The sequence below is a fragment of the Nonomuraea sp. NPDC002799 genome, from assembly GCF_053592075.1.
The window spans coordinates 56,237-171,579 of sequence record NZ_JBSFVA010000010.1 but is presented as its reverse complement, the minus strand read 5'-3'; the positions used below and the strand labels follow the sequence as shown (position 1 = coordinate 171,579).

Below are 115,343 nucleotides of genomic sequence, written 5' to 3'. Positions count from 1 at the left end.
TACTCCACCATGCGCAGCGCGTCGTCGGCCAGCAGCCCGAAGTCGCGCTCGCGGAAGTCGTAGCCGATCGTGCGCTTGTCGAAGGCGATCGTCACCACGCCCGCCTTGGCCAGGAACTCCGCCTGCGGCGTGAACTCCGTCCGCGACCCGTTGCCCGACCCCGACACGAACACCATCGCCGGATGCGGCCCCGGCGTCAGCGGCCGCCGCAACGTGCCGTAAAGCCGCTGCCCCTCCGCCGCGACGGAGATCTCCTCCCTGCGGACGGGGTCGACGGCCACCACCGGCCGCAACTCCTGCGGCGGCTGCGCGGGGATCGCCTGGAAGACCGGATCGGCTTTCAGCGGCGGCGGGTCGAAGGCGGGGGGTAACACGTAGCCGACCGACGCGAGCGCCACCAGCACCAGGCCGGCGGCGACGCTCAGAGCGCCACGGCCAGAGCGCATTGCCCTCCCCATGTGCGTTGGTTTGCCCGCCGATCTTCCAGCCTACTCCCGGCCTGTGGGACTGGTGGGAACGCATTTGTCGGTGGGAGCTGTTAGTTTCCTGCGACATGCGGATCCTGCACACCTCCGACTGGCACCTCGGGCGCTCCTTCCATCGCGAGAGCCTGCTGTCGGGGCAGGCGGCGTTCGTCGATCACCTGGTGGAGACGGTGCGGGCCGAGCGGGTCGACGTGGTGGCGGTCGCCGGCGACGTCTACGACCGGGCGCTGCCGCCGGTCGACGCCGTGGCCCTGCTCGACGACGCGCTCGCGCGGCTGCGCGCGGCCGGGGCCAGGGTGGTGCTGATCAGCGGCAACCACGACTCGGCCCTGCGGCTGCGGTTCGGCTCGGCGCTGTTCGAAGCCTCGGGGGTGCACGTGCGTGCCCGTCCCGACCGGTCGTGGGAGCCGGTGCTGGTCGACGGCGTCGCCTTCTACGGCATCCCCTACCTGGAGCCGGAGCTGGTGCGGGCCGACTGGGAGCTGCCCGACCGCAGCCACACGGCCGCGCTCTCGTACGCGATGACGCGCGTCCGCGCCGATGCCGCGCGGCACCGCGCGTCGGTGGTGTTGTCGCACTGTTTCGTGACCGGGGGGCAGGTCAGCGACAGCGAGCGCGACATCAGCGTGGGCGGGGTGGCCCACGTGCCGCTGCCGGTCTTCGACGGGGTGGACTACGTGGCGCTCGGGCATCTGCACGGGCGGCAGCGCATGTCGGAGCGGGTGCGTTATTCGGGGTCGCCGCTGGCGTACTCGTTCTCGGAGGCCGGCCACGTCAAGGGATCGTGGCTGGTCACCCTGGAGCCGGGCGGCGCCGGTGCGGTGCCTTGCGTGGAGTTCGTGCCGGCGCCCGTTCCCCGGCCGGTCGCCCGGTTGCGCGGGGTCTTGGACGACCTCCTCACGTTCCCGAAATATGACGACTTCGAGGACCACTGGCTGCAGATCACCCTCACCGATCAGATCCGCCCCAAATCCGCCATGGATCGGCTGCGCGCCCGCTTTCCGCACACCCTCGCGCTCGCCTTCGACCCGGTCGGCGCCACCCCCGCCGAGCAGCCCGTACGCCTCAGCGGCCGCCCGGAGACGGAGGTGGCCCTGGATTTCGTCCGCGAGGTGCGCGGCGAGCCTGCCGCACCTGAGGAGGAAGACCTGCTAAGACAGGCGATCGAGGCGTCCAGGGTGAAGGAGACGATGGCGTAGATGCGGCCGCACCGGCTCTCGCTCACGGCGTTCGGGTCGTTCCCGGGCACCGAGACGGTCGACTTCGACGCTCTGGCCGAGGCGGGCCTCTTCCTCGTGCACGGGCCGACGGGGGCGGGCAAGACCACGATCCTCGACGCGCTCTGCTTCGCCCTCTACGGCCAGGTTCCCGGGCAGCGCAACAGCGCCCGCAGCCTGCGCTGCGACCACGCCCCGCCCGCCGCCGGGCCGTCGGTCACGCTGGAGGTCTCGATCCGCGGGCGTTCACTGCGCATCCAGCGCTCGCCTTCGTGGTCGCGGCCCAAGCTGCGCGGCACGGGGTTCACCGAGGAGAAGACCAAGGTCGTCGTCTCGGAGCGGCACGGGTCGTCGTGGCAGGGGTTGACGACGCGCGCCGACGAGGCGGGCGATCTGGTGGGCGGTCTGCTCGGCATGAACGCCGACCAGTTCTGCCAGGTCGCCATGTTGCCGCAGGGTGACTTCGCCAAGTTCCTGCGGGCCGAGGGGGATGATCGGGCCAGGCTGCTGGAGCGCTTGTTCTCTGTCAAGGTGTTCACCCAGGCCGAGTCGTGGCTGGCCGAGCATCGCAAGCTGGCCGGGCGCGCGGCGCAGGAGCTGCGGCAGGAGGTGGACTTCGCGGTCAAGCGGGTGGAGGAGGCGGCGGGGGACGACCTGCACGCGGCCCTCGCGACCGTCGATGCGGCGATCCCTGTCGCGGATGGGGAGCCGCTCACGGCCGATGCCGATCCGCTGGAGTGGGCGGGGGTCCTGCTGGACGCCGCGCGGGCCGTCGTGACGCGGGCGGCCGATGAGCACGCCGTGGCCGGTCAGGCGCTCCGCGCGGCGCGGCTCCGGTTCGACCGGGCCGCCTCCCTGGCGCAGCGGCAGCGTCGCCACGCGGAGGCGCTCACCCTGCGCCGCACCCTCGACGAGCGCGCCGACGAGCGTGCCGACCTGCAGGCCGTTCTGGACGACGCCGCCAGAGCCGACCGCGTGGTCCCGCTGATCACGGCGGCCGGGCAGCGCTCGGAGACGGCCGCCAAGGCCCGGGTCCTGGCCGCCGACGCCCTGGCCCGCGCCCGTCCTCTCCTGGCCGCCGACGCACTCGCCCGCCCTCTGCCGACCGCCGACGCACACGTTCGCATCCGCCCTCTCCCGGCCGACCGGCCGGTTGCGCAGGGCAGCGGCGGTGGGCCTTCGGTGGCTGAGCTGGCGGGGTTGGAGCGGCAGCGGCAGGCCGAGATCGCGCGGCTGTCCGAGCTGCTCACCGAGGAGGCCAGACTGTCGGTGGTCCGGCGCGACCTGCTCCGGGTGGAGAGGGAGCTGGCCGAGCTGATCACCGCCGACGAGAGCCTGGCGGCGCGGCTGGCCCTGCTGCCCGGCCTCATCGAGCAGGCCGAGAGCAGCCTCGCCGAGGCGCGGACGGACGCGGCCAGGATCCCGGCCGCCCAGGCCGTACGCGATGCCGCCGCGCATCTGATCGGGATCGACGGCGAGCTGGCCAGGCTGGCGGCCGAGCTCGACGTGCTGGCCCAGCGCGAGGCCGAGGTGTCCGCCGCCGAAGCGGAGTTGCCGGGACGGATCGCGGAGGCGAGTGCGGCGCTGGCGGACGTACGCGCGGAGGCCGCGGCCGTCCCGGCCGCCGCCGCGAGTCTCGACGCCGCCAGGGCCGCGCTGGCCGCCGCCCATCGCCGCGACGCTCTGGCCGTTGAGCTGGACGCGGCCGTCGCGGCCCATCAGGTGCTCGTCGACCACGCCCAGACACTGCGCGAACGCTGGCTCGACGTGCGCCAGGCCCGCATCGACGGCATGGCGGCGGAGCTGGCCCGCGACCTGGCCGACGGAGAGCCGTGCGCGGTGTGCGGCTCCGATCGCCATCCCCATCCGGCCTCCCCGGCCGCCAGCGCGCCGTCGCCCGACGACGAGCACGAGGCGGAGGGCGCTCACGAGGCCGCACTGGCCGAGCGTGAGGCCGCCGAACGCGCCCTCGCCTCGCTGGAGTCCCGGCATGCCGGCGCGGTCGAGGCCGCGGCGGAGCTGGACGCCGACACCGCCGAGGGGCGGGTGCTCGTGGCCGAGCGAGAGCTGGCCCGGCTCCAGAGCGTGGCCGAGCGGGAGCCCGGCCTCGCCTCGGCCCTGGAACGGGTCGAGGGCGAACGCGAACAGGTCAGGGATCGGGCCAGGGAGATCGCCGAAGCCCTCGCCGCCGAGCGTGCCCATCACACCCACCTGGACGGCGAACGCACCCGCCTGCGCGCCACCCTCACCCCGGCGAACCCGGACGACGGTGCCGACCCGCTCGCCACCCTCACCCCGACGGACGCGGATGACAGCGCGGAGCTGCTGGCCGCCGCTGAGCGCGAGCTCGGGAGGTTGCGGGGGTCGGCGGAGGGTGAGCCCGCGCTGGCCAGAGCGGCGGCCAGGCTCAGCAGGGAACGCGGGGACCTGGAGGAGCAGGGACGCCGGGTGACCGCGCGGCTGGCCGCGTCACGGACCCGGCATGAGGAGCTGAGCGGCGACGCGGGCCGGCTCGGCGCCAGGCTGGACGCCGCGCGCGGTGACGATGCGACGCTGACCGCCCGGCTGTCCAGGCTCGGCGATGAGGCCGAGCTGCTCCGCGAGGCGCTGGAGGCCACGCAGGCGTCGGTCGCGGCCGATGACGAGCTGGCCCTGGCCCGGCAGGCGGCCGGGGAGGCGGCGGTGGCGGCCGGGTTCGGGGACGTGGCGGACGCGCGGGCCGCGTACCGGAGCCCGGCGGAGCGGGAGAGGAAGAGCGAGTCGCTGCGCCGGCTGGACGACGAGCACGCCGCCGTCACCAGTACGCTGGCCGACCCCGAGCTGGTCGCCGCCGCCGCCGAGCCCGCACCCGACCTGGGCGCGATCGAGGCCGAGCGGGACGCGCTGGAGCAGGCGTACACGAGGTTGTCGAGCGGGCGCGACCGGGCGGTGGCGCGGGCGGGGCGGCTGGCGGAGCTGTACGGCGAGTTGTCGGCCCGCATCGAGCGCTGGCGTCCCGCCGCCGAGCGGCACCGCCTGGCCGAGCGGATGGCGGCGCTGGCGGGCGGCACCTCCAGCGACAACCAGTGGAACATGCGGTTGTCCTCCTACGTGCTGGGCGAGCGGCTGCGGCAGGTGGTGGACGCCGCGAACGAACGCCTGGACCACATGTCCTCCGGGCGTTACCTGCTCCGGCACGACCTGCGCAAGACGGCGGGGTCCCGGGGGCGTTCGGGGGGCGGGCTCGGGCTGCGGGTGGCCGACGGCTGGACGGGGGTCGATCGCGATCCGGCGACGTTGTCGGGCGGGGAGAGCTTCATCACCTCTCTCGCCCTGGCGCTGGGACTGGCCGACGTCGTCACGGCCGAGGCGGGGGGCGCGGAGATCGGCACGCTCTTCGTGGACGAGGGCTTCGGCACTCTCGACGAGGACACCCTCGACGGTGTGCTCGACATCCTGGACGGGCTGCGTGACGGTGGCCGGGCCGTGGGCATCGTGAGCCACGTGGCGGAGTTGCGGTCCCGGATCACCGTCCAGCTCAAGGTCGCCAAGTCCCGTACGGGCTCCACGCTGGCCATGGTGGGCGTGCCTGGCTGAAGCGCCCAGGGTTGGATCGCCCTGCACGAACCGCCGTCCGTGCCGAAGCACCCAGGGTTGGATCGCCCCTGCCGTCTGTTGTGAAGCCCTCAGCGATAGATTGCCCCTCATCGAACCTTCGTCCGTAAGGAGCAGCTCATGCGCGTCGTCGTGACCGGAGCCCACGGCAAGGTCGGCCGGGCGGCCGTGCGGGCCCTGACGGAGGCCGGTCACGAGGTGACCGCCGTCGACGTCACCCGCCCGGTCTTCGAGCGCACCGAGCCCGGCGCCCCCCGCTATCAGCAGGCCGAGCTGACCGACGCCGGGCAGGCGTTCGCCGTGGTGCACGGGGCGCAGGCCGTCGTGCACGCGGCGGCCATCCCGGATCCCACGTCGAACCCGGCGCACGTGGTGTTCCAGAACAACCTGATGGCCACGTTCAACCTGATCGAGGCGGCGGTGCGCCTGGGCGTCCCCCGCTTCGTCAACATCTCCAGCGAGACCGTCCCCGGGTTCTTCTTTCCCGAGCGGCCGTTCCTGCCCGACTACGCGCCGGTGGACGAGGAGCACCCGATCCGGCCGCAGGATCCGTACGCGCTGGCCAAGCATTTCGGCGAGCAGCTCATGGACGCCGCCGTGCGCCGCTCGGACATCAGGTGCGTCTCGCTGCGGCCGAGCTGGGTGCAGTGGGAGGGCAACTACGAGCGCAACCTCGGCCCGCAGGTGCGCGACGACACCGAGCTCGGCGCGGGGCTGCTCAGCTACATCGACGTCTACGACCTGGCGGACGCGATCGTCCTGGCGGCCGAGTCCGAGCTGCCGGGGCACGAGGTGTTCTACATCGCCTCGCCGGACAACGCGGGCGGGCACGACTTCGCCGCGGCCGTGCGGCGCGCCCACGGCGACCAGGTGGAGCTGCGCCCCCTCGCCCGCCCGGACGCGTCCGGCATCTCGTGCGCCAAAGCCCACCGGCTGCTGGGCTGGAACCCGAAGCGGTCATGGCGCGACTACCTGGACGAGAACGGGCACGCCCGCCAGAGGTGACACCGCGCATCGCCCCGGGCCGACGCGATCAGGCGAGGGTGCCGATCAGCTCGGGCAGCTCGGCGGGGTGGTCGAAGAGGGTGGCGCCCAGGCCGGTGAGGCGGGAGACGGGGGTGACGCCGCCGGCGAAGGCCAGGCAGCGCATGCCCGCGCTCATCGCCGCGAGCACGCCGAACGGGCTGTCCTCCACGACCACGCACCGCTCGGGATCGGCCCCCATCGTGGCCGCCGCGTGCAGGAACAGGTCGGGCGCCGGCTTGCCCTCGGCCACGTCCTCGGCGCTGAACACCCGGCCGGTGAACCGCTCGGCCAGCCCGGTGAGCTCAAGGCTGCGGCGGATGGTGGCGTGCCGGCCGTTCGAGGCCACGCAGCTCGGCACGTCGAGCCGGTCGAGCGCCGCCTCGATGCCCTCGATGGCACGGAGCTCGGCCTTGATCGCGGTCGTGTGGTCGATCAAGAGCTGCTCCCACCAGCCGGGCGGCGTCTCGCCGATCTGCTCGGCCCAGTACTCGTTGGAGCAGCCGACGAAGCGCTCGGCGTACTCGGCCTCGTCGATCGTCCAGCCCAGGCGCCGCAGCGCCGCCGTGCCCACCCGCGTGAAGATGCGCTCGCTGTCCACGAGCACCCCGTCGCAGTCGAAGATGACCAGATCGGTTGCCAAGCTTGTCCTCCGGGAAATGTGACATTGCGCAGGTGATAACGTCAACGTATCGCCTGACAAGATGTTAGTCCGCATAGTGAGACACGAATGACGACCACCTCCCCTCAGCTCGCGGCGCCGAGCCGGTCCAGGATCGCAGTGGCCAGCCTCATCGGCACCGCGGTCGAGTTCTACGACTTCTATATCTACGGCACCGCCGCCGCCCTGGTGCTCAACACCGCCTTCTTCCCTGGCATGGATCCGGTCGCGGGCAGCCTGGCGGCGTTCTCGACGTTCGCCGTGGCGTTCATCTCGCGGCCACTCGGCTCGGCCGTGTTCGGGCACTGGGGCGACCGGATCGGGCGCAAGTCCATGCTGGTCGTGTCCCTGCTGGTGATGGGGCTCTCGACGGTGCTCATCGGGCTGCTGCCCGGCTACGCGTCGATCGGCGTGCTCGCGCCTGTGCTGCTGGTGCTGCTGCGGTTCACGCAGGGCATCGGGCTCGGCGGCGAGTGGGGCGGCGCTGCGCTGCTGGCCACCGAGCACGCGCCGCCCGGCAAGCGCGGGCTCTACGCGATGTTCCCGCAGCTCGGCCCGTCGGTGGGCTTCATCGTGGCCAACGGGCTGTTCCTCATCCTCGGTGAGACGCTCAGCGACGGGGAGTTCGAGGGCTGGGGATGGCGGTTGCCGTTCGTGGCGAGCCTGCTGCTCGTCATCGTCGGCCTGTACGTCCGGCTCAAGATCTCCGAGACGCCCGTCTTCCAGAAGGCCATGGACCAGCGGAAGATCGCCAAGGTCCCGTTCGCCGGCCTCATGCGTCACCAGTGGCGGCGGGTGCTGCTCGGCGCCGGGGCGATGACGATCGCGTACACGCTCTTCTACACCGCCACCACCTACTGCCTGGCCTACGGCACCACCTCGCTGCACGTCTCGAAGACCACCATGCTCGGGCTGACCATGATCGGCGTCATCTTCATGGCGGCGGGCACCGTGGGCTCCGCGATGGTCTCCGACCGCCTGGGCCGCCGGCGCACGCTGATGGCGGGCACCGGGGTGGCCGTCGTGTGGGGGCTGGTGATGTTCCCGCTGATGGAGACCGGGTCGATCGTGCTGATCGGGGTGGCGCTGTCCGGCGCGCTCGGGCTGATGGGGCTGATCTTCGGGCCGATGGGGGCGTACCTGCCGGAGTTGTTCAGGACCGAATACCGCTACAGCGGCGCCTCGGTCGCCTACAGCCTCGGCGGGGTGCTCGGCGGCGCGGTGCCGCCGCTGGTCGCGACCAGCATGCAGGCGAGCGGGCTGGGCGTGATGGCCGTCGGCGGGTACGTCTCGGCGATGGCCGTGCTGAGCCTGCTCTGCCTGTTCGCCCTGCCGGAGACCGGCGACGACACCCTCTGAGCCGAGCTCTCAGTATCCCGGGAACATCAGCGACAACTCGCGCGGATAGGCCGCGATCAGCCGCAACTCGTCGTCGGTGAGCGGCCTGCCCGTCATCGCGTTGCAGAGCTGGACCAGCCGGACCGCCGCGTCCTCATCGGTCACCTCGACCCCGAGCCCGTCCATGACGTGCCTGAACCCGGCCTTGCCGCCGTACTCGCCGGTCAGCACCACCCGCCCGCCGCGCGCGTGCCAGTCCTCGGGGAACGGCCCCAGCGTGGCCTCGTCGTACAGCTCGTAGTTGCCGTGGTCCTTCAGCGCGCCGTCGGCGTGGATGCCCGACTCGTGCGCGAACGCGTTGCGCCCCACCCCTACCTGGTTGTACGGCAGCGGCTGGCCCAGCGCGTAGCTCGCCCACAACCCGAACCTGCGGGCCCACGACAGGTCGAGCGCGTCGCCGATCTCGGCGTTGAGCCCGAAACCGTGCCGGAAGGCCAGGATGGTGGAGAGCAGGTCGGCATTGCCGGAGCGCTCGCCGATGCCGTTCACGCAGGTGTTGATCCACGCGTCCTGGCCCGCATCGAGGTCGCCGAGCGCGCCCGAGACGGAGTTGGCCACGGCCATGCCCAGATCGTTGTGGCAGTGGGTCTCGATCGGCAGCGCGGTCGCCGAGGCCAGCTTGGCGAAGCGCTCGCGGATCCTGTCGGGCGTGTCGCCGCCGATCGTGTCGCAATAGCGTACGCGGTCGGCCCCCGCCTGCTTGGCCGCCAGGGCGAACTCCAGCAGGAACCCGTCATCCGTCCGCGACCCGTCCTCGGCGTTCACCCCCACGGTCAGCGCGCCCGCGTCCTTGGCCACCCGCACCGCCGCCGTCATCTCCCTGATGATCGAATCACGATCCAGGCGGCCGCGGAACTTGTTCTGGATCATGTAGTCGGACGTCGAGATGGACAGGTTGTAGTGCTTGAGGCCGAGCGGCGCCGCCTTCTCCACGTCCTGCGGCACGCCCCGGCACCACCCGGACAGCCGCAGCCCGCCGAACGCCCCCGCCTCGGCCAGCGCCACCTGCGCCCTGACGTACGGGACCTCGTGGAACAGGAACGGGAAACCGATCTCGGACTGCGCCACCCCGAGCTTGGCCAGATAGAAGTTGACCATGGTCTTGCCGAACTTCGACAGGCCGGTGCGCGCGGTCTGCACGCCGTCCCGGTTGGTCACGTCGAGGAAGTGAATGTTGGGCATGTCCACACGTTGACATGCTCACTCAACATGGATCAATATTGATTTTCATCAATGTGGGAGGCTGCCGGGGTGGAGTGGATCGACGCGGCGACGGCGTCCGAACGGCTCGGCGTCAAGCCCGCGACGCTGTACGCGTACGTGAGCAGGGGCGTGCTGCAGCGGCGGCACAGCGCGGACGGGCGGCGCAGTCTCTTCTCCGCCGAGGAGATCGAACGGCTCGCGCGCCGGGGCCGGCCGCGCAGCCAGCCACCGGAGCTCGTCATCGAGTCGGCCATCACGGCACTCGGGGTCGATCGGCCGTACTACCGGGGGGTCGACGCGCTGGAGCTGGCGCGGGCGAACACCTTCGAATCGGTCGCCGACTGGCTCTGGACCGCCGACCCCGCCACCCTCCGCCCACCCCGGCCCGCCCCCGCTCTCGGTGGTCCCGGCGACCGTGCTTCCGGGAGCTCCGCCGGCCAAACCCACGCACCCCCATCCTCCACGGGAGACCCGGTCGCGGTGTGGCGGTGCGACCCTGACGCGTTGCGGGCCGCCGTCTCCGCCCAGCGCGGGCTGCCCGCAGACCTGCTCCCCCTGGACCGCCTCCAGGTGATCATCACCGTCCTCGGCGCCTCGGACACCCTGCGCTACCAGCTCGGCCCCGCCTCGGTGACCGCCACCGGCCGCCGCCTGATCGCGGGCCTGGTCGACGCCATGCCCCGGCTCGACGACCCGCAAGGCGACTCCATCGCCGAGCGCCTGTGGTCCCGCCTGTGCCCCCGCCCTGCCACCCCTGAGCTGCTCGGAGCCGTCCAGGCCGCCCTGGTCCTGATCGCCGACCACGAACTGGCCGCCTCGACCCTGGCCGCCCGGGTAGCCGCCTCCGCCAAGGCCGACCCCTACGCCGTGGTCCTGACGGGCCTCGGCGTGCTCGGCGGCCCGCTGCACGGCGGCGCGTCGTACGGCGCCGAGCGCCTGCTCACCGAGGTCACCGAGCCGCACCAGGCCGCGCGGGCGATAGCCGAGCGGGTCCGGCGCGGCGAACGCATCCCCGGCTTCGGCCACACCGTCTACAAGAACGGCGACGGCCGCGGCGCCCTGCTGCTCGATCTCATCAAGGAGGCCGCCCCAGGGCACGAGCGCATCGCCGCCGGGGTCGCCGTGCTGGAGGAGATGCGCAGGCGCCGCCTCCCCGAGCACAACTTCGACTTCGCCCTCGCCATCCTCACCGCCGTGAGCGGAATGGCGCACGGCGCGGGCGAGGCGATCTTCGCGGTGGGGCGGGTGGTGGGCTGGCTGGCCCACGCCATGGAGGAGTACGAGCGCGGGGCCATCCTCCGCCTCCGCGCCACCTACACCGGCCCACCGATCAACTGACCACCCCGTGCCCGTCCAAGCTGGGGCCGGCGCATCGTCCCGATAACGATTGTCTTCAAGGGCGGTTGTGATTCCAGGTTGTGATTCTCCTGCGGCACGATCTCTGATCATGAAAAAGATGATCATCCTGCTGGCGGCCTGCGGCACGCTGATGCTGGCCGCCGTGCCCGCCCAGGCTGCGCCGAAGGACCCCGTCAGCGCGCTGAAGGCCAAGCTGGTGCCCGGGCACGGCGTGCGGTTCACCGACATCGTCACCTGGTCGGACGGCACCGATGAGCTGGGAGCCCGCGACAACAAGGGCGCCTTCCAGTTCGGCAAGAAGGGCATCGCCGCCTTCGACATCGCGATGGACTACGGCGGCGACGACAAGGAGCGGGTCATCTCCATCGGCAAGACCGGCTATCGCTCGAGCGACCGTCTGGCCAGCCTGCTCCCCAAAGGCAAGATCTGGTACAAGACGGTCAGCGGCGGCGCGATCCCCGACTCCTGGGCCCAGTTCCTCAACCCGGCCGAGCCCAAGACCCTGACCGCACTGCTCGAGAACGGGAAGACGAAGGGCAACTCCGTCACCGGCTCGATCACGATCAAGCAGCTCAAGGCGGTCTCGGCCTGGGTCGGGGCGGCGAGATTCCGCAAGGAGGACGACAGCATCAAGATCTCTTACACCCTGACCCTGTCCTCGGCGGGCCTGGTGAGCAGGGTGCGGACGTCGTACACGCTGTCGAGGGACGGGGAGCTCAACCAGGTCACCGTCGACAGCCGTTACACCGGGTGGGGCAGCAAGGTGTCGATCAAGGCACCGGCTCCCGGCACCGTGACCACCAGGTTCCGCTGACCCTCGCCTTCCACCAACGCCTGGGGCGGCCGAGCCGCCTCAGGCCCAGGTGCGCCGGCCCCAGCCCGGGTACTGACGCTGTCAGAGTCACGCGGGGTGGTGGCCGGTGAAGGTCAGGCTGGACGGCGTCTGCTTCCTTCCGGCGTGAAGGTGAAGGTGTCCTTGAACGCTTCCCTGCCGAAGCGGACGGCCAAGAGAACGGGTTCGTCGTAGATGGGATGCCAGGTCGTTTCGATCTCCCCGGAGGTCCCGTTCCAGAGATGAAAGAAGATGATCGGTTCCGTCGCCTGTTCTGTCAGGTAGGCGAGTGTCTTGCCGTAGAAGGGGTTGGTGCCGCCGAGAAGAACGGAAGGTGGGCCGAACTCCTCTCGCACTTCGGTGAGGGTACGGTCGTGGGCAGTCCATGTGTTGAGTGTCCGGCGCAGGGATGCATGATCTTCGGTCGTCAGGGTTCTGTCAGCCTGTAGCCACCCGTGATCGTGGGCGAGCTCGGCGTAGATCGAGGCGACGCCGTCGTCGCGGGAATCAGGTAAGACGCTGCTGAGCGCTCCCGTCACGCCGAGGGAGTTGAAGGCACCCCGCGATTCCAGGGTTCGCAATGCTTGTGCCCACTCCTTCTCCTGGTGTTCCGCGTAGGCCAGGTGATCGAACAGGAGGCGCAGGGCCGTCTCGCCGCCGAACATGCCAGGCCGGCGAAGCGCCTGGTTGAGCCGGTCTTTGAGGTAGGCGCGGATCCCGGTCGACGAACGTGGCCCGAGGGAGGTCGTTCGTTCGCGAGATTCCTTGCCAGTTGCTGATGGCGCCACCTGTCCACTATGGCCTCGAACACCAACTCTTCCAGGTGCAGTGGCACCGGCATCTTCGTTGCGCACCGGGTGAGCCAGGAGGCGACCGCTGACTGGTTGCGGTCCACGCCGCACTCAACGCACTTCAGGTAGATCACCATTGGGGCTGGCGCGTGAGAATGATCTCGATATAGTGTTCGAATTAATGGTCAGGGCATGCTCAGATTTCTCCGTTTCATGTCTGATTAGGAAGGTGTGCTCGTTTCCTGTGCTGGCCTCGACATCTCTCTCTGACAGTGCCTGGCCATGTGTTCTTGGCCGGGTCGTCATCGATCAAGCCAGCGAACACTTTGCTGCACCGCATCCGTCCGTTACGAAGATCACGAGAAAGGAATCTCTGTGGGTTTTTCGATTTCGGCAGGACGTCGCCTCGGAAGGCTGGTGGCCGTCGTGGCCCTGGCCCTCGGCGTCATCGCCACGGGGGCGCAGGCCGCTCCGGCTGCCGCGACGAACGTGGTGAGCAAGCTGGACATCGTCTTCGAGCGCACCACAGCGTCGAAGTGCCCGGTCACCTTCGACGTCCACGGCTACTTCGAGGGGCTGCCCGCAGGCGAGCAGACGATCGAGTACCGTCTCGTCGGCGCCGAGGAGTGGAAGACGCTCACCGTGCCCGCCGAACACGGCCTGGTCTACCAAGCCGTGCTGGAGACCGTCACGTGGGAATGGGCGCCGGACTCACGTGACTACGCGGTCCAGATCGAGGTCAACCAGCCCGATGGCCTGCGGTCCAACGCCCTCTACTACTTCAAGTGCGGCAGCCCGCCATCCGGTGAGACGTTCGGCGTCGCCGCCGAGGACATCACCCGCACGGCGAGCGGCGGCCCGCTGGCCGAACTGGCGGCCGACGCGCAGCTCGCGGCGGTACAGGCCCGGTCCGGCGCGCAGGTCGCGCTCGTCCACAGGTTCCTCGTCAAGGCGGACCTGCCTGCCGGACCGGTCGACTACGAGGAGTTGTGGAACGCGCAGCCCGCCGGGCTGGCCATCGAGGTGCAGACGATGACCGGCGCCCAGCTCAGGAAGCTGCTGGCCGCACCCAACCCGGTGGGCTGGGTGCTGACTCCGTCGGCCGGGCTGCGCTACACCCTCGGCAGCGGGAAGGTCCTGTCGATGACGCTCGACGGCGTGCCGGTCACCGCCACGCAGGAGATCAAGGTCGCGGGCGGCTGGAGCCTCATCGCCGGAGCCGACGGCTGGCCGCGCTGGGAGGGGACGACCACGTATACGAAGGGTCCCGACGACACCGGGGCGCTCGCGACGTACCTGGTCGCGCACTCGCCGGTGTCGGCGCCGGCGGGCGACCGCGTCACCGTCCGCTAGCCCTGTTCTCCGCATGCCAGTGATCTTCAGCGCAGGTCTCCTGGGCCGCTGTTGCGGAGATCCAGGAGATGAAGCTGGAGGTCGGTGGGTTGCGGGAGGGTCGGGGGTGAGTGGCCGGTGTCCGGGATGAGACGGACACCGGCCAGGGCGTCGAGGACGAGCCGGACGGCCGGGACGGCGGTCATCCCGCCGCCCTGGCCGAAGGCCGTCGGCGCCCGGCGGTCATCGCGCTCTCCTGAGGGCCGTCGGTGGTCACCCTGCCGTCCGGTCGACGAAGGCCGCCAGCGCCCGCACCCGCTCGGCGTGCTGATCGTGCCCGACGATCACCGGCGGCTCGTTGTACGGCATCGCGTCCGACGACCGCCGCAGCTTGACGTACTGCCCGCAGGCATCGATCGCGTACGGCTCCATGTCGTCCTGCAGCGCCCCGATCACCGTGATCCCGTACGTCTCCCCGATCCTCCGGAACAGCGCCACCGCCTCCCGCCGATGCTCCTTGCCCAGGTTGCGGCCGAGCTCGTCGAGCACCAGGCACAGATGCCCGCCCCCGGACGAGGCGATGGCCGCCGCGCACACCAGCTTGACCGCCTTCTCGTCCATGAGCGCGGTGTTGGCCCGCCGGTTGTAGGGCACGAACCCCTGACCCTCGCCGCGCCGCCACTTCGGCGTCACCCGCCACTGCCAGCGCTGCTCGGGATCGGCCGGCGCGGGCGGCACCGGGAACTCCAGCGTCGCCCCGTACCCGCCGTAGGAGGTGTCGAGTTTCTCGAACTCCTCCGCCACCCGCGTGAGCCGCGCCTTGATCGCCGCCGTCAGGGCCGCCCGGTGCACGGTCGTGGACTGCGCCGCCTCCTCCGCGCCCCGCGCCGCCGCCGCCAGGTCCCGCTGCCTGGTGACGACCTGCGCCTCGATCTGCCGCCGCTGGTGTTTCTCGTACTCCTCCTGCCCCCGCAGGTAGGACGCCAGCGCCCCGCACACCGCCGCGAACGTCGCCTGCTCCCGCGCCGTGCTCCCGCCCCGCTCGCTCAGCAGGAACGCCAGCTCCTCGGGGACCTCCGCGTCCTCCTCCGGGAAGGTGTCGCGCATCGCCTGGTCGAAGTGGCGCTCGGCGATCCGCCACCACTCCCCGTCGGCACGGGGCCGCTCCTCCTCCGGCAGCGCCTGCAGCCAGGCGCGGGCCGTCTCTACCGTGCCGCCCCAGTCGGCGGCCAGCGCGTCGAGCTTGAGTGACTCGCGTTCGGCGGTGACCTTGCTCTCCTGCTCGCGCGCCTGAGCGCGTTCGGCGTCGTGCCGGTGCCGCCGGCCCTCCAGCCGCTCGATCTCCATGTCGCGGGTGCGCGCACGGAAGTCCAGCGCCCCGGTCTGCCGCTCGGCCTCGGCGACCTTCGGCGCCAGCTCCTCGATCGCGGTGTTCAGCTCGCCCAGCCTGGCCCGCCGCTCGGCCAGCTTCGCCTCCAGCTCGGCCAGCCGCACCCCGGCCCGGGCCCCTTCGAGCCGCCGCTGCGCCTCGGCGACCGACTCCTCCCCATCTCGTACGGCCGCAGCAGCCGTCTCCTGAACGTCCCGCGCGCGGTGCAGCCGCTGCTCGGCGGCCTTGATCCGCGCCTCCCGCCCGGTCGCCACCCCGTCGAACGCCCCGACCACGCTCACCCCGGCCGCACTGACGAGCACGGACCCCGGCAGCTCCGCCAGCGCGGCGACGGCGGCGTCGAGCTGGGCCGCGTCCACGATGACCGCGTGCTCGTTGGGCCAGTTGCGCAGCGCGTCCAGCGGCAGCCGGCCCGGCTGCCCCTTCCCATAACGCGCCTTGAGCGCGGCGCCGAGCTCATCGCCTGCACCCTCTCCGGCCTGGGGGCTCGCGTGAGCGGAGCCGGCGTCACGCCCTGCGGCCTGGGGGCTCGTGTGGGCGGAGTCGCGGGCCTGCTCGGCCACGTCGAGCGCGTCGAGGACGCCCGTCGCGCCGATGCCCGCCGCCGCGAGCGCGTTGAGCTGGGCCGCCGCCGGCCCGCCCTCCGCGTCGTCCAGCGCCGCCTGGGCGGAGGACACCTCCCGGTCGGCCACCCCCAGCGCCTTCAGCGCCTCGTTGAGGCGCAGCCCGACCTCCCGCAACTCCCGCTCGGCCGCCGGCACGTCACGCCCGTCCGCGAACCTGCGCGTCTCCTCCAGCGCCGGGATCAGGCCGCGCAGCTCGTCGGCGGAGTTCTCGGCCACCGCGCGGTCGGCGTCGAGCTTGGCCGCCCTGGCCTGGGTCGCCGCCAGCTCCTTGCGCGCCTGGGACACCTGCCGATCCAGCGTGTCCTCCCGCAGCGTGGCGACCTCCGCCTTGACCATGGCGATCGACTCGGCCGCCGCCTCCCCGGCCGCGCGGTGCCGCCGCAGGTCGGCGGCCAGCGCCTCGTCCTTGCTCGCAGCGTCGGCCAGCTTGCGGGCCTGTCTCCCGCGCCAGCACCGCAACGCGTCCGCCAGGCGCGCCCTGGCCTGATCCCGCCGGTCGAACGTGGTCAGCAACGCCTTCGACTCCACCTCGAACTCGGCCAGCCGATCGCCCGCCTGCGCCGCGCGCACGCGCTTGGCGTGCTCGTCGCGGCGGGCCTCACGCTCCTGCTCCAACTCGGCGTCGAGGCCGGTGAGGGCGGCGATGGCCTCGAAGACGCGTTCGGGGGAGATCTCGTTGAGCGGCTGGGAGAGCAGGTTGGTGGCGACCTTGCTCCGTACGGACGTGGACAGGAAGGACACGCACCTGACCCGGTCGCCGTAGAGGACCTTGGTGAGGTCGCGGGCCACGACGTCGCGGCGCCCGGCCGATCTTGGCAGCGACGCCCAGATCTCGTCGGCCCGCGCCACCCGCTCCGCCTCGGACGGGGACGCGGCCAGGTGCACGCCCTCCCGCCAGCGGACCTCCAGGTGTGGCGCCTCCTGGTTGACCTTGAGCCACACGGTGATGGCTCCACCGGAGGTGTCCGGCACCTCGAACAGCTCCCCGTCGGGCGCGGCGCCTTCATCGCCGAGAACGAGCTCTCCCGAACCGGACAGGACCGCCGCCGCGCCTGAAGCGGAGGGGCCGTCCACGGAGCCGTTCACGGGGCTGCCGTCTTCGGGCGGCGGGGGCGGGAAGCCGTCCATGCCCGGCGGCGCGAAGACGCCCACGATGTAGCCGTGGTCGGCGCTCGCCCACTGGCGGGCCCCGGCGCCGCTGGCCAGCTCGGCGTTGAACAGCAACTCGGACACCGCCTTGGCCCCCGAGGCGAAGCGCCACTGCTCGTCCCCGAGCAGCGCCGTGATCGAGGCGATGAACGACGACTTACCCGCACCGTTGGAGTCCTTCGGCCCGGCGCCCGCCACGACGATGAGCGTGCCGGGCACAGTGGGCACCGGATGGGTCGACAGCCGAGAGATGTTGACCGCCTGCACGGCGATCAGCACCCGGTCCCCGACGACGTTCTCCAGTTGCGACACCTGTAACCCCCGTAGTCCTTCCATCCGTCATGACGCTGATCTGTCCGTCCCGCGAGCGCGGGCGCGCGTTCACTTCGCCGATCTTCGAGCTCGTACGGCGCCCGCCAGCGGAGTGTTCGGCCCGGCCGCCAGGATCAGCTCCTCCTGCAGCCGCCGCCGCGCCACCGGAGTGAGCCGGTGGAACTGCGGCCCCGGCACATAACCGCCCGCCTCCTCACCGGCTTTCACCTGGCCCAGCAGCCCCGCATGCCGCAACACCCGCAACGCCGCCTCCAGCTCGCCGATCGGCAACTGGGTATGGCGGCGCAGCTCGTCGACCGGGGTGGGATGCGGCGACAACCAGGAGTCCTCGGGCAGCAGTCCTTCGGCCCGAGGAATGGCGACCGAGTGCACCAGCACCAGCGTCAGCACCGCCCGCTCGCTCACACCCAGCCGCTGGCGGTCCGGCGCCCGACCGCCCGCCGGCGTCGGGCCGAGCGCGGTGAGTGACGCGGCGCGGGTGTCGTCGTAGCCGGAAGTCCAGCGTTCGCGCTGCTGGATCAGCATGCGGCCGCGCCGCCCCAGCATCTCGCCCAGCGTGTGGCGCAGCGCCGGGTCGCGGAGGGCGGCGAAACGCGCCTCCTGCACCGGCTCGGCGGCGTGTTCCACCACCATGAACGCCGCCACCAGCTCAGCCCGCCGCCGCTCGTCATAGCCACTCAGCAGATCGTCGAACTCCGCCACGCCGCCTTCGATCCGGCCCCCGAGCCCTCCCAGCCCCTCGATCCGGCCCCCGAGCCCCGGCCCGGGATCGGGGGTGGTCTCGGCGGGATGGGCGGCGGCCACGATGTCGGCGTCGCCCACCACGGTCAGCTCGGCCCGCTCGGGCTCGGGCAGCCGGCGGACCAGCTCCTGCAGTTGCGCGTACGACTCCACCGGCCACAGGGCGCAGCGCGGGCCCAGGAAGACGACGCCGTCGTCCATGACGATCCACGCGGAGTCGTGCAGGCGGCGCAGCGCGCCGATCGCCCAGTTGCGCATCAGGTCGTCGGCCCGGCCGATCAGCGCCCGGTAGGTGTCGAGCACCAGCTCCACGGGTGCGGGCGTGCCGGGCCACGGGTCCGCGGACAGGTCGCTCCAGCAACATTTGAGCGCGGCCGCCAGGACCCGGCGGGTCTCGCCGGAGCGCTCCACCGGGATGGGGGCCACCTGGTATTCGTCGAGGATCGACGGTGTCACGCCGTCGGGCCACACGGGGAGCGCCTGCCCGGTGGAGTCGGGGCGGGTCAGGCGGGCCATCCCGGGCGGCGCGGCGTCTTCGGCGCCCAGCCACAGCGGCCCGCCCGACCTGGCCCGCACATGAGCGACAGCCCCGTCGCCGGCGCTCGGCCGGCGTGTGGCGGCCGAAGGGGTCGGCAGAGCAACGGCCCCGTCATCGGTGCTCGGGCGGTGTGTGGCGGCCGAAGGGGCCGGCGGAGTGACAGCTCCGTCATCGCTGCTCGGCCGGTGCTCGGCGGCCACAGGGGCCGGGGAGTCTGGTGCGGCGGTCATCAGGTGCGCTCCAGGTAGCCGTGCGAGAGCCAGGCCGGCTCCCGTGCCGGGTCGATCGTCAGCTCGTCCGACCAGGTCAGCCGGTAGGGCAGCTCGGGCCGCAGATCCACGGTCGTCAGGTCGGCGAGCACGCGCCTGGCCGAGGGCCAGTCGGTGCCGAGCACGTCGCCCAGGGCCACCCGGGAGGCGTCGCCGAGCAGCGACTCGGCCACCTCCCGCAACCGCTCCATGGCGGCGCTGGGCGAGGAGTCGAGGGAGTCGCCAGGGCCGGGGTCGGGCAGGTTGGAGCGCGGGGGAGTGGGCTGGGCGGGAGCGGGCCGGGGCGCCTCGTCGACGGCGCGGGCGATGGCGGCCGGATCGTGCCAGGGCGCGGGCGCGTCGAAGACGAAGCCGTCGAGCACCGCCGCCAGCCGCTCCCTGGACGCCGTCTGCGAGAACGTCCGCCACGTCTCCGTCGGCAGCAGCGTCAGGTTGCGGGTGGTGCCCGCCGAGTCGGCCAGCCGGCCGGCCGCGCGGCGCGAGGCGTCGCTGTAGGAGTAGATGGCCGCCCGCAGGTCGGTGCAGACGCGGTCGAGCTCGGGCCAGCGGGTCAGGATCGTGCCGTGCAGCCCCTGCGCGCGCCGCGCGATCTCCTCGGTGCCCCACAGCTTGGGCGCCTGCTCGCGCAGCTCCTCGATGGTGGCGGTGGTCAGCGTGATCAGCTCCAGCGCCCACAGCCGGAACGCCCGCGCCATGTTGACGGCGCTCTGCCTGGCCTCCTCCATCGTGGTGCGCGGATCGGCGACGTTGAGGTCTTCCAGGGCCAGCAGCCGGTGCATCTCCGACTGCCCGCCGTCGTCCATCATCCGCCGGATGAACATCAGCCCCACGACACTCGTGAACGAGGCGCGGTAGCGGAGCTGGTTGGGCTTGGGAAAGACCTCGCGGATCGCGCCGAGTCCCTTGAGCACCCGCAGCCGGTTGTCGAACCGGTCGCTCGGATGGGCCCGGCAGGCGAAGCGCATCTGCTCGTGCGTCAGCCACTCCTCGCCCGCCTCCGCGAACGCCGCGAACAGCGTCTCGGCGATGTCGACCAGGGCAGGATCGTCGATCACCGCGCCGCTGTCGCGGGCCAGCGCGGCGAACATGCGGCGATAGGTCGACAGGACCGCCTCATCGGTGAGGACGGCGTCGAGGGTCAGGGGCTGCTCGGACACGGGCTCTAAGGTACGGCTTCACACCGACAATCAAGGAACCCGGCGCGTACGGACACGCGTGGGACCCTCGCACTCAGTACGCGCTGGGCCCGCCGAACATCTCCGCCACCCGCGAGGCCAGCCCCACGTCCCCGCCCACCTCCAGCCGTCCCGACACCAGCAGCGCCGCCGGGTTGGCGGTGCCGGCCAGGATCCGGACCAGATCGGCGGCCGGCATGCTCAGCGTGAGCGCCGGATCCCGGGCCGCCGCCCGCCGGACGAGCGCCCGGCCGCCGCGTACCACGACGGTCCACGTCGCCGCCGGAGCCAGCCGGAACTCGATCGCCCCCTCGAACCCGAAGCCCTTGGCCGGATCGTAGGCCCGGGCCATCAGCGCGAAGAAGATCCGCTGCCGCCCGGGCCCGAACCAGCGCGCCAGCACCTCGTCGGACCGCTCCGCCACGGCCCGCTCCAGCAGCCGCCCCAGCGCCCGCCCGGCCCGCCTGCGCGCCCCGCCCACCAGCTCGGCGGGCCTCGGCGCCGGTCGCCGGGTGATCCTGGCCAGCTCCGCGCCCTCGTCGATGGTGTACGGCCGGGCCGCCGTACGGGCCGGAGCCCGCCGCGCGAGAGCGGCCGCGATCGCCGGCGCCAGCCGTTCGGCCTTGGCCCGCTCGCGCTCCTCCCTGCCTTCGGCGAACGCGGGCAGCACCTTCTTGCCGAACAGCTCCAGGCTCTCGCAGATGTGCTCGTGCCGGTTGGCCCCGGCCTGCAGGACGAAGATCATCTGGTCGACGCCGACGGCCTCGTAGCGGCCGATCAGCTCGATGAGCTGCTGCGGCGTGCCCAGGGCCCCGGCCAGCGGATCGTGGCCACGGGCACCGAGGGCCGGCCGGGAATCGAGGTATTCCCGCCAGATGTCGGCGTTGCCCGGCTGATGCTTGGACGCCCCGTAATAGTGCGCCAGCGCGTACGCGAAGAACCCGGCCCCCAGCGCCCCCCGCTCCCGCGCCTGCCCGGCGTCCTCGTGACACATCATCGGCAGCACCACCGCCAGATTGGCGTTCACCGCGAACCCGGCCGGCACGCACTCCTCCGACCCCAGCAGGGCGTAGTAGTCTCGGGCCCACGTCCCCGCGTCCTCGGGATGCACGAACGCGAACGACAACGCCCCGATCCCGTTCCGCGCCGCCAGCAGGATCGTCTCCCGCCGCGAGCACGCCACCCACAGCGGCGGATGCGGCTTCTGCACCGTCTTCGGCACCACGTTGCGCGGCGGCATCCGCAGGTACGGCGACTGCCATCCGGCGAACGGCTCCTCCACGAACATCCGGGTGATCACGTCCAGCGAGTCCTGCCACATGGCCCGCTTACGCTCCCGATCCACCCCGAACCCGCCCAGCTCGGCCGCCGAACTCGCCTCCCCGGTGCCGAACTCCACCCGCCCGCCCGACACCAGATCCAGTGTGGCCACCCGCTCGGCCACCCGGGCCGGATGGTTCACCGGGGGCGGCATCTGCACGATGCCGTGGCCGAGCCGGATGTTCGCCGTCCGTTGCGAGGCGGCGGCGAGGAAGACCTCGGGGGCCGCCGAGTGCGAGTACTCCTCCAGGAAGTGGTGCTCGACCTCCCACACGTAGTCGAACCCCACCCTGTCGGCGATCTCGACCTGCTCCAGCGCGTCCGCGTACAGCCGCCGCTCACTGTCCGGCTCCCACGGCCGGGGCAACTGATGCTCGTAGAAGATTCCGAACCGCATTCTTCGGACGCTAGGCGCGCACGGCCCATAGAGCAACGACGTAACGTCGGCGTGTATGACCGTGTACGCAGCGTCACGACGGCGATGGGTCGTCCTCCTGCTCTGCTGGGCCTCCTTCACCATGACCTCGGCCGACCGCTCGGCGTGGGGCCCCGCGTCGGCGCAGGCCGGCGCGGCCCTCGGGGTGTCGCTGGCCGGGCTGGGCGTGTTCGCGACGGCGTACTACCTCGGATACGTGCTCTCCAGCGCGGCCGGCGGCGTGCTCAGCGACCGGCTCGGCCCGCGCGCCGTGTTGTCGGGGTCGGCGTTCGTCGCGGGCGGGTGCATGATCCTCTTCGGATCGAGCCCGTCGGCCGGGGCGGGCCTCGCGTTCCAGGCGCTCGTCGGGCTGTTCGCGGGCGCGGACTACGCGGCCGGGGTCAAGCTGATCACGATGTGGTTCGGGGAACGGGGCCGGGGCACGGCGGTGGGCGTGTTCCTGACGGCCACGTCGCTCGGCACCGTGATCGCCAACGCCGTCGTGCCCCGGCTGATCCTGCAGGCGGACTGGCGGCTCTCCTACCACCTGTTCGGCGCCGTCTCGATGGCTCTCGCCGTACTCTGCCTGCTGCTCCTCCGCGACGCACCCGCACCGGCACCCGCACCGGCACCCGCACCGGCCGTGCCGCTTGAGGAGCCGGTACGTCCCGCCCGGCGCGACCTGCTGCTGCTCGGGCTGGCCGGGTTCGGCGGCCTCTGGGGCACCTACGGCTTCATCACCTGGTCCAACACCCTCATGACCCGGGGCCACGGCATCGACCCGGTGACGGCGGGCAACGTGGTCGTGCTCTTCGCGATCGTGGCCCTGGCCGGCAAGCCGCTCGTGGGCCTGGTCACCGACGTCGCCGGCACGGGACGCAAGGCGCCCGCGATCGGGGTGCTGCTCTTCTTCGCGGCGGCGCTGCTGGTGTTCGGCTCGCTGCGGTCGGCGACGGCGTTCCTGGTGGTGGCGCCGTTCCTGGGCCTGGGGGCCTACCTCTACAGCCCGCTCATGGTGGCGATGCTCCCCGGCCTGTCCGGCCCGCGGCTGACCGGCTCGGCGGCGGGCGCCACGAACGCCCTGTGGCAGCTCGGCAGCGTCACCGTGCCGGTGGTGGTCGGGGCGCTCTACCAGGCCACCGGCTCCTTCCAGGCGGCCTTCGCGGCTCTGGCGGCGGGGCCGCTGGCGGGCGCCGTCCTCATGGCGTTCGTCCGCGAGCCCGCCACCCGTCGGACAACCGGTGCACACCACCGCATTGTCATATAACCCCCTTGGGGTTACCTTGGGGTTATGCCAAAGATCAACGTCTATCTGCCGGATGAGCTGGCGGAGGCCGTCAAGCAGGCCGGGGTGCCGGTGTCGGCGGTCTGCCAGCGGGCATTGGAGCAGGCCGTACGCCGGGTGACCGCCATCCGCGAAACGGTCCTGACCCCGCGCGACCTCGACGAGCCGACCGGCGCACTCACCCATCTGACGGCCAGGACCCGGCTGGTCGTGATCAAGCTGGCTCAAGAGGAGGCCAGGGCGGACGGGGCCGCGAGCGTCGGCGCCGAGCACCTGCTCGCCGGCGTGCTGCGCGAGGGCACCAACCTGGCGCTGCATGTGCTGCGCGCGATGGACGTCGACCCGGAGCAGGTACGCCGCGACCTCGCCCGCCACCGCCCCACCCCGGACCCCACCCCGGCGCCTGACACTGAGCCCGCCCCTGCTCCTGACGCTGAAGCCGCCCCGCTGCCCTTGAGCACTCCGGCTGCCAACGCCCTGGAGTTCGCCGTCAACGAGGCGGCCGCCCTCGGCCACAACTACATCGGCTGCGAGCACCTCCTGCTGGGGTTGGTCTCCGAGCCCGACGGCCCCGCCGGCCAGGTGCTGCGCGCCCTCGGCGCCGAGCCCCGGCTCACCCGCCGCGCCGTCGTGGCGGCCCTGGCCGGCTACGTCCATCTCCGCGCCCAGACCCAGCAGGGAGGCACCGCCACCCAGGGTCAGGGGGCCGCCCAAGCCCAGGGGCCGCAGAGCGCGACACCCGCCCAGGCCGCGCTGCTGGCCGCCGCCGTCCGTCACGAACTGCAGCCGTTCGTCCAACGCCTCGAACGCCTCGAAGAGCGTCTCGGCTCGGAGACCTGAGGAGCCCAGTTGACAGCCGACGGCCGAAGGCACGCGCTCACCGCCTTGCGCCTCACCCTCACCGTCCTCATCGTGATCGGCGTGGTCATCGCGGCAACATGGTGAGCCACGTCAAAGGACCGGGTCGTGGATCTCGGCCCACACCTTGTGCCCCACCGCGTCATCGCCTTCGTACCCGGCCTGGTCGGCCAGCGCGGCGACGACGGCCAGTCCCCGGCCGTGTTCCGCACTCGCCCGGCTGGACGGGCGGAAGCGAGGAACGCCGCCCCACCCGCAGTCGTAGACCGCGACGGTGATGATGGCGGTCGTGCGGGTGATCTCGACGATGAAGGTTCCTCGCTGGCGGCCGCTGGCGGTGTGCTGGACGGCGTTGGCGGCGAGTTCGGCGACGATCTGTTCGGCGTCGTCCTGGCGATCGGAGTCGGCCAGGAGGCAGCGGGCGAAGCGGCGGGCGTGGGGGACCTCGCGGACGGTGCCGGGAAACACGCGACGCCAGGCCAGTCCGCCAGGGTGCAGGTCGATCATCGCGTCGATGTGCTGCCGTATGAGCGGACCGGATCGCTCGGCGCCGGGGTCCTGCTCGCGTTGCCGGGGGATGAGCAGGCCGGCCCGTTCGGTGGGGTTGTGCATGGTGATCTCTCCGAGGGTACGTCGGGGTGGTCACCGACAGGTTGCCTCGGGCGGTTCCGCGCGAGGACCCCCGCCCCATCCTCACGCATCCCCTGTCCGGCCTCCGTGCCGACCTGCTGAATGTTGCCGTCGCCAGGATCGGTGTCCCGCTACGGCCGGATGGACTCCCCTTCGACCTGTGCACACTGTGATCATTCCTTTACACTCAGTAGACATCTCTGAGCGGAAGGGGGGCTAGGGATGTCTGGCGAGGGTTATCGGGTGCTGCTCCAGGCGCGTTCGTGGAGCAAGGCACTCCGGGACAAGCGCTTCACGTGGGAGCAGATCGCCGACGTGCTCGCGCTCACCCACCCCGTGAGCCCGCTACGGCTGTATCGGCTGGCCCATGGCCGCACCGCCGCCGACGTGGTGGCCGTGATCAACGACGCCGACCCGGCGGGCACGGCCGCGATGCGGGAGTCGCGGCTGTACGACTTCGAGTCCTGGCCAGAGGCGGGACGCCGGCCACAGGCACGCCTGCTCGCGGCGCTGGCCGAGATCTACCAGACCTCCGCACGCAACTTGCTCTCCAGCGCGGGCCTGGCGGCGTACGGGGCCGAGGACCGTGCGTTGATCGACCGCGCGGACTTCCGCGACACCGATGCCAACCGGCCGCCCTCCCCGGACCGGATGAGCCGTGTCACGATGGAAACGAGCGCAGGTGCGACGCCCGCTGACAGGTCGCTCGTGGACGTCCCGGCGTGCGTTCGGTTGCTGCGTTCCATCGGCGTCGAGGAGACCGACGTGAGGCGACGTGAGCTGCTCTTCGAACTCGCCTTGGTGCTGGGCGGAAGCAAGGCGCTGGAGTTGTTGCGCGTGCTCACTCCGGAAGAGGGCGAACGCCTGGCGGGGGTGCTGCGCAACACGTGGCGGGTGGACGAGGCTGCGGTGCGCACGTTCGAGAAGCTGACGATGCACGCGCGTCTGGCCGATGACCTGACCGGACCCGCCACCCTTCTGCCGGTGGTCAACGAGCATCGGTCGGCGATCGGACGCGTCCTCGCGCGTGAGTCGATGCCGTCCGACCTGCGCGAACGACTTCTCCATACGTATGTGCAGATGTCACAACTGGCGGGTTTCCTCGCCTACGACATGCGGGACAACGCGGCGGCCGAGCGACCGCTGCGCGACGGATTGCAGGCGGCGCTCGACCTCGGGGATCCGACCCTGATCGGCTACTTGCACTACTGGCTGGGCAGGGTGGCCGTTGACCAGGATCGGATGACCACGGCCTTGGACCACGCCTTCGCCGTGCAGAGCTGGGCGGCCCGATCTCCGAGCAGGCTGCTGGCGCCGCTGCACGGCTCATTGTCCGCCATCGTTCACGCCGCCGAGGGCGACGCTGCGGCGAGCATTCGTGCGCACGACCGCGCACTCGCGGCGGCCGGAGCCGAGCCGGACGGCGAACCGGCGTTCCTGTCTTGCATCTCGCCGGCGACGCTGGAGATCGGAAGGGACGCCCTGCAGATCCGGTTGAAGCGACCCGCACCTGTCATGGCGGCGGCCGAGCGGCTGCTGGCGGGGCTCGATCCCCAGTACAAGAGGCGTCATGGGCTGGTGCTCACGCGATACGCCAGTGCGTTGGCGATGGCCAGGGAGATTCCGGAGGCGGTGGCCAAGCTGACGGAAGCCGCCGGCATCTCCAGACAGCACAGCTCGGCTCGGCTCACCGATGAGATCGCCCAGGCGCGAACCCGGATGAACCCGTGGGCGGACACCACCTACGTTCGACGGCTGGACGAAACTTTGCGGTCCTGCGGCTTGAGGTGAACGCCCGCACCGGCGATCACGTGGGCTTGTCCAAAAGGACGGGTTTGAGTTGGCGGAAGAACTCGGTCGCGTCCGCCAACGAGTCCCGGCCGGGCGCGCCCTCCAGGAGGCTGACGATGAGAAGTCGCTTGTAGTCCGGCGTCCATCCGTAGACGAAGGCGATGGCCTCGTCCTGGGCGTTCTTCCGCCGCCCGGCGAACCCGGGCCCCAACTCGTCAGGAAGATCATTGCCTTTCGTGGACAGTTTAGTGTTTTCCAGGTCTTCCGGGTCGTTCGTGGACGGATCGAAGAGTTCGATCAGGAGACCCCGTCCATCTCCTGAAGTCTGACTCTCGCGAACTGTGCATGATGCGAAACGTTGGCCCATGTCCATCTTCGTGCCGTGAGCCGTGTAGTCGTTCAGGCCCGTGGCGAGCTTGATGGCGTTTGCTGAGATCAGGTCACACTCTCGCGGGGCGCCGGTCACGTTGCCCAGTGCTCGCGTGTCGAGTGGCGCAGCAGGAGGAGCCGAGCACGACGTCCCCAGCACGAGGACGACAAGAAGGGGAACCGCCAACGGCCGGATTCTCATGAGCCATTCCCGGAGTAGTGCTTTTTGGCAGCATCAAAACCGTCTGAGATCGCACCACCCGGCTGGCCGAAGACAGGGCCGATACCGTTCAAGGTCAGCCACTCCTCATAGTCCTCTCGCTGGTCGGCGTTCATCTCTGCCCAGGGTACGAGTTTCCCATCGGCCAGGAAATGGCCGGCCGATCCTGGGGCGAAGTCCCCGTAGAAATATGGGTGGCTCTCTGCCGGCACAGTTGGGTCCCCGAAAAGACCGTGGCGCATCATCGCGGCCACTGCGAGATCTGTGAACATGTGCTTGGCGGCTCCGAGTGCGCTGTCCGCGTCCGCGCGCGCCTGCGCTTCATGATTCGACTTGATCTCGCCGAAGATCTTGTTCTTGGCCGAGTCGACCAGGAGCCCGATGAACTTCCCCTGCGGCCCGGGGGCCAGGCCCACCACCTTCTCGGTTATCTCCTTGAACGTGGCGAGGCGGGCATCATTCTCCTTCGCCTCCTTGATGTCGGCGATGTTGGCGGCATCGGCGATCACCCAGGTTGTCATGCTCAGGTTTCGCATCGCCTGCGAGAATTCGGCGCCTACGCTGCGGCTCATACGTTCTTCGAGTATGTCCTGCCGCATGGCGTCGGCTTGCGCCTTGGTTGCTTCCGGGTGAGCATTCCGCCAAGCCGCGAACTCAGCCTTCACCTCCGACGCGACCTTGCCGGCCAGTTCGTCCAGCATCTTGGTCGAATACTGCCCGTGCGCGGTGGCCACCGTTTTGAACGCCTCGTCGTCCTCGAAGGCCCACGTCATGACCTGCCTGAGGTCCATCGAGTTGAACTTGGCGCCGTAGGGTTCCGCGCCGAGCACATTCTTGTCAGCGTCTTCGTCTGTAACGACACCTGGCATTTTTGTCATGAAGGTCTGCGTGTCGCGGTGGACGTCTCCCGTGTACTGAGCCAGCACCGTACCGAGGTTGGCCCGGGTGTGGGGAAGGTTGGCCTGGACCTTGGGGTCGGTCCAGAAGTGGACCGCCCAGGACGCGATAAGGGCCGACTTGTAACCGCGAGAACCCCCCGGCGGCAGGTCGTGATCGCGGAACTCCGTGCTGGCCGCCTGGATGGCCCAGCCGAGCTCCGCGTCGGCCTCGCCGTCCCAGTGATGGCGCCGCATCAGGTAGTCCAGGGGCTTGCGCTGCGGGTCGGTGAAGAAGTCCTGGGCGACAGCGGGGTGGTGGGCCAGGGCGACCAGCGCCGTGCCCATCGGGCTGAGGTCGCCCGGCGGCATGTCCTTCGGCCCGGGCGCCGTCCAAGGGTCTCGCGCGCGGCTCCGGTCAGGGGGATGGGCCAGGTCCGCGTCGTAGAGCTTCCTGGTCAGTGTGAGCAGGAAGGTGTGGTCGAACTCGCCGTCCTGCAGCAGCTTCTTCAGCGCGAACGCGTTCTGCGGGTCGTCGACGTCCTCGGCCAGCCGGTCGGCGTAGTCGGCGGGCAGTCTCATCCCGCCCGCTCCCCGGGAGGCCGTGCCCAGAAGGGTGCTGAGCATGGTGGCGAGCCGCTCCTGCAGCGCGACGTCGTTCTGGCGCGGGCGTTCCGACGGCGGGAGGCCGGCCCCGTACGCGCGGGCGAGCAGGGCTTTGAGCTCGCGCGGCGAGATCTCCTTGGCGAAGGCCAGGGCGAAGTACGGGTCCTTCTTGTGCCGCTCGATCTCGGCCACCGTTCTGGCGTCGAGCGCGTGGCTCGCGATCTTGTCCCGCACCTTCGTGGCCAGTCTCTTGGCGGTCGCGGCGCCTTCGGCGGGAGACTTCGACAGCCAGTCGGACTCGCTGGCCCAGAGGATGCCGCCCTTGCCGGTCTTGCGGTCCGGTTCGGCGAGGATCAGGTCGAGGCGGCCCCGGAGCGCGGGGATCTGCTCGCTCATCTGGCGGCCGATGGCGTTCAGCGGAGTCGGGCCCCACAAGGGGATGTCGAGGGCGGTCAGGGCGCGTTCCACCTGGAGGCCGACGTCCGGGATCGTGGCGCTGACCCGCGTCATGCCGTTGATGAGCTGCGTCATCAGCGTGGGGTTGATGCCGACCTGAGGGCTCATCAGCGGGCGGCCCGATCGGACGGCTGGAGGGAGTCCAGCAGCGACAGAGCCCGGGTGAACAGGTCCTTGAAGGCCTTGTCCCACGCGCGGAGGTCGGTGGTGAGCCTGTCGCCGGACCGGCCTTTGAGCGCGCCGTCATCGACCAGGCGGACAAGCGTGATCACGTCGTTAGCATGCCGATCGCGCAGTTGCTCGATGTGCCGCCTGGCTGCGTCGATCTGTTCCTGCGTCGCCATCATCGTCTGATCTCGCTGAGCTCGGGAAACGCTGGGCCGACGGCATGGTAACCGCGTGCTGGAACGCGTTGCGGGGGAATGCTGTGAACTCAGCGAAATGGCTATGGAACTGCCGGTATAAGACGTATGGGGAGATGCTTAGAACGTATCCGGTGGTCAGAGCCAGTCTCTGCGTTTGAAGACCGTGTAGAGGACCAGGCAGACCATGGCCATCAGCACGATGGCGAACGGGTAGCCGAACGCCCAGTGCGTCTCGGGCATGAAGTCGAAGTTCATCCCGTAGATGGTCCCCACCAACGTGGGCGCGAAGAGGATGGCGGCCCAGGCCGAGATCTTCTTGACCTCCTCGCCCTGCTGGATGCTGGCCTCCGTCATCCGCGCCATCTCCGCGTTCTGCGCCTGCGTCACCAGTGTGGAGTTGACGATCAGGATGTTCTGCAACGTCTGGCGGAAGGAGGAGATGCGCTCCGTCACGGTGATCGCGTGGTCGGCGACGTCGCGCAGGTAGGACTGCAGCTCGTCGTTCACGCCGTACTTGGCCGACCCCGCGATGAACCCGTGGATCATCCCCACCAGCGGCGCGGTGGCCCGCTGGAACTCGATCACCTCGCCGGAAAGGTCGTAGACGCGCCGCGACACCGACGGATCGCCGCTGAAGACCTCGACCTCGATCTCCTCGATGTCCTTCTGCAGCCCGGCCACCACCGGCGCGTAGCCGTCGACCACGGCGTCGAGGATGGCGTACAGCACGGCCTGCGGGCCCTGCCGCAGCAGGTCGGAGTCGGACTCCATGCGCTTGCGCACGGCCTGCAGGTCGGGCGCCTCGGCGTGGCGCACGGTGATGACGAAGTCGGGCCCGACGAAGACGTGCACCTCGCCGAAGGCGACCTCCTCGACGTCGTCGAGGTAGCGCGCGGCCCGCAGCACCACGAAGAGGGTGTCGCCGTAGCGGTCGGCCTTCGGCCGCTGCGAGCCGACGATGGCGTCCTCCAGCGCCAGCTCGTGCAGGTGGAACTCCTCGCCGAGCTTGACCAGCTCCCACTCCTTCGGCCGGTAGAGGCCGATCCAGGCCATGCTGTCCGGCATCTGCTTGAGGCGTTCGAAGGCGTCGGCCAGCGAGCCGGGGTTGTCGACCCGCTCGCCGTTCAGGTAGACGGCGTTGTCGATGACCGTCGGCTGGTAGGGAGACGGCTCGGCGGCACGGGGGTCCATCGAGTGCTCCGGCGCTTCCTCACGCACGTGACCGCCGCGCCGGAACCCCTTCGCCTTCGCCATGCCGCCTCCACCCCTCTATGCCCGCCCGAACTCGTCCAGTTGCCGCGCCGCCCGATCCCTGATCGTCTTGCGCCACATCGGCGTCCACCCGAACAGCAGCCCGTGCGGCCGGCCGAGCGCCATCTTCGACCAGCGCTTGAAGTCGAAGTCGTCGTGGTGGCGCACGATCAGCTCGTCCTCGAACCTGAACAGCGCGTCGATCTCGTTGACGACCTCACGCCCGGTGCTCGAAAACGTGTAGCGCGAGGTCCAGTGCGCGCTCCCGGTGTGATCGTCGGCTCGCACGGCGCGGTATTCGGACTTCAGTCCGTCGCGCACGCCGAGCTGCATCCGCCACATGCTCATCACTCTGTCGCGCCCCTCGACCTCCTGGAAGAGGGGGTCGCCGAAGCTGACTTCCGGGTGGTAGCAGCGCTCCATGGCCGCGTAGTCCGCGCGCCCGAGAGCGTCGTAGAAAGCGCTGATGAGCGCCATGTGCCGATCGTTCACCCCTCTATCAGATCATGGCCGCGCCGTTGCCCCGGCACACGGCCCGCAACCAGGCATTCGCCCAGGCCGGGACCGGAGAGAGCGCGCGCAAGGGTGCGGAAGGACGGGGACCTCGCTGCCGCGCACCACCTGCCCCGCACGGCCGGGATCAAGCAGCCGAATATTCTTCGGGGACCACGGGAAAGGCGGTACGCGGATAGGGTTTGTCCTCGATGGACAAGTTCTGGGCCCACCTGATCAGCGTGCAGCCTGACCCCGACCCCTGGGTCGTGGCGGGCTCGGCACTGGCCGCGCTCGTGATCGTCGCCTTCCGCATGCCCTGGCAGGTCTCCCGCGGCCTGATCACGATCGCCCACGAGGGCGGGCACGCGGTGATGGCGCTGGTCACCCGGCGCAAGCTCGAAGGCATCCGCCTGCACTCCGACACCTCCGGCGTGACCCTGACCAGGGGCAGGCCCACCGGGCCCGGCATGGTGCTGACCGCCATGGCGGGCTATCTCGCGCCGCCGCTGCTCGGGCTGGCCGCCGCGTGGCTGACCGAGACAGGGCGCATCACGCTGCTGGTCTGGACCGTGCTGCTGTTCCTGGTGTGCATGCTGCTGCTGATCCGCAATCTGTACGGCGCGCTGATCCTGCTCGCCACCGGCGGCGCGGTGTTCGCCCTGATCATGTACGCGCCCAGCGAGGTCCAGCAGGTCGTGGCCCTGGTGGCGACCTGGTTCCTGCTCTTCGGCGGGATCAGGCCGATCATCGAGCTGCAGCGCAAGCGTGGCCGGCGGCAGGCGCGCGACTCCGACGCCGACCAGCTCGCCCGGCTGACGTTCCTGCCGGGCGGCTTCTACGTGTTCTTCTTCTTCCTGGTGTCGGTGGTGTCCGTGGCCTTCGGCGCCTACCTGATGAACCCGCTCTAGCCCAGGAGCTTGCGCGCCGCCTGCTCGATCTCCTCCTCGGACAGCAGCACCTGGTCGGCCGCCCGGCCCAGCGGGATGAAGCTGTCGGCCGACGTCACCCGGGCGATCTGCCCGGTGAACCCGGCGTCGACCAGCTCGGCCACGATGCCCTCGGAGACGCCGCCGGTGTGCCGGGTCTCGTCGGCGATCAGCACCTTGCCGGTCAGCTCGGCGGCCCGCAGCAGGTCCTCCATCGGCAGCGGCGCCAGCCAGCGCAGGTCGAGGACGCGGCAGCCGTAGCCCTCCTGGGTCAGGCGCACGGCGGCCCGCAGGCTCATCCGCAGCCCGTTGCCGAACGTCACGATCGTCAGATCGCGGCCGTCGCCGTAGGAGCGCGCCCGCCCGATCGGCACGTGCGTCTCCGGCCAGCGCGCGGGCGGCGCGTAGGGCGCGAGCCAGCCGTCGTCGCCGTCGTCGAACAGGTCGCGCATGTGGTAGAGGGCGATCGGCTCCAGGAACACGCAGACCGAGCCGGCCGTGCTGGCGGCGGCCAGGCAGGTGCGCAACATGGCGGCGGCGTCGTCGGGGCGCGACGGCGAGGCGATGACCAGCCCCGGGATGTCGCGCAGCGCGCCGACCGCGTTGTCGTTGTGGAAGTGGCCGCCGAACCCCTTCTGGTAGGCGTAGCCGGCCACCCGCACGACCATCGGGTTGCGGTAGGCGTTGCGGGAGAAGAACGACAACGTGGCGGCCTCGCCGCGGATCTGGTCGAGCGCGTTGTGCAGGTAGGCCAGATATTGGATCTCGGGCACGGGGAGCTGCCCCGACACGCCGGCGCCCAGCGCCAGCCCGAGCACGGTCTGCTCGTCGAGCAGCGTGTCGAACACCCGCCCGGCCCCGAACCGCTTCTGCAGCCCCCGGGTGACGCCGTAGACGCCGCCCTTCTTGGCGACGTCCTCGCCGAACACCGTCATCTCCGGATAGACGCTGAGCGCGTCGGCGAGCGTGCGGTTGATGGCCTGCGCGAGCGTCATCGGCTTGTCGTTCTCGGGCAGCGCGCCGGCGAACGCCTTCTCCCTGACCGCGCTCGACGCCGCCATCGGGCTGATCTTGGCGATCAGCTCGGGCTTGCGCGGCGCGATCGGCTCCATGATCTCCCTGGCCGTGCCGAGCCGCGGGCCGCGCGTCGTCTCCAGGGCGATCCGCAGCACGTGCTCGCGCGCGGACTCGTAGGTCCGCAGCAGCTCGTCCGGGCTGTTCAGCCCGGCCTCCACGAGCAGCGCCGCCGTGCGCACCAGCGGGTCGCGCTCCAGATCGGCCCTGATCTCGCGCTGCGTGCGGTACGCCGACTCGACGTCGGACCCGGCGTGCCCCATGAGCCGCACGGTGGACAGGTGCAGGAACGCGGGGGAGCGGTGGACGCGTACGTGCTGGACGGCGCGGATGGCGGCGTCGTAGGCGTCGGCCAGGTCGCAGCCGTCGGCGGCGAAGTATTCGATGCCGGGACGACGCGCGGCCGCCGCCACCCAGCCCTTGGGCGTGCGGACGCTGATGCCGATGCCGTTGTCCTCGCACACGAACAGGATCGGCAGCGGTTGCCCCTGGAACGTGGCGTAGGAGGCGGTGTTGAGACCGGACAGCGCGCTCGCGTGGTTGATGGAGGCGTCGCCGAAGGAGCACACCGCGACGGCGTCCTCGGGCCACACCGACCGTGCGCCGGCCGCCCGCGCCCGCTCGATGGCGAACGCCACGCCCACGGCCCTGGGCAGGTGGCTGGCGATCGTCGAGGTCTGCGGGATGACGGCCAGGTCCGGATGGCCGAACACCTTGTGCCGGCCGCCCGCGATCGGCTCGTCGGCCGCCGCGGCCAGGCCCAGGAGCACGTCGCGGATGCCCTGGTCGGGCAGCCGGCCCGCCTGCTCGGAACGGGTCAGGTAGAAGGCGCCGGAGCGGTAGTGGAGCAACGCGGGATCGCCGGCGCGCAGGGCGGCGGCGACGGCCGCGTTGCCCTCGTGGCCGGCGGAGCCGATCGTGTAGTGGCCCTCGCCCTGCTCGCGCAGCCAGCGGGCGGCGATGTCGAGCAGCCGGCTGTCGAGCTGACGCTGGAACAGCCGGCGGCACTGCTCGCCGGTCAGGGAGGCGCCCTCGCGGACCGGCCGCTCCGGATCTCGGGCGGCGCCCGCCTGCAATGCCGCAACCGCCTGGGTGAAGTGAGTCTCAACAGAGTCGCGCGCCACAGACTCGATTATGTCCTCCCGCGGGCCCTCCGTCTGCCGGACGCCGGTGACATGTTGTGGACCGGTCCGTTTGACCCCGACAGATAACTGTTTGTCAGAGTTCCCAACTTTTGCGGTTACCTGCACGTCTACTTGGAGGACACACGTGGCACCCTCAATGCCGCGTTGGACACCACTGGGTCTCCAGAAAGGAACCCGAATGTTACAACGCATCCGTGTCGCCGCCCTCGCCATAGTGCTGGGCGCCGGGGCTCTCGCCTCGGCACCCACCGCTGCGACGGCGGCCGCGGCCCCCATCATCACCCGCGTGGCGATCAGCCCCGCCGCACCCATCGACGTCACCAGCGGCGCCGTCACGGCGACGTTCAGCTTCTCCACCAAGGGCGCGGAGAAGGCGGAGCTCCAGCTCAAGGCTCCGGGCGTGAGCGCCGGGACACCCGTGGCGCTGACACCGGCCAAGCAGGGCGACTGGACGAGGTGGACCGGCACCAGGTCCTTCGACTCCACGGTCGCCGGCAAGTGGAGCTGGCTCGCCATCGCGCACGGTGACAACAGCCCGTCCCGTGGCGGCACCTTCGACGTCGTCGTCAAGAAGGTCCTCGACACCAAGATCGGCGACTTCGACGCGAGTCCCGACCAGGTGAACAAGGGTGACCTGATCAAGGTCTCCGGCCGGCTCCTCGCCGATGGCAAGGGGTACGGCGGGCAGTCCGTCTCCATCACCTTCCGCGAGCGCGGCTCGGACAATTACCGCGAGGCCGCCAAGGTGACGACCGCCGGCAACGGCTGGTTCAGCGCCAACGTCCGCGCCAATGCCACCGGCTACTGGCGGGCCGAGTTCGCGGCCACGTCCGCGGCCAAGGCCTCGGTCAGCGACGCCGACCGTGTCGACGTCGCGCGTCGCAACCTGGACAGCAGGATCGTCCGCTTCGACGCGACGCCGGCGCGGGCCGACAAGGGCGACAAGCTCTCCTTCAGCGGCACCCTGCGGGTCGAGGGCCGCGATGGCCTGTCCGGACAGCGCGTGGGCATCTTCTTCAAGGCCGACGGCTCGCACAGGTGGCAGTACGTCACCGGTGACGTGACCGGACGCCACGGCCGCTTCCGGGCCTCGGCGACCGCCGAGACCTCAGGCTGGTGGCGCGCCGAGTACGCCGGCACGCGCGGCGTCAACGGCTCGGTCAGCGGCGCCGAGCGGGTCAGGGTCGACCAGCCCGCCCCGCCGCCCGTCGAGAAGGCGGACACGCGGCTGATCAAGTTCAACGCCTACCCTGAGCCGATCAAGCGCGGCAGGTACCTGAAGGTCAAGGGCCTGCTGCAGATCGACGACGAGGGCTCGTGGGACGGCTACTCGGGCAAGGTGGCGCTGTACTTCAAGCCGCTGGGCTCGCGTAAGTGGCAGTACGTGAAGACGACCTGGGCCAGTGACAGCGGCCGGGTCTCCACCAAGGTCAAGGCGTGGAACTCGGGCCACTGGCGGTTCGTGTTCGGCGGCGACGACGACACCTACGGCGACACCAGCGGCAAGGACTACGTCCGCGTCAAGCGCTGAACGCCGTGAGCTGAGCCGGGGCCCGGGGGACACCCCCGGGCCCCGGCTCGGATACGGCCTATTCGGCGCGGCGGAACTGCGCCACGCCCACGCCCAGCAGCACGGCCCCGAGCGCCGCGACGATGCCGAGCTCCAGCGGCACCGGCACCACGAAGTCGAACCACCGCACGCCGGGATTGAGCACCGCGTCGACCTGGGCGGGCACGTCCAGATGGGCGAACACGGCCTCGCGCATCGGATCCACCGCGTACGTCATCGGATTGACCACCGTCAGGACGTGCAGCCACGAAGGCAGGTTGGCCAGCGGGAACATCGCCCCCGACAGGAACATCATCGGCATGATCGCCATCTGCATGAGCCCGAAGAACGTCTGCATGTTCTTCATCCGGGCGGCCAGCATCACCCCGAAGGCGGTGATCGTGAACGCGGCCAGGAACATCTCCGCCAGCAGCGTGACCAGCAGGGCGGGCGAGTAGGGGACCCCCACGAGGCCCGCCATGGCGAGGATGACGACCCCCTGGGCGGTGGCCATGACGGCGCCGCCCAGGCACTTGCCGACCACGATCGCCCCGCGTGAGACGGGCGCGACCAGCATCTCGCGCATGAAGCCGAACTCGCGGTCCCACACGATGGACCCGGCGGAGAACATGCCGGTCATGATCACGGTCATGGAGATCATGCCGGGATACATGAACGTCCGGTAGTCGATCCCCGGAATGGAGCCCCGCACCAGCGACCCCAGCCCCGTGCCCATGACGAACAGCCACAACACGGGCTGCATGAGCATGGAGAGCATGCGGGTGCGGTCGCTGACGAAGCGCAACATCTCCCGGTGCAGCACGACCTTGATCGCCCGGAGGTCGTGCCCGGCGCTGCGGACGGGCACCCGGACGCTGATGGCCTGTGTCGCCATGACTACCGCCTCGCCATCGCTCTCATCCACGCCAGGTTGTCGGCGCCGGACTCGGCGTCGCGGATCGTGGAGCCGGTGTGGGACATGAACACGTCGTCGAGTGAGGGCCGGGAGACGCTCACCGACTTGATCGGCATGCCGAGGTCGGCGAAGAGCCGGGGCACGAACTCCTCGCCCGACGCCACCGCGAACGTCACCGCGCCCTCGTGCACGGCCGCGTCCAGGCCGAACCGCTCCCGCAGCGCGGCGATGGCCGCCAGGTCGTCGGCGGTCTGGATCTGCACCCGGTCCTTGCCGACGCCGGCCTTCAGCGCCTCGGGCGAGTCGATGACGACGACCTCGCCGTGGTCGATGATGGCGATCCTGTCGCAGTACTCGGCCTCGTCCATGTAGTGGGTCGTCATGAAGATGGTGATGTCCTCAAGCAGCCGTAACTGGTTGATGTAGCCCCAGATGGCCGAGCGGGTCTGCGGGTCGAGCCCGACGGTCGGCTCGTCGAGGAAGAGCACGCGGGGCGAGTGCAGCAGGCCGCGGGCGATCTCCAGCCGCCGCTTCATGCCGCCGGAGAACGTCATCACCTTGGCGTCCTTGCGGTCCCACAGCGCGACCATCTCCATCACCTGCCGGATCCGGCCGGCGACCACGCTCTTCGGCACGCCGTACAGCTCGGCGTGGAAGCGCAGGTTCTGCTCGGCGCTGAGGTAGCCGTCGAGGGTGGGGTCCTGGAAGACGAGGCCGATGTTCCTGCGCACCTCGTCGCGCTCCTTCACCACGTCGTGCCCGGCCACCGTGGCGCTGCCGCCGGTCGGGTTGACCAGCGTGCAGAGCATGCTGATCGTGGTGGTCTTGCCGGCGCCGTTGGGGCCGAGGAAACCGAACACCTCGCCCGGGCGCACCTCGAAGTCGACGCCCTTGACGGCCTCGACCTTGCCGTAGGTCTTCGCCAGCTTCCGCACGGCGATCGCCGGGTCCGCGCTCATTCAGTCCTCCGCCAGGATCTGGAAAATGGACTTACGCGTCTGCTTGATGAGTTTGATGGCCTCCGTCACCTGCCGGTCGCCGGCCGTGCGCACCAGGTGGGAGACGGCCTCGTTGAGCTGGGCCCAGAGCAGGCGCAGCTCGTGGTGGTCGGCCGGCACGCTGCGCGCGACCTCATCCCACGGGGCCTCGTCGCCGTGGGCGGCGGCCTGCGCGCGGCCCTCCTCGGTCAGCCGGTACGTACGGCTCCCGCCGGATTCGCTCCCCGTCACCAGCCCCTCGTCCTCCAGTTGCTGGAGCGCCGGATAGACCGAGCCGGGGCTGGGCCGCCACACGCCGCGGCTGCGTTCCTCGATGCCCTGGATCATCTGGTAGCCGTTCTGCGGCTCCTCCAGGAGCAGCGCCAGCAGCGCGGCCCGGACGTCGCCGCGGCGCACCCGCGGCGGGGGTGTCGTCCAGTGGACGACCGGGCCGAACGCGTGCTCGGGCGGCGGCGGGAACGGCGGCGGGAAGGGGGGTGGAGGGGGGAAGGGCGTCCCGGGAGGAGGTGGCGGGGCGTCCCAGAAGTCCGGATCTCGCATGACGATCTCCTCAACTATCGAGATACATTGACGATATATCTAGATAGTTGGGACGGACAAGGGTCGGCTCGGGGAGTTAGTGGTCGTTAACCGCAGCGTCGATCGCCGCCCTGGCCATCGCGTGCAGGAGCGGCCGCATGCCGTGCCCGGGCAGCTCGCTCGCGCTGTGCGGCGTGGAGTTGAGCAGCCCGAAGACGGCGTGGGTGGCGGCGCGCAGGTGCGCGGCCGGGCAGGAGGGATGCAGCTCGGCCAGCACCGTCACCCACTCCTCGACGTACAGGCGCTGCAGCCGCCTGATCTGGCGTCGTTGCGGCTCGGGCACGTTGCCGAGCTCCCTGTCGTGCACCGTGATCAGCGCCGGCTGCTCGATCGCGAACGTGATCTGCACGTTGAGCAGGGCGTCGAGCGTCTCGGGCGGGCCGGCCGACGAGGTGGCCACCATGACGGCCGACTCGCGCAGCCGCGAGCTGATGTCCAGCAGCATCTCGGCGAGCAGCGCGTCCTTGCCGCTGAAGTGGCGGTAGAGCGCCGGGCCCGAGATGCCGACCGCGCCGCCGATGTCCTCCATCGAGACGCCGTGGAAGCCGCGCGCGGCGAACAGCCCGGCCGCCGCCGCCATGATCTCCGTGCGCCGGTTGCCCCGATTGCGGGTAGGTGTGGAGGTGCTGCTCACGTCTCACATACTAGACGGCTACGTTAATGGTGACTAACATTCGGGCCATGGGAGGGCACAGATGAGCGACTGGCCGGTGCTGCGCTCAGCCGTCGAGCCGGGCGGCACGGCGTACAAACGCAACGCCGAGCGCAATGAGGGGCTGGCCGCCGAGTTGCTCGACCGCCTCGCGACCGCCGCCCTGGGCGGGCCGGAGCGGTCGCGGCTGCGCCACGTCGAGCGGGGCAAACTGCTGCCGCGCGAGCGCGTCGACGGCCTGCTCGACCCCGGCTCCCGTTTCCTGGAGTTGTCGCCGCTGGCCGCGGGCGGCCTCTACGACGACCAGGCGCCGGCCGCCGGGATCATCACCGGCGTCGGCCGGGTCGCCGGCCGCGAGTGCGTGATCGTCGCCAACGACGCCACCGTGAAAGGCGGCACGTACTACCCGATCACCGTCAAGAAGCACCTGCGCGCGCAGGAGGTGGCCCTGCACAACCACCTCCCGTGCGTCTATCTCGTCGACTCCGGCGGAGCGTTCCTGCCCAAGCAGGACGAGGTGTTCCCCGACCGCGAGCACTTCGGGCGCATCTTCTACAACCAGGCCACGATGTCGGCGCGCGGCATCCCGCAGATCGCCGCGGTGCTCGGCTCGTGCACGGCCGGCGGCGCGTACGTGCCCGCGATGAGCGACGAGGCCGTCATCGTGCGCGGCCAGGGGACGATCTTCCTGGGCGGCCCGCCCCTGGTGAAGGCGGCCACCGGCGAGGAGGTGACGGCCGAGGAGCTGGGCGGCGGCGACCTGCACGCGCGCGTCAGCGGCGTCACCGACCACCTGGCCGAGGACGACGCCCACGCGCTGGCCATCGTCCGCGACATCGTCGCGACGCTCGCGCCGCGCGCCGCGCGGCCGTGGGAGACCGTCCGGCCCGAGCCGCCCCGGCACGACCCGCGCGATCTGTACGGCGTCGTCCCCGCCGACACCCGCCAGCCGTACGACGTGCGCGAGGTGATCGCCAGGATCGCCGACGGGTCGCGCTTCCTGGAGTTCAAGGCCGAGTACGGCGCGACGCTCGTCACCGGGTTCGCCCACCTTCACGGCCATCCGGTGGGGATCGTGGCCAACAACGGCATCCTGTTCAGCGAGTCGGCGATGAAGGGGGCGCACTTCATCGAGCTGTGCGACCAGCGGCGCATCCCCCTGGTGTTCCTGCAGAACATCAGCGGCTTCATGGTCGGCGCGGCCTACGAGGCGGGCGGCATCGCCAAGCACGGGGCCAAGATGGTGACGGCGGTCTCGTGCGCGCGGGTGCCCAAGTTCACGGTGGTGATCGGGGGCTCGTTCGGCGCGGGCAACTACGCGATGGCCGGGCGGGCGTACTCGCCCAGGTTCCTGTGGATGTGGCCGAACGCCCGCATCTCGGTCATGGGCGGCGAGCAGGCCGCGAACGTGCTCACGACCGTCGGCAACGCCGACGCCGCCGCGATCCGGGCACAGTACGAGGATCAGGGCAACCCTTACTACTCCACGGCCAGGCTCTGGGACGACGGGGTGATCGATCCGCTCGACACCAGGACCGTCCTGGGCCTGGCGCTGTCCGCGGCGGCCAACGCCCCGCTCGAACCCGCCGGTTACGGCGTCTTCCGGATGTGACGCATGTTGTTCGAACGTGTTCTGATCGCCAACCGGGGCGAGATCGCCGTCCGGATCGCCCGCACGCTGCGCCGGCTCGGCATCGAGTCGGTGGCCGTGTACACGCCGTCCGACGCGGGGTCCAGGCACGCACTCGAAGCCGACACCGCCCTCCAGGTGCCGACATATCTGGATATTGAGGCGATGGTGCGGGCGGCCCGGGAGTCCGGGGCGCGGGCCGTCCATCCGGGTTACGGCTTCCTCGCGGAGAACGCCGCGTTCGCGCGGCGCTGCGCGGCGGCCGGGCTGGTCTTCATCGGGCCGCCGGCCGAGGCCATCGAGGCGATGGGCGACAAGATCCGCGCCAAGGCCACGGTGTCGGCCGCAGGGGTCCCGGTGGTGCCGGGCGGTGCCGAGCCCGCGGACGCGCTGGAGACCTGGAACGACTTCCCCGCCCTGATCAAGCCGTCCGCGGGCGGCGGGGGCAAGGGCATGGTGCTGGTGCGCTCGGCCGCCGAGCTGCCCGACGCGCTGGAGTCGGCCCGGCGCACGGCGCGGGCGGCGTTCGGGGACGCGACCCTGCTGATCGAGCGCTACGTCGCCAACCCCCGCCACATCGAGATCCAGATCCTGGCCGACGCCCACGGCAACGTCGTGCACCTGGGCGAGCGCGAGTGCAGCCTGCAGCGCAGGCACCAGAAGATCATCGAAGAGGCGCCGTCGCCCTTCGTGAGCCCGCAGACGCGGGCCCGGATGGGCGCCGCGGCCGTGGAGGCCGCCCGCGCGGCCGGATACACCGGCGCCGGCACGGTCGAGTTCATCGTGGACGGCGCCACCGGGGCCTACCACTTCATGGAGATGAACACCCGCCTCCAGGTCGAGCATCCGGTGACCGAGATGGTGACCGGCCTGGACCTGGTGGAGCTGCAGGTGCGGGTGGCGGCGGGGGAGCGGCTGGCGTTCGGGCAGCAGGACGTGCGGCTGAACGGCCACGCCGTCGAGGCCCGCGTCTACGCCGAGGACCCGGCGCGCGGCTTCCTGCCCAGCGGCGGGACCGTCGTCGCGCTGCGCGAGCCCGCGATGGACGGGGTGCGCGTCGACTCCGGGCTGGCCGCGGGCGGGGTCGTGGGCAGCGAGTACGACCCGATGCTGGCCAAGGTCGTCGCCTGGGCGCCGGACCGGGAGGCGGCGTTGCGGCTGCTCGACCGGGCGCTGGCCGGCACGGCCGTCCTGGGCGTCGTCACCAACGTGCCGTTCCTGCGGGCCCTGGCCACGCACCCCGCCGTCGTGGCGGGCGAGCTGGACACCGGCCTGGTCGAGCGGGCGCTGCCCGAGCTGGTCCCGGGCGCGGACGTGCCGGCGGACGTGCCGGCGGCGGCGGCGCTCGCCTTCCACGCGCTGCCCCAGGGCGACGACCCCTGGGACGTCACGGACGGATGGCGGGTCGGCGAGCACGCGTGGACCACCTGGCGGCTGGAGTCGCGGGACGGCGTGCACGCGGTCCAGGTGCGCGGGCTGCCCGAGGAGTCGGCCGAGGTCCGGACCGGCGACGCGATCACCACCGCACGCATCCGGCTCGACGGCGCGGCCCCGGCCGGCTCGCTCGGCGGCGCGGACCTGGCCGGCTCGGGCGGCGGGGCGGATCTGATCGTGACGCTCGGCGGACGGACCGAGCGTTACCTGTGCGCGCGTCAGGCCGGCACCCTCTGGCTCGGCAAGGGCGGCGCGTCGTGGGCGTTCGACCGGCACCTCATCGGCGACCCCGGCGACCGGCCGGGCGCCGCCGCGGCGGCCGACGGCGTCGTGCGCAGTCCCATGCCGGGCACGGTCCTCGTGGTCAAGGCCCAGGTGGGCGACCGGGTGAGCGCGGGGCAGGCGCTGGTCATCGTCGAGGCCATGAAGATGGAGCACACGGTCACCGCCCCGTGCGACGGAACGGTCGCCGAGCTGCCCGCGCAGGCGGGCCGGCCGGTCGACATGGACGCCGTCCTGGCCGTCGTCACTACCGAGGAGGCGTGATGCCGTATCCCATGCGAGGACTTCCGCAGCAGGTCACGATCTACGAGGTCGGCCCGCGCGACGGCCTGCAGAACGAGTCGTCCGTGATCCCCGTCGAGGTGAAGGCCGAGCTCATCGACCGGCTCGCCGACGCGGGGCACAAGGCGATCGAGGCGACCAGCTTCGTGCACCCCACGTGGGTGCCGCAGCTCGCCGACGCCGAGGAGCTGCTGACCAGGCTGCACCGCAGGCCGGGCGTGCGCTATCCGGTCCTGGTCCCCAACCCGCGCGGCCTCGACCGGGCGCTCGCCCTCGGCGTGGACGAGATCGCCATCTTCGCCAGCGCCACGGAGACGTTCGCGGCCAAGAACCTGAACCGGAGCCTGGAGAGCCAGTTCGAGATGTTCGAGCCGGTCGTGGCGCGGGCGCTGGACGGCGGCGTCAAGGTACGGGCGTACGTGTCAATGTGCTTCGGCGACCCGTGGGAGGGGCCGACGCCGATCACGCAGGTGGTCTCCGTCGGGGAGCGGCTGCTCGGGCTGGGCTGCCACGAGCTGTCCCTGGGCGACACCATCGGCGTCGGCACGCCCGGCCACGTCACGGACCTGATCGGCGCCTTCCGCACGCCGGAGCGGCTCGCCGTGCACTTCCACGACACCTACGGCCAGGCGCTGAGCAACACCCTGGCCGCGCTGCAAGCGGGCGTGACCACGGTCGACGCCTCCACCGGCGGCATCGGCGGCTGTCCGTACGCCGAGTCCGCCACCGGCAACCTCGCCACCGAGGACCTGGTCTGGATGTTGCGCGGACTCGGCATCGAGACGGGGCTCGACCTGGGCAAGCTCGTCGCCACCAGCACCTGGCTGGCGGAGCTGCTCGGCCGGCCCAGCCCATCCCGCGTCGTACAGGCGCTGTCGAAAGGCTGACATGCTCAAGGACGAGTACGAAGAGCTGCGCAAGACGGTCGAGTCGTTCGCCCGCGAGGTGGTGGCGCCGGTCATCGGCGGCTTCTACGAGCGCGAGGAGTTCCCGTACGACATCGTGCGGCAGATGGGCGCGATGGGCCTGTTCGGCCTGCCGTTCCCGGAGGAGTACGGCGGCATGGGCGGCGACTACTTCGCCCTCTGCCTGGCGCTGGAGGAGCTGGCCCGGGTCGACTCCAGCGTGGCGATCACCCTGGAGGCCGCGGTGTCGCTGGGCGCGATGCCGATCTTCCGGTTCGGCGACCAGGAGCAGCGCGAGCACTGGCTGCCCAGGCTCACCTCAGGCGCCGAGCTGGGCGCCTTCGGCCTGACCGAGCCGGGCGGCGGCACGGACGTGCCCGGCGGGATGCGCAGCACCGCCGTGCTCGACGGCGGCGAATGGGTGATCAACGGGACGAAGGCGTTCATCACCAACTCCGGCACCGACATCACCGGCGTCGTCGGCGTGGCCGCGCTCACCGGCGACCGGGAGATCTCCACGATCCTCGTGCCGAGCGGCACGCCGGGGTTCACGGTGTCGAAGAAGTACTCCAAGGTCGGCTGGAACGCCTCCGACACCCGCGAGCTGTCCTTCACCGACTGCCGTGTCCCCGCCGCGAACCTCCTGGGCGAGCGCGGCCGCGGCTACGCCCAGTTCCTGCAGACCCTCGACGAGGGGCGCATCGCGATCGCCGCCGTCAGCGTGGGGCTGGCCCAGGGGTGCGTGGACGAGTGCCTGCGCTACGTCAGGGAGCGGACGGCGTTCGGCCATCCGATCGGCCACTACCAGGCCATCCAGTTCAAGATCGCCGACATGGAGGTCCGGGCGCACACCGCCCGCCTGGCCTACTACCACGCGGCCGAGCGGATGCGGGAGGGCGCGGCGTTCAAGAAGGAGGCGGCGATCGCCAAGCTGGTGGCGTCGGACGCGGCCATGGACAACGCGCGGGACGCGACGCAGGTGTTCGGCGGATACGGGTTCATGAACGAGTTCCCCGTCGGGCGCTTCTACCGCGACGCCAAGATCCTGGAGATCGGGGAGGGGACGAGCGAGGTGCAGCGCATGCTGATCGCCCGCCAGCTCGGCCTGGCCGATCTGTGATGATCTGGGATGATTGAAACGGCGGCCGCAGAGGTGGGAGCGGTCCGAGAGCGGTTCGAAAGCCGTCCGATGCGCCGCCGTCTGCCGGCTTCGCGGCCGACCGGACATCGAGTGGTTTGCATGAGCCATGTGGGGCGATCTAGTGTCATATTCCATGACGGCTGACGATCTTCTCATCAGGAGGGCGGAGAAGTCGGACGCGGATGAGGTGTTCGCGCTCGCCCGCGAGTTCGGCCTGACGTTCCGGCCGGAGCGCGAGGCCTTCGACGCCGCGCTGCCCGAGCTGCTGGCGAACGAGGACGCTCTGCTGATCGCCGCCGTCGTGGGCGGGCACGTCCAGGCGTACCTGCTGGGATTCACGCATCTGACGTTGTTCGCCAACGGGCCGGTGGCGTGGGTCGAGGAGGCCATGGTCGGCTCCGGGGCGCGGCGGAAGGGGATCGGGCGGGCGCTGCTGGAGGAGTTCGAGACGTGGGCGCGCTCGCGCGGGGCGCGTTATGTGGGCATGGCCACGCGGCGGGCGCCGGAGTTCTATCACGCGCTCGAATATGAGGCCTCCGCCACGTTCTTCCGCAAGGTGCTGCGCTAGCGTCACATTCTGCCGCGCGGTGCTGCGCCGGCGTCACATTCTGCCGCGCGGTGCTGCGCCGGCGTCACAGTCTTCCGCGCGGTGCTGCGCCGGCGTCCGGCCCGCGTTTCTGCGCAAGGTGCCGCGCCGGCGTCCGGCGGGCGCGGTGGCGGTTCTGTCGTTGCCGGATGGCATCCTTGGGGCGTGAACACCCACGCCGTGAGCCCCCTTTTCATCGGGCGTGCCCGCGAGCTGTCCGCCCTCGGCGACGCGCTCGTCAGGGCCCGGGCCGGCGCGGCGTCCACCGTGCTCGTCGGCGGTGAGGCGGGGGTCGGCAAGACACGGCTGATCAGCGAGTTCACCGCCCGGGCCGACGACGCTCTGGTGCTCGTCGGCGGATGTCTTGAGCTGGGCACCGAGGGCCTGCCGTTCGCGCCGTTCACCGCCGTGCTGCGCGGGCTCGTGCGCAGGCTGGGCCGCGACGGGGTGGCGGCGCTCGTTCCCGGCGGCGCCACGCGGGGGCTGGCGCGGCTGCTGCCGGAGTTCGGGGAGCCGGACAGGGACGGGCCCGAGGCCAGGGCGCGGCTGTTCGAGCAGGTGCTCGGGCTGCTGGAGCGGCTGGCCGAAGAGCGTCCCGTGCTGCTGATCGTCGAGGACGCACACTGGGCCGACCGGTCCACCCGCGACCTGCTGTCGTTCCTGGTCCGCTACCAGCGCACCACGGGCCGCCTGCTGCTCGTCGTCACCTACCGCACCGACGAGCTGCACCGCACCCACCCGCTGCGGCCGCTGCTCGCCGAGCTGGGCCGGGTGGAGTGGGTGACCAGGACGGAGCTGCGCCGGCTCACCCGCAAGGAGGCCGTCGCCCAGGCGGCCGGCATCCTGGAGCGGGAGCCGTCCGCCGCCGACATGGACCTGATCTACGCGCGCAGCGAGGGCAACCCGCTGTTCGTCGAGGCGCTGCTGAGCGACGCGGACGGCGGCGGCGACCTGCCCGAGTCGCTGCGCGACCTGCTGCTCGCCAGCGTCGAGCGGCTGCCCGACGACACGCAGGACCTGCTGCGCGTGGCCAGCGTGGGCGGCCAGCGCATCGAGCACGACCTGCTCACCGCCGTCGCCCGGCTCGACGAGAACGCGCTCTCCCGCGCGCTGCGGCCCGCGGTGGCGGGCAACGTGCTGACCGTCGACGGCGAGGGCTACTGCTTCCGCCACGCGCTCATCCGCGAGGCGCTCCACGACGACCTGCTGCCCGGCGAGCACACCCGCCTGCACACCCGCTACGCCGAGGCCCTGGAGCGCGACCTGTCGATCCTGCCCGCCCCGCGCGGCGCGATCGAGCTGGCCCACCACTGGCACTCCGCCCACGACTCCACCTGGGCGCTGGTCAGCGCCTGGCGCGCGGCCGCCGCCGCCCGCACCTCCACCGCCTACGACGAGCAGCTCCGGATGTTGTCCAGGGTGCTGGAGCTGTGGGACCGGGTGCCGGACGCCGCCGAGCGCATCGGCCGCCAGCGCCTCGACGTGTTCAAGTCGACGGCCACGGTCGCCCATCTCGCCGGCGAGTACGAACGGGCCATCGCCCTGGCCAGCGCCGCCCTCGCCGAGGTCGACCACGAGGCCGACCCGATCAGAGCGGCGGCCCTGCTCCGCCAGCGCGGCCTGACCCGCTACGACCTGAGCCGCGACGGCTATGTCGACGACCTGCGCCGCGCGGCCGAGCTGGTGCCCGCCGACCCGCCCAACAAGCTGCGCGGCCAGGTCCTGGAGACGTTGTCCCGCATGCTCCACCGGCCGGAGGACTGGTCGGAGAAGATCGCGACGGCGGAGCTCGCCATGCGGATCGGCCACGAGATCGGCGACGCCAACGTCGAGGCCCACGCCCTGATCAACCTCACCTGGGCGCGCTCGCGCTACTCCGAGATTGGCGGCCAGCTCGGCGCGTTCGCGGCGGCCCGGCGCCTCGCCCACCGCGCCGGGGCGTACAACGCGGTCGCCCGCTGCGCCATCTCCGAGTCCGACGCGCTGGAGGGCGCGGGCTGGCACGAGCGGGCCGCCCAGGTCGCCCGCGAGGGCATCGAGCAGGCCGGTCAATACGGGCTGGCGCGCACGTCCGGCACGTTCCTGGCGATCAACCTGGCCGAGCCGCTGGTGTCGCTCGGGCGCTGGGAGGAGGCCCTGGAGGTGATCGAGCACGCGCTCGACCTCACGCCGCCGGCGCCCTACCGGGCCAGCCTGCAGGGCCTGGCGACCGACATCGCGCTGGCGCGGGGGCAGTTCGACCGGGCGGAGGCGCTACTGGCGTCGTCGCAGAGCGTGCTGGCGCGCGGGACCTATCGGGATCAGTCCGTGCTGCCGCATCTGTGCAGGGAGGTCGTGCTGCTGCGGGGGCGGGGGCAGGTCGAGGAGGCGGTCGCGATGATCGCGCGGGCGCTGGAGGAGCGCGATCTGCTGTCGAGCCCGCGTTACTCCTGGCCGGTGCTGGTGAGCTTCGCGCACGTGCTGACGGCCGTCGTGCCGGCGGGGCGGCCTTATGGTGACGTGGGGCGGGGTGGGGCGGCGCTCGCTCAGCTCGGGGCGTCGCTGGTGCCGCGGTTGCGGGCGCTCGGGCGGGAGCTTGAGGCCGAAGGGGATCTCCAGCAGGCGCACCGGCTGACGTTCACCGCGCTGCTCGGGCTGGAGCCGCCGTTGGACGGCGCCGCCGATCCGGCCGCGTGGCAGTTAAGGGCGTGGGACGCGGCGGCGGGGGCGTGGGCGGCGCTGGCGCAGCCGTACGCGGAGGCCAGGAGCCTGGCGGGCGCGGCGCAGGCGGCGCTGGCGGCGGGCGACCGGCAGGGGGCCGCGACGCGCCTGAGGCGTGCCCGGGAGCTCGCCGGCCACCTGGGCGCCACGCCGCTGCTGGAGCAGCTCGACGTCTTCGGGCGGCGCGCCCGGATCGGCGGGGCCGACGAGGCGGCCGACGGGCCGCCGCTGGGGTTGACGGCTCGGGAGCTGGAGGTGCTGCGGGAGGTGACGAGCGGGCGGAGCAACCGGGAGATCGCCGAGGCGCTGTTCATCTCGATCAAGACGGTGAGCGTGCACGTGTCCAACATCCTGGCCAAGCTCGGCGTCGCCACCCGCGGCGAGGCTGCGGCCACCGCCCACCGCCTGGGCCTCTACGACGCCGACTAAGCCGATTTCTGGTCCTCCGGCTGAACGGCTTTTCGTCCGACCTCAGGTTCTTCCGGTTGGACGGCTCTTTCCGTTCGACCTTCTTGTACGGCTTCGCCGCCCCCGGACCCGGCGAACGGGGCGACCCGTCAGCCGGTGAGTTGCGCCTCCAGGCGGTAGCCGTCCACCGTGACGTACACCTGGTCCCCTGGCCGCGCGTTCAGGCGCATGAGAACCGGCTGGAGGGAGTCGAAGACCGGCTGGTGTCCCTGCCAGACCAGGACGATGGCGTTGTCGCCGGGGCCCGTGACCGACAGCAGGGTGCCGGGACGCATGCCGAGCTGGGCCGCGTACCCCTCGGGCACCGGCACCGGGCCGCCCCTGAGGTGTTCGGGCGTGACCTCGATGCGCTGCCAGCGGCGCGGGTCGGAGGACGGGCTGGGCAGCGGCGGAGGCGGCGTGGCGGGGGCGCCGGCCAGCATGCCGGAACGCCCGCCCGACAGCGCCGACAACGTCGCCAGGGCGGCGGACGGATCGATGGAGTTCGCCGCCGCCGCGGCCGGGATGGGCGCGCCGCCGCGGTGATGGTGGCCGTTGGCTCCGGGCGTGCGGCGCGGGAGCGGCTGGGCCGGGGACGGGGACGAGGCCACCGGGTCGGGGCCGGTCTCGGACGGCAGGGCGTCGAGCCAGGCCTTGGCGGAGTGGGCGCGGATGCCCAGCTCGGCCATCAGCACCGCGAGGTCGGCGTCGGCCTGGCTGGTGGCCAGGAGCTGGCGGGTGCGGGCCTGCAGGCCGTGGATGTCGCCCACGACGAGCCAGCCGTCCTGAAGGCGGCGGTCGGGCATGAGCGTCACCAGGACGCGCCAGAGCGGGGTGCGCAGCGAGGGCACCGCCACGGGGTGGGCCGGGTCCGCGCCGATGAGCTGGTCTTCGGTGGCCGCCGCCCCGAGCCACTCGGTCAGGCGGAACATGTGGCCGGTGACCGGCGCGGACTCCGAGGAGCGCAGCCACTGCAGGATGCGTTCCTCGGCCGTGCGCTGGGCCTGGGAGAGCGCGTCCCGTTCCACCAGCATCTTGTGGGCGAGCGTGCGCAGGCTGACCGGGTCCTCGGCGAACAGCCGGTGCACCGCGACCGCGAGCTCCAGCTTGTCCAGGCTGCGGAAGAGGTTGTCCACGACCCGGACCATCGCGTGGTCGGTGTCGGTGAGCGCGGCCGGCGGGGTGGCGGCGGCGGGCGCCGGGGCCGGGTAGGCGGGGAGGCCGCCGGTGGCGTTCGCGGGGCCCTGGCCGTTGTCGGCGCCGGGGACGGCCGGAATCGATCCGGTGTGCGGGCCGCCGGGAACGGCTGGGAATGATCCGGTATGCGGGCCGCCGGGGATGGCCGGGAATGATCCGGTGTGCGGGCCGCCAGAGCCGAGTTTGCCGGGGCCCGAGCCGCCGGGGCCTGAGGTGCCGAGGCCCGAGGAGCCGGGGCCGGAGGTGGGGCCGCCTGGGGGCGTGGTGCCGGGAGTGCCGGCGACGGGAGTGCCGGGGCTGCCCGGAGCGGCGCTGCCCGGGGCGGAGGTGGGGTCCTGGCGGCCCGGGAGGGGGCTGCCGGGGCGTTGCGGGAGGCGTTCGGGCGGGGAACCGGGAGCGGGGCGTTGCGGGAGGCCCTCGCCGGCGAAGCTCTGGCGCGGGCCGCTCTGCGGTTGCGCCTCGAACGCGCCGCTCTGCGCGGGGAACGACCCCGTCTGGCGCTGCTGGCCGTTCTCCGGCCGCACGGCAGGGAACGAGCCGGTCTGGCGCGGCTCGGAGTGCGGTGCCGGGAAGGAGCCGGTCTGCCGGTGTTCGGAGTTCGGTGCCTGGAACGAGCCGGTCTGCCGGTGCTCGGAGTTCGCTGCCGGGAACAAGCCGGGCGGGCGCTGCTCGCCACCTTCAGAGGGCACGGGCGGGAACAAGCCGGGCGGACGCTGCTCGCCGCCCTCAGGGGGCACGGCCGGGAAGGACCCGGTCTGGCGTGGTTCGGGGTGCTGTGCGGGGAACGCGCCTGTCTGGCGTCGCTCGGTGCCTTCGGCGGGCTGCGCGGAGAACATGCCGGTCGACGGGCCCTGATTCGCGAACGGGCCGATGGGCTGCCGCTGGCCGGGGCTCTCGGTCTGGACCGGGAACGCGCCGCTCGGCCCGCCGAAGGGCCCGGCGGGCGGGCCTTCGGTCAGCGAGCCGCGCTGGAGCGGACGGGTCGCCTCCGGATGGCCTGATCTGGCGGCGGCGGGCGCCTCGCGCTGGGCCGGGATGCGGCCGAGGATCTCGCGGAACACCGAGCCGATCACGACCTCCGGCGTGGCCGACGGGGTGCTCAGGTCGCTGGGGGACAGGCGGCGCAGCCGCTGCCAGCCGCCGAGGCCGATGACCGCCGTGCGGGTGGACTCGGGCCAGCCGGGAAGGGTGGGGTCGATGTGGTGCACCGCGAGCGCGGGCAGCAGGTCGTCGAGCGGCAGATGGTCCCAGCGGGCGGCGGCCAGCCGGGCGAGGCGTTCGCAGATCCAGTCGAGGCCGGCCGTGCCGAGCGCCTTCGACAGCGCGAGGGACGACCACCATGCCGCGGGCAGGCGGGGATCACCCAGCGCCTCCGCCACCTGCTGCGGACGGCTCCATCGCAGCGCAGGGACCAGGTCGCTCAGGCAGATCGATGACTCGACTTCCATCGGCGGACCTTATCCTCCCCAGTGAGCCGCATGGTGCTGCGCGTACGTGTGTGGCTAATGGTGCAGCCTACGCGGCAAGCTATCAATCAGTGTGAATAGGGTAAAGGCGGTTCAGATCCAAACCGTACCGTGGCCGACCGCCCACCTGGGCCACGCATGCGGCACCCGCCCGGCAACCTGCCTGCAAAGCGGCCTCTTCGCTGACATCATGCAAAGTCGCGGCGAGGAACCCGGCGGCGAACGCGTCACCCGCCCCCGTCGTGTCCACGACCTCGGCGGACACGCTCGTCGCACGCGCGACCACCTCGCCGCCAACGGCGGCGAGCGCGCCCTCGGCGCCGAGCTTCACGATTGCTGTGCCGTACATCTCGCTCAACTGTACGGCGGCGCGCTCCGCCGTCGTGGCCCCACTGAGCAGAAGGGCCTCATCAAGATTCGGGATGATCAGGTCGGCGGGGGACGATTCGCGGATGAAACGTTCGACGCCGAAGTCGCGCAGGGGGCCGGTGGAGGCCGGATCGACGCTGATGGCGATGCCCGCGGCCGCCGCTTCGGCCATGGCCAGCCTGGCCAGCCGCAGCCCCGGCTCGGCGAACAGGAGGTAGCCGGACAGGTGCAGCCGGGCGACGCCGTCGAGCAGGGACGGGTTCCAGTCGGCCTCCGAGATCAGGCCGCCGGCGCCGCGGTTGGTGAGCATCGAGCGCTCGCCGGACTTGTCCACCATCGCGATCACGACCGCGGTGGGGTGGTCGGGGTCGACCGTGACGTGGGGACGTACGCCCGTTTTGACCAGCTCGGTGGTGTGCCAGTCGCTGCTGTCGTAGCCCAGCCTGGTCAGCAGGCGGGCATCGGCGCCCAGGTGGGCGGCCCAGGCGGCGGTGTTGGCGCCGGAGCCGCCGGCGCGGAGCACGATGTCGGCGGCCGTGTCGGTGCCCGACACGACCGGCGAACCGTGCAACGCCACTACATCGGTGACCGCGTCACCGATGACCAGGAGACCCCGGTCGGTCACGATCGCGACCACGCGAGGGCGATCTGGGCGGCCAGGGCGGTGTTGCCGCGCACGGCGGCCAGGTTCGCCTCCAGGGAGGTGCCGGCGGTGCCGTCGACCAGGTAGCCGAGCAGGAACGGGGTGATCGCCTGCCCCTTGACGCCCTCGCGCTCCGCGGCGGCCAGGGCCTCACCCAGCACGCGGTCGTGCAGCTGGGGGTCGAGCTGCTGGTCCTCGGGGACGGGGTTGGCGACGATCAGCGCCGTCTCCGGGCCGCCGAGCGCGTCCTGGCCGCGCATGATGGCCGCGGCGTCCTGCGCCGACTCGATCCGCCAGTCGATCGGCTGGCCGGAGGTGTGCAGGTAGAAGCCGGGGAAGGTGTCGGTGCGGAATCCCGCCACCGTCACGCCTCTGGTCTCCAGGCGCTGCAGCGTCGCGGGCACGTCGAGGATCGACTTCACGCCCGCGCAGACGACCGTGATGCGCGTACGGGCGAGCGTGTCCAGGTCGGCGGACTCGTCCTGGTCGTCGGTCCAGCCCCGGTGCACGCCGCCGAGCCCGCCGGTGGCGAAGACCCTGATGCCGGCGCGGGCGGCCAGGAACGAGGTGGCCGACACGGTGGTCGCGCCGCTCGCCTTGAGCGCCGCCGCCACGGGCAGGTCGCGCTGACCCAGCTTGCGCAGGCCCGACTCGGTCGCGACGCGCTCCAGCTCCAGCTCGTTCAGGCCGACGCGGGGCACGCCGTCCAGCACGGCGATGGTCGCCGGGACGGCGCCCGCGGCCCGTACGACTCCTTCGAGCTCGCGCGCCACCTCAAGGTTGCGCGGCTGCGGCAGCCCGTGCGAGATGATCGTGGACTCCAGCGCCACCACCGGCGCGCCACTCGCCAGGGCCTCGGCTACCTCGTCGGACGGCTGGAGTACGGAGTCGGTGGTGCTGCGCATGGTGAGTGGATGCTCCTCGAATGGTCCTGGCGCCCTGCGTAGGGGGGAACGGCGCTGCTCAGCGGATTTGTTCCGAACCGGAGCAGGGTACGGGCCCGCCGGTCCGGCCGTCCACCTGAAGGTCACACGAGGAGGGCGACGCCTGCCAGGGACACGACGGTGATCAGCCCCGTGGCGATGCCGCCGAGCGCCAGCGCCCGGCCGCCCTTGGCCAGCTCGCGCACGTCGATGCCGGTTCCGAGGCCGAACAGGGCGGCGGCCATCAGCACGTTCGTCACCTGCGGGGCCGCGTCGGTGACCACGGCCGGCAGGTGGCCGGTGCTGCGCAGAGCCGTCATCGCCAGGAACGCGACCACGAACAGCGGCACGATCGGCGGCCGGCGTCCCCGCCCCGGCTGTGGCGGATGGACGTCATGGGCGGACCGCTGAGCGCCGGGGGCCGTGCGGCGGCGCCGGCACGACGTCAGGGCGACGATCGGGGCCAGCAGGATGACGCGGCCCAGCTTGACCGTCACCGCGCCGGCCAGCACGCCCGAGGCGGCGCCGATCGCGGCCACCTGGGCCACCTCGTGCACGGCGGCGCCGGTCCACACGCCGAGCTGGGCGGGTGACAGGCTCATGAGGGAGGCGAGCAAGGGGAGGACGGCGATGGCGGCGGTGCCGTACAGGACGACGACGCTGAGGGCCCTCGCGGCGTCGTCGTCGGTCGTGCGGGTGCTCTCGCGCATGGCGGCGATGGCCGCCGCCCCGCAGATGGACACGCCGGTGGCGATCAGCAACGACGTGCCGGGGGAGAGGCCCAGCCGGCGGCCGATCCGCGGCGTCACGGTGAACGTCAGGCCGGTCGCGACCGTCACGACGGCGAGCGTCTGCCAGCCGAGCGCCAGCACCTGAGGGACGGCGATCTGCAGGCCGAGCAGGGCGATCGCCACCCGCAGGACGCGCCGGGCCACGAACGCCAGCCCCGGCGCGAACCGCTCGTGGACGCCCGCCAGGTTGGCCAGCGCCGCGCCGGAGACCACGGCGATCACGGCGGGGCTGAGCGCCGGCGCGAACCGGCTGCCGGCCAGCGCCAGCACCACCGCCACCGCGGCGACGCCCACCCCGGGCAACACCGAACGCCCCCGGACGCCGGCGGACACGCTGCCGCCGGGGGATGCGCTACCGGGGGACGCGGTGCTGCCGGATGTGGTGCCGACGGGCGCGGCCCCGCCGGGCGCGGTGCCGGTGGGGGGTAGAGGTGCGGTGGTGGGCGGGGCGGGGGCGCGGAGCATGTTTCCAGTGTTCGGGGGGCCGGGAGCCGCCGGTAGCCGTGGATCGCCTGGGAGGTCATAGCCTGTGGCTATGAGCGCGCTGCCGGATCTGGCCTCCCTGAAGCTGCTGGTCGACGTCGGTGAGCTGGGCAGCCTGGGGCAGGCGGCGCGGGCGGCGGGCATCGCGCAGCCGTCGGCGAGCAAACGTGTCACCCAGCTCGAACGCCGCCTCGGCCTGCCCCTCCTGGAGCGCACCCCGCGCGGCTCCACGCTCACCGCCGACGGCAAGATGGTGGCGGGCTGGGCGGCCAAGGTGCTCGCCGCGGCCGACGAGCTCATGCGGGCGGTCCAGGCCGTACGGCACAGCGGGGCGGCGCACCTGCGGGTGGCGTCGAGCATGACGGTGGCCGAGTACCTGGTGCCCCGGTGGCTCGGCGAGTTGCAGCACCGGGAGCCGGGGGTGCAGGTCGGGCTGGACGTGATCAACTCCGCCGACGTCGCGGCCCGGGTGCTGGCCGAGGAGGTGGAGCTGGGGTTCGTCGAGGGGCCGAGCGTGCCGGACGGGCTGGCCGGGCGGGTCGTGGGGACCGACCGGCTGGTGGTCGTGGTGGCGCCGGAGCATCCGTGGGCGCGGCGGCGTACCGTCCTGAGAGGCCCTGAGCTGGCCGCGACGCCGCTCGTCGTGCGGGAGCCCGGGTCGGGCACGCGCGAGACGCTGGACGTGGCGTTCAGAAGCCTGCTGCACCGGGCCAGCCCGCGGCTGGAGCTCGGGTCGAACTCGGCGGTCAAGGGGGCGGCGCAGGCGGGGGCCGCGCCGGCGGTGCTCAGCGGCTACGCGGTGGAGGCCGACATCGCCACCGGGCGGCTGGTCGAGGTGCCGCTGGCGGGGCTGACCCTGGTGCGGAGCCTGCGGGCGGTCTGGCGGCGCGGCCGTCCCCTCACCGGTCCGGCCGCCACCCTCCTGGCCATCGCCAGCCGTCCTTAGACGAACGGCTCCTGCGTGGGCGTTGACGGGTGCGGTGGTTCCGGCCTTAAGGTGCGGGAATGGGTTCGTATGACGTGATCGTCGCCGGTGGCGGGCACAACGGCCTGGTCGCGGCCGCCTATCTGGCGCGCGCCGGTCGCCGGGTGCTGGTCCTGGAGCGGTACGACCACCTCGGCGGCCTGGCGGTGTCGGCCCGCCCCTTTCCCGGCGTGGACGTGCGGTTGTCGCGCTACTCCTACCTCGTCAGCCTCCTGCCCGCCGAGATCGTCCGGGACCTGGAGCTCGACCTGGAGCTGCGCCGCCGCCGCTACGCCTCCTACACCCCCACGGGCACGACCGGCCTGCTCGTCGACAACGAGGACGACGAGCGGACGGCGGCCTCGTTCGAAGGCGTCACCGGGAGCGGGCACGACCTCAAGGCATGGCGGGACTTCTACGGCATGACCGCCCGCGTCGCCCGCGCCCTGGCCCCCACTTTGCTCGAACCCCTGCGCACCCCCGCCGAGATCGAGCGGCTGGTCGGCGCGGAGGCGTGGCGCGACCTGTTCCAGCGGCCGATCGGCCAGACGGTGGACGAGCGCTTCCGCGACGACGTCGTACGCGGCGTGGTGCTCACGGACGCGCTGATCGGCACGTTCGCCGACACCGCCGCCGACCTGGCGGCCAACCGGTGCTTCCTCTATCACGTGATCGGCGACGGCACCGGCGAGTGGAACGTCCCCGTCGGCGGCATGGGCGCGGTCTCAGGGGCGCTCGAAGCGGCGGCCAGGCGGGCGGGCGCCGAGATCAGGACCGGGGCCGAGATCGTCGGGATCGCGCCGTCCGGCGAGGTCACGTTCGCGGCCGAGGACGGCGAGCACACCGTGAACGGCCGGCACGTGCTGGTCAACCTGCCGCCCGCCGTGCTCGACCGTCTCCTGGGCCGGCCGCCGGCGGTGCCCGAGGGCGCGCAGCTCAAGGTCAACATGGTGCTCACGCGGCTGCCCAGGCTGAAGGACACGTCCGTGGATCCCCGGGCGGCCTTCAGCGGGACGTTCCACATCAACGAGGGACGTGATCAGCTCGCCACGGCGTACGCGCAGGCGGCGGGAGGGGAGATTCCGCGATTGCCGCCGGCGGAGGTCTACTGCCATTCGCTGACCGACCCGTCCATTCTCGGGCCGGAGCTGAGAGGGAAGGCCGAGACGATGACGCTGTTCGGCCTGCACATGCCCGCCCGACTTTTCCGGAAAAATCCCGAAAAAGCGCGAGAAATGGCCCTTAGGGCTACCTTCGCCTCTCTCAACTCCGTCCTCGCGGAGCCCATCGAAGAATGCCTCCTCATCGCCCCGGACGGCACCCCGTGCGCCGAGGTCAAAACGCCCGTGGACCTCGAAACGGACGCCGGTCTCCCCGGTGGCCACATTTTCCACACCGACCTGAGCTGGCCGTACGCGGAAGAAGGCGGATGGGGCGTGGAGACCGAGCACGAACGTATCCTCATCTGCGGCGCGAGCGCCCGCAGAGGCGGCGGAGTAAGCGGACTCGGGGGACATAACGCGGCAATGGCCCTCTTGACCTGAAACAGCGATTCAGTCGGAGATCAGCTTGGTGGCCACCCGTAGCGCCACCGCGGACCGCTCGGAATCGGGCAACTCCATGTCGAACAGAAACGGCACGCTGCCCAGAATCACCGCGAACACCGCAAGTCGCGCCTCGAACTGCTTGTCCGCGTCGGCCCCCGGCACGGTCAGCAGGGAGAGCATGCTGATCACGCCGGCCTGCAACCCTCCGCCTGCGGGCAGCCGCTGCACCGCCCCCTGGTTGAGCTGCGCGAACCGCAACAGCGGGCCCCACTGATCTTCCAGCAGGTCCGCGATCCGCCGCAGGATCTCCTTCCTGGCCTCGGTGGTCGCGGGCTGCTCGTGCGCCCATCTCACCAGCTCGTCGATCGACGACAACAGCCGGTCCACGACGCTCGCGAGGATGGCCTCCTTGGTGCTGAAGTGGTAGTAGAGCGCCGGCCTGGTGATCTCCAGCCGGTCGGCCACCTCCTGCAGCGTGGTCTTGTCGTACCCGCGCTCGGCGAACAGCTCCAGCGCCACCTGCTGGATCCGCTCTCGGGTGTTCGTCCGCCGCCCTGCCATCTTGCTCCCGTCGCTTGACGACCGCTTCCACATTGCTTACTTTCGTGTAAGTAAGCAATGCGGTCCGGCCTGTAGGGAGCAAGAATATGGCTCACGAGTTCCCCATCCCGCGTACGTGCCCGTTCGCGCCGCCACCCGAGTACGCCCGGATGCGCGCGGAGGCCCCGATCGTCAGGGCCGCGCGCCGCAGCGGCGACCTGTGGCTGGTCACCAGGCTCGCGGAGGCCCGGCAGGTGCTGTCGGGCACCGGCATCAGCACGAACCCGGCCACCCCCGGCCATCCGAGCGGGGCACGCGCCGCCGAGCCGCTCACCCCCGAGGAGCGGGCGGCCAGGGAGAAGGCCACCGCCGGCTTCTTCATCGACCTGGACCCGCCCGAACACACCAGGTTCCGCCGCCTGCTCATCCCCGAGTTCACCGTCCGGCGCGTCAAGGAGCTGCGGCCCGGGATCCAGCGGTTCGTCGACCAGCTCATCGACGACATGCTCGCCAAGGGCCCGGTGGCGGAGCTGGTGGCGGACTTCGGGCTGGCGCTGCCGTCGCTGGTCATCTGCCAGCTTCTCGGCGTGCCGTACGCCGACCGCGAGTTCTTCCAGTCGCGCACCCGCGCGCTCCTCGCGAGCGCCGGCGACCCGGAGGCGTTCGCCGCCGTGAACAAGGAGATCAGGGCCTTCCTCGACGATCTGGTCACCCGGGCGGCCGCCGCTCCGCAGGACGACCTGCTGGGGCGCCTGATCACCGGCGGGCAGCTCACGCACGACGAGCTCGTGGGCGTCATCTTCCTGCTGCTCGTCGCCGGCCATGAGACCACCGCCAACATGATCCCGCTCGCCGCGCTCACGCTCATGCGCCACCCCGGCCAGCTCGCCGAGCTGCGCGCGGACCCGGACAGGTGGCCGATGGCGGCCGACGAGCTGCTGCGCTACCACTCGATCGTGGACTGGGTGGCGTTCGACCGGGTGGTCACCGAGGACCAGGAGATCGGCGGGCAGCTCGTCCGGGCCGGCGAGGCCGTCTTCGTGCTCGGGGCCTCGGCGAACAGGGACGAGCGGGCCTTCGAGCGGCCGGACGAGTTCGACGTCACGCGCGGGGCGCGGCACCACGTGGCGTTCGGCTACGGCGTGCACCAGTGCCTGGGCCAGAACCTGGCCAGGGCCGAGATCGAGATCGCGCTGCGGACGTTGTTCGAGCGGGTGCCCGGGCTGCGGGTCACGGTGACCGACGAGGAGCTGCCCGCGAAGTACGGCGGGCCCATCTTCGGCCTCAACGCCCTGCCCGTCGCGTGGTGATCCTCAGGAAACACGGGTGAGCGCGTTCATCGCCTTCTCATGATGAGCCTCTAGTTTTGTCTCATGAGTGAGGCGGCACGGTTGCTGGTGGTGGACGACGAGCCCGCGTTGCGCGAGGCGCTGCAGTCGAGCCTGGAGTTCGAGGGCTACAAGATCGTCACCGCCAACGACGGGCTCGCGGCGCTGGAGGAGCTCGCGACCACGTCCTACGACGCGGTGCTGCTCGATGTCATGATGCCCCGGCTCGACGGGCTCACCACGTGCCGGCGGCTCAGGGCGCAGGGCAACCACATCCCCGTCCTCATGCTCACCGCCCGCGACGCGGTCGGCGACCGGGTGTCGGGGCTCGACGCCGGGGCCGACGACTATCTGGTCAAGCCGTTCGAGCTGGACGAGCTGCTGGCCAGGGTGCGGGCCCTGCTGCGGCGCGGCAGGCTGAGCACGGGCACGCCCGAGGGCGACCGGCTGACCTACGGTGACCTGCGCATGGACCCGGCGACCAGGGAGGTCACCCGCGGCGACCGCACCCTCGACCTGACCAGGACCGAATACCTGCTGATGGAGTTGTTCCTGGCGCATCCGCGTCAGGTCCTGACCAGGGACCAGATCCTCAGCGAGGTGTGGGGGTTCGACTTCGAGCCGACGTCCAACTCGCTCGACGTCTACGTGATGTATCTCCGCCGCAAGACGGAGGCGGGGGGAGAGCCGCGCGTGATCCATACGGTGCGCGGGGTCGGGTATGTGCTGCGAGCCGCCTCGTGAGACGAGGCAGCCTGCGCACGCGGCTGACCTTGCTGGTCACGGTGGCCGTCGCGCTGGCCATCGCGGTCTGTGCGGGCCTGTCCTGGTTCATCCTGCAGGACCAGCTCATCCGCAACCTCGACCAGAGCATCCTGGAGTCCGAGCGGAGCGGCGACAGGAACTACCTCGTGCGCACGTGCACGCCCGAGGGGTCGCGGGGCCCGTTCGACGGCATGGCCACGCTGCTGCGCGACGACGGCAGCACCTGCTCGGTCGGGCCGTCCATCGTGCCGGACGAGCGCGACCAGGCCGCGGTGCACCAGCCGGGTGAGCCGATCTACCGCAACGGCGTGACGCGCGACGGCAAGCAGGTCCGCGTGGTCGTCCTCAACTTCGAGCCTGGCACGGCGGTCCTGGAGGCCAGACCGCTCTACCACGTGCAGCGCACTTTGCAGACGACCGCCCTGACGCTCGGCGGCGTGGCCGCGCTGGGCGTGCTCGGCGCCGCGTGGGCGGGCCTGGCCATCTCGCGTGCCGCGCTGCGCCCGGTGGGGCAGCTCACCAAGGCGGTCGAGCACATCGCGCAGACCGAGGACCTCGGCACCCGCATCCCCGTCGAGGGCACCGACGAGATCGCCCGGCTGAGCTCGTCCTTCAACGCCATGACCGCGGCCCTGGCCGGGTCGCACGAGCGCCAGCAGCAACTCGTCGCCGACGCCGGCCATGAGCTTCGCACGCCGCTCACCACCCTGCGCACCAACATCGACCTGCTCCTGCGCAGCGAGCAGACCGGCCGCAGCCTCGATCCGGGGGCCAAGGAGCGCCTGCTCGTCAACGTCAAGGCCCAGTTCGCGGAGCTGTCCACGCTCGTCGGCGACCTGCTCCAGCTCGCCAGGGGCGACACCGACCACGAGCCGCACGTCGAGCTGGGGTTCCACGAGGTCGTGACGGCGGCCGCGGATCGCGCCAGGCTGCGCGGCGCCGAGGTGGTCACCGACCTGCGCCCCTGGTATGTCGTCGGCAGCGCCACCTCACTCGAACGCGCCGTGCTCAACCTGATCGACAACGCCGCCAAGTTCAGCCCCGGCGGCCGGGTCGAGGTCGAGCTGCGCGACGGCCGGCTGACCGTCCGCGACCACGGCCCCGGCCTGCCCGAGGAGGAGCTGCCGCACGTGTTCGAGCGGTTCTGGCGCTCTCCGTCGGCGCGTGGCCTGCCCGGCTCAGGGCTGGGCCTGGCGATCGTGGCGCAGGCCGTCGCGGAGTCGGGAGGCGAGGTACGCCTGGCCAACGCGGCGGGTGGCGGAGCGCTCGCCACCATCGAGGTGCCGGGAACTTTCATCCGCCACTCAGAAACGGATAAGTCGCGTTAAAGACCCACACAATGTCCTAACTGCATGGAACTAACAGCAGTACGGACGCGACTGGTCGAGGTGGTCGTCCCGGTCTACAACGAGCAGCGGGCGCTCCGCGCCAGCGTCACCCGGCTGCAGACCTACCTCGCCAGGAACTTCCCCTACGGCTTCCGCATCACGATCGCCGACAACGCCAGCGTCGACAACACCTGGCAGATCGCCACCGAGCTGGCCGGGGAGCTGCCGCACGTGCGGGCCGTGCACCTCGAGGAGAAGGGCCGGGGCCGGGCGCTGCGCCGAGTCTGGTCGGAGAGCGAGGCCGACGTCGTCAGTTACATGGACGTGGACCTGTCGACCGACCTCGACGCGTTCCTGCCGCTGGTGGCGCCGCTGCTGTCCGGGCACAGCGACCTGGCCATCGGCACCCGCCTGGCCAGGGCGTCGCGGGTGCAGCGGGGGCCGAAGCGGGAGTTCATCTCGCGCTCGTACAACCTGCTGCTCCGCTCCGTGATGGGGGCCGGGTTCTCCGACGCGCAGTGCGGGTTCAAGGCCGTGCGCACGGAGGTCGCGCAGGCGCTGCTGCCCGGCGTCGAGGACGAGCAGTGGTTCTTCGACACCGAGCTGCTGCTGCTCGCCGAGCGGCACGGACTGCGCATCCACGAGGTGCCCGTGGACTGGGTGGACGATCCGGACAGCCGGGTCGACATCGTCCGCACCGTGCTGGACGACCTGCGCGGCCTGTCCAGGGTGACGCGCATGACGTTGTCCGGAGCCGCCCGGATCCCCGTGCCCGCCCGGACGGAGCGGGCCGAGCTGCCCCAGGGGATGGCCAGGCAGTTGCCCAGGTTCGCGATCGTGGGCCTGATCAGCACGCTGGCGTACCTGCTGCTGTACTCCCTGCTGCGCCGGCTCATCTCGCCGCTGGCGGCCAACGCGATCGCGCTGCTGGTCACCGCCGTGGCCAACACCGCCGCGAACCGCCGGTTCACCTTCGGGGTCAAGGGCCCTGGCGGGGCCATGCGGGACCAGTTCGAGGGGCTGATCGCGTTCCTGGTCGGGCTGGTGCTCACCTCGGGGACCCTGTCGCTCCTGCCCGCCGGGGTCGCGCACGGGGTGGAGCTGATGGCGGTGATCGTCGCGAACGCCGTCGCCACGCTCGTCCGCTTCCTGCTGCTGCGCGTGTGGGTATTCAACCCCAAGAGGAGGACTGTTCGATGACCGCCACCATCCGGCCCGCTCACCGCGCCGGCGGAGGCCGCGGCCCGGCCGCCCGGCTGTTCCTGGGCGCCGCGGCGGACCCGCGCTGGTCGCGCCCCGCGATGTGGGCGGTGCTGGCCGTGGCGCTCGTGCTCTACGCGTGGGCCCTGAGCGGGAACGCCAACGAGTACTACGCCGCCGCCATCCTCTCGGGCACGCAGAGCTGGAAGGCATTCTTCTTCGGCGCGCTGGACGCCGGGTCGTACATCACCGTGGACAAGCCACCACTGGCGTTGTGGGTGATGGGGCTGCCGGCGCGGATCTTCGGTTTCGGCACGTGGAGCATGCTGCTGCCGCAGGCCCTGGCCGGCGTGGCCGCCGTGGGGCTGGTCTACTCGGCGGTGCGCAGGGCCTTCTCCCCGGCGCGTACGGCGGCGCACGTGGCGGCGCTCGTCGCGGCCGTCGTCATGACGCTCACGCCGATCACCGTGGCGATCAACCGGGACAACAACCCCGACACGGTGCTCGTGCTGCTGCTGGTGCTGGCCGCCTGGTTCTGCCTGGAGGCGTTGCGGACCGGGCGGTTGCGCTCGTTGTTGTGGTGCGCGCTCTTCGTGGGGCTGGCGTTCAACGCCAAGATGTTGCAGGCCTACCTCGTCGTGCCGGCGTTCGTGCCGGCCTACCTGGTGTGCGCCCGCGTGCCCTGGCTCAAGCGGGTGGGGCACCTGCTGGCGGCCGGTGTGGTGATGGTGGTGTCGAGCGCCTGGTGGATGGTGATCGCCGACCTCTGGCCGGCCGGGTCGCGCCCCTACATCGGCGGCTCGACGGACAACTCCGTCTGGGACCTGGTGATCGGCTACAACGGTCTGGGACGCATCTTCGGCCAGGAACGCGGCGGTGCTGGTGGCGGTGGCTTCGGCGGCGGCTTCGGCGGGGAGGCCGGGGCCGGGCGGTTGTTCAACGACGTCCTGGCGGGGCAGATCTCGTGGTTGCTGCCGTTCTGCGTGGTGACGCTGGCCTTCGTGGTGTTCATGCGGGTACGGCGGCACGCGGACGACGGACCGCCCGCGGCGGCCTGGATGGTGTGGGGCGGCTGGCTCGTGGTCCACTACGTGGTCTTCAGCTTCTCCAGCGGCACCTTCCACCCGTACTACACGACCGCGATGGCGCCGGCCGTGGCGGCGCTGAGCGGGATGGGCGTGGTGGTCATGTGGCGGGCCTACCGGCGCTCACGCGCCCTGGCCTGGGTGTTGCCGCTGGCGGTGGCCGTCACCGGCGGCTGGTCGTTCATGGTGCTGCGCCGGACGCCCGACTGGGCGCCGTGGCTGGCCTGGGTCGTGCTCGGGGCGACCCTGGTGGCCGTGGTGGTGCTCGTGCTCGCCCGGGTGCGGGCGCAGGTGACGTTGAAGGTGGCTGCGCTCGCGCTGGCCGCCACGATGATCGCCGCGCTGGCGGGGCCGGCCGCTTTCGCGGTCACGCCTCTGCGGTCGCAGGTGAACGGCTCCAACCCGACCGCCGGGCCGTCGTCCGGCGGGATGGGCTTCGGCGGACCGGGCGGCGGGCGTGGCGGCCGGTTCCCCGGAGGCGCATTCCCCGGAGGCGAAACACCCAACGGCCAGACCCAGCCCAACGGCCAGACCCAGCCCAACGGCCAGACCCAGCCCAACGGCCAGACCCAGCCCAACGGGCAGGGTCAGCCCACGGGGGAGGATGGGCGTTCCGGCGCGGAGGAGGGTGGCCGAGCCGGGTTCATGGGCGGCGGCGGGCCGGGCGGGCGCGGCGGGATCAGCGACTCGATGGTCACCTACCTGGAGGCCAACCAGGGCGACGCCACGTGGCTCGTCGCGGTGAGCAGCGCCATGCAGGCGTCCGGGACGATCCTGTCCACCGGCAAACCCGTGATCGCCATGGGCGGCTTCACCGGCAGCGACCCGGCCATGACCGTGGACCGGCTCAAGGGGCTCCTCTCCTCGGGGCGGCTCCGCTTCGTCATGGCGGGTGAGGGCGGAGGCGGTCCCGGCCGGGGGAACACCGAGGTGAGCTCGTACGTCCAGGCCAACTGCGCGGCGGTGGACGGTCAGGACGGGCTGTACGACTGCGCTCCGTAACCCCCGGGTGCGGGACGCCGCGACGGCGTCCCGCCCGGGTCCGGCTCGCGGCCGCTCAAAGGCCACGCGGCCGAGTGATCAGGCCGTGGTCAGGCGGGCCGTGGTCAGGCGGGCATGGCCGCGAGGAGGAAGGCCAGGCGCGCGGCGGCGGACTCGACGTCTTCCGTGGTGCCCAGGCGATAGCCCCATGAGGTGATGAAGGCGCCTTCGTCGGAGCACGTCACGGTCTCCATGAGGGTGGCCGAGAAACGGTTGCGGACCGACACGTAGGCCGGCTCGCTGGACAGGGCGAGGCTTTGGACCGACAGGTCAGCGTGCCGACCCGCGTGCCAGGCGAACCGCTCGAGGCAGAGCGCGGTATCAAGCATCATGCGTCACCTCCGCAACGTCTCCGCGACAGAATTGCACGATCTTGCGGCGCATGGCAAGCAATTGCAGCGGTTAATGTGAGGTTTGTTTTCGATACTCGTGAAGAATGTTAATGATGACGGCCCGTCCGGCTTCGCCGAACTCCGCCACTTTTCGGAAATCATCAAAAGCCTGGACATAGAAGGCGATGTCATCAGGATCGCGCAACACCAGATCCTTAGTCATCGTGGCCACGCCCACCATGGCCTCGTTGTAGATCCAGAAACCGTTGATCGGCGCGGACGGCAGCTCCGTGCCGAAGGGGATCACGCCGAACTCGACGTTCGGCAGCGTGCTCACGGCGAGCAGCCGGTCGAGCTGGCCGCGCATGACGTCGGCCGGAGCCAGGGAGGTGTGCAGCGCCGACTCGGGCACCACGAACCGGAACGTCCTGCTCCGGTCGTAGAGGATCTCCTGGCGCTGCATCCGCACCCGGACGGCCGCGTCGATCTGGTCGGCGGCGCTGTAGAGGCGCCTGACCTTGCGAAAGACGTGCCTGGCGTACTCGGCGGTCTGCAGCAGGCCGATGATGATGCCGGGCTCGAAGGCGCGGAAGAGCTTGGTGCGCGCTTCGAGGTCGCGCATGTCCTCCTGGAGCGCGGCCAGGCCGCTGCGGTAACGCTGCTTCCAGTTGTCGTGGCGCTCCAGGAGGCCCATCGTCTGCCGGATCAGCTCGTCGGTCGTGTCGGGCGAGGCCCCCACAGCCTGCGCCCACCCGACCACGTCATCCTCGGTGGCGGTCTGCCGGGCGTTCTCCAGGCGCGAGACCTTGGACGGCTGCCAGCGCAGCCGCTCGGCCAGCTCCTTGCCGGACAGGCGGGCGGCCTCGCGCAACTGACGCAGCTGGCTGCCGAGGTCGATGCGAGCCTGCTGAAACGACGTCACGCCGCAAGAGGCTAGCCCCGCTTGCACCGATCATGCCAGCATCGTGAGCAATTGTGATCAACCGGTTGCCGACGGTGTCGATCCGGTGGCAGGGGAGCGGATTGCCGGGTCGATCAGGACACGGCGGGCTATTTCGGTAATCAGCTCACGGGGCACCTCGACCGCGGTCTCGCCGTCGAGGACATCGCGGAGGTCGGCCAGCGCCTCCGCGTCGGTGACTCGCAGCCCCTGGACGACGATGGTGCCGCGATCGGTCTCGTACAGGGTGGGACAGGCGCCCGCCTCTGAGGTGGAGCCGAGGAACCGCATGCGCATGACGATCCTTTCCCCGAATATGAAGTGCAATTGCGCGCAATTGTACGACTCAACAAGGAACGCGTGATCGTTTTCTGAAAGTTCAGCGCAGGGCGCCCTCCATGAACTCCTGAGCCCGCTCGAACAGGCCCAAAGTCGTGGCGTGCAGCAGGTCGCCGATGTCCTGGGGCGCCTTGCCGGCGAACGCCCGCGCGTGGGTGCCCTCCAGCACGATGCCGAGCTTGAAGCAGGCCATCACCGCGTACCAGTCGATGGCCGACATGTCGCGCTCGGAGAGCTCCGCGTAGTACGCGATCATCTCCCGGGCCGGCGGCAACCCCGGCACGTGACCGTTGTTGCTCGGCCACGTCGCCGCCAGCCAGCCCAGATCCACCAGCGGATCGCCGATCGTGCACATCTCCCAGTCCACGATCGCGGCCACGCGGGGCCCGTCGCAGGCGAACATCAGGTTCGCGAAGTGGTAGTCGCCGTGCATGATCCCCGGCGTGAAGGTGCGGGGGAGATGGCGGGTGAGCCAGTCGGCCGTCTCGGGCAGGCCGGGGATGTCGGGCCCGGGGTAGCCGTCGAGCTCGCCGTACGAGTCGAGCTCCTTGAGCCAGCGCGGGACCTGCCGCTCCAGGAACCCCTCTGGCCGGCCGAACCCCGGCAGCACCTCCGGATCGACCCGCCCCAGCTCGGCCAGCGCGGCGGCGGCCTCAAGACCCATACGATGCCTGATCGCCGGATCGGAGGCGTGCGGCTCGGGCAGCCCGGTCGACGGGTTGAACCCGTCCACCGGCTCCATCAGGTAGAAGACGGGCTCCCGCTCGGTCTGCGCGGCGACCAGCCGGGGCGCGGGCACGGCCGTGTCGCGCAGCGCGGTCAGCACGCGCGCCTCCCTGCGCAGCACCTCGTTGCTCTTGCGGCGGGCGTGCAGGGGAGGGCGGCGCAGGATGTAGGGGCGGCCGGCGCGCTCGAAGCGCACCATGACGTTCTGCGTGCCGCCCAGGACCGGTGCCGTGCCCGTGATGGGGCCGGCCGGCAGGCCCTGCGTGTCCATCCAGGCGCCGAGGTCGTCGAGGTCGATGGCGCTGACGTCGATGTGGGTGGAGGTCATGGCCGCCCTTCGACAGAATCATATTCTGTTGGCGACCTTATGAGAGCACCGCCGACATGGTCAACCCAGGGCCTGCATGAACGGAAGATACAGACAGGTGGCGTCGCCGGGCAGGTCGCCGTGCCGGACCATGCGGGAGACCTGCCACGGCGCGCCGATGCCGTGCTCGGCCGCCCACGCGGTCATGCCCCGCTTGTCCAGGTCGAAATCCATCCGCACCTCGCCACCGGCGTGCAACGCCAGGTCGCCGATCAGGGCCCGCGCGGTCGCCTCGTCCCTGGCCACGACCGGGCCGATCACCGTGTTGTCGTCGTTGCGCCAGCAGTGGCCGAACCCGCCTTCGGCGATCCTGACCTGCTCGCCGAAGACGAACATCCGGCGCAGCAGCTCCGACCTGTCCGTGCCGAACAGCCCGGCGTCGAGCGCGACGATGGCGCCGAGGTCCGCTTCGGTGGCCGGGCGGGTGCGTCCCGACGGCTCGCCCCTGAACACACCCGTGTGCTTGGCGGCCGTGCCGACGACGCGGAAGCCGAGCCGCTCGTACAGCGGGCGGCCGTTCTCGGTGGCGTAGAGCGACACGGTACGGCCGGCGGCCTGGTCGAGGACGTGCTCCATGAGCCGGCCGCCCAGGCCCTGCCTGCCGTACCTGGAGGCGGTGAGGACCATGCTGATCACGGCCTGGTCGTCGCCGTAGCGGGTCAGGATGTTCGTGGCGGCCAGGCCGTCGCCGTCCGGGGCGTCCATGCCGTACGCCTCGCCGACCTCGAACAGCAGGCGCCACTTGTGCCGCTCGGGCAGCCAGCCGCGATCCTTGGCCAGGCGGGCGCAGTCGTCGAGGTCGTCGAAGGTGAGACGGCGGATGGTCATAGGTGACATCTTTCACGATCAGCGACATTGATCTCAAAGTGATTGTTGGAGGATGGCCCGATGGAGTGCGTGGTGGCGGTGGATGTCGGCGGTACGACCATGAAGGGCGGACTCGTCACCCGTGACGGGACGATCGTCTACACCGAGCGCCGCCCCACGCCCCGGGCCGAAGGACCGGAGCGGGTGATCGCCGCGATCTCGGCCTTCGTCGCCGATCTGGCGCGGCCCCGTGACGGGATGACGCCGAGCGCCGTGGGGCTGGCCGTTCCCGGGCTGGTGACGGCCACGCACGCGGTCTTCTCGGCGGCGTTCGGCTGGCGGGACGTCCCGGTGGCGTCGTTCACCGACGTGGACCTGCCGGTGGCGCTGGGGCACGACGTCCGCTCGGCGGGGGAGGCGGAGCTCGCCCATGGGGCGGGGCGGGCGGACGACGTGCTGTTCCTCCCCATCGGCACGGGCATCGCGGGCGCGGTCGTGCTCTCAGGAGCCCTGTACGGCGGCGCGGGCGGCTGGGCCGGGCAGATCGGGCACATCCCGGTCCGGCCCGATGGGCTCGCGTGCGGGTGCGGGCAGCGGGGCTGCCTGTCGGCGTACGCGTCGGGCGGGGCCGTCGCGGCCCGGTGCGGTGAGACCTCGGCGGCGGACGTCGTCCGGCGGGCCGCCGGAGGTGACCCGGTGGCCGGAAAGGTCTGGTCGGAGGCCGTGGAGGCGCTCGCGCTCGCGCTGGCCACCTACACGCTGGTGCTGGATCCGGCCGTGATCGTCGTCGGCGGCGGGATGTCGCTGGCGGGGGACGCGCTGATCGTCCCGCTGCGAGCGCGGCTGGCCGCCCGGCTGGGCTTCCGGCCGCCTCCCGAGGTGATCGCCTCGGAGCTCGGGGTCACGGCCGGGCTGCGGGGGGCCGGGCTGCTGGGGGCCCGTCTGCTGGGGTGGCCGGCGTGAGGTGGGCGGGCACGTCCACCGGCTGGGCGCGCAGCTCCTCGCCCAGGGCCTTGGCCTGCGGGTCCAGGCGCGGGCTCGCCGCGACGCCCCGGCCCAGGAGGCCGTGGACGACGAAGTTGAGCGCCTTGATGTTGGGCAGCTCGTGGCGGTCCACGCGGTGTGCCGCGAGGGCGGGCAGCAGGGCCTTGAGGGTCTCGGTGGTGAGGGTGGCGGCCAGCCAGGCGTAGCGGTCGGCGGTGTCGGTCCAGACGCCCAGGTTCGCGTTGCCGCCCTTGTCGCCGGAGCGGGCGCCGGCGATCCTGCCCAAGGGCATGCGCACGCTCGCCCGGCCGCCGTCCACGGGACCCGGGCCGCCTCGCCTCGGTGGGGCGGGGGCGTCCGACGCTCGTGGCGCGGCGGCGGTGGACGCGTGGCCCGTCGGGGCCAGGGCGGCGGGGGCGGGCGTCTGGTCCGTCGGGGGTAGGGCGGCGGGGGCGGGCGTCTGGTCTGTCCGGGGTAGGGCGGGCGTCGGCGTCGCGTCGCCGGTCGGCGTGGTGTCGTCGGAGGGCAGCTCCGCGCCGTCCAGGAAGACCCGTGGGCGCACCTCGGCGGCCGGCACCAGCACCGGCCAGTACACCCCGTACGGCGAGGCGTTGCCCGGCGGGGCGAGCCCGTAGAAGCCCGGGTAGCTGGCCAGCCCCGTCTCCACCACGGCCGAGGAGAAGGCCCGGCCCGCACGCTGCTGGTCGGCGTCCATGACGGTGATCCGCAGCAGGCCCGGCTCCGTGAGCGTCACGTGCGCCTCGTCGAAGGAGTCGCGAGGCACCCGAGCCCAGATCGCCTCCTCCGCCACCCGTGCCTTGGCCTCGACGTCCAGCCCCGTCAGCATGAGCGTCATCGTGTTGCGGTAGCCGCCCAGGTAGTTGACGGCGACCTTGAGCGTGTCCGGCGGCGGCTCCCCCCGGACGCCGGAGACCAGCACGCGGTCGGGCCCGTCGTCCGTGAGCGTGATCGTGTCGAACCTGGCCACGACGTCGGGCCCCAGGTAGCGCGGGCCGCCGAGCTCGTACACGAGCTGTGCCGTGACCGTGCCGGTCGAGACCAGCCCGCCCGTGCCGGGATGCTTGGTGATCACGGCCGAGCCGTCGGCGCGCAGCTCGGCGAGCGGGAAACCGCATCGGGCCAGATCCGGTACGTCCTGGAAGAACGCGTAGTTGCCGCCCGTGGCCTGGCAGCCGCATTCGATGATGTGGCCCGCGACCACCGAGCCCGCCAGCGGGTCGAGGTCGCCGGGCCCCCACCCGTACCGCCAGATGCCGGGGCCCGTCACCAGGGCGGCGTCCGTCACGCGGCCGGTCACCACCACGTCGGCGCCCGCCGAGAGGGCGGCGGCGATCGGGCGGCCGCCGAGATAGGCGTTGGCCGTCAGGGGCGGGCCGGAAAGGCGCTCGCCGGTGTCGGCGTTCACCAGGTCGAGGTCCCGGCCGGTCAGGTCGTCGCCCGTCACGTGGGCGACCGAGGGGGACAGGCCCAGCCTGGCGGCCAGCTCGTGGACGGCCTCGGCGCAACCGGCCGGATCCAGGCCGCCGGCGTTCGTCACGATTTTGATGCCTCTGTCCAGGCACGGGCCGAGGACGTCCTCAAGCTGCCGCAGGAACGTGGGCGCGTAACCGGGACGGCCCTTGAGGCGGTTGCCGGCCAGGATGAGCATGGTCAGCTCGGCCAGCCAGTCGCCGGTCAGCACGTCGATCGGGCCGCCCTCGACCATCTCCCTGGCGGCCGAGAGGCGGTCGCCGTAGAAGCCGCTGCAGTTGGCGACCCGCAGCGTCATCGCGACACCCACGTGGGCGGGCGCTTCTCCCAGAACGCCCTGATCCCCTCCTGGCCCTCGTCCGAGGTGAACCGCTGCGCGGACAGGGCCGTCATCTGGCTCAGCCCGTCCGCGAACGACAGCGTGGGCACCTGCCTGACCAGCCGTTTCGTCAACGCGACAGCCTCGGGGCCACCCTGGATGAGCATCTCGGCGTAGTGCGCGACCGTCGCGTCCAGCTCCTCCTCCGGCACGGCCCGCGAGAGCAGGCCGATCTCGGCCGCCCTGGCGGCGTCGAACACCTCGCCGGTCAGGAAGTATTCGGCCGCCGCCCTCGGATCGAGCCGCCTGAGCACCGGCACCGAGATCATCGCGGGCACCACGCCGAGGCGTACCTCCGTGAACGCGAACGACGCCGTCAGCGGCGCGACCGCGAAGTCACAGGAGGCCACCAGCCCCAGACCGCCCGCGCGCGCGGTGCCGTTGAGGCGGCAGACGGCGGGCTTCGGGCTCTCCCAGAGCAGCGTCATGATCTCCGGGAGCGCCCCCGTGATCGGCGCGCCCGCCGCGCGCTGCTCCTTCAGGTCGGCGCCGGAGGAGAACACGGTGCCGGTGGCGGTCAGCACGATCACCCTGGCCGCCGGCTCGGCCAGCGCCCAGGTGAGGTGGTCGCGCAACTCCTCCAGGAGGCGTACGGACAGGGCGTTGCGGTTGGGCGGAGAGTCCAGCGTGATCGTGGCGACGCCGCCCGCCAGCTCCTTGTGCACCAGATCCGTCATCGGTCCCCCTCCTGGATGATCGCCAGCACGGCGCCCGCCTCGACCTGCCGGCCCTTCTCGACGTGCACGCCGGACACCACGCCATCCGCCGGAGCGGCGATCCGATGCTCCATCTTCATCGCTTCGAGCACCAGCACCTGCTGGCCCTTGACCACCCGGTCCCCGGCCACCACGTCGACCCGCAGCACGTTACCCGGCATCGGGGCCAGCAGGGAGCCCGGCACGACGTGCTCGGCGGGCTCGGGCAGGCGGGGGAGCGGGGTCAGCTCGGCGTGGCCGTCCGCGTGGTCGACGTAGATCCGGCCGTCCGGCTCGTACTGGGCGACGGCGAAGGTGTGCCGGACGCCGTCGCGCTCCAGCACCACCCGGCCCGGCTCCGCGCTCACCGTGGTGACACCGGGCGGCAGCGGGTCGTAGACGACGTCGGCCTCCTCGAAGCGGGCCAGGCGCGGCGCTGAGCGCACGTTGCGCCAGCCGCCGGGCAGGCTCGCCAGCACCGTGGCCGCGCTGCGGCGGGCGGCGGCCACGGCCAGCGCGGCGGCCAGCCCCGCGAGCTCCCCGCCGGAACGTGGCTCCGGCCCGTCTGTGCGGAGCGGGGAGTCTGTGCGGAGCGAGCCGTCTGTGTGGAGCGAGCCGTCCGTGTGGAGCGGGCCGTTCGGGGCGAGGAAGCCGGTGTGCGTGGCGCCTGCCTGAAAGGCCGGGTTCGTCAGAATCTTGAGCAGCAGGTCGCGATTGGTGGTGACGCCGTGCAGCCGCGCCCGCCGCAGCGCCGTCACCAGCTTCCGCACCGCCTCCGCCCGGGACGAGCCGTGCGCGACCACCTTGGCCAGCATCGCGTCGTAGTGCGGCGAGACCACCGACCCCGACTCCACCCCCGAATCCACGCGTACGTCCCCAGCGACCTCGAACCGCCGCAACACCCCGGTCTGCGGCACGTAGTCGCCGTCCTCCGCATAAAGCCGCACCTCGACCGCATGCCCGGCGGGCGCCGGCGGCGCGGGCGGCAGCGCCACTCCTTCGGCCACGGCGAGCTGCAGCCGGACGAGGTCCACCCCGTAGACCAGCTCGGTGACGGGATGCTCGACCTGGAGCCGGGTGTTCATCTCCAGGAACGCCACCCGATCCCCCTTGACCAGGAACTCCACCGTGCCCGCCCCGACGTAGCCGATCGTCCGCGCGGCCCGGACGGCGGCCGCGCACAGCAGCTCCCGCGTCGCGGCCGAGATCCCCGGCGACGGGCACTCCTCGACGACCTTCTGGTGCCGCCGCTGCACGCTGCAGTCGCGCTCGCCCAGCGCCCACACCTGCCCGTGCCCGTCGGCCAGCACCTGCACCTCGACGTGCCGGGCCTCCTCCAGCAGCGGCTCCGCGAACAGGGTCCCGTCCCCGAACGCGGCCAGCGACTCCCGCCGCGCGGACTCGACCTCGCGCGCCAGCTCCCCGGGCTCGCGGACGATCCGCATCCCGCGCCCGCCGCCACCGGCGGACGCCTTCACCAGCACGGGGAACTCCCCGGGCGCCGTCACGTCGAGTGAGGGCAGCACGGGCACCCCGGCCTGCGCCATCAACCGCTTCGCCGTGATCTTGGACCCCATGGCGGCGATGGCCTCGGGCGGCGGCCCGACCCACACCAGCCCGGCCGCCACGACCGCGCGCGCGAAGTCGGCGTTCTCGGACAGGAAGCCGTAGCCGGGGTGCACGGCGTCCGCACCCGAGAGGCGGCAGGCGTCCAGGACGCGCTCGATGTCGAGGTAGGTGTCGGCGGGCCGGACGCCGCGCAGGCGTACCGCGAGGTCGGCCTCGGCGACGTGCGGCGCGTCGGCGTCGGCGTCGGAGTGGACGGCGACCGTGGAGATGCCGAGCGCGCGGCAGGTACGGAAGACGCGGCGAGCGATCTCGCCCCGGTTCGCGACGAGCAGACGCGTGATCACGGCCGGAACACCCCGAATCCCGCCGGCTCGGGCACCGGCGCGCTGTTGATCGCCGACAGGCACATGCCGAGGACCGTACGCGTGTCGCGCGGATCGATGACCCCGTCGTCGTAGAGCCGGCCGGACAGGAAGAACGGCAGCGACTCCGCCTCGATCTGCGCCTCCACCATCGCGCGCATGGCCGCGTCGCCCTCCTCGTCGTACATCTGCCCCTTGGCCAGCGCCGACGCCCGCCCGACGATCGACAGGACCCCGGCGAGCTGGGCCGGCCCCATCACCGCCGACTTGGCGCTCGGCCAGCTGAACAGGAAGCGGGGGTCGTAGGCGCGCCCGCACATGCCGTAGTTGCCGGCGCCGTAGGAGGCGCCCATGACCACCGTGAGGTGGGGGACGGTCGAGTTGGACACCGCGTTGATCATCATGGCGCCGTGCTTGATGATGCCGCCCTGCTCGTAGTCCTTGCCCACCATGTAGCCGGTCGTGTTCTGCAGGAACAGCAGCGGCGTGCGCGACTGGCCGGCGAGCTGGATGAACTGCGTGGCCTTCTGCGCCTCCGCGCTGAACAACACGCCGCGCGCGTTCGCCAGCACGCCCACGGGATAGCCGTGGATCCGCGCCCACCCCGTCACCAGGGACGTGCCGTAGGCGGGCTTGAACTCCTCGAACTCGCTGCCGTCCACCACCCGGGCGATCACCTCGCGGGGGTCGAACGGCACCTTGAGGTCCTCGGGAACGATCCCGAGCAGCTCTTCCGCCGGATAGGCCGGCTCTCGCACGGGGGTGAGCGGCAGCACGCCCCGCTTGCGCCAGGTGAGCGACCGGATGATCCCGCGCCCGATCCGCAGCGCGTCGTGCTCGTCCTCGGCGAGGTGGTCGGCCAGCCCGCTGACCCGCGCGTGCATCTCCGCCCCGCCCAGCGACTCGTCGTCCGACTCCTCCCCGGTCGCCATCTTGACCAGCGGCGGGCCGCCCAGGAACACTTTCGCTCGATCCCGCACCATCACCACGTAGTCGCTCATCCCAGGCACGTACGCGCCACCCGCCGTGGAGTTCCCGAAGACCAGCGCCACGGTCGGGATGCCCGCCGCCGACAACCGGGTCAGGTCGCGAAAAATCCGCCCACCCGGGATGAAGATCTCCTTCTGCGTCGGCAGATCCGCGCCGCCGCTCTCGACCAGGTTCACGTACGGCAGGCGGTTCTGGAGCGCGATGTCGGCCGCCCGCAGGGACTTCTGCAGCGTCCACGGGTTGGAGGCGCCGCCGCGCACGGTCGGATCGTTCGCCGTGATCACACACTCGACGCCCTCGATCACCCCGATCCCGGTGACCACGCTCGCCCCGACGGGGAACGCGCTGCCCCAGGCGGCGAGCGTCGACAACTCCAGGAACGGGGAGTCCGGGTCGACCAGCAGCTCGATGCGCTCCCTTGCCGGCAGCTTGCCCCGCCGGCGGTGCCGCTCGACATACTTCTCGCCGCCGCCGGCCACCGCCTTGGCCTGCTCGGCGGCCAGCTCGGCGAGCTTGGCCAGCATCGACGCGCGGCGGCCGAGATGGTCGGCGCTCGCCGGATCGAGGCTGCTCCTGATCACGGGCCCTCCTGAGGAATCGACGTGTGCGTCAACCCGATGGCCCGCGCCCACAGCCGGGTCAGATGGTCGACGGCCGCCTGCTCGTCGGCCTGCTCCCCGAGATCGAGCCAGACGTGCGCGAAGTGCTCCACCATCCCGCCCAGCATGATCGCGGTGAGCCGGGGATCGAGCGCGGGATCGGCCAGCCCCTGCTGCTGCAACCTGAGCAGCCCGTCCGCCCCCCGCCGCACGAACACCTCGCGCAGCTCCAGCAGCAGCCGCCCGAACCGGCCGTCGGCGATGGCGGCCTGCTCCAGCATCCGCACCAGCCGGGAGTTGGCGGCCCAGGCGCGCAGGTAGAGCCGGTTGGCCGCCTCGATGCGGGCATAGGGGTCGTCGGAGGCCGCCGCACCGACGACGCTCGCCGTGAACAGCTCGCCGACCACCCCCTCCGCGACCTCGCCGAACAGCGACTCCTTGGAGTCGAAGTAGGTGTAGAAGGTGCCGTGCGAGACGCCGGCCCGCACGCACACGTCGTCGATCCGCACGGCGTCGTAGCCGTGCTCCTCGAACGCCGTGCGCCCCGCGTCCAGCAGCGCGCTCCGCGTCCGCCTGCCCTTCGCCGTCGGCGCCGGAGATCTGACGATCACGTCAATTACCGTAGCGAACGGCGGCGCCGAAGTCACCGCTCTCCGGCGAACCGGTTGGGATGCCCGGTTGGAGCGCCCGGTTGAAGTGCCCGGTTGAAATGCCCGGGTGGGACGCCTGGATGGGACGCCCGCGTGGAATGCCCGGGTGGAACGCCGGAAGCCCTGACCGGCGCGCGGAGCGCGGAGCCGGACAGGGCTTCAAGAATCGTTCGTCAGCGGTCGTTCGTCAGGTGCAGTGGCTCCAGCCGGACTTCCAGCTCTGCGTACCCCACGAGCCACCCCAGATCACGCACTTCTTCACGGCCGACACCCGCACGGGGCCCGCGTAGGCGGTGAAACTGCCGCCGTTGTTCCCCTTCGCCCCAGCCTTGACCTGAATGAACGCGGTCATCGGCATCTTGCCGGGCCACACGACGCTCGACATGGTCACCACGCAGTTCTTGCCCGCGGCGGTGCTGTACAGCAGATAGATCGTGGCGCCGGAGCCCAGAGAACGAGAGTCGATGACCTTGTAGCCGGAGCCGCACAGCGAGGTGGCCTTGTACGGGTTCGGCTTCATCGTCTTGATCGGCGTCGAGCTCGGCTTGGTGGAGGGCTTGTTCGTCGGCTTGGACCCACCCGACGTGGCGCCCGCGGTCGGCTCGTTCGTCGGGTCGGCGCCGGGCTCGACGACGTTGGCCTTCTTCTTGGTCGGCGTGGGCGTCGGCTCGGGCCGCTTCGACGTGGTCACGGGCCGCGGCGCCTCCGTGACGACCTGGGTCGGCACCTGGGCGATGGGCTCCTCGACGGGCTTCTTCGCCTTCTTGGTCTCGTCCGGCTCGATGTCCAGGGTCGGCACCGCCACCGGCGGGTCCGTCGGCACGACCGGGGCCTCGGTCTGGTCGGCCGGCGGCTCGGCCGGCTGGCCCGCGCCCGATCCGTCGCCCTGCGTGCTCTGGGAGGTGTTGCCCACGGCCACGACCGGGACCTCTTGCTTGCTGTTCGCCTGCACCACGATCGCGCCGGCCACCACGAGCAGAGCGGCGGCGGCGGCTCCCGACAGCGCGAGGGTCAGGGTGCGGCGCTGCTTGGCGGGCGTGTCATCGGCAGGCGGCGCGGGGTTCCGGCCGCCCGCGTTCCGCCCGCCGGCGTTGCCGGGCTGGAAGCCGCCGTGCGGAGGCTGGCCGGGCGCGCCGGGGCCGTGCGGCGGCATTCCGGCCGCCGCGCCCTGAAGGCCGCCGTTCGGGCCGCCCTGAGGGATGCCCTGAGGCGAGCCCTGAGGAGTTCCGGGAGTCTGCGGGCCGCCCGCCTGCGGGTTGCCCTGAGGGTGTCCGGCCTGAGGGTGTCCGGCCTGCACGTTTCCGAGCTGCGGGTGTCCGGCCTGAGGGTGCCCTGCCTGAGGGTGTCCGTGTCCGGGCTGCGGCTGTCCGGCGTGCGGGCCGTTGCCGGGCTGGTTCGGAACGCCGGGCATCCCGCCGGGCAGCGGGCCGCCGGGCTGGTTCGGAACGCCGGGCTGTGCGGCGCCGGGGCCGTTCTGCGCCGCCGGACGGCCATAGGGGCCGGTCTGCGGGAGCGCGGCGGCCTGGGCGCCGCCCTGGAGGTGAGCCACCGGCTGCGACCCGGTCGGGTGGGACCACGGCTGGCCGGTGAGACGGCCGATGAGCTCGTCCGCGCTGGGCCGCTGCGCCGGGTCCTTCGACAGGCACGCGGCCACGAGCTCCGCCAGCACCCCGTCCATCCCGCCGAGCTGCGGCTCCTCGTTCAGGATCCGGTTCATCACGACGGGGATGGAGTCGGCGCCGAACGCGGGCTTGCCCGTCGCGGCGAACACCATCGTGACGCCCCACGCGAACACGTCGGCCGCCTCCGACACCGCCGCCCCGCTGAGCTGCTCGGGCGCCAGGTACGAAGGCGTCCCCATGGCCATGCCGGTCGCCGTGGCGCCGGGGGAGTCGAGCGCGCGGGCGATGCCGAAGTCGATCACCACGGGACCCTCGGGGCCCATGAGGACGTTGGCGGGCTTCAGGTCGCGGTGCAGGATGCCGGCGCGGTGGATGGCCGCGAGCGCGGTGGCCGTGCTGATCGCCAGCCGCTCCAGCGCCGCGCCCCGCCGCGGCCCCTCGTTGATGACCAGCTCACGCAGGGAGGGGCCCGGGACGTACTCGCTCACGATGTACGGCCGGCTGCCGTCCAGGTCGGCGTGGAGCACTGGAGCGGTGCAGAACCGGGCCACCCGCTGGGCCACCGCGACCTCGCGCAGGAACCTGGTCCTGGCGTCGGCGTCGGCCACCAGGGCATGGTGCAGGAGTTTGACCGCCGCCTGTTCCCCGGACTCGTTCTCGCCCAGGTAGACAACGCCCTGGCCACCCTCGCCGAGCCGGGCGACGATGTCGTACGCCCCCAGCCGCCGCGGGTCGTCCGCCGCCAACGGCTGAGACTGATTCACGTCGGAACCCCCAGATATACGCAGTAGATGCGGCGAAACGCTATCAGCGTGACCATTGGGGCGTCTGCCGGACGTGCTAGAAGTCTCACGTTTGACGTGCCGAGTCAGCGTTCCGTCGCAGGTCGTGTACGCATTGACAACAAAGGTCACGGCTTGGTGAAGAGAGATCGTGACGGGCTGGAGCGGTCCCGGCCGATCACTTCGGCCGGCCGGTGCACCGATCAGATGGCCTTGCCCGGGTTGAGGAGGCCCAGCGGGTCGAAGACCGCCTTGATGCCGCGCTGCACCTCCGAGACCACCGGTCCCGCCTCCAGGCCCAGCCAGCGCTGCTTGAGCAGCCCCACGCCGTGCTCCCCGGTCAGCGTGCCGCCGAGTTCGAGCGCGTGCCTGAACACCTCGTCCGCCGCCGCCCACACCTCGGGAGGCGGCTCCGCCGTCCCGTGCTCGAAGATGAAGACCGGGTGCAGGTTGCCGTCCCCGGCGTGCGCCACCGTGGCGATCCGCACCCCGTGCCTGGCCCCCGCCGCCTCGATGGCGGTGATCATGTCGGGCAGCGCCGAACGCGGCACGCACACGTCCTCCACCAGGCAGGCCCCCTGGCGCTCCTTCGCCTGGTACGCCATCCGGCGCAGCCCGATCAGCTCCTCGGTCTCCTGCGGGCTGGAGGACACCGCCACGAACGAGGCGCCGTTGTCCACGCAGATGCGCTCCATGAGCTCGGCCATCGCCTGGCCGTCCGTGGCGTCGGACTGACCGATCAGCATGGCCTGGGTCGTGGGTTCGAGGCCGATGTTGCGCCACTCGTCGATGGCCGCCAGCGTGGCCCGGTCGAGCAGCTCCATGAGCGAGGGCTGGCAGCCGGCCGCCATGATCGCCGACACCGCCGCCCCCGCGTCCCGCAGCGAGCCGAACTCCGCCGCGAACGTGGCCGGCGGCGTGACCGGCGCGCGGCGCAGGCGGACCGTGGCCGAGGTGATGATGCCCAGCGTGCCCTCCGAGCCCACGAACAGGCCGGTCAGGTCGTAGCCGGTGACGCCCTTCATGGTGCGCCGGCCGGTGTTCATGATCCGCCCGTCGGCCAGCACGACCTCAAGGCCGAGCGCCGAGTCCCTGGTGACGCCGTACTTGACGCACCGCAGCCCGCCGGCGTTGGTGGCCAGGTTGCCGCCGATCGTGGAGATCTCGTACGACGAGGGGTCCGGCGCGTACATGAGCCCGTGCTCCCTCGCGGCCCGGTCCAGGTCGGCGGTGATGACGCCGGGCTCGACGACGGCGATCTCGTCGGCGGGGGAGAGCTCCGTGATCGCGGTCATCTTGTGCAGCGACAGGATGATCGACCCGTCGCCGGCGACGGCGGCGCCCGCCAGGCCCGTGCCGGCGCCGCGCGGCACCACCGGGATCCGGTGCTCGGTGGCCCATCTCATGGTGGTGACGACGTCGTCGCGGGAGGCGGCGAGCACCACGCCGAGCGGTTTGCCCGGCTCCACGAACGTCCGGTCGCGGGCATAGGAATCGATCACGTCCGGGTCGATGACGACACGAGCTTCGGACAGGGAGTTCACCAGGGCATCAATCGGTCTCACACCATGCACCGTACAGTTTGCGCACCTTGTTGCTTAAGGCCAGACTGCCCGGGTGGAAGTCAGGTGCCCCGTGTGTTCGGAGACTGGCCAGGTTGTCGCGGTCCCCGGAGTGGTCGCCGCGGGGACGACGTACAAGATCGGACGGGTCAGGTTACCGGGCGAACGTGAGGTGGCGGACCTGCCCACCGCCGCGACCCTGGGCGCGTCCAAGCACGTCATGAGCCGTACGCAGCTCGCGGTCTGGATGTCCTTCCCCAGCAGGCACTACACGCCCTGGACCAGGAACCACGGCTACATCCTGCTGGGCGTGGCGGCCCTGACGCACCTGGTCGTGTCGCTGGTGATCGCGATGGGACAGGAGCCGAAGTGGGGGGAGGTGCTGCTCGCGCCGTTCTGCCTGACGGGCCTGTTCTGGGGGTTCGGGCTGCTGAACGTGCTCGGCTCCTTCGGCGCCCGCAAGCGCGACAACGTGGAGGCCCCGGCCAGGGAGCGGGCCCTGGCCGTCTGGGAGGGCCTCTACTACTGCGCGCGCGACAACGTCGTCTTCGAGCCGGGGGTCGGCGTCTCGTTCCATCCGAGCGAGACGCGCGAGTACATCTTCGGCTTCAGGCGCAACGGCCGCTGATCAGCCCTGCTCCTCCGCCACCAGGCGGACGCAGACGGCCAGGCCGTTGATGGCCTGCTCCAGCTCGTCCAGATCCGGGTAGGTGGGGGCGATCCTGATCGTGCGGTCGTCGGGGTCGGCGCCGTAGGGGTGGGTGGCGCCGGCGGGCGTCAGCGCGATGCCCGCGGCCTTGGCCTTGGCCACCACCGCGGCGGCGTTCGGCACCTCCAGGCTGACGAAGTAGCCGCCCTTGGGGCTCGTCCAGGTGGCCAGGCCGCCGAGCTGCTCGGTCAGCACCTTGTCGACCAGCTCGAACTTGGGCCCGATCAGCGCGGCGTGCCGCCGCATGTGCGCGGCCACGCCCGCGGGGTCACGCAGGAACTCCACGTGACGGAGCTGGTTGATCTTGTCGGGGCCGATGGACTGCTTGGCGGTGTTGCGCAGGAACCACTCGACGTTCGCCGGCGAGGAGCCGAAGAACGACACGCCGCTGCCCGCCAGCGTCACCTTGGAGGTGGAGGCGTAGACGAACACGCGGTCGGCGTGGCCGTGCTCGGCGGCCAGCGCCAGCAGGTCGGCCAGCTCGGCCGGCTCGTCGGTGAGGTGGTGCACCGCGTAGGCGTTGTCCCAGAAGATCCGGAAGTCGGGAGCGGCGGCCGGCATCGCGGCGAGCCGGCGGACGGTCTCGTCGCTGTAGACGTCGCCCGAGGGGTTGCTGTACTTCGGCACGCACCACATGCCCTTGATGCTCGCGTCGCCGGCCACCAGGCGCTCGACCACGTCCATGTCGGGGCCGTCGGCGTTCATCGGCACGGGGATCATCTTGATCCCGAAGCGCTCGCAGATGGTGAAATGCCGGTCATAGCCGGGCACCGGGCAGAGGAACGTGATCTCCGGCTCCGCCACCCACCGGCGCTCGGCGCCGGGCAGCGGGCTCAGCAGCGCGTGCACGATCGTGTCGTGCATCAGGGTCAGGCTGGCGTTGCCGCCGACGACGATCTGGTCCGCGGGCACCTGGATCAGCGGCGCGAAGAGCTCGCGAAGCTCGGCCAGCCCCTGCAGATTGCCGTAGTTACGGCCGTCGGTGCCGTCGGCCGCGCGATAGGAGGCGGGCAGCCCGAGCAGGTCGTTGGAGAGATCGAGCTGGCGCGGCGACGGCTTGCCCCTGGTGAGGTCGAGCGAGAGCCCTCGCTGGACGAGGGCGGCGTAGTCACGCTGAGCGGTCACGATGTCTCCTCGGGTCGGTTCGCCTACGAAGGATAGAAGACGGCGGCGGGTGGCCCGTCGCACTTCCGCCATGTGGGACGGGAGAACGCTCACGGGGCTCCTGGGACCGCACGGCAAAGCTGTCGGTGCGAATGTTAAAGAACACCTTCCCGCGCGGCGATCGTTGGCGTGGAATGGGTAGATCGGGGCGAGACACCGTGAGCCGTGTTCGGCGGTCCGCGGCGGCAGCGGGCTTGGCATCTGACTCCGCACCGGAGGGAGCAGCCGTGACGACTGTTCGCGAGACGTCGATCGAGCGGATCAGGCGCCGCCGCACCGGGACCGTCATCGCCTCCTGGATGTCGACGACCGACCACAAGGTCATCGGGTACCTCTACCTGATCACCTCGTTCGGGTTCTTCCTCGTGGCCGGGCTCATGGCCATGTTCATCAGGGCCGAGCTCGTCTCTCCCGGCATGCAGATCGTCAGCCAGCAGCAGTACAACCAGCTCTTCACCATCCACGGCACGGTGATGTTGCTGCTGTTCGCCACCCCGCTGTTCGCCGGGTTCGCGAACGTGGTCATGCCGCTGCAGATCGGCGCCCCCGACGTGGCCTTCCCCCGGCTGAACGCGGTCGCCTACTGGTTGTTCCTGTTCGGCGGCCTGATGGTGGTGGCCGGGTTCTTCACGCCGGGCGGCGCGGCCGACTTCGGCTGGTTCGCGTACACGCCGCTGTCGTCGTCCCTGCACTCGCCGCAGGTCGGCGGCGATCTGTGGATCATGGGGCTGACCCTGTCCGGTCTCGGCACGATCCTCGGCGCGGTCAACTTCATCACCACGATCATCGGCATGCGGGCGCCGGGCATGACGATGTTCCGGATGCCGCTGTTCACCTGGAACGTGCTGCTGACCAGCATGCTCGTGCTGATGGCCTTCCCCGTGCTGGCCGCCGCGCTGCTGGTGCTGGAGGCGGACCGCAAGATGGGCACCCAGGTCTTCGCCAGCGCGAACGGCGGGCCGCTGTTGTGGCAGCACCTGTTCTGGTTCTTCGGCCATCCCGAGGTCTACATCATCGCGCTGCCCTTCTTCGGGATCATCTCCGAGGTGATCCCGGTGTTCAGCCGCAAGCCGCTGTTCGGCTACATGGGCCTGGTGGGGGCGACCATCGCCATCGCCGGGTTGTCGATGACGGTGTGGGCGCACCACATGTTCGCCACCGGGCAGGTGTTGCTGCCCTTCTTCTCGTTCATGACGTTCCTCATCGCGGTGCCGACCGGGGTGAAGTTCTTCAACTGGATCGGCACGATGTGGCGGGGCCATCTGAGCTTCGAGACGCCGATGTTGTTCTCGGTCGGCTTCCTCGTGACGTTCCTGCTCGGCGGGCTCACCGGGATCATCCTGGCCTCGCCGCCGCTCGACTTCCACATCAGCGACAGCTACTTCGTCGTCGCGCACTTCCACTACGTCGTGTTCGGCACCGTGGTGTTCGCCATGTTCGCCGGGTTCTACTTCTGGTGGCCGAAGATGACCGGCCGGCTGCTCGACGACCGCCTCGGCAAGGTGCACTTCTGGACGTTGTTCATCGGCTTCCACACCACGTTCCTGGTGCAGCACTGGCTCGGGCAGGCCGGCATGCCGCGCCGGTACGCCGACTACAGCTCCGCCGACGGCTTCACGGCGCTCAACGAGGTGTCGTCCGTCGGGGCGTTCCTGCTCGGCGCCTCCACGCTGCCGTTCCTCTTCAACGTCTGGAAGACGGCCAGGTACGCGCCCAAGGTGACGCTCGACGATCCCTGGGGCTACGGCAACTCGCTGGAGTGGGCCACCTCCTGCCCGCCGCCCCGGCACAACTTCACCAGCATGCCTCCCATCCGCTCCGAACGCCCCGCCTTCGACCTGCACTATCCCCGGGAAACCGAGGAAGCGCCGGCACCCGGGCAGCCGCCTTCCGAGGCCGGACGGGCGTCCGAGGCCGAGCGGCCTTCCGGCGCCGGACCGGCTCCCCAGGCCGAGCACGATGAGGACCCCGAGATCCCGCCCAGCCGGGAAACGCACGACTGATCACGTTGTTTCGCCTATCCAGGGAGATCGGCGATGACAGGCACGAAGATCCCCTTCACCCCCGAGACGGCCCCCTGCGGGAAGAAGTCGGGCGGTGAACGTCTGCTCGACGACGACGGCTACGGCCTGGTGATCCGCGACCAGCTCTTCGACTGCGGCTGCCGCAGGATCCGGCACGAATACCACGACGGCAGCATCCACCTGTCGGCCATCCGCCATGACGGCAAGCGGGTGAAGGACCCGATACGACCCGACCAGGGGAAGTGACGTACACATGATCGACGTGCTCATCGTCGGAGGAGGCGGAGCGGGCCTGCGGGCGGCCATCGCGGTCGCCGAGACGGACCCCGCGCTGAAGGTGGCGGTCGTGTCGAAGGTCTATCCGATGCGCAGCCACACCGTCTCCGCCGAGGGCGGCGCCGCCGCGGTGATCGGCATCGGCGACACGCTCGACGAGCACTGCTACGACACGATCTCCGGCGGTGACTGGCTCTGCGACCAGGACGCGGTCGAGGCGTTCGTGGCCGAGGCGCCCGGGGAGCTGATCCAGCTGGAGCACTGGGGCTGCCCCTGGAGCCGCGAGAGCGACGGCCGCGTCGCGGTCCGCCCGTTCGGCGGCATGAAGAAGATGCGCACCTGGTACGCGGCCGACAAGACCGGCTTCCACCTGCTGCACACCCTCTTCCAAACAACCCTGAAATATCAGGACATCATCAGGTACGACGAGTGGTACGTCACCCAGCTCGTCGTCGACGACGGCCGCGTCCACGGCGTCGTGGCCGTCGAGATCAGAACCGGCCGCATCGAGACCATCGCCGCCAGGACCGTCATCCTGGCCACCGGCGGCTGCGGCCGCGTCTTCCCCTTCACCACGAACGCCGCCATCAAGACCGGCGACGGCATGGCCCTGGCCTACCGCGCGGGAGCCCCGCTGAAGGACATGGAGTTCGTCCAGTACCACCCCACGGGCCTGCCGTTCACGGGCATCCTCATCACCGAGGCGGCCAGGGCGGAGGGCGGCTGGCTGATCAACAAGGACGGCTACCGCTACCTGCAGGACTACGACCTGGGCAAGCCCACGCCCACGCCGAAGCTGCGCAGCATGGAGCTGGGCCCGCGCGACCGGCTCTCCCAGGCGTTCGTGCACGAGCAGCACCTGGGCCGCACGGTCGACACCCCGTACGGCCCGGTCGTCTACCTGGACCTGCGCCACCTGGGCGAGGGCAAGATCGATGCCCGCATCCCGTTCGTGCGCGAGTTGTGCAAGAGCTACCAGAACCTCGACCCGGCCACCGACCTCATCCCGGTGCGCCCGGTCGTGCACTACATGATGGGCGGCGTCCACACCGACATCCACGGCGCCACGCCCATCGCCGGCCTGTACGCGGCGGGGGAGACGGCCTGCGTGAGCATCAACGGCGCCAACCGGCTCGGCTCCAACTCGCTGGCGGAGATCCTCGTCTTCGGCCGCCGGGCGGGCCTGGCCGCCGCCGCGTTCGCGGCCGGGCACCGGGGCGGTGAGGCGTCGGCCGTACGCACCCAGGGGGCCGACGAGCGGCGGCGGCTGGAGCGGGCGCGCGAGGGCAACAAGGGCGGCGAGCGCGCCGCCGACCTGCGCGAGGAGATGCAGCACACGCTCGAAGGCGCGGCCGGCATCTACCGCACGGGCGACGTGCTGGCCAAGGCCGTGGACACGCTGGCGGAGCTGCGCGAGCGCGCCGAGGACGTGCGCTTCGACGACACGAGCACCACGTTCAACACCGAGCTGATCAACCTGCAGGAGCTGCACACCATGCTGGAGGTCGCGCAGACGATCGCGGCGTGCGCGCTGAACAGGCAGGAGTCGCGCGGCGCCCACCAGCGCACCGACTTCCCCGCCAGGGACGACGGCGCCCACCTGGCGCACTCGCTGGTGCACCGCGCGCCCGACGGCCGGCCGTCGGTGGGCCTGCTGCCCGTGACGATCACCCGCTGGCCTCCGGGAGAAAGGGTTTATGGCCGTGACTGACACCAGCGAGGCGGTACGGCGGGCGGCGGCGCAGCGCACCATCCGGATGGAGGTCGCCCGCTACCGTCCCGGCGAGGACGAGGAGCCCGTGTTCGAGGGGTACGACGTGCCGCTGATGACCGACTGGGCGGTCCTCGACGGCCTCAACCACATCAAGGACCAGCTCGACGGCAGCCTGTCCTTCCGCTGGTCGTGCCGGATGGGCGTGTGCGGCTCGTGCGGCATGACCGTCAACGGCGAGCCCCGGCTGACCTGCGGCACCTTCCTCACCGAGTACGGCGACGGGCCGGTCAGGATCGAGCCGCTGAAGGGTTTCCCGGTGATCAGGGACCTGGTCGTCGACATCGACGACTTCCTGGCCAAGTTGTCGTCCGTGCGGCCCTGGCTGGTCAGGGAGGGCGAGGAGCTGCCGCTCACCACCGAGTACGCCCAGACGCCCGCGCAACTGGAGGCCTACAAGCAGTACAGCATGTGCATCAACTGCCTGCTGTGCTACTCGGCCTGCCCGGTCTACGTGCTCGACCCCGACTTCCTCGGCCCGGCCGCCATCGCCCTCGCCCAGCGCTACAACCTGGACTCGCGCGACATGGACGACCGCTTCGACGTCCTCAACCTGGACGAGGCCGTCTGGGGGTGCACGTTCGTCGGCGAGTGCACCCGGGTCTGCCCCAAGCACGTGGACCCGGCCGAGGCCATCCAGCGGTACAAGCTGACGGCCGCGCTGCGCTCGGTGCTGCCCTGGAGCCGGCGATGACCGACGAGGCGCCCAGGAACGCCGCCCTGGCCGCCTACCGGCCGCGCCGCGACCGGCTCTGGTTCGCCCGCAGCCGCTCCTACACCCTCTTCGTGCTGCGCGAGCTGACCAGCGTCTTCGTGGCGTGGTCGGTCGTCTACACGCTCATGCTCGTCGACGCGGTGCTCGGCGGCGGCCTCCAGGAGTTCGCGGCGCTGGCCGCCCGGCCGTGGATGATCGCGATCAACGTGGTGGCGCTGGCCGCGACCGCCTTCCACACGATCACGTTCCTGAACCTGGCGCCCAAGGCCACCGTCGTCCGCCTGGACGGCTGGCGGGTGCCCGCCTGGATGATCCAGGGGGGCAACCACTCGGCCTGGGCGCTGGTCTCCCTGCTGATCGCCTACGTCATCCTGAGGTCGCCGTGAAACGCACGCCTGAGCCGTACCTGTGGTTGCTCTTCAGCGGCGGGGGAGTGGCGGCGGCGTTCACGCTGCCGGTGCTCGTGCTGCTGTTCGGGGTGCTGATGCCGCTCGGCGTGGTCGACTGGCCCGCGGCCGAGCACCTGCGCGCGCTGCTCGGCAACGTGCTCGTCCGGCTCGCGCTGCTCGTGGTGGTCGTGCTCTGCCTCTTCCACGCGGCGCACCGGATCAGGTTCACCAGCGAGGAGTTGCTCGGCATCGCGAGGTACGACCTGGTGATAGCGGTGCTCTGCTACGGCGGCGCCATCGCGGGCGGTGTGGTCGCCACAGCGATGATGTTCTAATTGTCGTAGTTTGATCACATTTCAACAACGTACTTTACGATCGTTGACGCACCCTCTAACGTCCGGCATTGCACACCCTATGGCCATGCGCCCGGCGACCCCGGGCAGAGAGGGTACCTGGTGCCAAGCTCTAAGCGCCTGTTAGCAACATTCCCGGCGGTCGCCCTTCTCGCGGCCGCCTTGTCCGTGCCCACCGCCCAGGCGTCGTCGGTGGCGACGTACACGCCCGCGGCCTCGGACTTCTACATCAACTACGCCCCGCCGCGCGTCGAGAAGGACCCGGCGGAGCCCGCGCTCGACGAGCGTGCGGCGCGTTCGCTCACTCCGGCGCAGAAGTACGACCAGAAGTTCAGCAGCGGCAACCCGGTGGCCGGCCGCATTCTCGCGGCCCGCGAGAACGAGGCCATCAAGACGGGCCGCAACCCGGCTGAGTGGATCTTCAAGAACGCCAAGCAGACCCGCACCGCCAAGCTCCTGACGATCCTCGTCGAGTTCAACGAGCAGGCCGGCGACGACTTCACCGGCTTCAACCGGCTGCGCACGATCAACAGCGCACCGGACGACTGCGTGGTCGAGCCGGCGGGCACGCTCAAGAACGGCCCGCTGCACAACAACATCCCCGACCCCGCCACGCTGGCGCACAAGGACAACAACTCCTTCTGGGTCAAGGACTTCAGCACCGAGCACTTCAACAAGATGCTCTACACCGACAAGGGCATCACCGAGCGCGTGCGCCCGGACCTGAAGGACCCGCGCGACGGCAAGTCCGGCATCGACATCTCCGGCTACACCATGAAGAAGATGTACGAGGAGATGTCGAAGGGCGCCTACTCCGTCACCGGCTCCGCGGTCGGCTGGATCAAGGTCCCGCACTCCGAGGCCTATTATGGCGCCGCGGCCTGCGGCGGCGCGCCCCAGGACATGTCCGGCCACCCCGGCAACGCGCTCGGCGCCCAGCAGCTCCCGATCGACACGGTCGAAGCGCTGGCCAAGGCCCAGCCCGGCTTCCCGTGGGCCGACTATGACGTCGAGGACACCGCCGACGCCGACGGCGACGGCAACCACCAGGAGCCCGACGGCGTCATCGACCACCTCGTGCTCGTGCACGCCGGCAAGGACAAGTCCTCCGACGGCGGCGCCGAGGGCACCTACGCCATCTGGGCGCACTCCAGCGCGGTCGCGGGCGGCTACCAGGTCCCCGGCACCGACAAGAAGATCTCCAACTACATCGTGCAGCCCGAGGACTCGGGCGTCGGCGTCTTCGCCCACGAGTACGGCCACGACCTCGGCCTGCCCGACCTGTACGACACCTCGGGCGCGGCCAGCTCCGCCGTGGACTTCTGGGACCTGATGTCCAGCGGCTCCCACTCCGGCCCGATCTTCCAGTCGATGCCCTCACACATGGGCCTGTGGGACAAGTGGGTGCTCGGCTGGGCGAACCCGAAGACGTTCGAGCCGGGCGACGCCGCCAAGCTCGTCACGGTCGGCCAGTCCTCGCGCACGCCCAAGCTCACCCAGGACGGCGTCCGGGTGAACCTGGCCTCCACCCCGCTGAAGATGATCGACCCGCACAGCGGCACGAACGCCTGGTGGACGAACCTGGACCAGGAATGGGCCAACGTCACGCTCACCCGTGACCTGCCCGTCCCGGCCGGCGCCGACCCCCGGTTCTGGATGTGGAACAACTACGAGATCGAAGAGGACTGGGACTTCGGTTTCGTCGAGATCTCGACCGACGGCGGCCAGACCTGGACCCAGCAGAAGGTCTACGACGAGGCCGGCAACGAGGTCACCACGGCTGACGGCTACCCGGACCCGAACAAGAACCTCAAGACGTTCGGCAACAAGAAGTACGGCCTCACCGGCAACACCGACGGCTGGCGGCACGACTACGTCAACCTGACGCCGTTCGCCGGGCAGACGGTCAAGCTGCGGCTGACGTACAACACCGACGCGGCCTACACCCCGCGCGGCTGGCACGCCGACGACTTCTCCGTCACCAGCGGCACCGAGACCGTGTGGAGCGACGACGTCGAGGGCGGCGACAACGGCTGGAAGGCCACGGGCGGCACGTTCACCAACACGAGCGGCCAGGGCTGGACCCGCAACAACGGCGAGCGCGAGGTCTCCCGCTTCTACCTGGCGGAGTGGCGCAACTTCGACGGCTTCGACAAGGGTCTGCAGTACACCTACGACACCGACTACTCCCGTGAAGGGGCGTGGAAGGTGCAGAAGGTGAAGTACAACGCGCCGGGCCTGCTGGTCTGGTACCGCGACTCGACGTACACCAACAACTCCGTCGGCGACAACCTGCGGCTCCCCCCGAGCCTCGGGCCCAAGGGCAACCTGCTCGTCGTGGACTCCCACTACGAGCCGCTGCGCCGCACCGGGGCCGCCGCGGAGAAGGACCCGCAGCTCAACAAGAACCTCCAGGGACGGGTCCAGAGCTCGAACGCGGCGTTCAGCTTCGGCAAGACGTACCCGTTCAAGGAGTGCCTGGAGGCCGCGGACGAGCCGTTCAGCACCTACTGCACGGAGCTGAAGGCCGAGAAGGGCGTTCCGGCCTTCACCGACGCCAAGACCTGGTACCCGGGCCTCGAAGTGATCGACGGTGGTCTGTACTACCGCGACTTCGACGCCTCGGTGGTCGTGCCGTCCAAGGGCGACCAGACCTACAGCGCCCGCGTGGTGCACCAGGACGGCACCCCCGCCGCCGAGCTGTACGGCCAGGTGGCCGCCGGCTCCGTGCTCGGCACCGGCAACCCCGGTGACGAGGGCAAGGCGCTGGGCGTGCAGTTCAAACTGGTGAGCCCGCTGCCGGGGAACCTGGGCGCCATCGTCCAGGTCGTCCCGCCGAAGAAGTAATCGCAGGGGCCGCCGGGACACCCCGGCGGCCCTAACATTGATGACCATGAGCGAACTGCGCGCCAAAGAGGAGCACACCGCGGCGATCCGGACGGATCGCCGGGTGGCGGTGGTGGTGAACACTCGCTCGCGCCGTGGCCGGCGCCACTACTTCGAGGTGATCGAGCAGATCCACAACCTCGGGTTCGAGCCTCTGGCGGAGTTGTCGGTCTACAACCCCAAGCGGCTGCGCGATCTGCTCGACACGGCCCTGGCCACCGGCCCCGACCTGCTCATCGTGGGCGGCGGCGACGGCACGCTCTCCTCCGCCGTGCGGCACGTGGCCCACCGTGACGTGGCGCTCGGCGTGCTGCCGCTCGGCACCACCAACAACTTCGCCCGCAGCCTCGGGCTCCCGCTCGACCTGGCCGGGGCGATCAAGGTCTTCGACACCGGCAAGGTGGCCGACATCGACCTCGGCATGGCCGACGACCGGCCCTTCGCCAACCTGGCCAGCTTCGGCGTGTCGGTCGAGGTGGCGGGCAAGGTCAAGCCGTGGCTCAAGCGCATCGTGGGCCGCCCGGCCTATCCGATGACCGCCCTGACGATCCTGCCGGGGCACCGGCCGTTCCGCGCCTACATCACGGTCGAGGGCGAGCGCCACGAGCTGCTCACCCACCAGCTCAACATCGCCAACGGCCGCTTCCACGGCGGCTGGCAGGTGGCCAGGGACATCAGCATCGACAACGGCATGCTGGTGGCCTACCAGCTCGGCTCCGGCAAGAAGTTGCGGCTGCTCGGCGAGACCCTGCTGCGGGCGACCACCGGCCGCTGGCGCAGCCTGGCAGGGGGGCCGTTCGTGATGGGGCGCGAGATGTTGCTGGAGACCGATCCGCCGATGGCCGCCGACGTGGACGGCGAGGTGCGGCTGCGCACCCCGATCAGGCTCCGCGTGGTCCCGAACGGGGTGCGCGTCATGGTGCCGGCCTCCTTCGAGGACCGCTGACCCGCGGCGTCCGGCTCAGCAGCGTCTGAGGCCGCCGTCCGGTTCCAGGCTCGCGCCGCCTCTGAGGTCGACCTGGGTCACGTAGCCCCGGCCGCCGTCGTCCGCCCTGGTCTGGTTCTTGGCGCCGGCCGCGCTGGCGGCCGCCCACGAAAATCCCATGCTTCTGCCTTTCTCCGGAGTGAGATCATCACCACTCAACGTAACCGAGCAATCGCATGGCGTCACTGTGTGGAATGAGTGAGACGGGGGCGTGCGCTACGAGCCGGCGAGGCCCCGGTAGGCAGGAGCGAGCGTGCGGGCCAGGTCGCCGGGCGGTGGGAAGACACGCAGGAGGAGGTCGGGGGCGGCGGTGGTAGGACGGCGCTCGGGCCGGTGGGCCGTCGCGCCCGGGGCGTAGAAGTCGGCGAGCCGGTCGGCGAAGGGCACGTCCTCGACCATGAGCGGATCCTGCCCCGGGGTGTCGGCCAGGGAGCCCAGCAGTTGCTCCCGGGTACGGCCGCGCCAGGCCAGCACCAGGAACGGGTCGTCGTCGAACGACTCGGCCAGCAGGTAGAGCACCGCCGACAGGTGCTTGCAGGGGAAACCCCAGTCGGGGCATGAGCAGTCCATGTCCAGGTCGCGGGGGAACAGGTCGATCCCGAGCGCGGCGAACAACTCCTCGATCTCCGTCGGCATCTCACCGGCCAGCAACTTGGCGCGGTAGACGGCCTGCTCGGCGATCGACTCCTCGATGGTCGTCCACTGGCTCTCGGTGTACGCCCCGACCCTGACGACGATCTTGTACGGACTGCGGCGCGAGCCCTGGACGGCGGCCCTGACCTTGCCGGGGGACAGGTCGATCGACAGGACCTGGCCCTGGCGGGCGTAGGCCCGGCCGCGCGAGAGGCGGCCCTTGTCGCAGATGCGCTCCAGGATGTCGATGAACCGCCTGGACCACCAGGTCGCGCCGATGCTGCCGCGCCGGCTGCGGGCCCGCAGGCCGCCCTCGACCCTGATGGGCCCGTCACCGTAGCCGCCGTCACCCCAGCCGGGCCCGTCTCCGCGCAGGCCGCCATGCCCGTGGGGGCTGTCTCCGCGCACCGTCGTCACGCCCCTTCCAGCTCGAACACCTTGCGGAGCTCGTCGGTCGACAGGTCCGTCAGCCACTCCTCGCCCGTGCCGACCACCCGCTCGGCCAGGGCCTTCTTGCGCTCGATCATCTCGTCCACCCGCTCCTCCAGGGTGCCCGCGCAGATGAGCTTGCGCACCTGGACGTTCTTGCGCTGCCCGATGCGGAACGCGCGGTCGGTGGCCTGGTCCTCGACGGCCGGGTTCCACCAGCGGTCCACGTGGATGACGTGGTTGGCCGCCGTCAGGTTGAGGCCGACGCCGGCCGCCTTGAGCGACAACACGAAGAGCATCGGCTCCTCGTCGTTCTGGAAGCGGTCGACCAGGCGGTCGCGGGTCTTCTTCGGCAGGCCGCCGTGCAGCCAGAGGACCGGGCGGTCGAGGCGCTGGGCCAGGTAGGGCTGGAGCATGGTCCCGAACTCGGCATACTGCGTGAAAAGCAGCGCTTTTTCGCCTTCTGCGAGGATTTCTTCGGACAACTGCTCCAATCGGGTGAGCTTTCCCGACCGGTCGGCGAGTCTGGAGCCGTCCTTGAGCAGGTGGGCGGGGTGGTTGCAGACCTGCTTGAGCTTGGCCATGGCCGACAACACCAGCCCGCGCCGCTCGATGCCCTCGCTGTCGTCGATCTTGCCCAGCATGTCGTCCACGACCGCCTGGTAGAGCGAGGCCTGCTCCGGCGTGAGCGAGCACCACTCCTTGACCTCCAGCTTCTCCGGCAGGTCGGAGATGATGGACTTGTCGGTCTTGACGCGGCGCAGGATGAACGGGCCCGTCGCCCGCTTGAGCGCCTCGGCGGCCTGCTCGTCCTGGCGCGCCTCGATGGGCTCCTGGAACCGGGTCCTGAACCGCGAGCGCGGCCCGAGCAGCCCGGGGTTGGCGAACTCCATGATCGACCAGAGCTCGGCCAGGTGGTTCTCGACCGGGGTGCCCGTCAGGGCGATGCGGGTGGGCGTCGGGATCGACCGTACGGCCTGGGCCTGCAGGGTGCCGCTGTTCTTGATCGCCTGGGCCTCGTCGCAGACGACGCGGCGCCACTCCTGCCCCTTGAGGATCTCCAGGTCGCGCTGCGCGGTGCCGTACGTCGTGATCACCAGATCGGCCGCCCCGATCTCCCCGGCGTCGCGCGCGCTGCCGTGGTGCACGTAGACGCGGAGCCCCGGCGCGAACCTGGCCGCCTCCCGCTGCCAGTTGCCGATCAGCGACATCGGGCACACCAGCAGCGTCGGCGTGCCGGCCCGCTCGTGGACCAGCAGCGCCAGCGTGGTGATCGTCTTGCCCAGTCCCATGTCGTCGGCCAGCACCCCGCCGAGGCCCAGCTCCGACAGGAAGCTCAGCCACGCCAGCCCGCGCTCCTGGTACGGCCGGAGCGTGGCGTCCAGGCCCGCCGGGGTCGTGAGCGGCAGGAGCCGGCGCTCGGCCTGACCGGACAGCAGGTCGCCGAGCACGCCGTCGGCGTCGATCTCCACCAGCGGCAGGTCGCTGTCACCCCAGAGGTCGTCGCCGACGACGTGACGCAGCAGGTCGGCGGCGGACGCCTCGCCCGCGCGGCCGTCCTCCACGGCCCGCAGCGCGGCCTTGAGCTGCCGGTCGTCCAGCTCCACCCACTGGCCGCGCACCCTGACCAGCGGCACCTTGAGCCGGGCCAGCTCGGCCAGCTCCGCCTCGCTGATCGTCTCGTCGCCCACGGCCAGGTCGACGCGGAAGTCGACCAGCTCCCGCATTCCGAACCCCTGGCGCACGGTCGCCGTCTGAGTCTTGGTCCTGGTGGTCAGCTTCAGCCCCAGCCGGGCACGGCCCGCCCAGCGCGGCAGCTGCACCCCGAACCCGGCCGCCTGCAGCAGCGGGGCCGCCTGCCGCAGGAACTCGAACGCGCCCGCCGTGTCCAGCGGCAGCTCGCTCGGCTCGGGGACGCGCAGGGCCCGGTCCAGCTCCGGGTAGAGCCTGGCGGCGCGGCCCAGCCCGGTCAGCAGCTCCCGCTCCGGCCGGCCGGGCAGGCTGCGCTCGCCGTGCCAGACGGCGGTGGCGGGGACGTACAGGCTGGGGTCGTCGGTGGCCTGCAGGGCCAGCTCCACCCGCCAGTCGTCGGCGCCGGCGGGCTCCACGAGGCGGAAGCACACGCGCGTCGCGCCCTCCGCCGCGGTCACCGAGTCGCGCCACCGCTCCAGCTCCGCACGCAACTCCGGCACGTCGGGGCAGTCCGGGGTGTCGCCGGTGAGCGCGGACAACCAGCGCTCCTGGGGCGTTGCGGGGGCGGCGACCAGGGGCTCGGCGAGCGACCGGCGGACGAGCGCGTCGGTGAACGCCTCCAGCGCCTCGTGGAGGACCTCGGCGGCGGGGCGTTCGGCCGCGGACGTGCGGCAGGCGGGGGGCATGGCCAGGGCCAGCTCCCGGAAGTAGCCGGCGTCGGCCCCCGTCAGCACCGGCCGCCACACGGCCCGCGCGGCGGCGCCTGGCACCGCTCGCGTGGCCTGTGCGGCGGAGCCGGTCGCCGCTTGCGTGGCCGCCGGGGTCTCGGCGAGGTCGCGGGACGTCCCGGCAGGTGGCGTGGGGACGAGCTGGGGGAGGACGCGGCCTCGGCCTACCAGGTCGCGGGCGAAGTCGGCGACGGCGGCCCAGTGGCGCATGGTCGCGGTCTCCGGAGGCGCGGCCACCACGGTCAGCGCGCCGGCGGCGGGCGGGACGACGGCGGGCACCTGCCACAGGTGCAGGCGCGGCCGGGCGATCTCGGTCAGGCGCCCGGTCTCCGGCGACGGCAGGGGCTCCTTGGACGAACCCGGGAGGAGCAGCTCCAGCGTGCTCGACGGCAGGCCGTCGAGCCCGAGGGCTTCGGCGACGGCGGACGCGGGCGCGGCGAAGGGATGCGGCCGAACCGCGCCCGCCTTCGCGAGAGGCCGGGAGTCCGGGCCGGTGCTCTCCGCCCAGAAGGCGAGCCCGTCCGCCGCCCAAACCCCGTGTACCAGCACTCCGGCAGATTACCTCCGGCGGCCGGAAGATCGGGCGACCCGCCGTCGGCGGACTGCGCTGACCCATCCCGCCGGACAGGTCTGCCATGCGGGACAACTTATATAAGTGGCACCTGAAGTTGTAGAATGAAGGTATGAATTCTCCCGGATCGTGGTGTGAGCGGCCGAAGCAGCAAGCTCCGTCGTGTGAGCTCCCCTCCCCGTGGAGCAAGCCGAAGCAGCCCGACAACTGGTGCGACGTGCAGAAGGATCCCGTCGTGTCCGTGCTCGGCTTCCTGCTCAAAGCCGCAAAGCGGAAATAACCGGTGATAGAAGGCCATTTGTCTGGGTAGTCGCCTTCCTCAGTGGAGGAGGCGAACGTCGTGAACGACACCCACAAGCTGGTCAACGATCTGTCCGAGCAGGTCTCCCGGCTCGTTAAGGACGAGTTCCGGCTGGCCAAGCTCGAGCTCGTCGAGAAGGGCAAGCGTGCGGGCATCGGCGCGGGCCTGTTCGGCGCGGCCGGGATGGCCGCGTTCTTCGGTGCCGCCGCCCTCGTGGCCGCGGTCATCATGCTCCTCGCTCGGGTCATGCCTGGCTGGGCGGCCGCCGTGATCGTGGCGGGCGTGCTGCTCGTCGCTGCCGCCGTACTGGGCTTGATCGGCAAGAAACAGGTGAAAAGCGCCGGCCCGCCGGTCCCAGCGGAGACCATCGCGAGCGTCAAGGCCGATATCGACATGGTCAAGGAGAGGGCACGGCGATGAGCGAGACGGATCCCGGGCACAGCGAGCAACACGCGGGGACCGTCGGCGCCCACAGAGCCACCGTGGGGACGCCGACGGAGAGCGAGTCCATCAACGTGCCCCCGACGAGGCCGGGCGCGGCGGAGAACGCGCGGCAGGCGGAGGCCGCCCGTCAGGAACACGAAACATTCATCCCCGAAGCCCCCATACCAGATGAACGTGCCGAGGCCGCGGAGAGCTCGCGTGCCGAGGAGGAGTCCCTTCATCCGGGGCGGGGCGAAGACGACGACGAAGAGGAAGAAGACGACGTGCGCAAGGACATCAAGGAAACCCGGAGAGAGCTCGGCGACACCGTCAGCGCGCTGGCCGACAAGGTCGACGTGAAGGCCAGGGCCGGCCACGCGGCCGAGACCGCCAAGATCATGGCCGCCGACGCGGCGGAGACGGTGAAGGGCAAGGCGTCCGAGGTGGCGTCCGAGGTGGCGGGCAAGGCGTCCGAGGTGGCGGGCAAGGTGCGCGAGAGTACGCCCGACCAGTTCAAGGACGCCGCGACGGAGGCGCGGAAGCGGCCGGTGCTGCTGATCGCGCTGGCGGGCGCGGTGGTCGCGTTCGTGGTACGCCGTGTGGTGCGCCGCCGCAAGGCCCACAGGTAACCGGTCGGGGACGACCCGCCGGGCGCTGGAGCCGTACGTGACCCCCCGTGATCCGCCGGAGGGCGATAACCTGCCGGAATGATGCGTCGAACGGCCGCCGCCTGCCTGCTCGCCCTCCTGATGACGGGGTGCTCCGCCGGGTCGGCGGTCAACGACTACGGCACGGTGATCAAGGGCGCCAAGGGCACGACCGTCCAGGCCGAGCTGCGGCAGGGGCAGCGGTTCTCGCTGGCGGTGGCGCACAACCCCTCGGTGGGCGACAGCTGGAGCCTGGTGGCCGTGCCCGACGCGAAGGTGGCCTCGTACATCAGCGAGGAGAACGAGAGCGCGGGTGACGCCCCAGGAGCCGGCGGCACCACCTACTTCGTCTTCAACAGCAAGCGGCCGGGCACGACGGAGATCAGGCTGCTCAACTGCTGGCGGTGCGGCCAGGCGCGGACGCCCGGCACCGAGGAGAGCAAGCGGCAGTCGGGCGAGGCGATCTTCGCCATCACCGTGAAGTGACCCGTCAGGACGACTTCGGCCGCCAGTCTCCCCGGTCCAGGTCGAGGTCCTCCGGGGTGTGCAGCCTGACCATGGTCCTGGCGACGCCGGGCGGCACCCGGTGCGGGGTCAGGAACGACACCGACACCATCACCGCGAACGCGATCGGCACCGTCCACGCCGCAGGCTGGGACAGCAGCGCGCCGGTGAGCCCGTCGTACGGACCGCCGGTGATCGTGGCGAGCACCGCCGCGCAGGCCAGCCCGCCGCCCACGAACAACCCCGCCAGCGCACCCGTGGTGGTCAGCCGCCGCCACCAGATGCCCAGCACGAGCAGCGGGCAGAACGACGAGGCCGCCACCGCGAACGCCAGCCCCACCACGTCGGCCACCGGCAGCGCCCGCGCCCACAACGCCAGGGCCAGCGGCACGGCCACCGCCATCAGCGTGGCGATCCTGAACGAGCGCACCCCGCCCTTGAGCAGGTCCTGCGCGATCACCCCGGCCACGGACACGGTCAGCCCCGAGGACGTGGACAGGAACGCCGCGAACGCCCCGGCGGTGACGAACGCCGTCAGGAGGTCGCCCAGCGTGCCGCCGATGATGCGCGCGGGCAGCGTCAGCACGACCGTGTCGGTGCGCAGGAGGTCGGGCGCGTACAGCCGGCCGAGCCAGCCGTACACGGCGGGCAGCAGGTAGAAGGCGCCGAGCAGCGACAACACCACCAGCGTCGTGCGGCGCGCGGCCCGCCCGTCCGGGTTGGTGTAGAAGCGCACGAGCACGTGCGGCAGCCCCATGGTGCCCAGGAACGTGGCCAGGATGAGCGAGTACGTCGAGTACAGCCCGTACTCCTTGCCCCCGGACAGCGGCACCTGCCAGGTGGCCGCGTCGTGCGCGCTGAGGTGCGGCGCGCCGCCGTCGTGCCAGGCCATCAGCAGGAACACCAGCGGCACGGCCAGCGCCGTCAGCTTGAGCCAGTACTGGAAGGCCTGCACGAACGTGATCGACCGCATGCCGCCGGACAACACGTTCACCGCGACGACCACCGCGACCAGCAGGCCGCCCACCCACACGGGCGCGCCGGTGATCTCCCTCAGCACCAGCCCGGCGCTCTGGAACTGCGGCATCAGGTAGAGCCAGCCGATCAGCACGACCAGCACGCTCGCGGTGCGGCGCACCGCCATCGACTCCAGCCGCGCCTCGGCGAAGTCCGGCAGCGTGTACGCCCCGGAGCGCCGCAGCGGCGCCGACACCAGCACCAGCAGCACCAGGTATCCGCCGGTCCAGCCGACGGGCAGCCAGAGCATGTCCACGCCGAAGGACAGGATGAGCCCGGCGATGCCCAGGAACGAGGCCGCCGACAGGTACTCGCCGCCGATCGCCGAGGCGTTCCAGAGCGGGCTCACCGTGCGCGAGGCGACGTAGAAGTCGGACGTGGTGCGCGAGACCCGGATCCCGAACGCGCCGATGAGCACGGCCGCCACCACGACGACGAGCACCGCGGTCAAGCTCATCGGCGCTCGACCAGCTCGGCGAAGTGACGCTCGTTCCGCTCGGCCTGGCGCACGTAGAGCCAGGCCCCGATGACGAACGCCGGGTAGATGAGCCCGGCGAGCACGGCCCACGGCAGCGGCACGCCGAGCAGGTGCACCTCGCGCAGCTCCGGGATGAGCAGGAACAGCAGCGGCAGGCCCCCGACCACGCAGCCCAGCACCGTGCAGACGAACAGGGCGAGCCGGAACTGGGTGCGCAACAACGAGCGCATGTAGACCTCGCCGAGGCCGGTCTGCTCGTCGATCTCGCGGGTGGCCGGATAGCGGGGGCGGCGGGCGGCGGCGGTCCTGGGGCTCGTGACGGCCACCCGGCGCGGCGTCTCGCGCAGCACGCGTCGTTCGGGGCTCATTCGGGTCTCGCCTTCCGCGCCCTGCGCACCAGCAGGTCGCGTAGTTCGCGGGTGTGGCGGCGGCTGACCGGGAGCTCCACGTCCCCGACGCGCACGGCGCACTTGCCGGAGTCGATGTGCAGCTCCTCGATGTGCTTCACGGCCACCAGATGGCTGCGATGCACGCGGACGAACCCCGCCGAGGCCCAGCGCTCCTCCAGCGCCGCCAGCGGGATCCGGACGAGGTGGCTGCCCGCCGCCGTGTGCAGCCGCGCGTAGTCGCCGTGCGCCTCCACGTAGACCACGTCGGAGCTGGAGACGAACCGGGTCACCCCGCCCAGCTCGACGGGGATCGTGTCGGACTCCCCGCTCTCCGCGGGCACGTCGGCCGAGACCGCCACCCGCCGGATCGCCTCGGCCAGCCGCTCCGGGCGTACCGGCTTGAGCAGGTAGTCCTCGGCCTTGATCTCGAACGCGTCGACCGCGTGCTCCTCATAGGCGGTCACGAACACGACGCGGGGCGGGTTGGCGAACTGCGACAACAACCGCCCGAGCACCACCCCGTCGAGCCCGCGCATCCTGATGTCGAGGAAGACCGCGTCGATCGGCCGGCCGTCGGCCATGGCCCGGTCGAGCAGCCGCAGCGCCGCCGCCCCGTCCCTGGCGGTGGCCACCTCGCCGATACGGGGATCGGCGCGCAGCAGGTAGGACAGGTCTTCGAGGGCGGGTAGCTCGTCGTCGACCGCGAGGACGCGGAGTTGTGCCATAGACAGTGATAAAACCGACAACGAAGATCGAGGTCAACGGGCAGAGACACCCGGGTGATATTTCGGCACTCTGACGTTGACCTTGGTGCCCGCTCCGGTGCCCGTCTCGACGACGAGGCCGTACTCGTCGCCGTACACCTGGCGGAGCCGCTCGTCCACGTTCGCCAGCCCGACGCCGCCCGCCGAGGCGACGTCACCTGCGAGGATGCGGCGCAACCTGTCGGGGTCCATGCCGAGCCCGTCGTCCTCGACGCTGATGCTGCACTCGGCCCCGGCGTCCTCGGCGATGATCGTGATGCGGCCGACGCCGTTCCTGGACTCCAGGCCGTGCCGGACGGCGTTCTCGACCAGCGGCTGCAGGCACAGGAACGGCACCGCGACCGGCAGCACCTCGGGCGCGATGCGGAGCGTGACCTGGAGCTGGTCGCCGAACCTGGCCCGCTCCAGGATCAGGTAGCGGTCGATCGAGCGCAGCTCCTCGGCGAGCGTGGTGAACTCGCCGTGCCGGCGGAAGGAGTAGCGGGTGAAGTCGGCGAACTCCAGCAGCAGCTCCCTGGCCCGCTCGGGGTCGGTGCGGACGAAGGAGGCGATCGTGGTGAGCGAGTTGTAGATGAAGTGCGGCGAGATCTGCGCGCGCAGCGCCCGCACCTCGGCCTCCATGAGCAGGGTGCGCGAGCGGTCCAGCTCGGCCAGCTCCAGCTGCGAGTCCACCCAGCCGGCCACCTCCTGGGCGGCCCGCACCAGCCCGGCCGAGGCGCTCTGCCCATAGGCGGCCAGCGCGCCCACGACGCGGTCGTCGGTGGTGAGGGGCACGACGACGGCCTGGCGGATCGGGCATTCGAGCAGGTCGCAGTCGATGGTCAGCACCTGGGTGCGGCCGTCTTTCAAGGTGGCCGTCGCGTGCCCGAAGGACTGCCCGGCGTGGTGGTCGCCGGCGCCGTCGTACACCAGCAGCCGCTCGCCGTCGGTGATCGCCACGGCGGCGGAGCCGAGCAGCGCGCGCAGGTGCCGGGAGGCGCGCTCGGCGCCGTCGGCGGTCAGCCCGGCCCGCAGCGGCGGCCCCGCCAGCGAGGCCGTGTGCAGGGTCTCGAACGTGGCCCGCTCCGCCGGGCTGGTGCCCAGCTCGCGGCGGCCCCGCAGGACCCGCCATAAGACGATCGACGGCACGCCGACGAGCACCGCGACGACTGCCACCCCGACCAGGTATTCCACGCGGCCAGAGCTTAGCTCAGAGGGCCTTGGCGATCAGTTTGGCGTACGACTCGGCCTCCTCGGCGGAGTCGTACGTGGTGCGCGGCCAGAAGAAGCCGCGCAATCCATCCTTCTTGGTGCGCGGCACCACGTGCACGTGCAGGTGGGCCACGCTCTGGCTGACGCGGTTGTTCGTGGCCACGAACGTGCCGCCCGCCGCCAGCCCCTCCTCGACCGCCCTGGCCATGGCCTGCACCCGCTCGAAGAAGGGCCCGACGTCGGCGAGGTCGGTCAGCGTCTCCACGTGGGCCCTGGGCACGACGAGCACGTGCCCCTTGAAGACCGGCCGGGTGTCGAGGAAGGAGACCGCCACCTCGTCGGAGCTCACCAGGTAGGCGGGCCGCTCGCCGGCGATGATCTCGCAGAACAGGTCAGTGCTCACGGCCCGACCTTATCCGCGCCCGGCCATGCCCGCGAAGGCCGTCAGCCGCCCGGCCTCATCCGCGCCCGGCCATGCCCGCGAAGGCCGTCAGCCGCCCGGCCTTAGCCGCGCCCGGCTTTGTCCGCGAAGGCCGTCCAGCTCGTCATGTTGGGCGCCGACCACTGCGCGGGCGCGTGCAGGAACCGCTCGCCCACGCGCTCGCGCAGTCGCTGCGGAACCTCGGCCACCTTGGCGCCCCGGCAGTGGTAGACCAGCCCGCCGCCGCGCCGCTCCATCGCCATCCACGGCAACCACGGCGACACCCGGCACCACGAGAACACGCACGGCACGTCGGGCACCCCCGAGTCGAGGTCGGCGGCCGAGACGAAGAACTGGAACAGCTCCATCGCGCGATAGGTGTCACTGGCGGAGTTGTCCGGATAGTCGGCGACCTTCAGCGGCGACGGATAGGCCAGCCGGACGTCGATGTTGTAGACGACCTGCCCGCCGAACCGCGTCTCCGGCACCGGATAGGCGCCGAGCCGCTGGTTGACCGGATCGTTGAAGACGTGGTCCACCTCGACCGTCCGCCCGGTGAACGGGTTGTCCCAGGTGTCGAGCACCTGCCTGCTCCGCGGGTCGAGGTAGAGCGCCGCCTCCCTGGTCAGGAGCTGCCAGCCGCCGTCGACCTCGACCGCCCTGGACACGTTGAGACCCTCGAACCCGAACAGGTGATGGGGGCCGTCGTCGTCCTGCCAGCCGTAGACGTCGCCGGTCCAGTAGGAGATCGTCTCCGCACCGTCGGCGGACGCGCGCACCCGGATGAAGTCCATGATCGGCAGCCTAACGGGAAACTTCGCGACACAATGTTGCTATGTTTGGCGACATGGCGTTGCTAACTGACCGGACCCGGCAGGGCTGGCTTCCTCTTTTCGTCTTAGGCGCAGGCATGTCGATGATCATCATCGACGCCACGATCGTGAACGTGGCCGTGCCCGCGATCATGGCCGACCTCGGGTTGTCGGCCACCGGCGTCGAATGGGTGAACTCCGTCTACTCGCTGGCCTTCGCCGCCCTGCTCATCCCCCTGGGCCGCACGGGTGACGTACGCGGCAGACGCATGATGTTCACGATCGGGCTGGTGGTGTTCCTGGCCGCCAGCCTGCTGGCCGCGGCGGCGGGCAGCGGCCCGCTGCTGATCGGCGCGCGGGTGCTCCAGGGCGTCGGCGCCTCCATGGTGGTGCCGATGACCCTGGCCATCATCAACGCCCTCTACACGGGCGCCCGCAGAACGGTCGCGTTCGCCGTCTGGGGGTCGATCATCGGCGGCATGGCGGCGCTCGGCCCGCTGGTCGGCGGCTGGGTGGTCACCGGCTTCGGCTGGCGATGGGCGTTCTGGGTGAACCTGCCCATCGGCCTGCTCGTCCTGCTCGGCACGCGCAAGGTGCCCGAGTCGCGGGATCCGCGCGCGGGCCGGGATCCGCGCGCGGGCGGCTGGGACGTGCCGGGTGCGCTGCTGTCGGTGATCGGCATGTCGTCGCTGGTGTTCGGGCTGATCGAGGGGCAGACGTACGGCTGGTTCACCGCTCCGCGCGGCGGACTGTCGCCGATCCCGTTCGCCTTCGTGCTCGCCGTGCTCGCGCTCACCGCGTTCGTGCTGGTCGAGCGGGCCCGCGCGCGGGCCGGGCGGCCGGTCATCCTGGACCTGTCCCTGTTCGCCATCCCCTCCTTCCGGTACGGCGGCGCCGCCGCGATGATCATCACGCTCGGCGAGTTCGGCATGATCCTGGTGCTGCCCCTGTTCCTGCAGGCGGCCATGGGCTTCACCGCCTTCATGACCGGGCTGATCATCGCCTCGCTGGCCGCCGGGACCTTCCTGGCCGGGGGAGTGGTGCCGAAGCTGCCGCTCCAGCCGCGCGTCATCGTCCGGCTGGGGCTCGCGCTGGAGGCGAGCGCCGCGATCGCGCTCGGCCTCGCCGTCTCGCCCGAGCTCGGCCCCTGGACGCTGGTGCCCTGGCTCGTCGTGTACGGCGTCGGCGTCGGCTTCGCCTCGGCCCAGCTCCCCAACGTGATGCTGGCCGGCGTACCCGCTCACCAGTCGGGCGCCGCGTCCGGGCTGCAGAGCACGATCCGCCAGCTCGGCGCCGCCATCGGCATCGCGGTGCTCGGCGCGGTGCTGGTGACCGGGCTGGACGCGGCGATGGCCCGCCACCTGCCCGGCGAGCCCGAGCTCGGACAGGCCGTGCGCGAGAGCGGCGGCGCGGCCATCGCGGCGATCCGGGATCCAGGACAACACGCCGCGGCCGTCGCCGCCGCCGCGGACGCCACCCGCCGGGTCACCTTCGTCACGGGGATCGTGCTGTTCGGCGGCGTCGGGGCGACGCTGCTGCTGCCCGATACTGGGGGCAGACGACGCGAGGAGGAGTGAGTGCCGAGGATCAGCGCGGCCACCGTGGCCGACCACCGGGCCGGGCAGCACGCGGCCCTGCTGGCGGCCGCGATGGAGATCCTGACCGCCGACGGCCCGGCCGGCCTCACGCCCGCCGCCGTCGGGGCGCGGGTGGGCCTGGCCCGCTCCAGCGTCTACCGCTACTTCTCCTCGACCGCCGACATCCTGGCCCAGCTCGTCGAGGACGCGATCCCACGCTGGGCGGCCCGGCTGGAACACGCGGCGGCCACCGGCGGTGGGCTGGAGGAGCGGGTGCGGGCGTTCGGGGCCGTGGCGCTGTCGTTCGTGACGAGCCCCGACTACGCGCTGCTGCGCGCGATCGCCTCGACCGAGCCGCCCAGCGGGTTCCAGGACCGGCTGGACCGGCTCCACGAGACGATGATCATGCCGCTGCACTCCATCCTGGCCGACGCCGGGCACGAGCATCCCGACCTGGTGGCCCACCTCGGATGGAGCATCCTGGGCGAGGGCCAGCGCCAGATCGCCGCGGGCGCCGACGCGGCCCTGGTCACGCGGACCGCACTCGACGTGCTCTGCCGCGCCGTCCAGCCCTGACGGCGAGCGGAGCCGCCAGGTGGTGACGGTTAGGGGAGGTACGCCTTCTTGATTCTGGATCGCTGGAAGGTGTGGCTGGTGTCGCAGTCGTGGCAGTAACCGGCCACCGCGCCCGGCAGCAGCTCCAGATCGTCGAGATAGTGCTCGCGCCGCTGCCACAGGATGACGACCGGCTCGCCCGTCATGGCCGCCATCCGCAGGACCTCGTCGGTCGTGCCGCCCGCCGGCCGGTCGCCGCCCTTGAGGATCGCCTTGGCCGCGGTCTCGGCGTCGATGACCGGGCCGGGGTCGCTCTCGACGGGCAGGCGGCGCGGCTCGGCGCGCTCGGCCCTGATCGTGCCGTCCTGACCCACGCCGACCGGCGCGTGGCCCGTCTGCCGCAGCAGGGCCAGCGTCTCGTCGGGAGGCAGGGCACTGAGCGCGACCGTCGGCGCGATCGGGCGCAGTGCCAGCCGGCGCAGCGCCCTGGTGCCGCACAACTCGGTGATGAGAGCCGGATCGTCGGAGGTCACCACGGACGCCGTGGCGGCCACCCGGATCGCGCCGTGCCTGCGGGCGACGTCCGTGATGAGATAACGCAGCGGCTGGGGCACGGCCTTGGCGCAGACGCGGGCCAGCTCCCCGAGCAGATCCTCCGTCGTCGCGCCCGCGTCGAGGGCCCGGCGCACGCTCGCCTCCGAGAAACGCCACACGCTGGCCCGGTCGCGGGACTCCAGGTCGGCGCAGCCGTTGAGGAACGCGCCCAGCTCCGGAGCCGGCATCCCGGCCACGATCGCGGTCAGGTCGTGCTGCAGGGTGGCGCTCCGTGACGGCTCGGGGAAACGCCCGGCCACGTCGCCGCCGCCGAGCCAGGCGCGGCCCAGCTCGGTCAGCGCGCCGCCCTGGACCAGCCCGAGCAGCTCACCCTCGCGCAGCGCGGCGGCGACGAAGCCGGTGGCGGCCGGCACGCAGTCACGGGTCGACTGGGTCCGCCAGTCGACGGCCGGTCGCAGCCCTTCCGCGTCGGAGCCGAGCCCGGCGGGCAGCGTCTGGAGCACCCGCAGGGTGGCCCGGCGCACGTCACCCGCCGCGCACTCGAACGGGTAGGGCGGCGTCTGCGCCGTCATGTGGTCCGCGCAGCAGCCCACGATCCGGTGGGTCGGCGCGTGCGGCAGCGCGTGCCAGGAGTCGGCCAGTGCCTGCCAGCGGGCGTGCGGCGGCAGGGCCAGCCAGGCGTCGGCCCTGGTGGTGGCGAGCAGCTCCGCGCCCAGCTCGGAGGCGATCAGCTCGGCGCCGAAGGCCAGGTCGAGCCAGAGCACCGCGCCCGGCTCGGGCACGCCGAGCGTCCTGGCCACCCGCTTGAGCTCCCGCGCGCCGACGCCGCTCGCCTTGAGCTCGGTGATGGGCTGCCCGGCGAGCTCGGTCAGCGCCACGACGCGGTCTACGGCGGCCAGCGCGGCGGCTAGCCCGTCGGAGGCGGGAAGCGGTGTCCCCGGCACGTCGGGCTGCCCGGTCAACGCCGGCCGCCAGGCGTCCCCGCGCAGCGCCAGGGCGACCTCCCTGGGCAGCTCGTAGTCCCATCCGGCACGGATGACGAACCCGGCCTTGACCAGTTGCTCGACCCATTCCGTCGAGGTGTTCCAGCCGTCGCGCCCGAAGATCGGCTGACCGGTCGCCATCGACTCCAGCAGGGTGACGGCCGGACGCGGCAGCCGGGCCGCCCGCCCGCGCACGGCCTCGCCGTCGCCCAGGAGCGCCACCGCCTGCGCGATCAGGTCGGACTTGCGGCCCTTCGGCTCGCCGCCCAGCGCCTTGACCATGGACTTCAGCACCTCGGCCGACACCTCGCGCTCGAAGTCGGCCAGCGGCCGGCCCAGCCCGAACGGATGCGCCCACAGGCCCTGCTCGTGCGGCGAGACGACCGTGTCGCCGTCGAGGGTCACCAGGCCCCACGCGGCCAGCGTGCCGATCGCCTCGCCGAGCCGGTCGCCGGGGTCGTGGAGCAGCCCGGCCAGCGCCTCGCGCCCCGCCCGGCCGCCCAGGGCCTGCAGCGCCTGGCTGACCAGGTGGCAGTCGGCGTCGAGGGTGAGCAGCGCGGGGATGGCCAGCTCGGGGGCGGCCAGCAGGCGTTCGAGGAGGTCGAGGGAGGTGACGGCGGCCAGCTCCGGCCTGTGCTGGAAGATGCGGGTGAGTTCGGCGTCCGTACGAGGCACAACGGGACTCTAGCGAGGCCCGCCCGCCATCACCCGCCCGTACGCGGACAGCGAATCCGCGACGGTCGCCATCACCCGCTTGTACGCGGACAGTGAATCCGCGACGCCCGCCGTCACCCGCCCGTAGGCGGACAGCGACTCCGCGGCGGCGGCGTCCCGCCGGTCAGGGGGGCGGCAGTTCGCCTGAGCCGCGGGCGACCAGCTCCACGGGGACCTTGACCCGGCGCGGCGACGGCGAGGGATGGAGCAGCAGGTCCACCGCGCTGCGCGCCAGCCGGGTCACGTCGTAGCGGACCACCGTCACCCCGGGGTTGAACACGTCCGCCAGCGCGAAGTCGTCGAACCCCACGTACGCCGGCCGCTCAGGACGCTCCCTGAGCGCCTGCAGGATGCCGATCGAGGCCCGGTTGTTGGTGGCGAAGAAGGCGGTCGGCGGATCGGGCAGGTCCAGCAGGCGGGTGACCTCGCGGCAGACGCGCCACGGGTCGAACACCCCGCGCACGACCAGCGCGTCGTCGGCCGCCACGCCCGCCGTGGCCAGCGCCGCGAGGTGACCGCGGGCGCGGTCGTGCACCGAGCTCAGCGCGTGGTCGTCGGAGATGAGCGCGATGCGGCGGTGGCCGCGGGCGAGCAGGTGCTCGGTGGCGGCCCGCCCGCCCCACTCGTCGTCGAGCAGCACCACGTCCGCCGCCTCCAGGCCCTGGGGGACGCGGTCCACGAAGACCGTCGTGAGGCTCGCGTGCTCGGCCAGCCAGGCGTGGTCGGCCGCCGAGGGGACGACGATGAGGGAGTCGACGCCGCGGGCGTACATGGACTCGATCAGCATGCGTTCCTTGTCGGCGCTCTCCTCGTAGGAGCCGAACACCACCAGCGCCTCGTGCTCGGCCGCCGCGGCCTCGACGGCGGCGGCGAGGCGGCCGTAGAACTCGTTCGAGATGTTCTCCATCACCAGGCCGAGCGTCAGCATGGTCGCACCCCTGGCCAGGCGGGCGGCGGCCTCGTTGCGGCGGTAGCCGAGCGCGCTGATGGCCGCCTGCACCCGCTGCTGCAGCAGGGCCCGGACGTGCGGCTCCTGGTTGACGACCCGGGAGACGGTCTTGAGGCTCACGCCGGCCTCCCTGGCCACGTCGGCCATGGTCGGCTTGCGCGCGCCGAGGGCCTCGACCGGTGCGGCGGCCCCGTCGGCCGGCAGGCTGCGGCCTTCCCTCGCTGTCATAGTCTGCCCCCATGGATGACGAATGGATCTGTGGCCGATTGGGCGAGGACGAGCCTTGGGTGCTGGGCGCGGTCAACCCGCCGGTGTTCGAGAACTCGCTGTTCACGTTCGCGACGGCGGAGGAGCTGGGCGAGGCGGTCAGGAACGAGGACGAGCGCTACGTCTACTGGCGGGGGACCAACCCGACGGTCGATCTCGCCCAGCGTAAACTCGCCGCGCTGGAGCGGGGGGAGCGGGCGAAGTGTTTCGGGTCGGGCATGGGCGCCATCGCGGCGACCATCTCCTCGCGGGTGTCGGCCGGGGACCACGTGCTGGTGCTCGGCGCGGTCTACGGGCCCACCACGCAGTTCCTGCGCTACCTGGAGAAGTTCGGCGTCACGCATACGCATGTCGGGGACCTCGCGGCGGGTGACAGCGCTATCAGGGCGAGCACCCGCCTACTCTACTTCGAGTCCCCCTCCTACATGGCCTACGCCGTGGTCGACATCGCGGCGGTCGCCGGGTGGGCGCGGGAGCGCGGGCTGGTGACGGTGATGGACAACACCTGGTCCACGCCGTTGTTCCAGAAGCCGCTGACGATGGGCGTCGATCTGGTCGTGCACTCCCTGTCCAAGTACATCGGCGGGCACAGCGACCTGGTCGGCGGCGTCGTGGTGGGCTCGTCGGAGCTGATCAGGCCGCTGGCGCTGACCGAGTACCAGCTCTACGGGGCGGCCATGTCGCCGCACGACGCGGCCAAGGTGATCAAGGGACTGCGCACGCTGCCCGTGCGGATGCCGGCCCACGAGGAGCGGGGGCTGGCCGTGGCGAGGTTCCTGGAGGGGCATCCGGCCGTACGGGCGGTCAACCATCCGGGGTTGCCCTCCCATCCCGGGCACGCGACGGCGGTGCGGCAGATGGCGGGGTTCTCCAGCCTGTTCAGCTTCGTGCTCGACACGGAGTCGCTGGAAGACGTCGCACGTTTTCTCGATAAATTGCGATATTTCAGGATCGGGGTGTCGTGGGGTGGGTTCGAGAGTCTGGTGAACGCGCCGGCCCTGTCCACCGAGGAGAGTGTCCGGGCCACCATGGGCATCCCGCCCGGCCTCGTCCGCCTCTCGGTCGGGCTGGAGAGCGCCGACGCGTTGATCAAGGACCTGGGGCTGGCGCTGGAAGGCATCGCTCGCCGAGCGTGACTGACAGCGCTGTCTGAACACGCGGGAGGCTCATCGTGAGGACTCACCCAGGGGAGCGCGTCTCATCGTGGAGGGCTGCACGGCGGGGGCGGTCAAGGGGTGACTTCATCAAAGGGTGAACGGGATAGCCGACCGCTCATCGCGCTGAACGGACCTTTCATCGCAGTCCATCCCCAACTAATCGCCGGACGGCGGCGGCTCGTCGAACAACCCCTCCGCCCCTCTCCACGGCGGATAGGTTGCGCTCTTACGTTGGGCGTGATCCGCATCACAGTGGAGGTCCCGTGACGACCAGAGAACATGACGCATCGGTCTATGAGCGAGTTCAGGAGAGCAGTGAATTTCAGGAGTTGAAACGGCGTTTCCGCGCCTGGACCTTTCCCATGACCGTGGCGTTCCTCGTGTGGTACCTGCTGTACGTGGTGCTGTCCGGGTGGGCGCGCGACTTCATGGGCATCAAGTTGATCGGCGAGGTCAACGTCGGCCTCGTCTTCGGGTTGCTGCAGTTCGTGTCCACCTTCCTCATCGCGTGGGCCTATGCCAGGCACGCAGAGAAGAAGCTCGACCCGATCGCCGACAAGCTGCGTCACGAGGTTGAGGAGAAGATTCAGTGACCTCGACCACCCTGGGGATGATCCTCTTCCTCACCTTCGTCGCCGCGACCCTGGCGATCACGTTCTGGGCCAGCCGTCAGACCAAGACGGCCGCCGACTACTACGCCGGCGGACGCTCGTTCACCGGCGTGCAGAACGGCCTGGCCATCGGCGGCGACTACATGTCGGCCGCCTCCTTCCTCGGCATCGCGGGCATCATCGCGCTGTCCGGCTACGACGGGTTCCTGTACTCGATCGGGTTCCTGGTGGCGTGGCTGGTCGCCCTGCTGCTGGTGGCCGAGCTGATGCGCAACTCCGGCAAGTTCACCATGGCCGACGTGCTGGCCTTCCGGATGAGCCCCCGCCCGGTCCGCACGGCGGCCGGTGTGTCGACGATCGTCGTCAGCATCTTTTACCTGCTGGCCCAGATGGTGGGCGCGGGCGCGCTGGTCGGCCTGCTGCTCGGCATCACCACCCCGGCCGGCAAGGCGTGGACGATCGTCGGCGTGGGCGCGCTGATGATCGTGTACGTCGTCTTCGGCGGCATGAAGGGCACCACGTGGGTGCAGATCGTCAAGGCCGTGCTGCTGATGAGCGGCGCGGCGCTGGTGACGGTGCTGGTGCTCGGCAAGTTCGGCTTCAACCTGTCGTCGCTGCTCGGCCAGGCCGCCGCCACCAGCGGTCCCAAGGCCAACCCTGGCAGCTTCCTCATCCCCGGGCTGAAGTACGGCACCGAGGCGCAGGGCCTGGCGGGCAAGATCGACCTGATCAGCCTCGGCCTCGCCCTCGTGCTCGGCACGGCCGGACTGCCGCACATCCTCATCCGCTTCTACACCGTCCCCACCGCCAAGGACGCCCGCAAGTCGGTCCTGTGGGGCATCGGCATCATCGGCGTGTTCTACCTGCTCACCCTGGTCCTCGGCTTCGGCGCGGCGGCCCTGGTCGGCAAGGAGGCGATCGTCGCGGGTGACAAGGCGGGCAACACGGCCGCGCCGATGCTGGCCGAACGCATCGGCGAAGAGATCTTCGGCCCGGTCGGCGGCACGATCCTGCTCGCGCTCATCGGCGCCGTCGCCTTCGCCACGATCCTGGCCGTGGTCGCGGGGCTCACCCTCGCCTCCTCCTCCAGCTTCTCCCACGACCTGTACGCGCACGTCTTCAAGCGCGGCAAGGCCAGCGAGCGGCAGGAGGTCGTGGTGGCCCGTCTCTCCGCCCTGGTCATCGGCGCGGTGGCGATCGGCCTGGGCATCCTCGCCCAGGGTCAGAACGTGGCCTTCCTGGTGGCCCTGGCCTTCGCGGTCGCGGCCTCCGGCAACCTGCCCGCGATCCTCTACAGCCTGTTCTGGAAGCGGTTCAACACCGCGGGCGCGGTCGCGGCCATCTACGGCGGTCTCGTCTCGGCCCTGATCCTGGTCATCTTCTCGCCGGTCGTCTCGGCGCCGGCGCCCCCTGCGGGCACCGCGGCGACCGCGCTGATCGTCGGCGTGGACTTCCACTGGTTCCCGCTCAGCAACCCCGGCATCGTCTCGATCCCGCTCGGCTTCCTGTGCGGCTGGCTCGGCACGATCCTCAGCAAGGAGTACAACGCGGCCAAGTACGCCGAGATCGAGGTGCGCTCGCTGACGGGGGTCGGCGCGGAGAAGGCCACCGAGCACTGACCTTCCGAACGGGAGGGCGCCCACTCCCAGGGCGCCCTGCCCCCGAAGGTGCCCCCGCCCCCCGGGGCGCCGCCGGAGGGCCCGGCCTTTCACAGGCCGGGCCCTCCGGTAAGCGCTCAATGTGGGAACGTACCCACATCTCAGATCGGCCCGATCAGCGTGACAGCGAAAAAGTCGGCACGGAGATCCCCTTGACCTGGTTTGTCTCGTGTGGGAACGATGCCAGATACAATTACCTTTTGTGACCACAGACATGACCGAAGTTTTCCCCGGGATCTTCCGCATCGAAGACACCTGTCACGTCTACGTGATCACGGCCCCGGCCGAGCCGGGCGCGGAGCGCACGGGCATCGCGATCGACTTCGGCTCCGGCCGCGTGCTCGACCTGCTGGGCGAGATCGGCGTCGACCGCCTCACCGACGTCCTGATGACCCACCACCACCGCGACCAGGCCCAGGGGCTGGCGCGCGCCGTCGAGGCGGGCGTCGCCGTGCACGTGCCGCCGGTCGAGCGCGACCTGTTCGACAAGGTCGGCGAGATGTGGGCGGGCCGGCAACTCGGCAATGACTACGACCTGCGCGACGACCGCTTCTCCCTGCTGGAGCCGGTGCCCGTGACCGGCGTCGTCCCGGAATACCGCACGGCCCGTTACGGCGGGGTGGACGTGCGCGTCCTGCCCACTCCCGGCCACACCCCCGGCTCGGTCACCTACGTGGTGGGCGGGGTGGCGTTCACCGGTGACCTCATCTACGCCCCCGGCAAGGTGTGGTCGCTGGCCGCCTCCCAGTGGTCGTACTCCGAGAACGAGGGCCCCGCCATGGTGGTCCTGAGCTGCGAGCTGCTCCTGCGGGAGCCGCTCGACGCCCTGCTGCCGTCGCACGGCGAGCCGATGACCGACCCGGGCGCGGCCCTCGGCGCGCTGTCCGAGGCCATGCGGCGTTACGTCGACTTCCGCCGCCCACACCCGTGGGACCTGCGCGGCCTGCTGGCCGACCCGTTCGTCCAGGTGACCCCCCACCTGCTCATGAACAAGAGCAGCCAGTCCTACAGCTACGTGCTGCTGTCGGAGTCGGGCGCCGCCATGATCTTCGACTTCGGTTACGACATGAGCACCGGCCTGGTCAAGAGCACCGCGCGTGAGGCCCGCCGCCCCTGGCTGGCCTCCCTGCCCGCGCTGCGCGAGCGCCACGGTGTCACCAGCGTCGAGGTCGCCATGCCCACCCACTACCACGACGACCACGTGGCGGGCATGCCGCTGCTGCGCGACGTCGAGGGCACCGAGATCTGGGCGCCTGCCCACATCGCCCCCATCCTGGCCGCGCCGCTCCACCACGACCTGCCGTGCCAGTGGTTCGACCCGATCCCCGCCGACCGGGTGCTCGCGCTGGGGGAGACGGTCCGCTGGCGCGAATACGAGATCACGGTGCACGACCTGCCGGGACACACGCGGTACGCGGCGGCGTACGCGTTCGAGGTGGACGGGCACCGGGTGCTGGTCACCGGCGACCAGCAGGACACCATGGGCATTCCGGGCGAGCGCCAGGAGATCCTGAATTTTCAGTACAAGAACCGGTTCCGGATCGAGGACTACCGCAGGAGCGCCGCGCTCTACCGGCGCCTGCGCCCCGACCTCATGGTCAGCGGCCACTGGCGCCCCCGCTGGGTGGACGACGACTACCTGCGCATGCTCACCGAGCGCGGTGAGGAGCTGGTCGCGCTGCACCACGACCTGCTGCCGCCGGCCGACCTCGATCTCGGGGCGGACGGTGTGCTCTGCCGGCTGACCCCTTACCTTTCGAGCGTCCCGGCGGGCGGCGAGATCGTGCTGACCGCCACCGTGCGCAATCCGTGGCCCGGCAAGGCCGTGGCGACCATCGAGCCCGTCGTTCCGCCAGGCTGGCGGCGGGAGCCGGGATCCACCACGCTCAGGCTGGCCGGCGGGGCCGTGGAGCAGGTGCGTCTCCGTCTCGGCGCCGACCTCGTGCCAAGGCGCCGGGTTCGCCTCGCCGTCGACCTGACCATCGGCGGCCTGCGCCTCGGGCAGCACGCCGAGGCGCTGGTCGACGTCGTCCCGGAAGGGACTCGATGACCACCCCGAGCCGTTCCCGGCGGCCCACGATCAAGGATGTGGCGGAGGCCACCGGCGTCTCACGGTCGACCGTCTCCCGCGCGCTGACCGGGCGCGGCTACGCGGCCGGCGACGTACGCGAGCGCGTCCTGCGAGCCGCCGCCGAGCTCGGGTACGTCCCCGACGTGCTGGCTCGCACGCTCAAGCAGCAGGTCAGCAGGTCCATCGGGGTCCTGGTGAGCGATCTGCGCAGCCCGTTCTACGCGGAGCTGGCGGCCGGGGCCGGCGGCGAGGCCCGCGAGCGGGGCTACACGATGGTGCTGGCCGATACGAGCCGCTCGGCCGAGACGGAGCGGGAGGCCGCCGAGGCGCTGGTCGCCCTGCGGGTGGCCGGGGTGATCGTGACGCCCGATTCGCCGGAGGTGTCCTCCTACCTGTCCGCCCACGGCATCCCGGTCGTCGAGGTCGGCCGCCAGTTCGCCGCCGGCTCGGCCGACGGCGTGGTGACCGGCAACCGCGTCGGCGCCCGCGCGGCCACCGCCCACCTGGTCGGGCTCGGGCACCGCAGGATCGCGCTGTTCGCCGGCGAGACCGACAGGACCACCGGCTACGAGCGCTACCAGGGCTACCTGGAGGCGCTCTCGAAGGGCGGCATCACGGTCGATCCCGGCCTGGTCGTCACGCCGGGCCGGGACGTCGCCGGCGTGCGGCGCCGGGCTCTCGACCTGTTGCGCGGCCCCGACCGGCCGACCGCCGTCTTCGCCGCCGGCGACGTGCTCGCCGAAGGGGTCTGGCGGGCGATCGGCGAGCTGGGGCTGTCGGTGCCCGGCGACATCAGCCTGGTCGCCTTCGGCGACGCGCCCTGGATGAGCCTGGTCTCGCCCGCGGTCAGCGCGGTCGCGCAGGACGCCGTCCACCTGGGCGCGACGGCCGTGCGCAGGCTGGACGAGCGGATCGGCAGGCCGGCGGCCGACTCGGTGACCACCGTGCTCGGCGTGCGTCTCGTCGTCCGGGAGTCCACCGCACCGCTAGCGGCGCGCGACCCGGAGGCTGAGCAGATAGAGCAGGGCGCCCACCGCCAGTGACGCCAGCGCGATCCCGCCGACCAGCCAGAACCACGTCCCGTACGCGATCTCGGCGCCCAGCACCGTGATCGCGCCCGCGTTGTTGGAGATCAGCGGCGTCCACGAGCCCGACAGGGTGGCCACCACCCCGACGAGCGAGGCCAGCGCGCCGACGATGGACGCCACCCAGAACACCGCGGGCGAGGCCAGCCTCCGCGCCTCGAACTGGCTGCGGTAGCGCCGCAGGATGATCAGCACGTCCACGAAGAGCACCACGATCGACAGGCACCAGATCACCGTGACCGCCGCCTGCAGGACGCTGTAGACCTGGGTCTGCGCGTCGGCGGGCCGCGCCGCCGTGAACGGCACCACCACGAAGGCCACCACCGTGAACAGCCCGGCCAGCACCGTCTGGATCCAGACCGCCACGTCGGGCACCTTCTGCGCGTTCACGTGGCTGACCGCCTTCGGCAGCCTCCGGTCCAGCCCTGAGACGAAGATCAGCCGGGCGAAGGAGTAGTCGTAGACGACGGTGATGATGAAGAACATCGCCGCCAGCACCAGCGCCACCAGCTTGCCCGCCCACTCGCCCAGCCCGACGCTCACCGCCTGCGCCACGGCCGTGATCCCCGCGGCCTGCTCGGCGGGCACCGACACCATCACCCCCCAGGTCACGATCAGGTAGGCGATCATGACGGCCAGCGACCCCCACAGCAGGTAGTGGGTCACGGCCCGCTCGTGCCTGATCTCCACCCCCATGTTCAGCGGCACCTCGACGCCCAGCAGCGCCAGCACGGCCAGCCCGAAGAAGCTCCAGTTGGCGAAGTTCAGCCCGTTCGCGGACGACGGGTCCCACGCGGCGAAGTCCAGCGGGTCGGTGGCGGGCGGGTTGCCGCCGGCCAGGTGGACGATCCCGGCCGCGAACATGAGCAGGATCGCCAGCCCGTAGGCCAGGAAGACCACGTTCACCACGTTCTGCGTCAGCCGGAAGCGCAACACGGCCAGCACCGCCGCCAGCACGAGGATCACCACGATCATCGTGCCCTGCGCCTGCACCGTCAGCCCGCCGATGGAGGGGAAGACGACCCCCAGGAACGAGATCGTCAGCGTGCCCGTCGCGACCATCACCAGCACGCCCGGCCACCACGCGCAGAACCCGGCGAAGAACCCCCAGAACGGGCCGAACGCCTTGGTCGTCCACAGGTAGATCGATCCCTCGCCGGGGAACATGACGCCGAGCTGCCCGGTGACGATCGCGCACGGGACGAGGAAGAGCGCGAACGCGATGATCCACCAGCCGAAGGCGGCGGGCCCGGCGCTCTGGATGACGGCGGCGTTCGTGATGAACAGGACGACGGCCACGAAGATGGCCACCATGTCGAAGGTGGTCAGCACCCGCGGCAGGATGCCGCCGGCCACCCGCTCGGACAGAAGCTCGTTCTCGGTCATGGGCCCACCTCCCCCTGCCAAGGTCCGCCGCGCTCAGGCCGTCGTCAAGCGGGCTCCGGCGCCGCCGGAGAACGTCCTCGGCTACCTTGCCCTCTTCGTGGCATGGGCCGGTAGGAGGCGCGCCGCCAGCAGCGCGAGCCAGGCGAATGCGGTGGTCACCGCCACCCGCTGGAAGAGCCCGCCGTAGGCGACCAGCGGCGCCACCTGGCTGAACGCGCTCGACGCCAGCACGAACCCGGCCGTGAACACCACCGCGCTGACGGCCGAGTAGACGGCCCACCCGCGCTCCCGCGTCCGCACGAAGCGCACCGCGAACACGGCACAGACCACGGGCAGCGC

At 71.5% G+C, this 115,343-nt stretch carries 96 protein-coding genes (2 of these 96 running past the window's edge); 45 read left to right on the top strand and 51 right to left on the bottom strand.

Annotation, left to right across the window (positions count from 1 at the left end):
- Nucleotides 1–446, bottom strand: the beginning of a protein-coding gene (locus tag ACWD0F_RS20500) for an alpha/beta hydrolase family protein (RefSeq protein WP_449877625.1). The gene continues 1,048 nt to the left of window position 1, outside the view; 446 of the gene's 1,494 nt are visible here — the first part of the coding sequence; the start codon lies at nt 444–446; its stop codon lies off the left edge, out of view.
- A gap of 107 nt (nt 447–553) precedes the next feature.
- Between ACWD0F_RS20500 and ACWD0F_RS20495 the strand changes: the two genes are divergently transcribed.
- The 3 genes from ACWD0F_RS20495 (at nt 554) to ACWD0F_RS20485 (ending at nt 6,301) form a co-directional block, all read left to right on the top strand.
- Nucleotides 554–1,684, top strand: a complete 1,131-nt coding sequence (locus ACWD0F_RS20495; protein WP_449877624.1) for an exonuclease SbcCD subunit D — start codon at nt 554–556, stop codon at nt 1,682–1,684.
- Complete coding sequence (locus ACWD0F_RS20490) at nt 1,685–5,278, top strand: AAA family ATPase (protein WP_449877623.1); 3,594 nt, start codon at nt 1,685–1,687, stop codon at nt 5,276–5,278.
- Between the two features lie 138 nt (nt 5,279–5,416).
- Nucleotides 5,417–6,301, top strand: a complete 885-nt coding sequence (locus tag ACWD0F_RS20485) for an NAD-dependent epimerase/dehydratase family protein (RefSeq protein ID WP_449877621.1) — start codon at nt 5,417–5,419, stop codon at nt 6,299–6,301.
- Between the two features lie 28 nt (nt 6,302–6,329).
- Here the strand turns inward: ACWD0F_RS20485 and ACWD0F_RS20480 are convergent, their stop codons facing one another.
- Nucleotides 6,330–6,962 carry an HAD family hydrolase gene (locus tag ACWD0F_RS20480; RefSeq protein WP_449877619.1) on the bottom strand — a complete coding sequence of 211 codons (633 nt, stop codon included), beginning with the start codon at nt 6,960–6,962 and terminating at the stop codon, nt 6,330–6,332.
- Between the two features lie 87 nt (nt 6,963–7,049).
- On the opposite strand from ACWD0F_RS20480, the gene ACWD0F_RS20475 reads away from it, so the two are divergent.
- On the top strand, nt 7,050–8,339 hold the full coding sequence (locus ACWD0F_RS20475; RefSeq protein WP_449877617.1) for an MFS transporter: 1,290 nt from the start codon (nt 7,050–7,052) through the stop codon (nt 8,337–8,339).
- A 9-nt stretch (nt 8,340–8,348) separates the two neighbouring features.
- On the opposite strand, the gene ACWD0F_RS20470 is transcribed toward ACWD0F_RS20475, so the two are convergent.
- The gene (locus tag ACWD0F_RS20470; protein ID WP_449877615.1) at nt 8,349–9,560 is read right to left on the bottom strand and encodes a homocitrate synthase/isopropylmalate synthase family protein; all 1,212 of its coding nucleotides are present in this window, start codon (nt 9,558–9,560) and stop codon (nt 8,349–8,351) included.
- A gap of 51 nt (nt 9,561–9,611) precedes the next feature.
- On the opposite strand from ACWD0F_RS20470, the gene ACWD0F_RS20465 reads away from it, so the two are divergent.
- Together ACWD0F_RS20465 and ACWD0F_RS20460 are read left to right on the top strand one after the other, a co-directional pair.
- The gene (locus ACWD0F_RS20465; RefSeq protein WP_449877613.1) at nt 9,612–10,919 is read left to right on the top strand and encodes a citrate synthase; all 1,308 of its coding nucleotides are present in this window, start codon (nt 9,612–9,614) and stop codon (nt 10,917–10,919) included.
- A 109-nt stretch (nt 10,920–11,028) separates the two neighbouring features.
- Nucleotides 11,029–11,754, top strand: coding sequence for a hypothetical protein (locus ACWD0F_RS20460; protein WP_449877611.1), 726 nt, complete (start codon nt 11,029–11,031; stop codon nt 11,752–11,754).
- Nucleotides 11,755–11,867: 113 nt separating this feature from the next.
- Here ACWD0F_RS20460 and ACWD0F_RS20455 read toward each other — a convergent pair whose 3' ends face one another.
- Nucleotides 11,868–12,560 carry a hypothetical protein gene (locus tag ACWD0F_RS20455; protein WP_449877609.1) on the bottom strand — a complete coding sequence of 231 codons (693 nt, stop codon included), beginning with the start codon at nt 12,558–12,560 and terminating at the stop codon, nt 11,868–11,870.
- A gap of 378 nt (nt 12,561–12,938) precedes the next feature.
- Between ACWD0F_RS20455 and ACWD0F_RS20450 the strand changes: the two genes are divergently transcribed.
- Entirely contained in the window at nt 12,939–13,916 is a 978-nt protein-coding gene (locus ACWD0F_RS20450; RefSeq protein ID WP_449877607.1) for a 5'-nucleotidase C-terminal domain-containing protein, read from the top strand.
- 26 nt (nt 13,917–13,942) lie between these two features.
- Here the strand turns inward: ACWD0F_RS20450 and ACWD0F_RS20445 are convergent, their stop codons facing one another.
- From ACWD0F_RS20445 to ACWD0F_RS20425, 5 genes are all read right to left on the bottom strand, one after another.
- Complete coding sequence (locus ACWD0F_RS20445) at nt 13,943–14,101, bottom strand: hypothetical protein (RefSeq protein WP_449877605.1); 159 nt, start codon at nt 14,099–14,101, stop codon at nt 13,943–13,945.
- A gap of 67 nt (nt 14,102–14,168) precedes the next feature.
- A complete protein-coding gene (locus ACWD0F_RS20440) occupies nt 14,169–17,396 on the bottom strand; it encodes a chromosome partitioning protein ParA (protein WP_449877603.1) in 3,228 nt (1,075 codons plus the stop codon).
- A 45-nt stretch (nt 17,397–17,441) separates the two neighbouring features.
- Entirely contained in the window at nt 17,442–18,710 is a 1,269-nt protein-coding gene (locus tag ACWD0F_RS20435; RefSeq protein ID WP_449877601.1) for a hypothetical protein, read from the bottom strand.
- 191 nt (nt 18,711–18,901) lie between these two features.
- Entirely contained in the window at nt 18,902–20,098 is a 1,197-nt protein-coding gene (locus ACWD0F_RS20430) for a hypothetical protein (protein ID WP_449877599.1), read from the bottom strand.
- A 73-nt stretch (nt 20,099–20,171) separates the two neighbouring features.
- Complete coding sequence (locus ACWD0F_RS20425) at nt 20,172–21,833, bottom strand: LLM class flavin-dependent oxidoreductase (protein WP_449877597.1); 1,662 nt, start codon at nt 21,831–21,833, stop codon at nt 20,172–20,174.
- Between the two features lie 55 nt (nt 21,834–21,888).
- Between ACWD0F_RS20425 and ACWD0F_RS20420 the strand changes: the two genes are divergently transcribed.
- Both ACWD0F_RS20420 and ACWD0F_RS20415 read left to right on the top strand, forming a co-directional pair.
- The gene (locus tag ACWD0F_RS20420) at nt 21,889–23,118 is read left to right on the top strand and encodes an MFS transporter (RefSeq protein ID WP_449877596.1); all 1,230 of its coding nucleotides are present in this window, start codon (nt 21,889–21,891) and stop codon (nt 23,116–23,118) included.
- Between the two features lie 24 nt (nt 23,119–23,142).
- Nucleotides 23,143–23,976, top strand: coding sequence for a Clp protease N-terminal domain-containing protein (locus ACWD0F_RS20415; RefSeq protein ID WP_449877594.1), 834 nt, complete (start codon nt 23,143–23,145; stop codon nt 23,974–23,976).
- Between the two features lie 111 nt (nt 23,977–24,087).
- On the opposite strand, the gene ACWD0F_RS20410 is transcribed toward ACWD0F_RS20415, so the two are convergent.
- Nucleotides 24,088–24,606, bottom strand: a complete 519-nt coding sequence (locus ACWD0F_RS20410) for an ATP-binding protein (protein WP_449877592.1) — start codon at nt 24,604–24,606, stop codon at nt 24,088–24,090.
- 240 nt (nt 24,607–24,846) lie between these two features.
- On the opposite strand from ACWD0F_RS20410, the gene ACWD0F_RS20405 reads away from it, so the two are divergent.
- Nucleotides 24,847–26,415, top strand: coding sequence for a hypothetical protein (locus ACWD0F_RS20405; protein WP_449877590.1), 1,569 nt, complete (start codon nt 24,847–24,849; stop codon nt 26,413–26,415).
- A gap of 16 nt (nt 26,416–26,431) precedes the next feature.
- On the opposite strand, the gene ACWD0F_RS20400 is transcribed toward ACWD0F_RS20405, so the two are convergent.
- The 5 genes from ACWD0F_RS20400 to ACWD0F_RS20380 form a co-directional block, all read right to left on the bottom strand.
- A complete protein-coding gene (locus ACWD0F_RS20400; protein WP_449877588.1) occupies nt 26,432–26,971 on the bottom strand; it encodes a hypothetical protein in 540 nt (179 codons plus the stop codon).
- Nucleotides 26,972–26,982: 11 nt separating this feature from the next.
- Nucleotides 26,983–29,016, bottom strand: a complete 2,034-nt coding sequence (locus tag ACWD0F_RS20395) for a hypothetical protein (protein ID WP_449877587.1) — start codon at nt 29,014–29,016, stop codon at nt 26,983–26,985.
- 32 nt (nt 29,017–29,048) lie between these two features.
- Complete coding sequence (locus ACWD0F_RS20390) at nt 29,049–29,213, bottom strand: hypothetical protein (RefSeq protein WP_449877585.1); 165 nt, start codon at nt 29,211–29,213, stop codon at nt 29,049–29,051.
- A gap of 228 nt (nt 29,214–29,441) precedes the next feature.
- Nucleotides 29,442–30,560 carry a magnesium and cobalt transport protein CorA gene (locus ACWD0F_RS20385; protein WP_449877583.1) on the bottom strand — a complete coding sequence of 373 codons (1,119 nt, stop codon included), beginning with the start codon at nt 30,558–30,560 and terminating at the stop codon, nt 29,442–29,444.
- Between the two features lie 15 nt (nt 30,561–30,575).
- Nucleotides 30,576–31,034, bottom strand: coding sequence for a nuclear transport factor 2 family protein (locus ACWD0F_RS20380; RefSeq protein WP_449877581.1), 459 nt, complete (start codon nt 31,032–31,034; stop codon nt 30,576–30,578).
- A 227-nt stretch (nt 31,035–31,261) separates the two neighbouring features.
- Between ACWD0F_RS20380 and ACWD0F_RS20375 the strand changes: the two genes are divergently transcribed.
- The gene (locus ACWD0F_RS20375; protein WP_449877579.1) at nt 31,262–31,960 is read left to right on the top strand and encodes a M50 family metallopeptidase; all 699 of its coding nucleotides are present in this window, start codon (nt 31,262–31,264) and stop codon (nt 31,958–31,960) included.
- On the opposite strand, the gene ACWD0F_RS20370 is transcribed toward ACWD0F_RS20375, so the two are convergent.
- Entirely contained in the window at nt 31,957–34,176 is a 2,220-nt protein-coding gene (locus ACWD0F_RS20370; RefSeq protein ID WP_449877576.1) for a thiamine pyrophosphate-dependent enzyme, read from the bottom strand. The genes ACWD0F_RS20375 and ACWD0F_RS20370 overlap by 4 nt on opposite strands.
- A gap of 199 nt (nt 34,177–34,375) precedes the next feature.
- On the opposite strand from ACWD0F_RS20370, the gene ACWD0F_RS20365 reads away from it, so the two are divergent.
- On the top strand, nt 34,376–35,728 hold the full coding sequence (locus tag ACWD0F_RS20365; protein WP_449877574.1) for a hypothetical protein: 1,353 nt from the start codon (nt 34,376–34,378) through the stop codon (nt 35,726–35,728).
- Between the two features lie 58 nt (nt 35,729–35,786).
- Here the strand turns inward: ACWD0F_RS20365 and ACWD0F_RS20360 are convergent, their stop codons facing one another.
- The 4 genes from ACWD0F_RS20360 to ACWD0F_RS20345 all read right to left on the bottom strand — a co-directional run bounded on the left by ACWD0F_RS20360 (nt 35,787) and on the right by ACWD0F_RS20345 (nt 38,819).
- Entirely contained in the window at nt 35,787–36,641 is an 855-nt protein-coding gene (locus ACWD0F_RS20360) for an ABC transporter permease (RefSeq protein ID WP_449877571.1), read from the bottom strand.
- A 2-nt stretch (nt 36,642–36,643) separates the two neighbouring features.
- Nucleotides 36,644–37,621 carry an ATP-binding cassette domain-containing protein gene (locus ACWD0F_RS20355; RefSeq protein ID WP_449877569.1) on the bottom strand — a complete coding sequence of 326 codons (978 nt, stop codon included), beginning with the start codon at nt 37,619–37,621 and terminating at the stop codon, nt 36,644–36,646.
- A complete protein-coding gene (locus ACWD0F_RS20350) occupies nt 37,622–38,200 on the bottom strand; it encodes a PadR family transcriptional regulator (RefSeq protein ID WP_449877567.1) in 579 nt (192 codons plus the stop codon).
- A 76-nt stretch (nt 38,201–38,276) separates the two neighbouring features.
- Nucleotides 38,277–38,819 (bottom strand): TetR/AcrR family transcriptional regulator, encoded by a 543-nt coding sequence (locus ACWD0F_RS20345; protein WP_449877830.1) that lies wholly within the window; start codon nt 38,817–38,819, stop codon nt 38,277–38,279.
- Nucleotides 38,820–38,934: 115 nt separating this feature from the next.
- Between ACWD0F_RS20345 and ACWD0F_RS20340 the strand changes: the two genes are divergently transcribed.
- The 6 genes from ACWD0F_RS20340 to ACWD0F_RS20315 all read left to right on the top strand — a co-directional run bounded on the left by ACWD0F_RS20340 (nt 38,935) and on the right by ACWD0F_RS20315 (nt 48,280).
- Nucleotides 38,935–40,503, top strand: a complete 1,569-nt coding sequence (locus ACWD0F_RS20340; RefSeq protein ID WP_449877565.1) for a carboxyl transferase domain-containing protein — start codon at nt 38,935–38,937, stop codon at nt 40,501–40,503.
- 3 nt (nt 40,504–40,506) lie between these two features.
- Nucleotides 40,507–42,501: an acetyl/propionyl/methylcrotonyl-CoA carboxylase subunit alpha gene (locus ACWD0F_RS20335; protein WP_449877563.1), complete on the top strand. Its 1,995-nt coding sequence runs from the start codon at nt 40,507–40,509 to the stop codon at nt 42,499–42,501.
- Entirely contained in the window at nt 42,501–43,406 is a 906-nt protein-coding gene (locus tag ACWD0F_RS20330) for a hydroxymethylglutaryl-CoA lyase (protein WP_449877561.1), read from the top strand. Before ACWD0F_RS20335 ends, ACWD0F_RS20330 begins: the two co-directional genes overlap by 1 nt.
- Nucleotide 43,407: 1 nt before the next feature.
- On the top strand, nt 43,408–44,544 hold the full coding sequence (locus ACWD0F_RS20325) for an acyl-CoA dehydrogenase family protein (protein ID WP_449877559.1): 1,137 nt from the start codon (nt 43,408–43,410) through the stop codon (nt 44,542–44,544).
- A gap of 154 nt (nt 44,545–44,698) precedes the next feature.
- Nucleotides 44,699–45,133, top strand: a complete 435-nt coding sequence (locus ACWD0F_RS20320; protein ID WP_449877557.1) for a GNAT family N-acetyltransferase — start codon at nt 44,699–44,701, stop codon at nt 45,131–45,133.
- Nucleotides 45,134–45,316: 183 nt separating this feature from the next.
- Nucleotides 45,317–48,280: a helix-turn-helix transcriptional regulator gene (locus tag ACWD0F_RS20315; protein WP_449877555.1), complete on the top strand. Its 2,964-nt coding sequence runs from the start codon at nt 45,317–45,319 to the stop codon at nt 48,278–48,280.
- Between the two features lie 128 nt (nt 48,281–48,408).
- On the opposite strand, the gene ACWD0F_RS20310 is transcribed toward ACWD0F_RS20315, so the two are convergent.
- From ACWD0F_RS20310 to ACWD0F_RS20295, 4 genes are all read right to left on the bottom strand, one after another.
- The gene (locus ACWD0F_RS20310; RefSeq protein ID WP_449877553.1) at nt 48,409–50,943 is read right to left on the bottom strand and encodes a hypothetical protein; all 2,535 of its coding nucleotides are present in this window, start codon (nt 50,941–50,943) and stop codon (nt 48,409–48,411) included.
- An 82-nt stretch (nt 50,944–51,025) separates the two neighbouring features.
- Entirely contained in the window at nt 51,026–51,967 is a 942-nt protein-coding gene (locus ACWD0F_RS20305; protein WP_449877551.1) for a carbohydrate kinase family protein, read from the bottom strand.
- The gene (locus ACWD0F_RS20300) at nt 51,952–52,878 is read right to left on the bottom strand and encodes a pseudouridine-5'-phosphate glycosidase (RefSeq protein ID WP_449877549.1); all 927 of its coding nucleotides are present in this window, start codon (nt 52,876–52,878) and stop codon (nt 51,952–51,954) included. The genes ACWD0F_RS20305 and ACWD0F_RS20300 overlap by 16 nt, the downstream gene beginning before the upstream one ends.
- 122 nt (nt 52,879–53,000) lie before the next feature.
- Complete coding sequence (locus ACWD0F_RS20295; protein WP_449877547.1) at nt 53,001–54,152, bottom strand: YeiH family protein; 1,152 nt, start codon at nt 54,150–54,152, stop codon at nt 53,001–53,003.
- A 70-nt stretch (nt 54,153–54,222) separates the two neighbouring features.
- Here ACWD0F_RS20295 and ACWD0F_RS20290 point away from each other — a divergent pair, with 70 nt between their 5' ends.
- A complete protein-coding gene (locus ACWD0F_RS20290; RefSeq protein ID WP_449877545.1) occupies nt 54,223–55,116 on the top strand; it encodes a LysR family transcriptional regulator in 894 nt (297 codons plus the stop codon).
- 59 nt (nt 55,117–55,175) lie between these two features.
- Nucleotides 55,176–56,678: a phytoene desaturase family protein gene (locus ACWD0F_RS20285; RefSeq protein ID WP_449877543.1), complete on the top strand. Its 1,503-nt coding sequence runs from the start codon at nt 55,176–55,178 to the stop codon at nt 56,676–56,678.
- Nucleotides 56,679–56,687: 9 nt separating this feature from the next.
- Here ACWD0F_RS20285 and ACWD0F_RS20280 read toward each other — a convergent pair whose 3' ends face one another.
- Nucleotides 56,688–57,242 (bottom strand): TetR/AcrR family transcriptional regulator, encoded by a 555-nt coding sequence (locus tag ACWD0F_RS20280; protein ID WP_449877541.1) that lies wholly within the window; start codon nt 57,240–57,242, stop codon nt 56,688–56,690.
- Nucleotides 57,243–57,328: 86 nt separating this feature from the next.
- Between ACWD0F_RS20280 and ACWD0F_RS20275 the strand changes: the two genes are divergently transcribed.
- From ACWD0F_RS20275 to ACWD0F_RS20255, 5 genes are all read left to right on the top strand, one after another.
- A complete protein-coding gene (locus ACWD0F_RS20275) occupies nt 57,329–58,531 on the top strand; it encodes a cytochrome P450 (RefSeq protein WP_449877539.1) in 1,203 nt (400 codons plus the stop codon).
- A 63-nt stretch (nt 58,532–58,594) separates the two neighbouring features.
- On the top strand, nt 58,595–59,293 hold the full coding sequence (locus ACWD0F_RS20270) for a response regulator transcription factor (RefSeq protein ID WP_449877537.1): 699 nt from the start codon (nt 58,595–58,597) through the stop codon (nt 59,291–59,293).
- A complete protein-coding gene (locus ACWD0F_RS20265; RefSeq protein WP_449877535.1) occupies nt 59,290–60,642 on the top strand; it encodes a HAMP domain-containing sensor histidine kinase in 1,353 nt (450 codons plus the stop codon). Before ACWD0F_RS20270 ends, ACWD0F_RS20265 begins: the two co-directional genes overlap by 4 nt.
- Nucleotides 60,643–60,666: 24 nt before the next feature.
- Nucleotides 60,667–61,842: a glycosyltransferase gene (locus ACWD0F_RS20260; protein ID WP_449877532.1), complete on the top strand. Its 1,176-nt coding sequence runs from the start codon at nt 60,667–60,669 to the stop codon at nt 61,840–61,842.
- Nucleotides 61,839–63,929: an ArnT family glycosyltransferase gene (locus tag ACWD0F_RS20255; protein ID WP_449877530.1), complete on the top strand. Its 2,091-nt coding sequence runs from the start codon at nt 61,839–61,841 to the stop codon at nt 63,927–63,929. Before ACWD0F_RS20260 ends, ACWD0F_RS20255 begins: the two co-directional genes overlap by 4 nt.
- A 104-nt stretch (nt 63,930–64,033) precedes the next feature.
- Here the strand turns inward: ACWD0F_RS20255 and ACWD0F_RS20250 are convergent, their stop codons facing one another.
- The 5 genes from ACWD0F_RS20250 to ACWD0F_RS20230 all read right to left on the bottom strand — a co-directional run bounded on the left by ACWD0F_RS20250 (nt 64,034) and on the right by ACWD0F_RS20230 (nt 67,500).
- Complete coding sequence (locus ACWD0F_RS20250) at nt 64,034–64,300, bottom strand: hypothetical protein (RefSeq protein WP_449877529.1); 267 nt, start codon at nt 64,298–64,300, stop codon at nt 64,034–64,036.
- Between the two features lie 70 nt (nt 64,301–64,370).
- Complete coding sequence (locus ACWD0F_RS20245) at nt 64,371–65,222, bottom strand: helix-turn-helix domain-containing protein (protein ID WP_449877528.1); 852 nt, start codon at nt 65,220–65,222, stop codon at nt 64,371–64,373.
- A 57-nt stretch (nt 65,223–65,279) separates the two neighbouring features.
- Nucleotides 65,280–65,537: a hypothetical protein gene (locus tag ACWD0F_RS20240; RefSeq protein ID WP_449877526.1), complete on the bottom strand. Its 258-nt coding sequence runs from the start codon at nt 65,535–65,537 to the stop codon at nt 65,280–65,282.
- A gap of 82 nt (nt 65,538–65,619) precedes the next feature.
- The gene (locus ACWD0F_RS20235; protein ID WP_449877524.1) at nt 65,620–66,633 is read right to left on the bottom strand and encodes a phosphotransferase family protein; all 1,014 of its coding nucleotides are present in this window, start codon (nt 66,631–66,633) and stop codon (nt 65,620–65,622) included.
- A 60-nt stretch (nt 66,634–66,693) separates the two neighbouring features.
- Nucleotides 66,694–67,500, bottom strand: a complete 807-nt coding sequence (locus tag ACWD0F_RS20230) for a GNAT family N-acetyltransferase (RefSeq protein WP_449877522.1) — start codon at nt 67,498–67,500, stop codon at nt 66,694–66,696.
- A 60-nt stretch (nt 67,501–67,560) separates the two neighbouring features.
- Here ACWD0F_RS20230 and ACWD0F_RS20225 point away from each other — a divergent pair, with 60 nt between their 5' ends.
- Nucleotides 67,561–68,442: an ROK family protein gene (locus ACWD0F_RS20225; protein WP_449877520.1), complete on the top strand. Its 882-nt coding sequence runs from the start codon at nt 67,561–67,563 to the stop codon at nt 68,440–68,442.
- On the opposite strand, the gene ACWD0F_RS20220 is transcribed toward ACWD0F_RS20225, so the two are convergent.
- From ACWD0F_RS20220 to ACWD0F_RS20190, 7 genes are all read right to left on the bottom strand, one after another.
- Nucleotides 68,381–70,252 carry an acyclic terpene utilization AtuA family protein gene (locus ACWD0F_RS20220; RefSeq protein WP_449877518.1) on the bottom strand — a complete coding sequence of 624 codons (1,872 nt, stop codon included), beginning with the start codon at nt 70,250–70,252 and terminating at the stop codon, nt 68,381–68,383. The two genes, ACWD0F_RS20225 and ACWD0F_RS20220, sit on opposite strands and share 62 nt — an antisense overlap.
- Complete coding sequence (locus ACWD0F_RS20215; RefSeq protein WP_449877516.1) at nt 70,249–71,010, bottom strand: enoyl-CoA hydratase-related protein; 762 nt, start codon at nt 71,008–71,010, stop codon at nt 70,249–70,251. The genes ACWD0F_RS20220 and ACWD0F_RS20215 overlap by 4 nt, the downstream gene beginning before the upstream one ends.
- Entirely contained in the window at nt 71,007–72,941 is a 1,935-nt protein-coding gene (locus ACWD0F_RS20210) for an ATP-binding protein (protein WP_449877514.1), read from the bottom strand. Before ACWD0F_RS20210 ends, ACWD0F_RS20215 begins: the two co-directional genes overlap by 4 nt.
- Nucleotides 72,938–74,473, bottom strand: a complete 1,536-nt coding sequence (locus ACWD0F_RS20205; protein ID WP_449877827.1) for an acyl-CoA carboxylase subunit beta — start codon at nt 74,471–74,473, stop codon at nt 72,938–72,940. Before ACWD0F_RS20205 ends, ACWD0F_RS20210 begins: the two co-directional genes overlap by 4 nt.
- 53 nt (nt 74,474–74,526) lie before the next feature.
- The gene (locus ACWD0F_RS20200; RefSeq protein ID WP_449877512.1) at nt 74,527–75,159 is read right to left on the bottom strand and encodes a TetR/AcrR family transcriptional regulator; all 633 of its coding nucleotides are present in this window, start codon (nt 75,157–75,159) and stop codon (nt 74,527–74,529) included.
- A gap of 226 nt (nt 75,160–75,385) precedes the next feature.
- Nucleotides 75,386–77,584 carry a protein kinase domain-containing protein gene (locus ACWD0F_RS20195; RefSeq protein ID WP_449877510.1) on the bottom strand — a complete coding sequence of 733 codons (2,199 nt, stop codon included), beginning with the start codon at nt 77,582–77,584 and terminating at the stop codon, nt 75,386–75,388.
- A 221-nt stretch (nt 77,585–77,805) separates the two neighbouring features.
- Nucleotides 77,806–79,167, bottom strand: a complete 1,362-nt coding sequence (locus tag ACWD0F_RS20190; RefSeq protein ID WP_449877508.1) for an FAD-binding oxidoreductase — start codon at nt 79,165–79,167, stop codon at nt 77,806–77,808.
- Nucleotides 79,168–79,237: 70 nt separating this feature from the next.
- Between ACWD0F_RS20190 and ACWD0F_RS20185 the strand changes: the two genes are divergently transcribed.
- A complete protein-coding gene (locus ACWD0F_RS20185) occupies nt 79,238–79,792 on the top strand; it encodes a hypothetical protein (RefSeq protein WP_449877506.1) in 555 nt (184 codons plus the stop codon).
- Here ACWD0F_RS20185 and ACWD0F_RS20180 read toward each other — a convergent pair whose 3' ends face one another.
- Nucleotides 79,793–80,998 (bottom strand): aminotransferase class I/II-fold pyridoxal phosphate-dependent enzyme, encoded by a 1,206-nt coding sequence (locus tag ACWD0F_RS20180; protein ID WP_449877504.1) that lies wholly within the window; start codon nt 80,996–80,998, stop codon nt 79,793–79,795.
- Nucleotides 80,999–81,264: 266 nt separating this feature from the next.
- Here ACWD0F_RS20180 and ctaD point away from each other — a divergent pair, with 266 nt between their 5' ends.
- From ctaD to ACWD0F_RS20140, 8 genes are all read left to right on the top strand, one after another.
- Nucleotides 81,265–83,040: an aa3-type cytochrome oxidase subunit I gene (gene ctaD, locus ACWD0F_RS20175; RefSeq protein WP_449877502.1), complete on the top strand. Its 1,776-nt coding sequence runs from the start codon at nt 81,265–81,267 to the stop codon at nt 83,038–83,040.
- A gap of 33 nt (nt 83,041–83,073) precedes the next feature.
- Nucleotides 83,074–83,307, top strand: a complete 234-nt coding sequence (locus ACWD0F_RS20170) for a hypothetical protein (protein ID WP_449877499.1) — start codon at nt 83,074–83,076, stop codon at nt 83,305–83,307.
- A gap of 7 nt (nt 83,308–83,314) precedes the next feature.
- A complete protein-coding gene (gene frdA, locus ACWD0F_RS20165; RefSeq protein WP_449877497.1) occupies nt 83,315–85,048 on the top strand; it encodes a fumarate reductase (quinol) flavoprotein subunit in 1,734 nt (577 codons plus the stop codon).
- Complete coding sequence (sdhB, locus tag ACWD0F_RS20160) at nt 85,041–85,802, top strand: succinate dehydrogenase iron-sulfur subunit (RefSeq protein WP_449877495.1); 762 nt, start codon at nt 85,041–85,043, stop codon at nt 85,800–85,802. The genes frdA and sdhB overlap by 8 nt, the downstream gene beginning before the upstream one ends.
- A complete protein-coding gene (locus ACWD0F_RS20155; RefSeq protein ID WP_449877493.1) occupies nt 85,799–86,209 on the top strand; it encodes a hypothetical protein in 411 nt (136 codons plus the stop codon). Before sdhB ends, ACWD0F_RS20155 begins: the two co-directional genes overlap by 4 nt.
- Nucleotides 86,206–86,547: a fumarate reductase subunit FrdD gene (gene frdD, locus ACWD0F_RS20150; RefSeq protein WP_449877491.1), complete on the top strand. Its 342-nt coding sequence runs from the start codon at nt 86,206–86,208 to the stop codon at nt 86,545–86,547. The genes ACWD0F_RS20155 and frdD overlap by 4 nt, the downstream gene beginning before the upstream one ends.
- 186 nt (nt 86,548–86,733) lie before the next feature.
- Nucleotides 86,734–89,412, top strand: coding sequence for an immune inhibitor A domain-containing protein (locus tag ACWD0F_RS20145; RefSeq protein WP_449877825.1), 2,679 nt, complete (start codon nt 86,734–86,736; stop codon nt 89,410–89,412).
- 46 nt (nt 89,413–89,458) lie between these two features.
- The gene (locus ACWD0F_RS20140) at nt 89,459–90,397 is read left to right on the top strand and encodes a diacylglycerol/lipid kinase family protein (RefSeq protein ID WP_449877489.1); all 939 of its coding nucleotides are present in this window, start codon (nt 89,459–89,461) and stop codon (nt 90,395–90,397) included.
- Nucleotides 90,398–90,412: 15 nt separating this feature from the next.
- On the opposite strand, the gene ACWD0F_RS20135 is transcribed toward ACWD0F_RS20140, so the two are convergent.
- The 3 genes from ACWD0F_RS20135 to ACWD0F_RS20125 all read right to left on the bottom strand — a co-directional run bounded on the left by ACWD0F_RS20135 (nt 90,413) and on the right by ACWD0F_RS20125 (nt 94,467).
- Nucleotides 90,413–90,556, bottom strand: a complete 144-nt coding sequence (locus ACWD0F_RS20135; protein ID WP_449877487.1) for a hypothetical protein — start codon at nt 90,554–90,556, stop codon at nt 90,413–90,415.
- Between the two features lie 96 nt (nt 90,557–90,652).
- Nucleotides 90,653–91,486 carry an SWIM zinc finger family protein gene (locus ACWD0F_RS20130; protein ID WP_449877485.1) on the bottom strand — a complete coding sequence of 278 codons (834 nt, stop codon included), beginning with the start codon at nt 91,484–91,486 and terminating at the stop codon, nt 90,653–90,655.
- Nucleotides 91,483–94,467 (bottom strand): SNF2-related protein, encoded by a 2,985-nt coding sequence (locus ACWD0F_RS20125; RefSeq protein WP_449877483.1) that lies wholly within the window; start codon nt 94,465–94,467, stop codon nt 91,483–91,485. Before ACWD0F_RS20125 ends, ACWD0F_RS20130 begins: the two co-directional genes overlap by 4 nt.
- A 362-nt stretch (nt 94,468–94,829) precedes the next feature.
- Here ACWD0F_RS20125 and ACWD0F_RS20120 point away from each other — a divergent pair, with 362 nt between their 5' ends.
- The 3 genes from ACWD0F_RS20120 (at nt 94,830) to ACWD0F_RS20110 (ending at nt 96,346) form a co-directional block, all read left to right on the top strand.
- Nucleotides 94,830–95,210 (top strand): phage holin family protein, encoded by a 381-nt coding sequence (locus ACWD0F_RS20120; RefSeq protein WP_449877481.1) that lies wholly within the window; start codon nt 94,830–94,832, stop codon nt 95,208–95,210.
- Nucleotides 95,207–95,842 carry a DUF3618 domain-containing protein gene (locus tag ACWD0F_RS20115; RefSeq protein ID WP_449877479.1) on the top strand — a complete coding sequence of 212 codons (636 nt, stop codon included), beginning with the start codon at nt 95,207–95,209 and terminating at the stop codon, nt 95,840–95,842. The genes ACWD0F_RS20120 and ACWD0F_RS20115 overlap by 4 nt, the downstream gene beginning before the upstream one ends.
- Nucleotides 95,843–95,920: 78 nt before the next feature.
- Nucleotides 95,921–96,346 carry a protease inhibitor I42 family protein gene (locus tag ACWD0F_RS20110; RefSeq protein ID WP_449877477.1) on the top strand — a complete coding sequence of 142 codons (426 nt, stop codon included), beginning with the start codon at nt 95,921–95,923 and terminating at the stop codon, nt 96,344–96,346.
- Between the two features lie 4 nt (nt 96,347–96,350).
- On the opposite strand, the gene ACWD0F_RS20105 is transcribed toward ACWD0F_RS20110, so the two are convergent.
- The 6 genes from ACWD0F_RS20105 to ACWD0F_RS20080 form a co-directional block, all read right to left on the bottom strand.
- The gene (locus ACWD0F_RS20105; protein ID WP_449877475.1) at nt 96,351–97,838 is read right to left on the bottom strand and encodes a sodium/solute symporter; all 1,488 of its coding nucleotides are present in this window, start codon (nt 97,836–97,838) and stop codon (nt 96,351–96,353) included.
- Nucleotides 97,835–98,227: a hypothetical protein gene (locus ACWD0F_RS20100; protein ID WP_449877473.1), complete on the bottom strand. Its 393-nt coding sequence runs from the start codon at nt 98,225–98,227 to the stop codon at nt 97,835–97,837. Before ACWD0F_RS20100 ends, ACWD0F_RS20105 begins: the two co-directional genes overlap by 4 nt.
- On the bottom strand, nt 98,224–98,973 hold the full coding sequence (locus tag ACWD0F_RS20095; protein ID WP_449877471.1) for a LytR/AlgR family response regulator transcription factor: 750 nt from the start codon (nt 98,971–98,973) through the stop codon (nt 98,224–98,226). The genes ACWD0F_RS20100 and ACWD0F_RS20095 overlap by 4 nt, the downstream gene beginning before the upstream one ends.
- A gap of 33 nt (nt 98,974–99,006) precedes the next feature.
- Nucleotides 99,007–100,185, bottom strand: a complete 1,179-nt coding sequence (locus ACWD0F_RS20090; protein WP_449877469.1) for a sensor histidine kinase — start codon at nt 100,183–100,185, stop codon at nt 99,007–99,009.
- A 16-nt stretch (nt 100,186–100,201) separates the two neighbouring features.
- Entirely contained in the window at nt 100,202–100,606 is a 405-nt protein-coding gene (locus ACWD0F_RS20085) for an HIT family protein (protein ID WP_449877467.1), read from the bottom strand.
- A gap of 101 nt (nt 100,607–100,707) precedes the next feature.
- Complete coding sequence (locus tag ACWD0F_RS20080; RefSeq protein WP_449877465.1) at nt 100,708–101,418, bottom strand: DUF1838 family protein; 711 nt, start codon at nt 101,416–101,418, stop codon at nt 100,708–100,710.
- Between the two features lie 53 nt (nt 101,419–101,471).
- Here ACWD0F_RS20080 and ACWD0F_RS20075 point away from each other — a divergent pair, with 53 nt between their 5' ends.
- On the top strand, nt 101,472–103,013 hold the full coding sequence (locus ACWD0F_RS20075) for an MFS transporter (protein ID WP_449877463.1): 1,542 nt from the start codon (nt 101,472–101,474) through the stop codon (nt 103,011–103,013).
- Nucleotides 103,014–103,589: a TetR/AcrR family transcriptional regulator gene (locus ACWD0F_RS20070; protein WP_449877461.1), complete on the top strand. Its 576-nt coding sequence runs from the start codon at nt 103,014–103,016 to the stop codon at nt 103,587–103,589.
- Nucleotides 103,590–103,618: 29 nt separating this feature from the next.
- On the opposite strand, the gene ACWD0F_RS20065 is transcribed toward ACWD0F_RS20070, so the two are convergent.
- Together ACWD0F_RS20065 and ACWD0F_RS20060 are read right to left on the bottom strand one after the other, a co-directional pair.
- Nucleotides 103,619–105,781 (bottom strand): helicase-associated domain-containing protein, encoded by a 2,163-nt coding sequence (locus ACWD0F_RS20065; RefSeq protein ID WP_449877459.1) that lies wholly within the window; start codon nt 105,779–105,781, stop codon nt 103,619–103,621.
- Between the two features lie 163 nt (nt 105,782–105,944).
- Nucleotides 105,945–106,997: a LacI family DNA-binding transcriptional regulator gene (locus ACWD0F_RS20060; RefSeq protein WP_449877457.1), complete on the bottom strand. Its 1,053-nt coding sequence runs from the start codon at nt 106,995–106,997 to the stop codon at nt 105,945–105,947.
- Between the two features lie 11 nt (nt 106,998–107,008).
- Here ACWD0F_RS20060 and ACWD0F_RS20055 point away from each other — a divergent pair, with 11 nt between their 5' ends.
- The 5 genes from ACWD0F_RS20055 (at nt 107,009) to ACWD0F_RS20035 (ending at nt 113,576) form a co-directional block, all read left to right on the top strand.
- Nucleotides 107,009–108,172 carry a trans-sulfuration enzyme family protein gene (locus tag ACWD0F_RS20055; RefSeq protein ID WP_449877455.1) on the top strand — a complete coding sequence of 388 codons (1,164 nt, stop codon included), beginning with the start codon at nt 107,009–107,011 and terminating at the stop codon, nt 108,170–108,172.
- A 284-nt stretch (nt 108,173–108,456) separates the two neighbouring features.
- Complete coding sequence (locus ACWD0F_RS20050) at nt 108,457–108,786, top strand: DUF485 domain-containing protein (protein ID WP_449877453.1); 330 nt, start codon at nt 108,457–108,459, stop codon at nt 108,784–108,786.
- Nucleotides 108,787–108,803: 17 nt separating this feature from the next.
- Nucleotides 108,804–110,423: a solute symporter family protein gene (locus tag ACWD0F_RS20045; RefSeq protein ID WP_449877823.1), complete on the top strand. Its 1,620-nt coding sequence runs from the start codon at nt 108,804–108,806 to the stop codon at nt 110,421–110,423.
- 241 nt (nt 110,424–110,664) lie between these two features.
- Nucleotides 110,665–112,512, top strand: coding sequence for an MBL fold metallo-hydrolase (locus tag ACWD0F_RS20040; RefSeq protein ID WP_449877451.1), 1,848 nt, complete (start codon nt 110,665–110,667; stop codon nt 112,510–112,512).
- On the top strand, nt 112,509–113,576 hold the full coding sequence (locus ACWD0F_RS20035; RefSeq protein ID WP_449877449.1) for a LacI family DNA-binding transcriptional regulator: 1,068 nt from the start codon (nt 112,509–112,511) through the stop codon (nt 113,574–113,576). The genes ACWD0F_RS20040 and ACWD0F_RS20035 overlap by 4 nt, the downstream gene beginning before the upstream one ends.
- On the opposite strand, the gene ACWD0F_RS20030 is transcribed toward ACWD0F_RS20035, so the two are convergent.
- Both ACWD0F_RS20030 and ACWD0F_RS20025 read right to left on the bottom strand, forming a co-directional pair.
- Complete coding sequence (locus tag ACWD0F_RS20030) at nt 113,520–115,004, bottom strand: APC family permease (protein WP_449877447.1); 1,485 nt, start codon at nt 115,002–115,004, stop codon at nt 113,520–113,522. The two genes, ACWD0F_RS20035 and ACWD0F_RS20030, sit on opposite strands and share 57 nt — an antisense overlap.
- Nucleotides 115,005–115,085: 81 nt before the next feature.
- Nucleotides 115,086–115,343 carry the 3' portion of a DUF998 domain-containing protein gene (locus tag ACWD0F_RS20025; protein ID WP_449877445.1) on the bottom strand. Its footprint extends 438 nt past the window's final position, so only the last 258 of its 696 coding nucleotides appear in the window; the start codon falls outside the window, past its right edge — the gene reads right to left on this strand; its stop codon occupies nt 115,086–115,088.

Coding starts and splice junctions, on each gene's coding strand:
- ACWD0F_RS20495 (WP_449877624.1), top strand. CDS start 554: ATGCGGATCCTGCACACCTCCGACTGGCACCTCGGGCGCTCCTTCCAT.
- ACWD0F_RS20490 (WP_449877623.1), top strand. CDS start 1,685: ATGCGGCCGCACCGGCTCTCGCTCACGGCGTTCGGGTCGTTCCCGGGC.
- ACWD0F_RS20485 (WP_449877621.1), top strand. CDS start 5,417: ATGCGCGTCGTCGTGACCGGAGCCCACGGCAAGGTCGGCCGGGCGGCC.
- ACWD0F_RS20475 (WP_449877617.1), top strand. CDS start 7,050: ATGACGACCACCTCCCCTCAGCTCGCGGCGCCGAGCCGGTCCAGGATC.
- ACWD0F_RS20470 (WP_449877615.1), bottom strand. CDS start 9,560: ATGCCCAACATTCACTTCCTCGACGTGACCAACCGGGACGGCGTGCAG.
- ACWD0F_RS20465 (WP_449877613.1), top strand. CDS start 9,612: ATGTGGGAGGCTGCCGGGGTGGAGTGGATCGACGCGGCGACGGCGTCC.
- ACWD0F_RS20460 (WP_449877611.1), top strand. CDS start 11,029: ATGAAAAAGATGATCATCCTGCTGGCGGCCTGCGGCACGCTGATGCTG.
- ACWD0F_RS20445 (WP_449877605.1), bottom strand. CDS start 14,101: ATGACCGCCGTCCCGGCCGTCCGGCTCGTCCTCGACGCCCTGGCCGGT.
- ACWD0F_RS20440 (WP_449877603.1), bottom strand. CDS start 17,396: ATGGAAGGACTACGGGGGTTACAGGTGTCGCAACTGGAGAACGTCGTC.
- ACWD0F_RS20425 (WP_449877597.1), bottom strand. CDS start 21,833: ATGCGGTTCGGAATCTTCTACGAGCATCAGTTGCCCCGGCCGTGGGAG.
- ACWD0F_RS20420 (WP_449877596.1), top strand. CDS start 21,889: ATGACCGTGTACGCAGCGTCACGACGGCGATGGGTCGTCCTCCTGCTC.
- ACWD0F_RS20415 (WP_449877594.1), top strand. CDS start 23,143: ATGCCAAAGATCAACGTCTATCTGCCGGATGAGCTGGCGGAGGCCGTC.
- ACWD0F_RS20410 (WP_449877592.1), bottom strand. CDS start 24,606: ATGCACAACCCCACCGAACGGGCCGGCCTGCTCATCCCCCGGCAACGC.
- ACWD0F_RS20405 (WP_449877590.1), top strand. CDS start 24,847: ATGTCTGGCGAGGGTTATCGGGTGCTGCTCCAGGCGCGTTCGTGGAGC.
- ACWD0F_RS20395 (WP_449877587.1), bottom strand. CDS start 29,016: ATGACGCAGCTCATCAACGGCATGACGCGGGTCAGCGCCACGATCCCG.
- ACWD0F_RS20385 (WP_449877583.1), bottom strand. CDS start 30,560: ATGGCGAAGGCGAAGGGGTTCCGGCGCGGCGGTCACGTGCGTGAGGAA.
- ACWD0F_RS20380 (WP_449877581.1), bottom strand. CDS start 31,034: ATGGCGCTCATCAGCGCTTTCTACGACGCTCTCGGGCGCGCGGACTAC.
- ACWD0F_RS20375 (WP_449877579.1), top strand. CDS start 31,262: ATGGACAAGTTCTGGGCCCACCTGATCAGCGTGCAGCCTGACCCCGAC.
- ACWD0F_RS20365 (WP_449877574.1), top strand. CDS start 34,376: ATGTTACAACGCATCCGTGTCGCCGCCCTCGCCATAGTGCTGGGCGCC.
- ACWD0F_RS20360 (WP_449877571.1), bottom strand. CDS start 36,641: ATGGCGACACAGGCCATCAGCGTCCGGGTGCCCGTCCGCAGCGCCGGG.
- ACWD0F_RS20355 (WP_449877569.1), bottom strand. CDS start 37,621: ATGAGCGCGGACCCGGCGATCGCCGTGCGGAAGCTGGCGAAGACCTAC.
- ACWD0F_RS20350 (WP_449877567.1), bottom strand. CDS start 38,200: ATGCGAGATCCGGACTTCTGGGACGCCCCGCCACCTCCTCCCGGGACG.
- ACWD0F_RS20345 (WP_449877830.1), bottom strand. CDS start 38,819: ATGGCGGCGGCGGCCGGGCTGTTCGCCGCGCGCGGCTTCCACGGCGTC.
- ACWD0F_RS20340 (WP_449877565.1), top strand. CDS start 38,935: ATGAGCGACTGGCCGGTGCTGCGCTCAGCCGTCGAGCCGGGCGGCACG.
- ACWD0F_RS20335 (WP_449877563.1), top strand. CDS start 40,507: ATGTTGTTCGAACGTGTTCTGATCGCCAACCGGGGCGAGATCGCCGTC.
- ACWD0F_RS20330 (WP_449877561.1), top strand. CDS start 42,501: ATGCCGTATCCCATGCGAGGACTTCCGCAGCAGGTCACGATCTACGAG.
- ACWD0F_RS20325 (WP_449877559.1), top strand. CDS start 43,408: ATGCTCAAGGACGAGTACGAAGAGCTGCGCAAGACGGTCGAGTCGTTC.
- ACWD0F_RS20320 (WP_449877557.1), top strand. CDS start 44,699: ATGACGGCTGACGATCTTCTCATCAGGAGGGCGGAGAAGTCGGACGCG.
- ACWD0F_RS20310 (WP_449877553.1), bottom strand. CDS start 50,943: ATGGAAGTCGAGTCATCGATCTGCCTGAGCGACCTGGTCCCTGCGCTG.
- ACWD0F_RS20300 (WP_449877549.1), bottom strand. CDS start 52,878: ATGCGCAGCACCACCGACTCCGTACTCCAGCCGTCCGACGAGGTAGCC.
- ACWD0F_RS20295 (WP_449877547.1), bottom strand. CDS start 54,152: ATGCTCCGCGCCCCCGCCCCGCCCACCACCGCACCTCTACCCCCCACC.
- ACWD0F_RS20290 (WP_449877545.1), top strand. CDS start 54,223: ATGAGCGCGCTGCCGGATCTGGCCTCCCTGAAGCTGCTGGTCGACGTC.
- ACWD0F_RS20285 (WP_449877543.1), top strand. CDS start 55,176: ATGGGTTCGTATGACGTGATCGTCGCCGGTGGCGGGCACAACGGCCTG.
- ACWD0F_RS20280 (WP_449877541.1), bottom strand. CDS start 57,242: ATGGCAGGGCGGCGGACGAACACCCGAGAGCGGATCCAGCAGGTGGCG.
- ACWD0F_RS20275 (WP_449877539.1), top strand. CDS start 57,329: ATGGCTCACGAGTTCCCCATCCCGCGTACGTGCCCGTTCGCGCCGCCA.
- ACWD0F_RS20270 (WP_449877537.1), top strand. CDS start 58,595: ATGAGTGAGGCGGCACGGTTGCTGGTGGTGGACGACGAGCCCGCGTTG.
- ACWD0F_RS20260 (WP_449877532.1), top strand. CDS start 60,667: ATGGAACTAACAGCAGTACGGACGCGACTGGTCGAGGTGGTCGTCCCG.
- ACWD0F_RS20255 (WP_449877530.1), top strand. CDS start 61,839: ATGACCGCCACCATCCGGCCCGCTCACCGCGCCGGCGGAGGCCGCGGC.
- ACWD0F_RS20250 (WP_449877529.1), bottom strand. CDS start 64,300: ATGATGCTTGATACCGCGCTCTGCCTCGAGCGGTTCGCCTGGCACGCG.
- ACWD0F_RS20240 (WP_449877526.1), bottom strand. CDS start 65,537: ATGCGCATGCGGTTCCTCGGCTCCACCTCAGAGGCGGGCGCCTGTCCC.
- ACWD0F_RS20235 (WP_449877524.1), bottom strand. CDS start 66,633: ATGACCTCCACCCACATCGACGTCAGCGCCATCGACCTCGACGACCTC.
- ACWD0F_RS20230 (WP_449877522.1), bottom strand. CDS start 67,500: ATGACCATCCGCCGTCTCACCTTCGACGACCTCGACGACTGCGCCCGC.
- ACWD0F_RS20225 (WP_449877520.1), top strand. CDS start 67,561: ATGGAGTGCGTGGTGGCGGTGGATGTCGGCGGTACGACCATGAAGGGC.
- ACWD0F_RS20220 (WP_449877518.1), bottom strand. CDS start 70,252: ATGACGCTGCGGGTCGCCAACTGCAGCGGCTTCTACGGCGACCGCCTC.
- ACWD0F_RS20215 (WP_449877516.1), bottom strand. CDS start 71,010: ATGACGGATCTGGTGCACAAGGAGCTGGCGGGCGGCGTCGCCACGATC.
- ACWD0F_RS20205 (WP_449877827.1), bottom strand. CDS start 74,473: ATGCTGGCCAAGCTCGCCGAGCTGGCCGCCGAGCAGGCCAAGGCGGTG.
- ACWD0F_RS20170 (WP_449877499.1), top strand. CDS start 83,074: ATGACAGGCACGAAGATCCCCTTCACCCCCGAGACGGCCCCCTGCGGG.
- frdA (WP_449877497.1), top strand. CDS start 83,315: ATGATCGACGTGCTCATCGTCGGAGGAGGCGGAGCGGGCCTGCGGGCG.
- ACWD0F_RS20155 (WP_449877493.1), top strand. CDS start 85,799: ATGACCGACGAGGCGCCCAGGAACGCCGCCCTGGCCGCCTACCGGCCG.
- ACWD0F_RS20140 (WP_449877489.1), top strand. CDS start 89,459: ATGAGCGAACTGCGCGCCAAAGAGGAGCACACCGCGGCGATCCGGACG.
- ACWD0F_RS20135 (WP_449877487.1), bottom strand. CDS start 90,556: ATGGGATTTTCGTGGGCGGCCGCCAGCGCGGCCGGCGCCAAGAACCAG.
- ACWD0F_RS20115 (WP_449877479.1), top strand. CDS start 95,207: ATGAGCGAGACGGATCCCGGGCACAGCGAGCAACACGCGGGGACCGTC.
- ACWD0F_RS20110 (WP_449877477.1), top strand. CDS start 95,921: ATGATGCGTCGAACGGCCGCCGCCTGCCTGCTCGCCCTCCTGATGACG.
- ACWD0F_RS20105 (WP_449877475.1), bottom strand. CDS start 97,838: ATGAGCTTGACCGCGGTGCTCGTCGTCGTGGTGGCGGCCGTGCTCATC.
- ACWD0F_RS20100 (WP_449877473.1), bottom strand. CDS start 98,227: ATGAGCCCCGAACGACGCGTGCTGCGCGAGACGCCGCGCCGGGTGGCC.
- ACWD0F_RS20095 (WP_449877471.1), bottom strand. CDS start 98,973: ATGGCACAACTCCGCGTCCTCGCGGTCGACGACGAGCTACCCGCCCTC.
- ACWD0F_RS20080 (WP_449877465.1), bottom strand. CDS start 101,418: ATGGACTTCATCCGGGTGCGCGCGTCCGCCGACGGTGCGGAGACGATC.
- ACWD0F_RS20075 (WP_449877463.1), top strand. CDS start 101,472: ATGGCGTTGCTAACTGACCGGACCCGGCAGGGCTGGCTTCCTCTTTTC.
- ACWD0F_RS20060 (WP_449877457.1), bottom strand. CDS start 106,997: ATGACAGCGAGGGAAGGCCGCAGCCTGCCGGCCGACGGGGCCGCCGCA.
- ACWD0F_RS20055 (WP_449877455.1), top strand. CDS start 107,009: ATGGATGACGAATGGATCTGTGGCCGATTGGGCGAGGACGAGCCTTGG.
- ACWD0F_RS20045 (WP_449877823.1), top strand. CDS start 108,804: ATGATCCTCTTCCTCACCTTCGTCGCCGCGACCCTGGCGATCACGTTC.
- ACWD0F_RS20035 (WP_449877449.1), top strand. CDS start 112,509: ATGACCACCCCGAGCCGTTCCCGGCGGCCCACGATCAAGGATGTGGCG.
- ACWD0F_RS20030 (WP_449877447.1), bottom strand. CDS start 115,004: ATGACCGAGAACGAGCTTCTGTCCGAGCGGGTGGCCGGCGGCATCCTG.